The organism is Bradyrhizobium septentrionale (genome assembly GCF_011516645.4).
GTDB classification, from domain to species: Bacteria; Pseudomonadota; Alphaproteobacteria; order Rhizobiales; family Xanthobacteraceae; genus Bradyrhizobium; species Bradyrhizobium septentrionale.
The window spans coordinates 6,545,989-6,661,331 of the sequence record NZ_CP088285.1 but is presented as its reverse complement, the minus strand read 5'-3'; the positions used below and the strand labels follow the sequence as shown (position 1 = coordinate 6,661,331).

The 115,343-nt window shown below is 62.9% G+C and carries 96 protein-coding genes (2 of these 96 only partly in view); 38 read left to right on the top strand and 58 right to left on the bottom strand.

Translation table 11 applies throughout. The features are described from left to right. The 3 genes in view from HAP48_RS33295 to HAP48_RS33285 are tightly spaced (each overlapping or abutting the next) and all read left to right on the top strand, a layout consistent with a single transcriptional unit that may run on beyond the window. Window positions 1-342 carry the end of an ABC transporter substrate-binding protein gene (locus tag HAP48_RS33295; RefSeq protein WP_166204083.1) on the top strand. 1,080 nt of this gene lie to the left of the window's left edge, so 342 of the gene's 1,422 nt are visible here — the last part of the coding sequence; the start codon falls outside the window, past its left edge; its stop codon occupies window positions 340-342. After that, a complete protein-coding gene (locus HAP48_RS33290; protein ID WP_175612248.1) occupies window positions 339-1,241 on the top strand; it encodes an ABC transporter permease in 903 nt (300 codons plus the stop codon). Before HAP48_RS33295 ends, HAP48_RS33290 begins: the two co-directional genes overlap by 4 nt. Then, window positions 1,226-2,110, top strand: a complete 885-nt coding sequence (locus tag HAP48_RS33285; RefSeq protein WP_420869830.1) for an ABC transporter ATP-binding protein — start codon at window positions 1,226-1,228, stop codon at window positions 2,108-2,110. The genes HAP48_RS33290 and HAP48_RS33285 overlap by 16 nt, the downstream gene beginning before the upstream one ends. A gap of 52 nt (window positions 2,111-2,162) precedes the next feature. Here HAP48_RS33285 and HAP48_RS33280 read toward each other — a convergent pair whose 3' ends face one another. The 10 genes from HAP48_RS33280 to HAP48_RS33235 all read right to left on the bottom strand — a co-directional run bounded on the left by HAP48_RS33280 (window position 2,163) and on the right by HAP48_RS33235 (window position 13,668). Continuing rightward, on the bottom strand, window positions 2,163-3,671 hold the full coding sequence (locus tag HAP48_RS33280; RefSeq protein WP_166204081.1) for a glycerol-3-phosphate dehydrogenase: 1,509 nt from the start codon (window positions 3,669-3,671) through the stop codon (window positions 2,163-2,165). After that, the gene (locus HAP48_RS33275; RefSeq protein ID WP_166204080.1) at window positions 3,668-4,393 is read right to left on the bottom strand and encodes a class II aldolase/adducin family protein; all 726 of its coding nucleotides are present in this window, start codon (window positions 4,391-4,393) and stop codon (window positions 3,668-3,670) included. Before HAP48_RS33275 ends, HAP48_RS33280 begins: the two co-directional genes overlap by 4 nt. 18 nt (window positions 4,394-4,411) lie before the next feature. After that, window positions 4,412-5,452, bottom strand: a complete 1,041-nt coding sequence (locus tag HAP48_RS33270; protein WP_166204079.1) for a 2-hydroxyacid dehydrogenase — start codon at window positions 5,450-5,452, stop codon at window positions 4,412-4,414. Next, on the bottom strand, window positions 5,445-7,025 hold the full coding sequence (locus HAP48_RS33265; protein ID WP_166204078.1) for an FGGY-family carbohydrate kinase: 1,581 nt from the start codon (window positions 7,023-7,025) through the stop codon (window positions 5,445-5,447). The genes HAP48_RS33270 and HAP48_RS33265 overlap by 8 nt, the downstream gene beginning before the upstream one ends. 2 nt (window positions 7,026-7,027) lie before the next feature. Next, window positions 7,028-8,143 carry an ABC transporter ATP-binding protein gene (locus HAP48_RS33260; RefSeq protein ID WP_420869829.1) on the bottom strand — a complete coding sequence of 372 codons (1,116 nt, stop codon included), beginning with the start codon at window positions 8,141-8,143 and terminating at the stop codon, window positions 7,028-7,030. A 12-nt stretch (window positions 8,144-8,155) separates the two neighbouring features. Beyond that, window positions 8,156-9,259 carry an ABC transporter ATP-binding protein gene (locus tag HAP48_RS33255; protein ID WP_166204077.1) on the bottom strand — a complete coding sequence of 368 codons (1,104 nt, stop codon included), beginning with the start codon at window positions 9,257-9,259 and terminating at the stop codon, window positions 8,156-8,158. A 4-nt stretch (window positions 9,260-9,263) separates the two neighbouring features. Then, a complete protein-coding gene (locus HAP48_RS33250; RefSeq protein ID WP_029078419.1) occupies window positions 9,264-10,121 on the bottom strand; it encodes a carbohydrate ABC transporter permease in 858 nt (285 codons plus the stop codon). Between the two features lie 14 nt (window positions 10,122-10,135). Continuing rightward, on the bottom strand, window positions 10,136-11,065 hold the full coding sequence (locus tag HAP48_RS33245) for a carbohydrate ABC transporter permease (RefSeq protein ID WP_175612379.1): 930 nt from the start codon (window positions 11,063-11,065) through the stop codon (window positions 10,136-10,138). Window positions 11,066-11,185: 120 nt separating this feature from the next. Further along, window positions 11,186-12,625: an extracellular solute-binding protein gene (locus HAP48_RS33240; RefSeq protein WP_166204075.1), complete on the bottom strand. Its 1,440-nt coding sequence runs from the start codon at window positions 12,623-12,625 to the stop codon at window positions 11,186-11,188. A gap of 26 nt (window positions 12,626-12,651) precedes the next feature. Then, complete coding sequence (locus tag HAP48_RS33235; protein WP_166204074.1) at window positions 12,652-13,668, bottom strand: sugar-binding transcriptional regulator; 1,017 nt, start codon at window positions 13,666-13,668, stop codon at window positions 12,652-12,654. A 134-nt stretch (window positions 13,669-13,802) separates the two neighbouring features. On the opposite strand from HAP48_RS33235, the gene HAP48_RS33230 reads away from it, so the two are divergent. Genes HAP48_RS33230 through HAP48_RS33220 form a run of 3 tightly spaced genes read left to right on the top strand, consistent with a single transcriptional unit; the run spans window position 13,803 to window position 16,989 of the window. Then, window positions 13,803-15,083 carry an FGGY-family carbohydrate kinase gene (locus HAP48_RS33230; RefSeq protein WP_166204073.1) on the top strand — a complete coding sequence of 427 codons (1,281 nt, stop codon included), beginning with the start codon at window positions 13,803-13,805 and terminating at the stop codon, window positions 15,081-15,083. Beyond that, window positions 15,080-15,949, top strand: coding sequence for a TIGR01459 family HAD-type hydrolase (locus HAP48_RS33225; protein WP_166204072.1), 870 nt, complete (start codon window positions 15,080-15,082; stop codon window positions 15,947-15,949). Before HAP48_RS33230 ends, HAP48_RS33225 begins: the two co-directional genes overlap by 4 nt. Before the next feature lie 11 nt (window positions 15,950-15,960). Beyond that, entirely contained in the window at window positions 15,961-16,989 is a 1,029-nt protein-coding gene (locus HAP48_RS33220; RefSeq protein WP_166204071.1) for a class II aldolase/adducin family protein, read from the top strand. A gap of 83 nt (window positions 16,990-17,072) precedes the next feature. Here HAP48_RS33220 and HAP48_RS33215 read toward each other — a convergent pair whose 3' ends face one another. The 8 genes from HAP48_RS33215 to deoC all read right to left on the bottom strand — a co-directional run bounded on the left by HAP48_RS33215 (window position 17,073) and on the right by deoC (window position 26,406). Continuing rightward, window positions 17,073-18,140 carry an ABC transporter ATP-binding protein gene (locus HAP48_RS33215; protein WP_166204070.1) on the bottom strand — a complete coding sequence of 356 codons (1,068 nt, stop codon included), beginning with the start codon at window positions 18,138-18,140 and terminating at the stop codon, window positions 17,073-17,075. Between the two features lie 90 nt (window positions 18,141-18,230). Next, window positions 18,231-19,691, bottom strand: coding sequence for an extracellular solute-binding protein (locus HAP48_RS33210; protein ID WP_166204069.1), 1,461 nt, complete (start codon window positions 19,689-19,691; stop codon window positions 18,231-18,233). 23 nt (window positions 19,692-19,714) lie between these two features. Further along, complete coding sequence (locus tag HAP48_RS33205) at window positions 19,715-20,752, bottom strand: carbohydrate ABC transporter permease (protein WP_166204068.1); 1,038 nt, start codon at window positions 20,750-20,752, stop codon at window positions 19,715-19,717. Next, on the bottom strand, window positions 20,749-21,624 hold the full coding sequence (locus tag HAP48_RS33200) for a carbohydrate ABC transporter permease (RefSeq protein WP_166204067.1): 876 nt from the start codon (window positions 21,622-21,624) through the stop codon (window positions 20,749-20,751). Before HAP48_RS33200 ends, HAP48_RS33205 begins: the two co-directional genes overlap by 4 nt. Window positions 21,625-21,631: 7 nt before the next feature. Beyond that, window positions 21,632-22,555: a ribokinase gene (gene rbsK, locus HAP48_RS33195; RefSeq protein WP_166204066.1), complete on the bottom strand. Its 924-nt coding sequence runs from the start codon at window positions 22,553-22,555 to the stop codon at window positions 21,632-21,634. Window positions 22,556-22,560: 5 nt separating this feature from the next. Next, a complete protein-coding gene (locus HAP48_RS33190; protein WP_166204065.1) occupies window positions 22,561-23,016 on the bottom strand; it encodes an RbsD/FucU family protein in 456 nt (151 codons plus the stop codon). An 82-nt stretch (window positions 23,017-23,098) separates the two neighbouring features. Continuing rightward, a complete protein-coding gene (locus HAP48_RS33185; protein ID WP_166204064.1) occupies window positions 23,099-25,486 on the bottom strand; it encodes an aldehyde dehydrogenase family protein in 2,388 nt (795 codons plus the stop codon). 2 nt (window positions 25,487-25,488) lie between these two features. After that, window positions 25,489-26,406: a deoxyribose-phosphate aldolase gene (gene deoC / locus HAP48_RS33180; protein WP_210292983.1), complete on the bottom strand. Its 918-nt coding sequence runs from the start codon at window positions 26,404-26,406 to the stop codon at window positions 25,489-25,491. A 348-nt stretch (window positions 26,407-26,754) separates the two neighbouring features. Here deoC and HAP48_RS33175 point away from each other — a divergent pair, with 348 nt between their 5' ends. Next, window positions 26,755-27,549 (top strand): DeoR/GlpR family DNA-binding transcription regulator, encoded by a 795-nt coding sequence (locus HAP48_RS33175; protein ID WP_166204063.1) that lies wholly within the window; start codon window positions 26,755-26,757, stop codon window positions 27,547-27,549. 78 nt (window positions 27,550-27,627) lie between these two features. Here the strand turns inward: HAP48_RS33175 and HAP48_RS33170 are convergent, their stop codons facing one another. The 5 genes from HAP48_RS33170 to dinB form a co-directional block, all read right to left on the bottom strand. Beyond that, a complete protein-coding gene (locus HAP48_RS33170) occupies window positions 27,628-28,779 on the bottom strand; it encodes a substrate-binding domain-containing protein (protein ID WP_166204062.1) in 1,152 nt (383 codons plus the stop codon). Between the two features lie 104 nt (window positions 28,780-28,883). Then, window positions 28,884-29,876: an ABC transporter permease gene (locus HAP48_RS33165; protein WP_166204061.1), complete on the bottom strand. Its 993-nt coding sequence runs from the start codon at window positions 29,874-29,876 to the stop codon at window positions 28,884-28,886. Further along, the gene (locus HAP48_RS33160) at window positions 29,873-31,462 is read right to left on the bottom strand and encodes a sugar ABC transporter ATP-binding protein (RefSeq protein ID WP_166204060.1); all 1,590 of its coding nucleotides are present in this window, start codon (window positions 31,460-31,462) and stop codon (window positions 29,873-29,875) included. Before HAP48_RS33160 ends, HAP48_RS33165 begins: the two co-directional genes overlap by 4 nt. 629 nt (window positions 31,463-32,091) lie before the next feature. Beyond that, window positions 32,092-32,301: a hypothetical protein gene (locus tag HAP48_RS33155; protein WP_166204059.1), complete on the bottom strand. Its 210-nt coding sequence runs from the start codon at window positions 32,299-32,301 to the stop codon at window positions 32,092-32,094. Between the two features lie 112 nt (window positions 32,302-32,413). Next, window positions 32,414-33,661 carry a DNA polymerase IV gene (gene dinB / locus HAP48_RS33150; protein ID WP_166204058.1) on the bottom strand — a complete coding sequence of 416 codons (1,248 nt, stop codon included), beginning with the start codon at window positions 33,659-33,661 and terminating at the stop codon, window positions 32,414-32,416. 220 nt (window positions 33,662-33,881) lie between these two features. Here dinB and HAP48_RS33145 point away from each other — a divergent pair, with 220 nt between their 5' ends. Together HAP48_RS33145 and HAP48_RS33140 are read left to right on the top strand one after the other, a co-directional pair. Further along, window positions 33,882-34,148, top strand: a complete 267-nt coding sequence (locus HAP48_RS33145; protein WP_166204057.1) for a hypothetical protein — start codon at window positions 33,882-33,884, stop codon at window positions 34,146-34,148. A gap of 145 nt (window positions 34,149-34,293) precedes the next feature. Beyond that, window positions 34,294-35,361, top strand: coding sequence for a hypothetical protein (locus HAP48_RS33140; RefSeq protein WP_166204056.1), 1,068 nt, complete (start codon window positions 34,294-34,296; stop codon window positions 35,359-35,361). Between the two features lie 100 nt (window positions 35,362-35,461). Here the strand turns inward: HAP48_RS33140 and HAP48_RS33135 are convergent, their stop codons facing one another. Next, on the bottom strand, window positions 35,462-35,707 hold the full coding sequence (locus HAP48_RS33135) for a hypothetical protein (protein ID WP_166204055.1): 246 nt from the start codon (window positions 35,705-35,707) through the stop codon (window positions 35,462-35,464). Between the two features lie 445 nt (window positions 35,708-36,152). Here HAP48_RS33135 and HAP48_RS33130 point away from each other — a divergent pair, with 445 nt between their 5' ends. Further along, window positions 36,153-37,295: an acyltransferase family protein gene (locus HAP48_RS33130; protein ID WP_166204054.1), complete on the top strand. Its 1,143-nt coding sequence runs from the start codon at window positions 36,153-36,155 to the stop codon at window positions 37,293-37,295. 221 nt (window positions 37,296-37,516) lie between these two features. Beyond that, entirely contained in the window at window positions 37,517-39,769 is a 2,253-nt protein-coding gene (locus HAP48_RS33125; RefSeq protein ID WP_166204053.1) for a spermidine synthase, read from the top strand. On the opposite strand, the gene HAP48_RS33120 is transcribed toward HAP48_RS33125, so the two are convergent. From HAP48_RS33120 to HAP48_RS33045, 16 genes are all read right to left on the bottom strand, one after another. After that, window positions 39,770-40,267 carry a hypothetical protein gene (locus tag HAP48_RS33120; protein ID WP_224496719.1) on the bottom strand — a complete coding sequence of 166 codons (498 nt, stop codon included), beginning with the start codon at window positions 40,265-40,267 and terminating at the stop codon, window positions 39,770-39,772. Between the two features lie 176 nt (window positions 40,268-40,443). Continuing rightward, window positions 40,444-40,980: a tetratricopeptide repeat protein gene (locus tag HAP48_RS33115; protein WP_175612376.1), complete on the bottom strand. Its 537-nt coding sequence runs from the start codon at window positions 40,978-40,980 to the stop codon at window positions 40,444-40,446. A gap of 184 nt (window positions 40,981-41,164) precedes the next feature. After that, the gene (locus HAP48_RS33110) at window positions 41,165-41,566 is read right to left on the bottom strand and encodes a hypothetical protein (protein WP_166204051.1); all 402 of its coding nucleotides are present in this window, start codon (window positions 41,564-41,566) and stop codon (window positions 41,165-41,167) included. A 12-nt stretch (window positions 41,567-41,578) separates the two neighbouring features. Continuing rightward, window positions 41,579-43,246: a type II and III secretion system protein family protein gene (locus tag HAP48_RS33105; RefSeq protein WP_166215391.1), complete on the bottom strand. Its 1,668-nt coding sequence runs from the start codon at window positions 43,244-43,246 to the stop codon at window positions 41,579-41,581. A gap of 535 nt (window positions 43,247-43,781) precedes the next feature. Beyond that, window positions 43,782-44,207, bottom strand: coding sequence for a TadE/TadG family type IV pilus assembly protein (locus HAP48_RS33100; protein WP_210292712.1), 426 nt, complete (start codon window positions 44,205-44,207; stop codon window positions 43,782-43,784). Further along, window positions 44,207-45,538, bottom strand: a complete 1,332-nt coding sequence (locus tag HAP48_RS33095) for a pilus assembly protein TadG-related protein (protein ID WP_224497097.1) — start codon at window positions 45,536-45,538, stop codon at window positions 44,207-44,209. The genes HAP48_RS33100 and HAP48_RS33095 overlap by 1 nt, the downstream gene beginning before the upstream one ends. Before the next feature lie 16 nt (window positions 45,539-45,554). Further along, window positions 45,555-46,007 carry a hypothetical protein gene (locus HAP48_RS33090; RefSeq protein ID WP_166204048.1) on the bottom strand — a complete coding sequence of 151 codons (453 nt, stop codon included), beginning with the start codon at window positions 46,005-46,007 and terminating at the stop codon, window positions 45,555-45,557. 84 nt (window positions 46,008-46,091) lie between these two features. Then, on the bottom strand, window positions 46,092-46,979 hold the full coding sequence (locus HAP48_RS33085; protein WP_166204047.1) for a type II secretion system F family protein: 888 nt from the start codon (window positions 46,977-46,979) through the stop codon (window positions 46,092-46,094). Then, window positions 46,976-47,908 (bottom strand): type II secretion system F family protein, encoded by a 933-nt coding sequence (locus HAP48_RS33080; RefSeq protein ID WP_166204046.1) that lies wholly within the window; start codon window positions 47,906-47,908, stop codon window positions 46,976-46,978. Before HAP48_RS33080 ends, HAP48_RS33085 begins: the two co-directional genes overlap by 4 nt. Beyond that, entirely contained in the window at window positions 47,905-49,338 is a 1,434-nt protein-coding gene (locus HAP48_RS33075; RefSeq protein WP_166204045.1) for a TadA family conjugal transfer-associated ATPase, read from the bottom strand. Before HAP48_RS33075 ends, HAP48_RS33080 begins: the two co-directional genes overlap by 4 nt. After that, window positions 49,335-50,531, bottom strand: coding sequence for a CpaE/TadZ family protein (locus HAP48_RS33070; RefSeq protein ID WP_224496717.1), 1,197 nt, complete (start codon window positions 50,529-50,531; stop codon window positions 49,335-49,337). Before HAP48_RS33070 ends, HAP48_RS33075 begins: the two co-directional genes overlap by 4 nt. Next, window positions 50,528-51,484, bottom strand: coding sequence for a Flp pilus assembly protein CpaB (gene cpaB, locus HAP48_RS33065; protein ID WP_234622337.1), 957 nt, complete (start codon window positions 51,482-51,484; stop codon window positions 50,528-50,530). The genes HAP48_RS33070 and cpaB overlap by 4 nt, the downstream gene beginning before the upstream one ends. Before the next feature lie 34 nt (window positions 51,485-51,518). Beyond that, window positions 51,519-52,025: an A24 family peptidase gene (locus HAP48_RS33060; RefSeq protein WP_166204043.1), complete on the bottom strand. Its 507-nt coding sequence runs from the start codon at window positions 52,023-52,025 to the stop codon at window positions 51,519-51,521. Window positions 52,026-52,456: 431 nt separating this feature from the next. Continuing rightward, window positions 52,457-52,657 carry a hypothetical protein gene (locus HAP48_RS33055; protein ID WP_166204042.1) on the bottom strand — a complete coding sequence of 67 codons (201 nt, stop codon included), beginning with the start codon at window positions 52,655-52,657 and terminating at the stop codon, window positions 52,457-52,459. Between the two features lie 1,018 nt (window positions 52,658-53,675). Next, entirely contained in the window at window positions 53,676-53,876 is a 201-nt protein-coding gene (locus HAP48_RS33050; protein WP_166204041.1) for a Flp family type IVb pilin, read from the bottom strand. Window positions 53,877-54,365: 489 nt separating this feature from the next. Continuing rightward, window positions 54,366-55,877, bottom strand: coding sequence for a hypothetical protein (locus HAP48_RS33045; protein WP_210292711.1), 1,512 nt, complete (start codon window positions 55,875-55,877; stop codon window positions 54,366-54,368). A gap of 783 nt (window positions 55,878-56,660) precedes the next feature. Between HAP48_RS33045 and HAP48_RS33040 the strand changes: the two genes are divergently transcribed. Then, window positions 56,661-57,791, top strand: coding sequence for an acyltransferase family protein (locus tag HAP48_RS33040; protein WP_210292710.1), 1,131 nt, complete (start codon window positions 56,661-56,663; stop codon window positions 57,789-57,791). A 204-nt stretch (window positions 57,792-57,995) separates the two neighbouring features. On the opposite strand, the gene HAP48_RS33035 is transcribed toward HAP48_RS33040, so the two are convergent. The 4 genes from HAP48_RS33035 to tnpA (HAP48_RS33020) form a co-directional block, all read right to left on the bottom strand. Continuing rightward, complete coding sequence (locus HAP48_RS33035) at window positions 57,996-58,163, bottom strand: hypothetical protein (protein ID WP_166204040.1); 168 nt, start codon at window positions 58,161-58,163, stop codon at window positions 57,996-57,998. A 69-nt stretch (window positions 58,164-58,232) separates the two neighbouring features. Further along, entirely contained in the window at window positions 58,233-59,906 is a 1,674-nt protein-coding gene (tnpC, locus tag HAP48_RS33030) for an IS66 family transposase (protein ID WP_166204039.1), read from the bottom strand. 46 nt (window positions 59,907-59,952) lie between these two features. After that, window positions 59,953-60,300 carry an IS66 family insertion sequence element accessory protein TnpB gene (gene tnpB / locus HAP48_RS33025; protein ID WP_063676425.1) on the bottom strand — a complete coding sequence of 116 codons (348 nt, stop codon included), beginning with the start codon at window positions 60,298-60,300 and terminating at the stop codon, window positions 59,953-59,955. Continuing rightward, window positions 60,297-60,692, bottom strand: a complete 396-nt coding sequence (gene tnpA, locus HAP48_RS33020) for an IS66-like element accessory protein TnpA (protein WP_166204038.1) — start codon at window positions 60,690-60,692, stop codon at window positions 60,297-60,299. Before tnpA (HAP48_RS33020) ends, tnpB (HAP48_RS33025) begins: the two co-directional genes overlap by 4 nt. Before the next feature lie 839 nt (window positions 60,693-61,531). Between tnpA (HAP48_RS33020) and HAP48_RS33015 the strand changes: the two genes are divergently transcribed. The 6 genes from HAP48_RS33015 (at window position 61,532) to tnpC (HAP48_RS32990) (ending at window position 69,390) form a co-directional block, all read left to right on the top strand. Continuing rightward, on the top strand, window positions 61,532-64,696 hold the full coding sequence (locus HAP48_RS33015) for a glycosyltransferase (RefSeq protein ID WP_166204037.1): 3,165 nt from the start codon (window positions 61,532-61,534) through the stop codon (window positions 64,694-64,696). 95 nt (window positions 64,697-64,791) lie between these two features. Beyond that, window positions 64,792-65,400 carry a hypothetical protein gene (locus HAP48_RS33010; RefSeq protein WP_166204036.1) on the top strand — a complete coding sequence of 203 codons (609 nt, stop codon included), beginning with the start codon at window positions 64,792-64,794 and terminating at the stop codon, window positions 65,398-65,400. A gap of 351 nt (window positions 65,401-65,751) precedes the next feature. Then, on the top strand, window positions 65,752-66,609 hold the full coding sequence (locus HAP48_RS33005) for a hypothetical protein (RefSeq protein ID WP_166204035.1): 858 nt from the start codon (window positions 65,752-65,754) through the stop codon (window positions 66,607-66,609). A 328-nt stretch (window positions 66,610-66,937) separates the two neighbouring features. After that, window positions 66,938-67,336, top strand: a complete 399-nt coding sequence (gene tnpA, locus HAP48_RS33000; protein ID WP_028182054.1) for an IS66-like element accessory protein TnpA — start codon at window positions 66,938-66,940, stop codon at window positions 67,334-67,336. Next, on the top strand, window positions 67,333-67,680 hold the full coding sequence (gene tnpB, locus HAP48_RS32995; RefSeq protein ID WP_028182053.1) for an IS66 family insertion sequence element accessory protein TnpB: 348 nt from the start codon (window positions 67,333-67,335) through the stop codon (window positions 67,678-67,680). The genes tnpA (HAP48_RS33000) and tnpB (HAP48_RS32995) overlap by 4 nt, the downstream gene beginning before the upstream one ends. A 45-nt stretch (window positions 67,681-67,725) precedes the next feature. After that, window positions 67,726-69,390, top strand: coding sequence for an IS66 family transposase (tnpC, locus tag HAP48_RS32990; protein WP_166204034.1), 1,665 nt, complete (start codon window positions 67,726-67,728; stop codon window positions 69,388-69,390). Window positions 69,391-69,595: 205 nt separating this feature from the next. On the opposite strand, the gene HAP48_RS32985 is transcribed toward tnpC (HAP48_RS32990), so the two are convergent. Beyond that, window positions 69,596-69,889, bottom strand: coding sequence for a hypothetical protein (locus HAP48_RS32985; RefSeq protein ID WP_175612230.1), 294 nt, complete (start codon window positions 69,887-69,889; stop codon window positions 69,596-69,598). Between the two features lie 136 nt (window positions 69,890-70,025). Between HAP48_RS32985 and HAP48_RS50215 the strand changes: the two genes are divergently transcribed. Next, a complete protein-coding gene (locus tag HAP48_RS50215; protein WP_275949192.1) occupies window positions 70,026-71,915 on the top strand; it encodes a hypothetical protein in 1,890 nt (629 codons plus the stop codon). A 623-nt stretch (window positions 71,916-72,538) separates the two neighbouring features. On the opposite strand, the gene HAP48_RS32975 is transcribed toward HAP48_RS50215, so the two are convergent. Continuing rightward, window positions 72,539-72,973 (bottom strand): hypothetical protein, encoded by a 435-nt coding sequence (locus HAP48_RS32975; protein WP_166204032.1) that lies wholly within the window; start codon window positions 72,971-72,973, stop codon window positions 72,539-72,541. An 82-nt stretch (window positions 72,974-73,055) separates the two neighbouring features. On the opposite strand from HAP48_RS32975, the gene HAP48_RS32970 reads away from it, so the two are divergent. The 4 genes from HAP48_RS32970 to HAP48_RS32955 all read left to right on the top strand — a co-directional run bounded on the left by HAP48_RS32970 (window position 73,056) and on the right by HAP48_RS32955 (window position 79,897). After that, entirely contained in the window at window positions 73,056-73,433 is a 378-nt protein-coding gene (locus HAP48_RS32970; protein ID WP_166204031.1) for a hypothetical protein, read from the top strand. Window positions 73,434-73,660: 227 nt separating this feature from the next. Then, entirely contained in the window at window positions 73,661-75,931 is a 2,271-nt protein-coding gene (locus tag HAP48_RS32965; RefSeq protein WP_224496716.1) for a peptidase domain-containing ABC transporter, read from the top strand. Further along, window positions 75,840-77,723 (top strand): tetratricopeptide repeat protein, encoded by a 1,884-nt coding sequence (locus HAP48_RS32960; protein ID WP_224497096.1) that lies wholly within the window; start codon window positions 75,840-75,842, stop codon window positions 77,721-77,723. Before HAP48_RS32965 ends, HAP48_RS32960 begins: the two co-directional genes overlap by 92 nt. A gap of 158 nt (window positions 77,724-77,881) precedes the next feature. Beyond that, on the top strand, window positions 77,882-79,897 hold the full coding sequence (locus HAP48_RS32955; RefSeq protein ID WP_224496715.1) for an HlyD family type I secretion periplasmic adaptor subunit: 2,016 nt from the start codon (window positions 77,882-77,884) through the stop codon (window positions 79,895-79,897). Between the two features lie 604 nt (window positions 79,898-80,501). On the opposite strand, the gene HAP48_RS32950 is transcribed toward HAP48_RS32955, so the two are convergent. Continuing rightward, entirely contained in the window at window positions 80,502-80,687 is a 186-nt protein-coding gene (locus HAP48_RS32950; protein ID WP_166204030.1) for a hypothetical protein, read from the bottom strand. Window positions 80,688-80,965: 278 nt separating this feature from the next. Between HAP48_RS32950 and HAP48_RS32945 the strand changes: the two genes are divergently transcribed. From HAP48_RS32945 to HAP48_RS32935, 3 genes are all read left to right on the top strand, one after another. Continuing rightward, window positions 80,966-81,733 (top strand): hypothetical protein, encoded by a 768-nt coding sequence (locus HAP48_RS32945; protein ID WP_166204029.1) that lies wholly within the window; start codon window positions 80,966-80,968, stop codon window positions 81,731-81,733. 127 nt (window positions 81,734-81,860) lie between these two features. Beyond that, on the top strand, window positions 81,861-82,487 hold the full coding sequence (locus tag HAP48_RS32940) for a hypothetical protein (protein ID WP_166204028.1): 627 nt from the start codon (window positions 81,861-81,863) through the stop codon (window positions 82,485-82,487). A gap of 5 nt (window positions 82,488-82,492) precedes the next feature. Continuing rightward, window positions 82,493-83,002, top strand: coding sequence for a hypothetical protein (locus HAP48_RS32935; protein WP_166204027.1), 510 nt, complete (start codon window positions 82,493-82,495; stop codon window positions 83,000-83,002). Between the two features lie 272 nt (window positions 83,003-83,274). On the opposite strand, the gene HAP48_RS32930 is transcribed toward HAP48_RS32935, so the two are convergent. Beyond that, a complete protein-coding gene (locus tag HAP48_RS32930) occupies window positions 83,275-83,841 on the bottom strand; it encodes a hypothetical protein (protein ID WP_166204026.1) in 567 nt (188 codons plus the stop codon). A gap of 770 nt (window positions 83,842-84,611) precedes the next feature. On the opposite strand from HAP48_RS32930, the gene HAP48_RS32925 reads away from it, so the two are divergent. The 6 genes from HAP48_RS32925 to HAP48_RS32900 all read left to right on the top strand — a co-directional run bounded on the left by HAP48_RS32925 (window position 84,612) and on the right by HAP48_RS32900 (window position 92,753). Next, window positions 84,612-85,148: a LabA-like NYN domain-containing protein gene (locus tag HAP48_RS32925; RefSeq protein ID WP_166204025.1), complete on the top strand. Its 537-nt coding sequence runs from the start codon at window positions 84,612-84,614 to the stop codon at window positions 85,146-85,148. Between the two features lie 145 nt (window positions 85,149-85,293). Next, entirely contained in the window at window positions 85,294-85,749 is a 456-nt protein-coding gene (locus HAP48_RS32920; RefSeq protein WP_166204024.1) for a hypothetical protein, read from the top strand. Window positions 85,750-86,014: 265 nt separating this feature from the next. After that, a complete protein-coding gene (locus tag HAP48_RS32915) occupies window positions 86,015-87,727 on the top strand; it encodes a TolC family outer membrane protein (RefSeq protein ID WP_166204023.1) in 1,713 nt (570 codons plus the stop codon). 271 nt (window positions 87,728-87,998) lie between these two features. Then, window positions 87,999-90,152, top strand: coding sequence for a type I secretion system permease/ATPase (locus HAP48_RS32910; RefSeq protein ID WP_166204022.1), 2,154 nt, complete (start codon window positions 87,999-88,001; stop codon window positions 90,150-90,152). 12 nt (window positions 90,153-90,164) lie between these two features. Further along, window positions 90,165-91,415, top strand: coding sequence for an HlyD family type I secretion periplasmic adaptor subunit (locus HAP48_RS32905; protein WP_166204021.1), 1,251 nt, complete (start codon window positions 90,165-90,167; stop codon window positions 91,413-91,415). A gap of 324 nt (window positions 91,416-91,739) precedes the next feature. After that, complete coding sequence (locus HAP48_RS32900) at window positions 91,740-92,753, top strand: transglutaminase-like cysteine peptidase (RefSeq protein WP_166204020.1); 1,014 nt, start codon at window positions 91,740-91,742, stop codon at window positions 92,751-92,753. A gap of 66 nt (window positions 92,754-92,819) precedes the next feature. On the opposite strand, the gene HAP48_RS32895 is transcribed toward HAP48_RS32900, so the two are convergent. Next, complete coding sequence (locus tag HAP48_RS32895; protein ID WP_166204019.1) at window positions 92,820-100,994, bottom strand: beta strand repeat-containing protein; 8,175 nt, start codon at window positions 100,992-100,994, stop codon at window positions 92,820-92,822. A 236-nt stretch (window positions 100,995-101,230) separates the two neighbouring features. Between HAP48_RS32895 and HAP48_RS32890 the strand changes: the two genes are divergently transcribed. Beyond that, on the top strand, window positions 101,231-101,674 hold the full coding sequence (locus tag HAP48_RS32890; RefSeq protein WP_224496714.1) for a hypothetical protein: 444 nt from the start codon (window positions 101,231-101,233) through the stop codon (window positions 101,672-101,674). 42 nt (window positions 101,675-101,716) lie between these two features. Here the strand turns inward: HAP48_RS32890 and HAP48_RS32885 are convergent, their stop codons facing one another. Both HAP48_RS32885 and HAP48_RS32880 read right to left on the bottom strand, forming a co-directional pair. Next, window positions 101,717-102,268, bottom strand: coding sequence for a DUF3617 domain-containing protein (locus HAP48_RS32885; protein ID WP_166204018.1), 552 nt, complete (start codon window positions 102,266-102,268; stop codon window positions 101,717-101,719). 267 nt (window positions 102,269-102,535) lie between these two features. Next, entirely contained in the window at window positions 102,536-103,096 is a 561-nt protein-coding gene (locus HAP48_RS32880; RefSeq protein ID WP_166204017.1) for a DUF3617 family protein, read from the bottom strand. A 379-nt stretch (window positions 103,097-103,475) separates the two neighbouring features. On the opposite strand from HAP48_RS32880, the gene HAP48_RS32875 reads away from it, so the two are divergent. Then, window positions 103,476-103,850, top strand: coding sequence for a hypothetical protein (locus HAP48_RS32875; protein WP_166204016.1), 375 nt, complete (start codon window positions 103,476-103,478; stop codon window positions 103,848-103,850). A gap of 64 nt (window positions 103,851-103,914) precedes the next feature. On the opposite strand, the gene HAP48_RS32870 is transcribed toward HAP48_RS32875, so the two are convergent. Together HAP48_RS32870 and HAP48_RS32865 are read right to left on the bottom strand one after the other, a co-directional pair. Further along, window positions 103,915-104,175, bottom strand: coding sequence for a hypothetical protein (locus HAP48_RS32870; RefSeq protein ID WP_166204015.1), 261 nt, complete (start codon window positions 104,173-104,175; stop codon window positions 103,915-103,917). Between the two features lie 95 nt (window positions 104,176-104,270). Continuing rightward, window positions 104,271-105,035, bottom strand: coding sequence for an SDR family NAD(P)-dependent oxidoreductase (locus HAP48_RS32865; RefSeq protein WP_166204014.1), 765 nt, complete (start codon window positions 105,033-105,035; stop codon window positions 104,271-104,273). A 114-nt stretch (window positions 105,036-105,149) separates the two neighbouring features. Here HAP48_RS32865 and HAP48_RS32860 point away from each other — a divergent pair, with 114 nt between their 5' ends. Then, entirely contained in the window at window positions 105,150-106,484 is a 1,335-nt protein-coding gene (locus HAP48_RS32860) for an IS1182 family transposase (RefSeq protein WP_166202952.1), read from the top strand. Window positions 106,485-106,536: 52 nt separating this feature from the next. Here the strand turns inward: HAP48_RS32860 and HAP48_RS32855 are convergent, their stop codons facing one another. From HAP48_RS32855 to HAP48_RS32845, 3 genes are read right to left on the bottom strand one after another with little or no spacing between them, the layout of a single operon-like run. Next, window positions 106,537-107,334: an SDR family NAD(P)-dependent oxidoreductase gene (locus tag HAP48_RS32855; protein WP_166204013.1), complete on the bottom strand. Its 798-nt coding sequence runs from the start codon at window positions 107,332-107,334 to the stop codon at window positions 106,537-106,539. Then, window positions 107,334-108,722, bottom strand: coding sequence for a transaminase (locus HAP48_RS32850; RefSeq protein WP_166204012.1), 1,389 nt, complete (start codon window positions 108,720-108,722; stop codon window positions 107,334-107,336). Before HAP48_RS32850 ends, HAP48_RS32855 begins: the two co-directional genes overlap by 1 nt. Continuing rightward, a complete protein-coding gene (locus HAP48_RS32845) occupies window positions 108,719-110,203 on the bottom strand; it encodes an aldehyde dehydrogenase (protein WP_166204011.1) in 1,485 nt (494 codons plus the stop codon). Before HAP48_RS32845 ends, HAP48_RS32850 begins: the two co-directional genes overlap by 4 nt. A 212-nt stretch (window positions 110,204-110,415) precedes the next feature. Here HAP48_RS32845 and HAP48_RS32840 point away from each other — a divergent pair, with 212 nt between their 5' ends. The 3 genes from HAP48_RS32840 (at window position 110,416) to HAP48_RS32830 (ending at window position 113,811) form a co-directional block, all read left to right on the top strand. Next, window positions 110,416-111,678 carry a Tm-1-like ATP-binding domain-containing protein gene (locus tag HAP48_RS32840; RefSeq protein WP_166204010.1) on the top strand — a complete coding sequence of 421 codons (1,263 nt, stop codon included), beginning with the start codon at window positions 110,416-110,418 and terminating at the stop codon, window positions 111,676-111,678. Then, entirely contained in the window at window positions 111,675-112,340 is a 666-nt protein-coding gene (locus tag HAP48_RS32835) for an HAD family hydrolase (RefSeq protein ID WP_166204009.1), read from the top strand. Before HAP48_RS32840 ends, HAP48_RS32835 begins: the two co-directional genes overlap by 4 nt. A 118-nt stretch (window positions 112,341-112,458) precedes the next feature. After that, complete coding sequence (locus HAP48_RS32830; protein WP_166204008.1) at window positions 112,459-113,811, top strand: aminotransferase class III-fold pyridoxal phosphate-dependent enzyme; 1,353 nt, start codon at window positions 112,459-112,461, stop codon at window positions 113,809-113,811. On the opposite strand, the gene HAP48_RS32825 is transcribed toward HAP48_RS32830, so the two are convergent. Beyond that, window positions 113,797-114,114: a hypothetical protein gene (locus HAP48_RS32825; protein ID WP_166204007.1), complete on the bottom strand. Its 318-nt coding sequence runs from the start codon at window positions 114,112-114,114 to the stop codon at window positions 113,797-113,799. The genes HAP48_RS32830 and HAP48_RS32825 overlap by 15 nt on opposite strands. Then, window positions 114,111-115,343 carry the 3' portion of a copper amine oxidase gene (locus HAP48_RS32820; protein WP_166204006.1) on the bottom strand. 780 nt of this gene lie beyond the right edge of the window, so 1,233 of the gene's 2,013 nt are visible here — the last part of the coding sequence; the start codon falls outside the window, past its right edge; its stop codon occupies window positions 114,111-114,113. The genes HAP48_RS32825 and HAP48_RS32820 overlap by 4 nt, the downstream gene beginning before the upstream one ends.

The following is a 115,343-nucleotide window of genomic DNA, read 5'->3' as shown; positions in this document are numbered from 1 at the left end:
GGCGAGGATACGTTCTGCAAGAAGCCGATCTCCGATCCGCGCAAGGCCGGCGAGGTCTGGGTCGACGGGATCGGCATCCTGCCGTTTGCATCCGCGGCGTGCACGCTCGGCGCCTATGCCGATTACAAGGCGAAAGGCAAGAAAATCAACGTCGCCTATGTCTTCGACACCACCCGCGGCATCAAGCTGTTCGCGGACCAGGCCTTTTTCGCAGTGGGTAACGGGGACGTGGTGCCCTTCCTGCTCAAGAAGGACGCCGAGGCCTATGCCGCAACGATCGGCGGCAAGGTGCTCGGCTTCGATGATGCACTGAAGGCGGCGATCGGCGGAGGCAAGACGTGAGCACTCCCGCCCTCCTCAGACAGCCCGAGGACAACGGGCCAGCAGTGCCTGCGATCCAGGAGACGACCTCCCCGCCCACCGCGGCCCCGTCCGCCTCCTTCGGCGCGCTGGCGGCGCGCTGGTACCGGCTCAACCAGGACCGGTTGCGCGCAACCGCAATCGGTATCGTCTCGCTGGCCGCATTTCTCCTGGTCTGGCACCTGCTCACGACCTACCGTGTGGTGTTCTTCGTGCGCTTCACCAACGTGCCCTCGCCGCTTGCGGTCTATGCGAGCTTCACCAAGGCGATCCACGACCCCAAGTTCCTCGTGCACATCCTGCTGAGCTGCCGGCGCATCTTCATCGGCTTCTCGCTCGCGGCCATCGTCGGTGTGCCGCTTGGCCTCATCATGGGCCGCTTCAAGCTGATCCATGAGGTGATCTTTCCCGTGGCGGAGGTGCTACGGCCAATTCCGGCGATCGCGTGGGTCCCGATGGCGATCATGTTGTGGCCGACCAACGAACAGAGCATCGTCTTCATCACCTTCCTCGGCTCGTTCTTCCCGATCCTGGTCAACACACTGCACGGCATGTCGCTCGTCGATCCCGTACTCGTGCGGGCGGCGCAATGTCTCGGGGCGCGCGAGCGCTCGATCTTCCGCGAGGTGTATTTCCCGGCATCGCTGCCGCACATCTTTACCGGCCTTACGATCGGTATGGGCGTGGCCTGGGTATCGTTGATCGCAGCCGAGATGATCTCGGGTCAGTACGGCATCGGCTACTTCACCTGGGAAGCCTATTCGTTGGTCCAGTATGCCGACATCGCACTCGGCATGATCGCGATTGGCGTCCTCGGCCTCGGGTCGAGCCTGTTGATCCGCGGCACGGGACACCTTGTGATGCCATGGAGATCAAAATGAGCGAGATCGCGACCGGCTCGCCGAAGGGGCATATCGAGGTCAAGAACTTCTCGCTGAGCTATGAGACCATCGATGGGGCTGTCCAGGCCGTTACCGACACCTACATCCATGTGAAGCCGGGCGAGTTCGTGTCGATCGTCGGACCTTCGGGCTGCGGCAAGTCCACGTTCCTGAATGCGGTGGCGGGCTTTCTCAAGCCCACCACGGGCACTATCACGGTCGACGGCGAGCGCGTGAGCGGCCCCAGCGCCGAGCGCGGCATGGTGTTCCAGCAATACTCGCTGTTCCCCTGGAAGACGGTGCGGGAAAACGTCGAGTTCGGCCTGAAGATGCGCGGCATGCCGCGCTCGCAGCGCGAGCGCGCCGCGCGCACCCTGCTCGGCCTCTCCGGGCTCGAGGCCTTCGAAAAGCACTATCCGGAAAAGCTCTCCGGCGGCATGAAGCAGCGCGTCGGCATCGTGCGCGCGCTCGCCACGGGCCCGAAGGTGCTGCTGCTCGATGAACCCTTCGGCGCGCTCGACGCGCAGACCCGCGTCATCATGCAGCAGATCCTCACTAACATGTGGCAGCGGCTGAAGATTTCGGTGCTGTTCGTCACGCACGACATTGATGAGGCAATCTTCCTTTCCGATCGCGTCTACTGCATGACCGCCCGCCCCGGTTCGATCAAGGCCGAAATCCCGATTCCACTGGAGCGGCCGCGCCAGCAGTCAATGATGATGTCCTCGGAATTCCTGGCCCTGCGCCGTGGACTGATGTCACTGATCCGCGAGGAGAGCCTGAAGGCCATGGGCGGCGAGATCAATGATCTCGGCATGCAGGGCCTGAACATCGAACTGCACGGCCATTCGCTAGCCGAGATACTTTAAGCGCGAACATCCCCTGCCGACCTTCGAAGCTCCACCGGATGCGCATCCCCTCCTAGATCGAACTCTCAAACGCCATCCGCTGCGCCGGCGTCAAATGCAGGCCGTGCTTGGTGCGCCGATCCAGGAAGTCGGCGGACCTTCTCGCCCACTCCTTCTCGCGAAGATACACCGCTTCGCATTCATAGAAGTCACCGCCGAAATGGCGGCCCAGATCGCTTGAGATGCGAGCCGAACCCAGGAGCTCACGCGCGCGCGTCCCATAAAGGCGCGCATAGTGCTGAATGAGCTTCCGCGGCAGATCGGGATAGTCGCGCGCCAGCCCATTTGAGAAATCATCGAAGCTGCCGCCGATATCGCCGCCCGGCAGCGGCCGATCCGCGGTCCAGGCCGACGACATCCTGGGAAACCACGGCACGAGCCGCTGCAGCGCCTGCTCCGCCAGCCGGCGGTAGGTCGTGATCTTGCCGCCAAAGATCGAGAGCAGCGGCGGCGCGCCCTCGGCGCCGTGAATCTCGAACACATAGTCGCGCGTCACGGCCGACGGATTGTCGGCATTGTCGTCATAGAGCGGCCGGACTCCGGAGAAGGCGTGCACGATCTCGCCCGGTTGCGGCGGCGTCCGGAAATAGCGGCGCAGCACCTGCAACAGATAATCGGTCTCGTCCTGGTCGATCGCGACGTCCTCGGCGCGCTCCTGATAGGGAATGTCGGTGGTGCCGATCAGCGCCAGATCGCCCTCATAGGGGTTGACGAAGATCACCCGGCGATCGCTGTTTTGCAGCAGATAGGCCTGCGGCCCATTCCAGAATTTCGGCACCACGATGTGGCTGCCCTTGACCAGCCGGACGCTCTGGGCGGAGTTCAGTCCCGCCACGCCCTGGATGACGTCCTGAACCCATGGTCCGGCGGCGTTGACCAGCGCGCGGGATCGTACGACCTGCGTCGTGCCGCCATCGCTCTGCATCTCGAGCAGCCAGACATCGCCTTCCCGGCGCGCACGCACCGCCCGCGTGCGCGGCAGGATGCAGGCGCCGTTCTGCGCCGCATCGATCAGATTGAGGATCACCAGCCGGGCGTCGTCGACCCAGCAGTCGGAATATTCAAAGCCTTGGCGGAATTCCTCTTGCAGCGGCGCGCCCTCCGGGGCCCGCGACAGATCCAGGCTGCGGCTCGCCGGCAGCTGCTTGCGGCCGCCGAGATGGTCGTAGAGCAACAGCCCGGTGCGGACCAGCCAGGCCGGTCGCTGCTCCGGCGAATGCGGCAGCACGAAGCGCATCGGCCAGATGATGTGGGGCGCGGAGGCGAGCAGCACCTCGCGCTCGATCAATGCCTCGCGCACCAGGCGGAACTCGTAATATTCGAGATAGCGCAGCCCGCCATGGATCAGCTTGCCCGAGCGCGACGAGGTGCCCTCGGCGAAATCGTCCTTCTCGCAGAGCAGGACCTTCAGCCCGCGGCCGGCGGCGTCGCGGGCGATGCCGGCGCCGTTGATGCCGCCACCAACGATTGCGAGATCGACCAGTCCGTAGTCCCCGCCGGCGACCGGCGCAGTCCCTGTCATCGCCTGCCGCTACGCCGCTTCTCGGCGCGACGCGGCGCGGCCTTTGCCGTCGCGCGGGCCTTCGGCTTTGGCGCCTGCAAGCCATAGGTGGAGAACCCCTTCGCGGTGTCGGCAATCTCCTCGTCGCTCAGGATCACGCGCGATTCGAGCGCGAGCGAGAGGTAGTACTGCCGCGCGATGGTCTCGAGCTCGACCGCGAGCCACATCGCCTTGTCGAGATTGGCGCCGAGCGCGATCATGCCGTGGTTGGCGAGCAGGCAGCCATTGCGGCCTTCCAGCGCCGCGATCGCATGGTCCGACAACTCCTTGGTGCCGTAGCGCGCATAGCCGGCGCAGCGGATGTCGGTGCCGCCGAACGCCGCCATCATGTAGTGGCAGGCCGGGATCGGCTTGCGCGCGATCGCGAGCACGGTCGCGTAGGTCGAGTGGGTATGGACGATGGCGCCGACATCGGGCCGGGCGCGCGTGATGTCGAGATGGAAGCGCCATTCGGTGGACGGCTGCAGCGGCCCTTCCCACGCGCCATAGTCGCCTTCGAGCGGCATCGACGCGATCATGTCCGGCTTCATCGAATCATAGGGGGTCGCCGACGGCGTGATCAGCATCCGGTCCTTGTAGCGGGCGGAGATGTTGCCAGATGTCCCCTGGTTGAGACCCGACGCGTTCATCCATCGACACTTGGCAATGATCGCCTCGCGCAATTGTCGTTCCTCACGGGTCATACGGACTGCCTTTCCTCTTCAGCACGGATGGAGTGGTGGTTCGCCGGCCAGGAAGCGGCGAACCTCTTCGGCCGCCTGCTCGGCGGCCACGGTGACGGTCCGCACGGAGGCTCCGGCGATATGCGGCGTCAGCGTGACGTTGGGAAGCTGCAGCAGCGGCCAGTCCGCCGGGACCGGCTCGACCGCAAAGGTGTCGAGCGTGGCGCCGCCGAGATGCCCCGATGCCAGCGCATCGTGCAGCGCCTCGTAATCGACCAGCGGACCGCGCGCGGTGTTGATCAGGAACGCGCCGGGCTTGAGCCGCGCCAGCGCGTCGCGCCCGATAAAGCGGGTGGTCTCCGGCGTAACCCGCGCGTGCAACGTGATGACATCGGCGCGGCCGAGCAATTCGCCGAGCCCGACATGCTCGACGCCGTCGTTGCGGTCCTGGGCGCTGAGCTGGACATAGGGATCGGCGACCAGGATCTTGCAGCCGAAGGCTTTCAGCAGCTTCACGACGCGGCTGCCGATCGCGCCGTAACCGACGATGCCCACCGTCATCTCGCCGAGCTCGCGCCCGGTGCGGTCGGCGCGATAGAGATCGCCGCGCCACTCGCCGGCACGCAGTGCCTCGTGACCGCTGCGGATCAGGCGCGTCTCGGCGAGAATCGCTCCGATGGTGAACTCCGCCACTGCGCTCGCATTGCGGCCGGGCGTATTGACCACCAGCACATTGTGGTCGCGCGCCGCCTGCATGTCGATGTTGACCGGTCCACCCCGCGACACCGCAATGAACTTCAGCTTCGGCATCCGCTCCAGCATCGCGCGTGAGATCGGCGCGAGGTGGGTGACGAGCAGCTCGGCATCGCCGACAAAGGCCATGATCTCGTCCGGCCGCCCCATGAATTCCTTCAGGCCATCGAGCTTCGAGCCGGCGTAGCCGTGCTCCATCGGCTCGTCCGGCCAGGGCTGCTCCAGGGTGCGGATATCGACGCCATTGCCGCAGGCCGTCCGGATGTGCTCGGCAAACACCGCGGGCAGCATGAAGCGGTCGCCGACAATGGCGATGGGCTTAGACATGATCGCCTCCGGCGCGCAGCGCGGCGAGTTGCTTCCAGACCGGTCGCGACGCCAGCCTCGCATCGAGATAGGTCGGGAAGATGCTGGCGTAGCGCTTCGCCAGCGCAGCGTCAGGCGATTGCGGGGGACTGAGATGCGGCGCAACCCACTGCTCGGCGCAGGCGCGCATGTCGGGATAGGCATCGATCGCGACGGCGGCGATCATCGCCGCACCTGCGGCGCCGGCCTCGCCGCGGCTGCAGATGCGGACGTCGCAATCCAGTGCGGCGCCGAGGATCACGCCAAGCGCGCGGCTCTTCGCCGCGCCACCGGTGATCCTGACATCGCGCGGCAACGAGCCCATCGCGGCATAGCAATCCCGTGCGGCGAAGGCCAAACCTTCCATCACGCCTCGCATCAAATCTCCATAGCGGTGGCGCGAGCGCAGGCCGAAGAATTGCGCGCTGGCCTCATGCGAGACGAACGGACCACGCTCGCCGGCATCGGAGATGAACGGATGGAACAGCACCTCGCCGGGCTTGGCCTGCAGCACCTGATCGTCGAGCCGTCCGATCAGGTCGGCGCGCGTGCGCGTCACGCCTTCCGCCGCCAGCATGTCGCATGCGAGATCGAGCATCCAGTCGATGTTCAGCGTCGCCGCCATGTTCGACTGCATCTGGGCATAGTGACCGGGCACCGGGAACGGCATGGTGTAGCCGGTTGCCTCCCGGTTCAGCGTCACCGCGTCTGCGCTCCGGACCAGCCGCATATGCATGCCGGTCGAACCGATGATGGTGCAGCCGACATCCGGTGACGGATCGTAGAGCCCGGCACCGAGCGCGTTGCAGATCACGTCGACATAGCCAAGGCAAACCGGCACGCCTTCCGGCAGGCCGGTCTCGATCGCGGCCGCCGCGGTGAGCGGATGCGTTGCGACCGCACCGTCAACGACTTGCGGGAACAGGCGGGTCAGGTCGGCGATACCGATCAACCGCGCCGTCTCCGCATCAAAGCCGCGCTTGCGGTAATCGCCGCAGGAGAAGGTGGCCTCCGATGGATCGGTTGCGCGCTCGCCGGTGAGCAGGAAATAGAGCCAGTCCTTGCAATGGAAGGCAGTGGTCGCCCTCGCAATCGTGTCGGGCACGTGCGCCTGAAGCCACGCCAGTTGCGGCCCCTGCTGGCAGGCAATGAGCCCAGAGCCCGTACGCCGGTACAGCGGCGCGTTGCGATCGCTGCCGCGGATCTCCTCGACCAGCCGCCCGGCGCGAGAGTCCAGCCACAGCAGCGCCGGCGCAACCGGCCGGCCATCGTCATCGATCAGCCAGGTGCCGTCACCCTGCCCGGTCACCGCGATTGCCGCGATCCGTGCCGACAAGTCCGGCAAGGCGTTCGCGAGGGCGCGAATGACCGCAACCGTATCGCTCCAGGTCCGCGCCATGTCCTGCACGACATGACCGCCGGCCGGACTGCTGTACACATTCGGCCGCGAAACATCAGCAAGCTGCTCGCCGGCCAGTGTGAACGCCACCGCCTTGATCAGCGACGTGCCGGCATCAATGCCAATGATGACATCGCGGCTTGCGGAAGCAGTCATCGTCAGGACCCCTCCGCATGACGAATGCAGGTTCCGTCGCTTCCAAAGATGTGCAGGTGACGCGGCTCCAGCGCGAAGCAGACAATGTCGCCCGGCCGCGCGGCGACGCGGCCCGGGGTGACCGCGATCAGCATGCGACCACCGCAATCGCCTGCGACATGCGACTGATCGCCGAGCCACTGGTTGGAGACGACCTTGACCCTGACGTCGCCGGTCCCGACCACGATCTTCTGCGGACGAATGCCGATCCGCACCTGCGGTGTGCTGGCGAGCGCCTTCGCCGCCTCACTGTCGAGCCCGGCACCGCTGATATCGAAACTCATGTCTGTTCCGACCGACAGGCGAAAGCCGCCATCCGAGCGCGTCACCTCGGCGTCGAGCAGATTCATCGGCGGCTCGCCGATGAAGCTCGCGACGAACAAATTGGCGGGCCTGCCCTTCAATTCCTTCTCGCTGGCGAACTGCTGGAGCACGCCGCCTTCCATCACCGCGATACGGTCGGCCAGCGCACTCGCTTCGGTCTGGTCGTGGGTGACGAAGATCGCGGTCATGCCACGCTCGGCAAGCAGGCTCTTGATCCGGCCGCGCAGCACCGCACGCAGCTGCGGTTCGAGCTGCCCCATCGGCTCATCGAGCAGATAGAGATCGGCGTCGCGCACCAGCGCACGCGCCAGCGACACGCGCTGCTGCTGGCCACCGGAGATCGCGCGCGGATAGCTGTCGAGGATGTCCTCGATCTCGACCAGGCGGGCAATCTCGTCGACGCGGCGCGCCACCTCGCCGCGCGGCAGCTGGGCGGATTTCAGCGCGAACGCGATGTTCTCGCGGACCGTGAGCGGCGGATAAAGCGAATAGCCCTCGAAGGCCATCGCCACCTTGCGCCGCGCCGGCGGCAGCTCGTGGATCCGCCGCCCGCCGAGCGCGATCGATCCGGCCGAGACGTCCTCGAACCCCGCGATCATGCGCAAGGTCGAGGTCTTGCCGCAGCCCGACGATCCCAGCAGCGCGACGATCTCGCCCTTCCTGACCACCATGTCGAGCGCCTGCACCGCGCACACCGGCGGCTTGCCGCGGCTGCGGTAGACCTTGTCGATGCCTCGAAGCTCGAGCATGTCCATGACCATCCGCTCCTACGCCGCCTTGAGCCGGTGCGACGGCCCGATCCGCAGCCCGGTCGCACGATCGAACAGCATCGCAGCATCACCCGCGAAGCGGACGAAGACGGTGTCGTCGGCCGCACCTTGCGGCGCGTCCGGCGGCAGCGCCGCCAGCCATTCGGTTCCATCAGCGAGACGCAGCAACAGCACCGCCTTCTCGTGCATCGGCGTGATCGCGAGAATGCGCGCCGGAATGGCGTCGTCCGTGGACACGGACGAGACCGCGATATCCTCCGGCCGGACGCCAAGCCAGCACGGACCGGCGGGTGCCACGCAATCGGCAGCCCCGAGCCGCATCCTGGCGCCGGCGACCGCGGCCGACAGCATGCCGTGCTCCGCGATCGGTGAAACCTCGGCGAGGTTGATGGTCGGATCGCCGAACAGCCGGGCCACCGCAACCGAAGCGGGTTGGGCATAGATATCGGCAGGCGTCGCCACCTGCACGAGCCGGCCGTCGACCAGCACCGCGATGCGGTCGGCGATCGCCATCGCCTCACGGTAGTCCTGGGTCACGTAGAGCACGGCGGCCGTTCCGCGCCGCAGCAGGTTCGGCAGCTCGAGCCGCATCTCGTAGCGCAGCTTGGCGTCGACGTTGCGAAGGGGATCATCCAGCAGCAGCACATCGGGATTGCCGACCAGCGCTCGCGCCAACGCCGTCCTCTGCTTCTGTCCGTTCGACAATTCGCGCGGCGTGTGACCGAGCACGTGCTCGATCTTGAGCAGCTTGCTGATCGCGGCAACGCGGCCCGCAACATCGCTGCCGCCGGCCCTGGCACGCAGCCCGCTTGCGATATTGTCGCGGGCGGTCATATGCGGGAACAGGGCAAAGTTCTGGAACGCCATGCCGATACCGCGCCGCTCGGGCGGAGCACCGACGATCGAGCGACCGCCGACCAGAATGTCGCCGTCGTCAGGCTCGAACATGCCCGCGATCATGCGCAACAGCACGGTCTTGCCGCTGCCGGACGGTCCGAACACCGCCACGATCTCGCCGGGCTCGACCGCCAGCGACAGTCCGTCGGCGGGTCGTGCCGCACCGAAGGCCTTGCTCACCGAATTGATCTCGAGACGCGCCATCGGGTTAGCCTTTCACCGCGCCGAGCGAGAGACCTTCGACCAGATAGCGCTGCGCATAGAGCGCCAGCAACAGGGTCGGCGTCACCGACAGCACGATCGCCGCCGCGATCTGGCCGTACTGGATTCCGGATGCGGTAACGAAGGCGAGCGCGCCGACCGTTACCGGCTGCTTGTCGGCCGAGGCCAGGATCAGGGCGAAGACGAAATTGTTCCAGCAGAAGATGAACGACAGCAGCCCCGCCGCGGCGATCCCCGGGCCTGCCAGCGGCACCGCGATCTTGATGAAGGCCTCGCTCCAGGAATGCCCGGCCAGCCGGTAGGCATGCTCGATATCAGGACTGATATCCTCGAAATAGCCGCGCACGATCCACAGAATCAAGGGCAGCGCGATCAACTGATAGACCCAGACGATACCGATATAGGTGTCGTTGAGGCCGAGCTCCTGGTAGTACAGCGACAGCGGCAGCAGCACGAGCAGCGGCGGTGCGAAACGGAACGACAGCAGCGTGAAGGCGATGGTCTCGCCGAGGCGAAACTTGTAGCGCGCAAAGGCATAGGCTGCCGGCACGCCGAGCAGCAGCGCAAGCAGCACCGCCGCGCTCGACAGCACGACACTGTTGAAGAGATTGCGCATGAACGAGATTTGCAGATTGCCGGCCACGGTGCGCAGCTGGCCGGAAATCAGCGCCTCGTAGTTCGCAAGCGTCGGCTCGAACAGGATCCGCGGCGGAATCCGCAAGATCTGATCGTTGCTCTGGAACGACATCAGGAAGATCCAGACGATCGGGAACATGAAGAAGATCAGGATCAGCGTGAGCGCCACGCCGCGGAAGACGCGACCGGCAAGGCTGGAATGTTCCATCGTGCCGCTCCCCGTCAGGCGTGGCCGTGCGCACGCTCGCGCAACCGCAGCCAGTTCTTGATGAAGATATTCGAAAGGATGTTGGTGATGAGCCACAGGATCATCAACAACGCCGCTGACCTGCCGACATTGGTGTACTGGAAGAATTCCAGATAGGCCTGCACTTGGAACACCATCAGCCGGTCGCCGGGGCCGCCCTGCGTCATCGCATAGATGATGTCGAACTGCTGGATCGAGTCGAGCAGGCGGAACAGCGAGGCCGTGATGATGTAGGGCGCCAGCATCGGCAGCGTGATGCGGAAGAAGACAAAGCTCGCCGGCACGCCGTCGAGCGCGGCGGCCTCGAACGGCTGCCGCGGCAGCGAGCGCAGCCCCGCCAGCAGCAGGATCATGATGAAGGGCGTGTAGACCCAGATGTCGACCAGCACGACCGTGAACAGCGCCGTCGACGGATCGGAGGCCCACTTAAAATCGGTGACGCCGAACAGGCTGACCAGATAGGACAGGATGCCGAAGCTCGGATTGGTCATCAGCTTCCACATCAGCGCGGCGATCGCCGGCGCCGTCATCAGCGGCAGCAACAGCATGATCGAAACCGCATTGTGGAAGCGGGTCGGTCGGCGCAGCAGCAGCGCAATGCCAAGGCCCAGCAGCAGCTCGAGCACGACCGTCAACGCTGTGTAGGCGATCGAGACGCGAAACGTATTCCAGAACGCGGGGTCGGAGAGAAAGTCGATATAGTTGTCCAGGCCAATGAAACCGCGCAGATAAGGCAGGTTCAGCCGGTAGCGCTGCAGCGAATAGACCGCCGCGGTCACGAACGGAACCAGGATCGCGACGCAGATCAGCAGCGCCGGCAGGCTAAGCAGATAGGGCAAGAGGCGCACGCGCGGCCGTGGCTTGGCCGGCGCCGTCGGCGCGTTCGTTTGAAGAAGTTGGACCATGCTCATGATGATACGAGTTCGCGTTCGGCTGGCAACGCCGCCGGCTCGGAATGGGGCTAGGGTCCGAGCCGGCGGATGGGCGTGGTGCGGAGGAGGATCAGGCACCACGCAGTTGATCGGTCAGCCGAGACCGGCCTGCTTGAGCTGGCGGTTGATGCTGTCGGCGAGCTTGTCCAGCCCCTCGTCGACGCTGACCTCCTTCGCCACCATCTTCTGCAGCGAGGCGGCCCATTCGGTCGTCAGGTCGAAGAACAGCGGCTGCGCCGTGAAGTAGATCTTGGCGCCGGGCGCGGAGACGTCGTGCTGCTCGAGATAGCCCGGATAGGACTTGGCGATACGATCGCGGAACTCGCTGTCCTTCCACACCGAGGCGCGGACCGGATTGACGAAGTCCATCTTGCGCGCGCCGAACAGGTCGTGCTCGACGGAAGCGGCCCACTGCATGAACAGCCATGCCGCGTCCTTCTGCTTGGAGAAGGTCGACATCGCGAGCGACCAGATCCAGACGTTAGGGGTCGGCGCCTTGGCGGCCGGATTGGCGGCAAACGGCGCGTAGCCGAGATGCCCCTTCTCCTTGTTGTCGCCGCCATTCATGAAGTAGCCGAGGATATCGGCGTCGAAGATCATGCCGGAGGCGCCGGCGCCGACGTCGGTGCCGACCTGGTACCAGGTGTAGGTCGACCAGTTCTTCGGGCCGGAGGTCTGGATCATCTTGACCCATTTCTCGTGGAAATCCTTCGAGGCCTTGGTGTTCATCGCGGCCTTCAGCTTGCCGCCCTCCATCACAAAATCCTTCTGGCCGAAGTTCGAATAGGCCGACAGGAAGCCGGGATGGATGCTCGCCCAGGAGCGCGAGCCGCGGACACCGATGCCGTAGGGCCCGCCGGCGTCCTTGGTAATCTTGGCCGCGACCTCCAGCATCTCGTCGAGGTTCTTCGGCGGCTTGACGCCGACCTTGTCGAAGATGTTGCGGTTGTAGGTGATGTTGTTGAGCTCATAGCCCCAGGGGATGCACCACTGCTTGGCCTTGCCCGAGCCAAGTTCGGAGCCGGCAACGCCATCCCACGCCGTGGAGGCGCGCAGGCCCGGCAGCACGTCGTCCCAGGCGAACGCCGGGTTGGTCTTGGCGGGATCCTTGATGTAGGTGTTGAGGTCCTCGATCCAGCCCGCCGGACCATAGGTCCAGGTCATGTAGGCGCCGGTCATGAAGGCGTCGTACTGGTCCGACTTCGACGACAGTGCCGCCGTCACCTTGTCGAAATAGACGTCCTCCGGGAAGATGTCGTAGCTGACGTTCATGCTGGTCAGCGACTTGAACGCCTCGATGTCGCCGATCATCGCGTCGACGTATGGGTGCTTGTTCAGCAGCAGCTTGACGCTCTTGCCGCTCTGGGCCTTCCAGTTGAAGTCCGCGGCCATCGCCTTCGACACCGAGGAGGCGAAGGTGGCGTTTGCAGCGATGCCCGCGATGCCGAGCTTGGCGGCGCCGTCCAGGAGATCGCGGCGGCTGATGCGTTTGGCAGCGTAGGAGTCGAACAGATTCTTCTCGCGATCGAACATGTATTTCCTCTCCTTGTTGACGCTTGTTATGTGTCCTTCCGGGTCTTGCTTCTTGCTTTGCCGGATGTGGTCTCCGGCTTGTCGGTGGCGAGCGCCTTTGCGGTCGCTTCGTCGATGATGAGGCCGTGCAGAACGCCGCTGCGCAGCACCCCGCGCAGCGCGGTCACCTTGGCCGGCCCGCCGCCGATGGCGACGATCCGGTGCTTCCTGAGATCGGGCATGCTCATGGAGGTGGCGCGGGCCGAGAGATCGGTGTCCAGCACGGTTCCGTCGGCGCTGAAGAAATGTCCGAGCAGATCGGCGCAGGCGCCGACACGCTTCAGCTCGACGAGCTCGTCGGGCTTGATCATGCCGCTCGACACCAGAAAGCCGTCGCGGCTGATCTGGCCGATGCCGACGAACAGCAGCGAGGCCTTGCGCGCGAGCGCGAACACGTCGGCAATGCCGAATTGCTGCATCAGCACGGCGCGGTCGGCGACGGAATTGGCGAACACCGGCACCGGCAACAAATAGGCTTCCGCGCCGGTGCGCTCGGCGAGCTTGTGAATCACGTCGAACGGATTGGCGGCAAATTTCCGCGTCAGTCCGCCGAGCAGCGACACGAATTGCGCGTCGCGCGCCGGCGTCTGCGGCATCTGCTCGACGACGGCGGCGAGCGTGCGGCCATGGCCGACGCCGATCACCTTGTCGTCGCCGCGCTCGAGGGTCTGGCGCAGGAAGCTCGCGCCTTCCAGCGCCAGCGCCTTCAGCGGCAGATCGCCCTCACCGAGATCGGGGGCGACGCGGCAGAACGAAAGGCCAAAGCGCTGCGTGAGATCGTTCTCCAGCGCGACGCATTCGGCGACCGGCCCCTCGACGAAAACGCGAATCATGCCCTCGCGGCTGGCGCGCGCGATCAGGCGGTGCGCCTTGGTGCTCTGGATGTTGAGGCGGTCAGCGACCTCCGACTGCGTGAGCCCGGCCGCGAAATACAGCCACGCTGCCCGCGTCGCGAGCGACGCCTCGCCGTCGATCACCGGTAGCCTGTCAGGCGATGCAGCCATGTTCGGAAAAGTCCGCTTGCAAATTTCTTCATGTCCTGCAAAAAATTGCAGAGGCCGGACGGGGCGTCAATCCCCCAAACGTGCTGCAGCGCAACCAATCTCGGAGCGCGAGCACCAGAGAGCGGTGAAGTCGGATGGGAGGTTTGTATCTCGGCATTGATGTCGGAACCGGCGGCGTCCGCGCTTGTGCAATCGATACCGAGGCCGGTATCCGCGGCTTCGCTTCAGTCGCCCTGCCCGCACCGCGCGTCGACGGCAACGCCATCGACCAGACACCGGAGCTCTGGTGGCAGGCAGCGGTGGCGGCAATCCGCAAGCTCGGCGAGACCGTCGGTCTCGGCGACATCACGCGCATCGTCGTGGACGGAACATCGGGCACGCTATTGCTGGTCGATGCGGCCGGCCGCCCCTGCTCGCCGGGACTGATGTACAATGATGCGCGCGCCACACGTGAGGCGATGCGCGTGGCGGCAATCGCACCGCTCGAAAGCGGCGCGCATGGCGCAAGCAGCGCGCTCGCCAAGCTGCTCTATCTGCTGAGCCACGGCTATATTGGCGATGCGCGCCACGCCGTGCACCAGGCGGACTGGATCGCAGGCCGGCTCACCAGTTGTCACGGCATCAGCGACGAGAACAACGCGCTGAAGCTCGGTTACGACCCGGTCGCGCGCGCCTGGCCACCCTGGCTTGACCAGCTCGGCGCGCGCGACGATCTGCTTCCCGAGGTGCTGGTGCCGGGCACGCCATTCGCCGAGATGGATCCGCAGATCGCGCGGTCGCTGGGACTGCCCCCCACAGCACAGGTCGCGGCCGGCACCACCGATGGCGTTGCGGCCTTCATCGCGACGCGGGCCGACCAGCCGGGCGATGCCGTCACCTCGCTCGGCACCACGCTGGTGGTGAAGCAGCTTGCGACCCAGCCGATCTTCGCGGCCGACCAGGGCGTCTATTCGCACCGGCTCGGCGAGCGCTGGCTCGCCGGCGGCGCCTCGAACACCGGCGGCGCCGCGCTTCTGGCACATTTCACTGCCGACGAGATGGAGCGGCTGACACCGCAAGTGACGCCCAACGAGCCGACCGGGCTCGACTACTATCCGCTTCCCAAGCCCGGCGAACGCTTTCCGATCGCCGATCCGGCGCTGGCCGCACGGATCACGCCGCGCCCGGCGGAAGATCATCGCTTCTTCCAGGGCCTGCTCGAAGGCATTGCCTCGGTGGAAGCCCTCGCCTATCGGCAGCTGGCGCGGCTCGGCGCACCACGCCTGCGCCGCGTCATCGGGATCGGCGGCGGCGCGAAGAACGACGCATGGACCAGGATCAGGCACCGCATTCTCGGTGTTCCTGTCTCGGTCGCCGAGCAGACCGAAGCAAGCTACGGCGCCGCGCTGCTGGCGCTGAATGGCGGTCCGCCATGAAGGCCGATGCGACCGCGATCGCCGGCCTTCGCGCGGTCGTCGACCGCTTCGATCACGTGCTGCTCGACCAATGGGGCACGCTGCACGAGGGGCTGGCGGTGTTCCCTGCGGCGCTGGATTGCGTGGCAAGGCTGCGTGAGGCCGGCAAGCGCATCCTGATCCTCTCCAATTCCGGCAAGCGCGCCAGCAGCAACCAGCGGCGGCTCGCGGCGCTCGGCCTGCCGCCGGAAGCCTACGACGGCGTGTTGTCCTCGGGCGAGGTCACCTGGCGCGGCCTGCATGCACGCGAGCAGCCTCCCTTTGCAGGGCTCGGACGCGCCTGCTTCCTGATCTCGCGCGACGGAGACCGCTCGATCGTCGAGGGCACCGCTCTCACGATGGCTTCGACCGTGTACGAGGCTGATTTCATCCTGCTCGGCGGGCTCGACGATGATACGGCCGAGCCCGAGCGCTGGCGTGCGCTGCTGACGGCGGCCGCCGCGCGGCGACTGCCTATGCTGTGCGCCAATCCCGACCTCGTGATGTTCGGCGCCACCGGGCTGATCCCGGCACCTGGCGCGCTTGCCACATTCTACCAATCACTCGGCGGTACCGTGCTGTTCGTGGGCAAGCCGTATCCACCGATGTTTGCCGCCGCGCGCGACCAATTGGGAGATCCGCCGCCGGACCGGATCCTCGTTATCGGCGACTCGCTCGATCACGACGTCGCCGGTGGACGTGCCGCCGGCATGCTGACCCTGTTGATCGGCTCCGGCGCCCACCGGGCGACGCTGGCGCAGGCAAGCAATCTGCCGCAAGCGATCAGGATCGCAGCCGGCACGACGGCACGGATGCCGCACTGGACGATGGACCATCTGACCTGGTGAGAACACCCCCGATGCGACAGCCTCAAATACTGAACGAATTGCGCCGGATGTCGGCTCGCGTCGGCAGCAATATCCTGCTGGTTCAGGGTGCCGGCGGCAATTCGTCGGTGAAGGATGGCGACGTGCTGTGGGTGAAGGCGTCGGGCACCTGGCTCGCCGATGCCGAGGACAGGGACATTTTCGTACCGGTCGCATTGTCGGCCGCGCGCACGGCGTTGGCGCAAGGCGACGAACGGGTGCCGCTCGCTGCGGGCGCCGGGACCACGCTGCGCGCCTCGATCGAGACCTCGCTCCATGCGCTGATGCCGCACCAGGTCGTGCTGCATGTCCATTCGGTCAACGCCATCGCATGGGCGGTACGAACCGACGCCCGCGACGAATTTGCCCGGCGACTGGACGGGTTGGCCTGGCGTTACCTCGACTATCACCACCCGGGACTGCCGCTCGCGCGCGCGGTCAGTGAGGCGATTGCACGGGATGCGGTCGACGTCCTGGTCCTCGGCAATCACGGCCTGGTGGTTGGCGCAGCCACCTGCAATGCGGCGGAGGCCATGGTGGCCGACATCGAGGAGCGACTCATGCTGGAGCCGCGTCGCGCTCCGGCTGCAGATCATGATGCACTCCGAACGATCTGCGCAGGCACCGGCTATCGTATGCCGCGGGATCGTCGCTGCCACGACATTGCCACCGACCGCTACAGCCGCGCGATCGCAACCAGCGGCTCGCTCTATCCTGATCACGTCGTCTTCCTTGGCCCGGGACTTCCGGTCCTGGAATATCGCGAGAACCTGAGCGACATGATCGCGCGGACCATTGCGGACGGGCTGGCGCCACCGGTTGCCATTCTCATCCCGGACGTCGGCAGCCTCATCCGCGAGGACGCCAGCGATGGCGCGGAAGCCATGCTGAGCTGTCTTGCACTGGTCACCTGCCGCCTCCCCCTGACGGCACGCGTCAACTATCTGGCGGCCGAGAGTGAGCATGCGTTGCTGAATTGGGATGCCGAGCGATATCGCCAGCAACTGACTGCCGATCGCTGATCCGACCAGGACCGAACGATCAGGGCGCTCAATCTTCGAAGCGCCGATGTCCGCCTCACGTCGGAACGATCTTTCCCGAAGATTTATCGAACAGATGCACGCGCTCGAGATCGATTCCTACGTCGAAGGGCCGATCCGGCTCTGCGGTGGGTACCGACCGGCACTTGCGCGGTGAATGGAAAGTCGCTGACGGCGCCAATCACCAGCGTGTGCGGCCCTAACGGCTCCACATCCTTCACGATCATGCGGATTGTGCTGCCGGCCGGAGAGCCCTGCGGGAGGACGTGGTCCGGCCGCACGCCGAGCACGACCGGCTTCCCGATGCTCCCCGCATAGGCAGCCTCGCGTGATTTCGGCAATCTCAACGCTGTTCCCGATGGCTCGGTGAAGAGCAGCGCACCGTCGCGCGCGGCGATCTTGCCATGAATGAAATTCATGCTGGGTGCGCCGATAAAGCCCGCGACAAAAAGATTGCTCGGCTTCTCGTAGAGCGTGATCGGGTCAGCCGCCTGCTCGATCCGGCCGCGGTTCATCACGACGACACGATCGGCCATGGTCATGGCTTCGACCTGGTCATGGGTCACATAGACGATGGTCTTGGCGAGCCGGCGATGCAGCGCCTTGATCTCGGTCCGCATCTCGATCCGAAGTTTGGCATCGAGATTCGACAGCGGCTCGTCGAACAGAAAGACATCGGGGCTGCGCACGATGGCGCGGCCGATCGCCACGCGCTGGCGTTGACCACCCGAGAGCTGCTTGGGTCGCCGGTCAAGATACTGCTCGAGGTCGAGCACCCGCGCCACATCCTTGACCGCCTTCTCGATGCTGGCGCGCGGTTCGCCCCGCACCTTCATGCCATAGGCGATATTCTCGCCGACAGACATATGCGGATAGAGCGCGTAGTTCTGAAACACCATCGCGCAATTGCGCAACCCCGGGCGCAACTGCGTGACGTCGCGGTTTCCGATGCGGATGGTTCCGCTGGTGACGGTCTCCAGTCCCGCAATCATCCGCAAGGTCGTCGTCTTGCCGCAGCCGGACGGGCCGACGAGTACGACAAACTCCTTGTCGGCCACGTTGAGATCAAGCCCTTCGATAATCTTGTAGGGCCCGTATGCCTTGCTGACGTTCTCGATCTCGACGTACGCCATAAAGTCCTGTTTCCGTCTCCGAAGATCATTGAAGTCCCGGATGACGATCACGCGTCATCCGGGACCATCTCAATGGCCTGCTAGTTCTTGCTAGTTCTTGGGCGGCAGACCCATCGCCGCGCGATAGGCGGCGAGCTGCTTGGCACGGCCGAACTCGTCGGTCAGCCGGTTCCATTCCTTCGCGATCGCGTCGAGCGCGGCTTTCGGCGTGGTCTGGCCTGCCAGCGCCTTGCCGAGCTCGATCTCCACGACCTCGGTGTAGGAGAAGTAGCCGGGCAGACGCATGTCGAGCGCGACGTTCTTGGCGTTGATGGAGTCGGACTGCGCGCCGAGATATTCCTTGGCCTCCTCCGGCGAGAATATCTTGCTCCAGAGCTGGAGATTGGCGGTGTGCGACTTGCGATAGGGATTGACGCCGCTGCCGCCGGTGATCGCCGCCTGGCCGGACACATCCGGGCTGGTCAGCGTCTTGACGAAGTCCCAGGCTGCCTGCTGGTTCTTGCCGGCTTTCGGCACCGCGATCTGCCAGCCGCCGAACGCCATGAACGGGCCCGGCACGACGTTCGGGAATTTGTCCCATGACTTGGTCTTGGCGTTCCAGATCTCGTCCGAACCGGGCAGCATCGCCGAGCCGACCTTGCCCGAGATCTTCGATTGCTTGGGATCGGCGGCGATGACGCCGGTGTCGCCCCAGCCGATCGACTCGGCCACCTGACCGCCGGCCACCGCCGCGTTCACCTCGCCGAACGAGAAGTTCAGCGCGTTGGGCGGGCCGAGCTTGGACGCGCGGATGTATTCCTCCAGTCCCTTCACCCAACCCGGATTGTTGATCTGCGCATCCATCGTCTCGGGATCGAAGAACATCGCGCCCGGATAGTTCGGATTGTTGGTGTAGGCCGCAGCATGGCTGAAGAAGAACCAGAACTGCTGGCCACCGCGGCGGAATGCCTCCGCCGTTCCCCACAATCCCTTGTCCGGGCGCTGGAAGAACTCGGCGATGTCGAGATACTGTTTCCAGGTCTTTGGCGGCGCGAGGTCATAGCCGTATTTGGCCTTGAACGCGTCCTTCTCCTTGGGATCGCTGAACAGATCGGTGCGATAGGTGTAGGTGTGGACATCGCCGTCCATCGACTGCGAATAGATCTTGCCTTCCCACACCATCAGGCGCTCGCGGTAGGCCGGCTCGATGTCATCCCAGTCCTTGCCGGACTGCATCTCTTTCGGCATCTCGCTGAGATAGGGCACGAAGTCCGGCAGCCAGGCCGGCGCGAAGCTGACGAGGTCGAACGTCGCGTCCGATGCCGTGAGCGAGGTCGCGATCTTCGGATAGAGCTCCGACCACGGAAACTCGACGACGTTGACCTTGCCGCAGGTCTTCTTCGCCCATTCGTCGGCGCCGAGCTTGAGCGCGGACGCGATATAGGGGCCGGTCTGCGACGCCACCGTCAGGGTGACGCCGGTATAGTCCGGGCTGCAGGCAGCGCTCGCCTCGCCCACGCCGCAGACTGTCGCCAGCGAAGTGGCAAGCATCAGGAACGTTCGTCGCAACATTATTTTGTCCTCCCTAGGTTTTCTTACTTGATAGCTCCGAGCAGCAGGCCCGACCGCATCATCCGGCTGAGCAGGCCTGCCATGATCATCATCGGAATGATGGCGACGAGCGCCGCCGCCGAGATCGCCCACCATTCGTCGCCGCGCTGGCTGTTCTGCCCCGCCACCAGGATCGGAAGCGTCTGCCATCGCGAATTGGTCAGGAACAGCGCAAACAGGAACTCGTTCCAGACAAAGGCCAGCGTGATCATGAACGTCGCGAGCAATCCGTTCATCGACATCGGCACGACGATGCCGACGAAGATGCGCCAGCTCGGCACGTTGTCGACCATCGCGGCTTCCTCGACCTCGATCGGGATCGCCTCGAAGAAATCGCGCATCAGCCAGACCACGATCGGAAGCGAGAAGGCGACGTAGCACAGCGTCAGGCCGATATAGCTGTCGATCAGCTGGAAGCCGAGCCGGCCGATCTCGCTGTAGAGCAGATAGAGTGCAAAGGCCGTGACGATTGGCGGGAACATGCGCTGGCTGACGAACCAGAACAGAATGTCCTCGTTGCCGAGGATCGGCCCGGGCAGCGGCAGGCGGTTGGCAATGATCGCAACGGCCAGCGCGATCGGGAATGCAAGCAGCAGCGCCTGCGGTCGGGTGAATCCAAAATTGTTGTTGAAGACGAGGTAACCGCCGAGTGCGAGCAGGAAGAAGGCAAGGCCTGCACCGAGCCGGACCCTGAATTCGAAGCGCACCAGCGCATAGGCGGCCATCGCGCCGATCGCGGTGGCGATCGCGGCCGCCGACAGGCCCACGATCGTCGAGTTCAGGAATGTCCGGAAGAACTCGCCGCGGATCCCCTGATAGAGGTCGATGAAGGGCTGCAGGGTCGGCGTGAAGTCGATGAACGGCAGATAGGTCGGCCCGCCGACCACGCCGGGCGGCGTCTTGAACGCGGTCACGACCACCCAGTAGAGCGGAAACACCGTGATCAGGCACCAGGCGAGAACACCTGCCGCAACCAGGCGGCGGCTCCATGGTGACAATCCGGTCAGGCCCTGCCCGCTCATCGGCGCTTCTCCAGATGCGGCCGGAGCAGCGCCAGATAGGTGACGCCGATGATCGTGATGGCGATCAGGAACAGGAAGCTGAGCGCCGATGTGTAGCCGAGATTGAACTTCTTGAAGCCCTCCTGATAGGCGAACAGCGTCAGGGTCTCGGTATCGACGCCAGGTCCGCCGCCCGTCATCACGAACACGGTGTCCATGATCTTGTAGCTCTCGATCAGGCGAATGAAGACGACCGCGGCCGAGATCGGCAGCAGCATCGGAAAGGTGATGCCCCAGAACTGCTGCCAGGCGCTGGCATTTTCGAGCTCGGCGGCCTCGTAGACGTCCTCCGGCAGCGTCTGCAGGCCGGCCAGCATCATCAGGATGATAAAGGGCGTCCACTGCCAGACCTCGACCGCGATGATGCAGGCCAGCGCCCAATGTCCATTGGTGAGGAACGGCAAATTGACCAGGCCGAACTTGCCCAAGAGCTGATTGAGCGGTCCCATGGTCGGGTTGAAGATCATGCGCGCGACCAGTGCGACCGCGACCGGCGCGAGCAGCATCGGCAGCAGCAACGCGACGCGAAACAGCCGTTCGCCCGGCACGCGCGCATTGAGGGCGAGCGCCACCCCAAATCCGATCGCATATTGCAGCCCGACGGCGATGAAGGCGATCAGCGTCGTGGTGAAGATCGCATTCCAGAACCGCGGCTCCTGGAGCAGCGCGATATAGTTGCCCAACCAGACCACCCGCGGCGGGATCGGTGGAATCAGGCGGTAGCTGAGGAAGCTGGTGGTCAGCGAATAGATCAGCGGAAAGATCGAGATCGCCAGCACGACGAGCACCGCCGGCCAGATGAAGACGTGCTTGATCGGATCATTCCGCATCATCGGAGGATCAGCCCTTCAGCAGCGCTTCGATCTCCGCACGCCGCGGCATCGCCGGCGCCGTCCCCGGTCGCGTCACCGAGATTCCCGCCGTGGCCGATCCGAAGCGCGCAGCCTCCAGCGGATCGACGCCATCCGCGAGCGCCGCCGCGAAGCCGCCGACGAAGGCGTCGCCCGCGCCGGTGGTCTCGACCACCTTGCCGGCGGCAAACGGCGGTACGTGCAACGAGCGGTCCCGTGCATGGAACAGGGCGCCACGCTCGCCAAGCGTGATCAACGCGGTCCCCGCCCCCTTGGCCAGCAGCGCGTCGCCAGCGCGGCGAGCGCCGTCGAGATCGCCCACCGCGATCCCGGTCAACGCTTCAGCCTCGGTCTCATTGGGGACGACATAGTCGCACAGCGCAAACAGGCTGTTGTCGAACTTGATCGCCGGCGCCGGATTGAACACCGTGATGCTGCCGGCCGCGCGCGCAATCTCAAGTCCCCTGATCGCCGCGTCGACCGGCTGCTCGAGCTGCGTCACGAAAACGCGGCTGTCGCGAATGGCGCCCGCCGCCGCGTCGATATCCGCTGGGCTGATACCGCCCGCAGCACCCGGCACCACGATGATCGCGTTATCGCCGCGCGTCTCGTGGACGTAAATGAACGCCGCGCCGGTCGGCGCTTCCGCCGTCCTGGCCACGCGCGGCCGGATTCCCTCGGCCTCCCAGGTCTTGATCGCAAGTTCGCCGAAGGCGTCGCTGCCGATCCTGGAGATGAAGGTCACGGCAGCGCCCGCACGCGCGGCCGCGACCGCCTGATTGGAGCCCTTGCCGCCGGGTCCCATCGCAAATCCTGACCCGGCGATCGTCTCGCCGATCGCCGGCATATTGCCCGCACGGAACGCGAGATCAACGACGAACACGCCAAGGACGGCGACGCCATTCCTGCTCATGGTGGTCATTCTCCGTCCGGCGCAATCACGCCCTTGCTGAACAGGAAGCAGCCATAGAAGCGGCGCTCCCCGGTTGCGATCACGCAATAGGCGGACTTGGCTTTCTCATAGAAGGCGTGACGCTCGACGCCGACCAGCGGCCAGGATCGGCCTTCCGCGCGATCGATCGCGGCCTGCACCTCGCGTTGTACGGGCGGCACCTCCTGCGGCTGGCCGACGATCTCCATCCGGATGGCCGCATCGTCGACGAAGGTATCGAGCGGCATGACGGAGAGAATGGCCTCGATCGCCCTCGCGGTGCTGACATTGTCGATACGCAGCAGCCGGCCGAAAACCGTCTGGCGCGCGATGGAATCGGCTGGAAAGTTGGTATCGCAAACGACGAGACGATCGCCGTGCCCCATCGCGCGCAGCGCGTAGAGCACATCGGCATTGAGCAATGGATCGATGCCCTTCAGCATGTTGCCTTCCCTCCTTGATCTTCGAAATCGTCCGAACGCTGACGGTCCGGATCGCTGTTGTCGCTACAGTGATCTGGTGACCCTAGTCACCATAGGGAATCCAGATGTTCTTCACCTGCACGGCGTGGCGCAGCAAGATCGGCCCTTCACATGCAGCCCTGTCGTACCAATCGAGCAACAGACCGTGATCGACGAGCGTGCGCTTGAGATTGCCGATCGACAGCCGTTCCGCCGCCGCCGAAGCCTCCTGCGATCCGAACGCCCAGAGCGCGTCAACATCATCGTGCTCGGCGAGGACCTTCACCAAACCGTCGCGGTCGCCCGTGACGATATTGACGACGCCCGCCGGCACGTCCGACGTCTCCAGGACCTGGTAGAAATCGGTCGCGGCGAGCGGATGCCGCTCGCTCGGCACGACGACGACGCGATTGCCCATTGCGATCAACGGCGCCACCAAACTGATGAAGCCGAGCAGCGGTGCCTCGTCCGGACAGGCCACGCCGACAACTCCGATCGGCTCATGCATCGCGAGCGCCACGCCGCGCAATGGCGGCGCGTGGATTGTTCCCTCGAATTTGTCGGCCCAGGCCCCATAGCTGAACAGCCGCTCGATGCTCGTGTTGACCTCGGCACGCGCCTTGGCGGCGGTTATGCCCGTCATGTCGGCGATGCGCCGGGCGAATTCGTCGCTGCGCGCGGACAGATTCTCAGCAAGGTAATAAAGAATTTGGGCGCGATTATGCGCCGTCGCCCGCGCCCAGGCTTCGGCGGCGCGCGCCGCGGCCACGGCATTGCGGATGTCCTTGCGGTTGCCCTCGCCGGCCTCGCCGAGATGCCTGCCCTTCGGCGAAAGCACCGTACGCGAATAATTGCCGTCGGGACGAACCTGCTTGCCGCCGACGAACAGTTTTGCCGTGCGGTCGATCGCCGGCACGCCAGACCCGCCACCATCGGCGGCAGGCGCCGGCGGCGGCAATGCCTTCGCGCGCGCCTTGCGGCCGCTCCAGGCCTTGGGCTTCAGATATTCGTACATGCCTTCGCGGCCGCCCTCGCGGCCAAAGCCCGACTCGCGGTAACCGCCAAAGCCGACGCTGGCATCGAACAAATTGGTCGCGTTGATCCAGACTACGCCGGCCAGGAGCTTCGGCGCGATATCCAGCGCCAGCCCGATGGTCTCGCTCCAGACGCTGGCGGCAAGCCCGTAGCGGGTGTTATTGGCGAGCATCACCGCCTCATCGGGCGTGCGGAACGTCATCGCCACCAGCACCGGCCCAAAAATCTCCTCGATCGCCACCGTCGAAGCCGGATGCACATTCCAGAGCAGGGTCGGCGGGTAGAAGCAGCCCTCCGCCGGCAGCGCGCCCGGCGCCTGATATTTCTCGGCGCCCTCCTTCACCCCGGTCTCGACCAGCGACTTGATCCGTTCGAGCTGCACGGGCGCGACCACCGCCCCCATGTCGATCGACTTGTCGAGCGGCGGGCCGACGCGAAGCGTCTCCATGCGCCGGATCAGCCGTCGGCGAAACGTCTCCGCGATACCTTCCTGCAGCAAGAGCCGCGAGCCGGCGCAGCAGACCTGCCCCTGGTTGAACCAGATCGCATCGACCACCCCCTCGACCGCGCCGTCGATGTCGGCGTCATCGAAGACGATGAAGGGCGATTTGCCGCCGAGCTCGAGGGTCAGCGACTTCGCGGTGCCCGCGGTCGACTGGCGGATCAGCCGGCCGACCTCGGTCGATCCGGTGAATGCGATCTTGTCGATGCCCGGGTTTTCGACAAGCAGCGCGCCGGTCGCGCCGTCACCGGTCACGACGTTCAGCACGCACGGCGGCAAACCGGCCTCCGCTGCAAGCTCGGCGAACAAAAGTGCCGTGAGCGAGGTAAACTCCGCGGGCTTGAGCACCACCGTATTGCCCGCGGCCAGCGCAGGCGCGATCTTCCACGCCAGCATCAGCAGCGGGAAATTCCAGGGAATGATCTGTCCGATCACGCCGATCGGCACCTGATCGGCGAATTCGCGCTCCTGCAGCTGGGCCCAGCCGGCGTGATACAGGAAATGGCGCGCGGCGAGCGGCACGTCGAGATCGCGGGTTTCCCTGATCGGCTTGCCGTTGTCGATCGCCTCCAGCACCGCGAACAACCGCGCGTGACGCTGCAGCATGCGCGCCAGTGCATAGAGATGGCGGGCGCGGCCGTGGCCGCCGAGCTTGGCCCAAAGTGGTTGCGCTGACCGCGCGGCGCCGACCGCAGCCTCGACATCGGCAGAAGCACCCTGAGCGATCTTCGCCAATGTCTTGCCGGTGGCCGGCTCGATCGTCGTGAGGTGCTTGCCGGATTGCGGCGCGACAAATTTGCCGCCGATGTAATGTCCGAAAGTCGCGTCGTGCCGCTTCAGCCAGGCGCGCGCCTCGCCGTCGGCCTCGGGCGCGGGACCATAGTCCATGGTCTCGTAGTATTGTGCGACACTCATGCTCAGCCCACGGGATGACGGTTGAAGGCCGAGTAGCGGCCGGTGACGTGATGCTCGAGCTGACGCTCGATGTCGGCGAGCAAGCTGGAGGCTCCGATGCGGAACAGATCCGGCTCGAGCCAGTCGCGGCCCAATTCCTCCTTCATCAGGAATTGATAGTTGAGCACGTCCTTGGCGGTCGAAATTCCCCCGGCCGGCTTGAAGCCGATCCTGTAGCCGGTGCGCTCCTGATACAGGCGGATCATCCGCAGCATTGCGAGCGTCACGGGCAGCGTCGCATTGACGCCTTCCTTCCCGGTGGAGGTCTTGATGAAATCCGCGCCGGCCATCATGCAGACCATGGAGGCCTTGGCGACGTTGCGCAATGTCTTGAGATCGCCGGTGGCCAGGATCGTCTTCAGATGCGCCTCGCCGCACGCGGCGCGAAAATCCCTGACCTCCATATAAAGTGCACGCCAATCGCCGGTCAGCACATGCTCGCGGGTGATGACGATGTCGATCTCCTGCGCGCCGTCGCGGACCGACGCCTCGATTTCCTTGAGCTTAATGTCGTGCGGCACAAGGCCAGCCGGAAATCCGGTCGAGACCGCGGCGACAGGGATGTCGGATCCATCGAGCGCCTCGACCGCCGTGGCGACGAAACGGTGATAGACGCAGATCGCGCCGGTGTGCAGGTCGCGCCCGGTAAAGCCGAGCGCCTCGAGCAGGTCGCTGCGCACCGGCGCCTTCGCCTTGGCACAAAGTCGCTTCACACGCTCCGCAGTGTCGTCGCCATTGAGCGTCGTCAGATCGATGCAGGTGATCGCCTTGAGCAGCCAGGCGGCCTGCGCGTCCTTCTTGACAGTACGCCGGCCCGGCAAGCTCGCCACGCGCCGCTCGGCGGCAGACAGATTGATCCTGATGTCGTCGACCCAATCCATCTCGAGCGGGCGGCCGCTGTTGCGCGCGACCGGATGGAGATCGCCATCGCCCTGCGCACGGGGCTGCACCGGCACGGCGGAAGGATTTGGCATGAGCACGCTCTGCACCATCGCAACGCCCGCGGTTCTAGCGAATCGAGCAGATCGGCAGATAGACTGAATGTGTCCATTGCAACATGGGATCCTCCCAGACCTTGCCCGCCGGAGCCGCAGCCCGCCGATGCATGACATCGTCAGACCGCGGATTGGCCGCCAGCCCTCGATGTTATTATTGTAACATATTGTCGTTGCTAAACTCACATCATTGTAAGATCATTGTCAACCGGATAAGCAAGCTCGGTGAGCAAAATGGCTGAAACACCGAACGCACGACCCAGCGAGACACGCGTTCAGCGCCTGCAGCGGCTGCGCCGCGCTGTCGAAAGCAGCGGCGCGCTGCATCTGAAGGATGCTGCGGAGTTGCTGAAGGTGTCCGAGATGACGGTGCGGCGCGACCTTGCTGGACCGGAAGCTGCGCTCGCCCTGCTCGGCGGCTATGTCGTGAACGCGGCGTCTCCGACCGGCATCAAGTACACGTTCGAGCAGGAGATCGATCAGCACACCCAGGACAAGCTGCTCGCCTGCCGCTCGGCAGCGGCATCGATCAAGGAAGGCGACACGATCTTCATCGACTGCGGCACCACGATGCAATCGCTGGCGGACTGCTTGCCCGAGGATATGCCGCTCTCGGTGATCTGCTATTCGATGAACGTGGCGACGATTGTCACGCGGCGACCGGCCACGCAGGTGATGCTGATGGGCGGCCTCTATCACCCGTCATCGCAGTCGTTCTCGTCCGACGACGGGCTGTCCTACCTGCGGCGGCTCGGGATCAACAAGGCGTTCATCTCCGCCGGCGGCCTGCACTGGACCCGCGGCTCGAGCTGCTCCAATTTTCACGAGGTCGCGATCAAGCAGGCCGCGATCGCCACCGCGATGGAAAGCATTCTGGTCGTCGATGCCAGCAAGCTCGGCAGCCTCAAGCCCGCCTTCTTCTCTGATGTCGGCGCGTTTTCGCGGATCATCGTCGGCGGCTCGGTGCCGTCAGACATGCGCAAGCACTTCCGCAGCCTTCCTGTCGAGTATGTGACGAGCGCAACCTGATCCGAACGGGGGCTGGCTCGTCCGGATCAGGCTGTCCACGATGCGCGGCCTCGCAAAACCGCGCATCGAAGCCAAAGCTCAGTTGCAGGCAGGCTTGGCCTTGTTGCAGGCATCCGTCAGTTCGGGCGGCGGCTCCTTCTTGAACACCGTCTTGTAGGATTCCAGCACGTTCGACTGCGTGACGGGCAGCGACTGCACGCCGATCCAGCCGGGCGTTTCCTTGCCGAGCAGCGCATTCATCATCGCCAGTGCCTCTGCGACGCCCTGATCATAAGGACGCTGCGAGCCGGTCGCCTTCAACGGACCGCCCTTGGCGATCTCGATCGCCGATTGCAGGCCGAGGTCAACGGTCGTGACCGGGATGTTGATGCTCTGAGCGCGCATCGAACTCAGCGTATCCAGCGCCGGCTGATCCCAGACCGCGAACAGGCCCTTGATATCAGGGTTGCCGGTAAGGAAGTCGCCGGCGATCTGCGAGACCTTCGGCGGGTCGGTGAAATCGACCTGCTTCAGCTTGATGTCCGGCCGGTTCGCCTTCATCCACTCGCGCACGCCCTTGGTGCGCTCGTTGGTGCTGAAATAGTCGACGCCGAAATTGACCAGCCCGATGGTGCCGCCCTGTGCAACGCAGGACGCAAGGATCTGGGCTGCGATCAGCCCGTTGCCCTGGCTGTCTGCCGAGACCATCGCGGCATATTCCTCGGGATGTTTCAGGCCGGTCGGGATGCTGTCCATCAACACCAGCTTGATGCCGGCCTTGGCGATCTTCTTGTAGGTCGGCGCGGTGGCGGTGAAATCGACCGGGATCGAGATGATGCCGTCCGGATGCTGCTGGATCGTATTCTCGATATCGGCGATCTGCTTATCGACCTGATATTCGGCGGAGGCGACGCCCGTCACCGTCACGCCGTATTTCTTCAGCGTGTCGGTGATGCCCTGAATCTGGAGTTGCGACCAGTCCAGGTTGACCGTCTGCATGGAGATGCCGACCTTGAAATGCTTCTCCTTGATCTTGGCAGCATCCGCGTCCGACAGTGCGAGCACCTCGGGCGAAGCGGCCTTCTCGCCATGCGGTCCCTGGCCGATGATCGATTTCGGTCCGAGCGTTGCGAGGTCAACACCCTTGACGCAGGTTGCAGGAACTTCGGCGCGGGCCGAGGGAGCGATCGAGATGGCCGTCGCAGCAATCAGCATGGCCAGCGGCACACTTTGTCGCAAGATTAGCTTCATTGTTTCCTCCCATTTTGGTCGCCGATTGACCGAGGGCCGGCGACCTTGCCCCTACCCGTGCAGCGCGATGATTCCGTGCCTCATGCGCCTGCGTTCGAACTCGACTAGCGTTTGGTGAAGGCCACCGCGGCCACGATGATTGCGCCCTTGATCACGAGCTGCATCGGCGAACTGACGCCGAGCAGCACGAGACCGTTGTTGAGCGTGCCGATGATCAGGCTGCCGAACAGCGTTCCCAGGATGTAGCCGCGCCCGCCGAACAGGCTGCATCCGCCGAGGATGACGGCTGCGATGACGTCGAGCTCCATGCCTTGCACGACATCGGGGCGCGCGGCATGCGAACGCGCGGACAGCACCAGCGCTGCAAGGCCGGCCAGCGTGCCGGTGAGAACAAAGGCCGCCGTCGTCACCCACTTGGTGTTGATGCCGGAATACAGAGCCGCGGTCGGGTTGCCGCCGACGGCGTAGATCCGCCGGCCGAACACGTTGTAGTGCAGCAGCAGGATGCCGACGATCATCGCCGCCAGCGTCCAGGCGATCGGTACGGGTATGCCGAGAAACGATCCCTCGCCGAAGATCGTAAAATAGGTCTCGTTGGTGATGATGACCGGCTTGGTGTTGGTGACCATCATCGCCAGTCCGCGCGCCATGCTCAGGGTGCCAAGCGTCACCAGGAAGGACGGGATCTGAAGCTGCGTGGTCAGGATGCCGTTGAGCAACCCGACCAGCGCGCCGGTGCCGAGCCCGGCGGCGGCGCCGACGATCCAGCTGTTGTTGATCTGGCTCATCGCCAGCGCAGCCGCCATCCCCGACAGGGCCAGCGTCGATGCCACCGACAGATCGATCTGGCGCGCGATGATGATGAAGGTCATGCCGACCGCAATGATCGACACCAGGGTCGTCTGCCGGCCGATATTCAGGAAATTCTCGACCGAAAGGAACCAGGGCGAGGACAGGCTGAACACGACCAGCAGGATCACGAAGGCGATGTAGAGCATGTAGGGCCGTTCGCCGCGCAGCAGATTCTGCAGCAGCTTGCGGCGGCGATCGGATCGCGTCGGCTGTGCGACGACGTTGGGGGCAGTCAGTTCGGTCATGCGGGCAACTCGTGCAATGCGGCTTTGTCAAGAACGCCTTGGCCGGACGCCTGGTACAGCTGGAGCAGATGGTGCAGCTCTTCGGCGTCGTCGATCTCGCCGCGCACAAGCGTGCGGGCGACGCAGCCGTCAACGATCACCGAGATGCGGTCGCAGAGCTCGATCAATTCGACCAGGTCGGACGACACGACCAGCACAGCGGTGCCGTCGCGGGCGGCGTGCCGGATCACGCCATAAATCTCCTCGCGCGCGCCGACGTCGACGCCGACGGTGGGTTCGTCCAGCAGCAAAACCCGCGGCCTCGGATCATTCCACTTGCCGAACACCACCTTCTGCTGATTGCCGCCGGAGAGCGTCCTGACCAGGCTCGACGCGCCCGGCGCCTTCACCGCAAGCCTGCCGATCGCGGTCTCCGCGCGCCTGGCCGCCGCGGCCTGCTGCATCCAGCCCCAGCGCGAGAAGTACGAAAGCCGCGACAGGGTGACGTTGCGCTCGATCGAATGGTCGAGCACCAGGCCCTGGACGTGGCGGTCCTCCGGCACCAGGGCTATTCCGCGGTCGATCGCATCCGCCGGGTTCTTTGGCAGCCAGCCGCGGCCGTCGATCTGCAAGGTGCCATGCTCGACGGGACGCAGCCCAAAGATCGTCTCGAGAATTTCGGTACGCCCGCTGCCGATCAATCCGGCCAGCCCGTGGATCTCGCCTTTCAGGATCGACAAGTCGACATCGCGCATCCGGTCGTTGGAGACATTCGACAGCGACAGAACCGGGGGCACCTCGAAGCCGCGGGCAGCTTGCGGCCCGGCCCTCGTCGTCACCGGCAACGCCCGATCGATGCCGACGATCGCATTGACCAGCCGCTTCATGTCGGTATCGGCGGTGACGAAGGTGCCGGCATTGGCGCCGTCGCGCAGCACGGTCACGCGCTGCGAGATCTCGAAGACTTCATTCAGCCGATGCGTCACATAGATCACGCCGACGCCGCGGCGCGTCACCTTGCCGATCGCCTCGAACAGGATGCGGACCTCGTCCGATGTCAGCGAGGACGTCGGCTCATCGAGACTCAGCAGCCGCACCTCGCCCATCAGCGCCTTCGCGATCTCCGTCATCTGGCGATAGGCAAACGGCAGCGAGCCGACGGTGGCCTTGATATCGAGGGGGATGCCAAGCTGCGTCAGGAACGCCTCGGCCTGTGCCATCAATTCGCGCTTCCTGACGAAGCCGAAACGGGTGCGTGGTTCACGACCGAGCAGCAGATTGTCGGCTACGCTCAAGGACTCAACAAGGCTGAGGTCCTGATAGACGACGGCGATCCCCGCCTCGCGCGACTTTGCCGGATTGTCGAATGCCGCCCGCCGGCCCGCAATCTCGATTGAGCCGCTGTCGAAGGCATGAACACCGCTGAGAATCTTGATCAGCGTGGATTTTCCGGCGCCGTTCTCGCCCAGCAGCGCATGCACCTCGCCGGCCCGCACCTCGAGGCTGACGTCGCGCAGCGCGCGCACGCCGCCAAAGCGCTTGTTGATGCCGTTGACCAGCACAAGCGGCGGCGTCGGTTGTGCTGCAACCGAACCAGACGGCTCCACCTTCTCCTCCCACTCCGCCCATCGCTGCTACGATGGTGACATCATGTTATTTTCCGAACTATTTATGTTATAATTCTACCATCCGGGTCGATTGTCAACGGATGGCTTCGCATTTGGACGGGGGTTTCAGCTCCGCAAGACGTGGGGCGCTCGTCGGAGACCCGATGACGCTTGGGGCTGAGGCCGCGCAATGGAGCAGAATCCCGGGCAGTGCCACGCGCGACGTCTTGCTTGCCGCACGTCGTGGATCATACGAGCCGAGCGGCTTGGCCTCACGGCGGACAGGCCCTCAGGGCAAGGCACATGGCCGGCGAGCGCTCGAGATGCCGGGTGTAGGTCACGTGATCGTCCCGGACCCGCCGAATCCAGATGTGCCGGATGAACGACTGCGCGGCCGCCACGTCCCGCCGGCACAACGACGGTGCAGGCCAAGTGTGCCCGACGCTGAGCGCGATATCGATCGCTACGAGGCACCACAACCGCGGGCTGCGATGAAAGCCGATCAGGTTCGGTCACCGCGTCGACGTCAAAGTTGTAGACTGCTTGCGGCTGGCGAGATCAGTTTCTCTGCCGTCGATCCCCTGCCCTTCGAGCTATTTTTCCGGACAGCCTGGCCGCGACCTGATCTCCTAGGTCAGCATCGAGATGATCGATTGCAGCTGATTGGACGCTGAGGTCACGAGTCCGTCGAACGAGGTCTGGCCGTGAGCGGCGGCTCTCAGGATGCATTCAGCAACGGCCGCCTTGAGACCGAAAACGGATTGATCCGCAGGTACGCTGGCCATGACCGTGTCCAATGCATCGCGCATGGTCTGGATCAGTTCGGCGCTGTACTTCATGGCTGTCCTCCGCAGCCCCAGAATAGGCCGAGTGCGCGAGGTCACCACTCACAAGGGCGCGATTCCAAATTGCCTTTTGTTAATGGACTGACGAGAAAGTGAATCACGAGTTCTAGAGGTCTTTCTCGGCAAGCTTGCGAAACTCATCGGGGACCGAACGAACAGCCTCCAGCGCCGCCGAACCGTATCCGATCGCGTCCCAGCCAAAGCGATCGCGGATCCTGTCGATGGCACGGTCTGCCGCCCAGCGGGCCATCCCCGGCCGACTTCCAGGGCGAAGTGCTTCATCGGCCAGTCCGAGCGGGAGGTCGAGAGCAAGATCCCAGTGTTCCTCGAGGTGCGACACCGAGATAGCCAGCAGCGAGATGATCTTCTCGCCCGGGTGGTCAGCGAGCGCAGCACGTACCAGACTTTCGGCGAGGCGGGCCAGGATCATTGTCGTGCACACCGGCGCATCGAGCGTCATCGCGCGCGTCACCGACTTCAGGTCGGCGAAACGAACGCGTACTGTCACAGTACGTCCAGGCCGGGATTTGGCCCGAAGCCGCGTGGCGACGCGGTCGGCGAGATGAAGCAGCGTTGGCCGAATGACTTGCTCGATCGCGGGCTTTCGGCCAAGCGCCGATTGTGCTCCTGCCGATCGCGCACGGCGGTGCGGCTTGAGTTGTCGTGGATCGCGATTCCAGGCCAAGGCTGCGAGCTTCTCGCCCGCCGCGGGACCGAGCAACCTTGCCAACGACCATTCCGACAATTTGGCAAGCTGTCCGATTGTCGAAACGCCGATCGCCGCCAGCCGCGTCCGGGTGACCGGCCCCACACCCCACATCAGTTCAACCGGCAAATCGTGAAGGAATTTCAGCTCGGCGTCGGGATCAACCACGACAAGCCCGTCGGGCTTTGCGACCTGCGAGGCGATCTTTGCAAGATGCTTGGTGCGTGCGACGCCCACCGAGATCGGCAGGCCGAGCTCGGTGCGCACGCGCCGCCGGATCGCCGCGGCTATTTCGGCGGGCGTTCCGAACAGGTGCGTGCAGCCGGCAACGTCGGCGAACGCCTCATCGATCGAAATGCGCTCGACCAGCGGTGTGAAATCGCCGATCACCTTGATCGCCGCATCACCCAGCCGCTGGTAGTCGCTGAAATGGCCGCCGACAAAAATGAGCTGCGGGCACAGCTCGCGCGCTTCCCGTCCCGACATGCCGCCACGCACGCCGAAGGCCTTCGCCTCGTAGGACGCGGCAAGCACAACCCCGCCCCCAACGGCGATCGGCCTGCCTCGCAGCGTTGGCTCAAGCAGCTGCTCGACCGACGCGTAAAATGCATCGAGGTCGGCGTGAAGGATCGTCGTTGCCGTTGCCATCTCAACCCGTTCACCCCGGCCTCCGACCGAAATTGGTCGATCTCGGATACGGGAATTGACCATAGAACAAAACACGAACAATATGAACCGGTATTCTCTGTGCTCGCTTGCGGCATGACTGATGTCAGTCCGTCTTTGCGCCTTATTGATCGCTCGCGGATGGCGTGCCTGTCGGAGCGCGTCGGTTGACGGACAAGCTCTTTGGGGTTGATATCCTCAAATGAACGATCACGCTCATCAGGTGGACTTTCAGGCCGCGGCCTCGCTTTACAAGTGGCCGTCTCTGAACAATTCCAGGCGAGAGGACCGGACGCCCTATATGGTCGTCAACGGGACGCTCGACCAATGCATTCGCGATTTCATGGACAAGCCTGAGAAGACGCGACACCTCTATGAGATCCGGACCAGGTCGCAGCCTCCGCTCGTCCCCGATGTGCTGTCGCCGGAGCATGTGCTCGAGCTCTCCAGGCTGCGCGAATTTCTCTGAAGCGCTTCAGCCCACGCGATCCTGACGCATCCCGTTGCAGGCGGACTTATCCATCTGTTGCGCGCCTGGCGGCGGATTGTTTGCCTATGCGAGAGCCGTTACACTCCCTCGACTCTCCGGCTGACGGGGCATCGAGAGGCGCTGCATGAAGTTCAATCTGGCGATCCTGAGCGTGCTGGCCGCAAGGCCCGAGCAACGGATCCCGCTTGATGAAGTCAGCCGCGAAGTCAAGCGCATGATCGCAGCGGGCGACGGAGCCACGCAGTTGAAGCGCTCGTCCGAGCTGGGCGACGCTGACGTCTTCGAAGCCGGATTAGCTTCGATCAATGACGCCGGTCTGCAGATCACCGGCTCCGGCCTCTCGCTATGGCACTCACTCGAAGCTTCACGTGGCGAACGGCAGCGCATCGAGCAAGAATCCAATGAACGGCAAGAGCGCCCGGACACCGTTGTTGCCGACACGCGCGATGCGCTAAGCGGTGCGGTCGTCGACCGGACCGATGACATTGATGCCGCACCCGAACCACGCGCCGATGTTCCGATCGTATTCGAGCCGGCCTTTGGCTCGGTTCACGATACGAATCGAAGCGATGCCCGGCTATCGCGACTCGTCGGATTGCTCGCCAGCAGCATGCCGAAGTTCGCTCGCCGGCGGCGGCGGCGTTCCTCGGACGGCATGGCAGATCGCAAGGCCGGCGATCGGGTTGGCGTGACGGGGTTCGCCGTCGCATGTCTCAGCCTGATCGCGGTCGTTGCGTGCGTTGCCGCAGCGATTGCGCTCGGCCAGAACTCCACCCTGAAGTCGGACATTGCCACGCTGCGCCGGGAGCTGGTTCCGCTGCGAGAACGTCTCGCAAGACTCGAACAGATCGAAACCGTGAAGCGCGACGCCGCCCAACAGGAAGCGGCGCAAGACAAGGCGGAGGCAGAGAAGAAGGCGCTTGACGCCGCCGCCCAACAGGCCGCGCTCAACCTCTCGCGGGAAGAGATTCAGTTGGTCAGGGAGTACATCAAGGCCGCGCCTTCGGCCGGCGCCGGCGGGCCGCCGGTCAACGTCGGCGATCCCATCACCGGCGGAATGATTCCGCTGCCGTCATCGCTGACGGAGAAAGTGCCGCGGCTGATCGGTGCGAAATTTGCGACCCGCAACGGCGCGATCATCATCAGCACACGAAACAGCCGCCGCGTCGATGCAGTGCTGACGGCGAACTAGCAGAACACGGCAGTCGCCCCGCGGCCAACGAACGGTTGAAGGACATGATCAGTCACGTGGCGCTCGTCTTGATGCGATGGACGGCACCCACTGCATCAACCTATCGCGGTTCTGACTTCTTGCCGACGATCCACCTCACGATTGGCCACCCCACCAGGAAAGCTGATGCGACGACGCCAGCCATTCTTATGACCAGGGTGCCGTAATCTTGATCGAGGAAGAATGGACGTCGGTCATAGAAGATGAACACGAGTATGACGCTGAGCGCGCAGCAAAGGGCCGTTAGCAACCGAGCAACCTGTCCTTCCAGATAGCTGAGGCGCTCGTCGAGTTTGTCGTTATCCACCGTTCCCCCCCCCCGTTGGTTCGGGCTTTTTCGGCTTCCATGCCTAGCCGCTCCAGACGTCCGCCATTTTGGTCCGTCGGTGAGATGGTCTGCCAGCGGAAAATCGCTACTTTTTCCGACCCCGTGATCTTACGGATTGGCCATGCCCCTACAAGCGAGATCATCGGTCGATTCGCACGTTCAAGGCAGTCGCCCTACCTTTGGCTCACGCCGATTGATATCCCGCCGGAAGTTGCCCGCCCGTTTTCGGTGGACATGCAGGCCTATCGCGCCGAGCAGGATGATATCCGCTGCGACGGGCTAGCGGTCGGCACCAGTTTCGGCTGAGTGAGGTGAATGGAGTTGTTTGAGCCATTGCGGTGAGAGCAACAGACCGCGAATCGACACGCACTTTCCTGCCTGCCTGGGTTGGGATACGCTGCCCCCTTATTTTATGGGAATTTCAATGAACCGCTCAGTAGAGCTCGTGAAAATCCATCAGATTGAGCAGAGCAGTCCCGTGCAAGATCCCTCTCCGCGGCCGGAGCTGCGGGCGCTAACGGGACTTCGCGGGTTGGCCGCGATGGCTGTCGCTCTTGCACATTTTCAGAACACCATTCCCGCCTACTCCGGCACCCCTTTCATGTGGCACAACGCCGTCGATCTGTTCTTTTGCCTTAGCGGCTTCACCCTGTCCTACGTCTACAATCGGGAGACGTTCAGGTTTTCGAGTTACCTGACAGCTCGCATCGCTCGGATTTACCCGTTGTATCTGGTCTGCTTGATCGCAGCCGGCGTTCTCTACGTCTGGCCCTTTGTCGTCGATCCGATCAGCTACCCCTTCGGCACCTCGTTGTCGGATTTCACATTGCAGCTCGCCATGTTGAATGCGTGGCCGGTGATCGGCTCAGGCGTCCATTGGGACACTCCGGCGTGGTCCCTGTCTGTCGAATGGTTCTGCTACCTGGTGTTGTTCCCTATTCTGCTCTTCCAGAAGGCGCTACCGTCAACATCAACCAGGTTGCTCTGCATTGTCGTCACGACATCCGCTTCCTTTTTCTTGTTCACGTTTTTCTATGATGATCTCCTGGTCACTCCGCAGCTCCACGTTCCAAAGAGCCAATGGAGTGACTCGATAGCCCTGGCTCGTGGGGTGTTGGGATTCACAGCCGGGTGGGCTGCGTTCGCAAGCTTCCAGAAGCGCGACGGGCTTTATGTGGCCTCCACAAAATTTGCGACATTGATCTGGTGCGGAATCGCATTCGTTGTGGTGCTGGCGTATTGCGGACTTGCCAATTCACACGCGCTGATAGTCGTCTATCCCTTCGTCGTACTTGCAGCAACGGACCCGACTTCAATCACGTCGCGGTTGCTCGGCTCGAAGCCGCTGCATTTCCTCGGGGTGATTTCGTACTCGATCTACATGACCCACTTCGTCATTTTCCTCGGCGCGATCGCCTTGTTCGGCGAGCCTGCCGCCTGGCCGCTCGCAGTTTATGTCATGCTGGCTGCAGCGACAGCTGCCGTGCCCGTTGGCACTTACTTTGCGATTGAGATGCCAGCCCGCAACGCCCTTCGTGGCATCCAATTCCGTCATGTTCCAATTTGAGCAGGATCCGGCCAATCAGCGCTGGTCGGCCCAGATACCGACGATCGACGAATGAAGGACGAGCAGATTTCCTGAACCACGTGATTATGCTACCTTGAACGTGTTTTTCATTGGGTACCGTAGCGAGTATCGCGGCGATTTCGAAGCTTCTTCGGTTTTTGTCACTAGCAATTTCAACGCGTCAATTTGGCACCGCGTGCCGCACACAAGTCAGAATCTCCATGTCCATCGATGACCAGGTCAATCTTCGAGCGATATCCGTGCGGACCGTGCGCTTTGCGCCACTGGTGTATCCCGTGGCGCTGTTCCTCTCGGCGTTGTTGCTGTTCGCGATCCAGCCGATGTTTGCAAAGATGGTGCTGCCGCGGCTCGGCGGCGCGGCCGCGATCTGGTCGGTCGCAATGGTCTTCTTCCAGTCGGCACTGTTGCTGGGCTACGCCTATGCGCACCTGCTCTGCCGCATGCTCTCGCCGGGTCTCTCGGCCCTCGTCCATCTTGGCCTGCTGGCGATTGCCGCCACGACATTGCCGATCCGCATTGCTTACGGCTTCGAAGCACCGCCGCAGGGAGGGCTCGAACTCTGGCTCCTGACATTGTTTGCCGCATCGATCGGCCTGCCGTTCGTCGCGCTCGCCGCGACCGCCCCCCTGCTGCAGAACTGGTTCGCAGCGAGCGGTCATCCCCACGCGGCAAACCCCTATTTGCTCTATGCCGCGTCCAACCTGGGGTCGTTCGCGGCCCTCATGACTTATCCCTTCATCGTCGAGCCGCTGGCCACGCTGCACTCGCAGGTTCAGGCGTGGTCGGTCGGCTATTTCCTCCTGGTCCTGCTGATTGCGACGGCGGCGGTGATGGTCGCCCGCGCGGACAAGCCTGCGATCCGTGAGACAACCGCGGACACGACCGCCGCTTCCAAAATCGCCGAACGCGCGATGTGGACCGTGCTCGCCGCGATCCCTGCGGGCCTCGTGGTCGCGGTCACGGCGGCGATCTCGGTCGATCTTGCGGCAGCGCCATTCCTGTGGGTTCTGCCGCTATCGCTCTACCTCCTGACCTTCGTGGCGATCTTCCGCGACCGTGCCTGGGTGGCGCATGAGCGGGTATTGCGCCTGGTACCGTTCGCCACGGTGGCTGTGATCGTCACTGCGTCGGCGCTGGCTCGGCCGTATTTGAGTGCGCTGCTGATGATGCATCTGGCGGCCTTCTTCGTGCTTGCGCTGGCGTGCCATGGCGAGCTTTATCGCCGCCGACCGGCGCCGGCGCGGCTGACGGAATTCTATTTGTGGACCTCGTTCGGCGGGATGATCGGTGGAATCTTCGCCGGGCTAATCGCGCCGCATACGTTCAACGGCGTCGCCGAATACCCCATCCTTGTCCTTGCAGTGCTACTGGCAATGCCCGGTGCGTTTGCCGGCGGGCCAGGCCGGTTCCTGCGGCATGGCAGCCCCGGTCTCGTATTGGCAGCGGCGATCGTCGCCATCATGTGGCTCCGCGTTCGCATGCCGGCCGGCGCCGTGGTGCCAACCGAAATCGCGCTCATCGTCCTCGCTGGCGCCATGCTGCTGCTGCGACGGCAACCGGCGCTGTTCTTCGGCCTGGCGGCGCTCGCCTTCGCGATTGCCAAGCTCGATCCGCTGCTCTCGCCGATCGAGCAAGTCCGCAGTTTCTTCGGCGTGCATCGCGTGGTCGAGGACCCCGCGGGGAGAGTCCGTCTCCTGATGCACGGAACGACCGCGCATGGTGCCGAACGCGTTCGCAACAACGACGGGACGCCGGTGCGCGGCCGTCCCGAACCGACGATGTATTATTATTTCGGCGGGCCGATCGGCGACGCCATCGCAGCGGCCCGCGCCGCGCAGGGACGGCTGGCGCGCGTTGCGGCCGTTGGGCTCGGCACCGGCAGTCTCGCCTGTCATCGGCAGGACGGCGAGGCATGGACGTTCTTCGAACTCGATCCGCATGTGGCCCGCATCGCACGCGACCCGGCTCTGTTCCGCTTCCTGTCGGAATGCGGCCCGGACATGCGCATCGTGCTCGGGGACGCGAGGCTGACGCTCACGGCATCACCGGAGCACTATGATCTCATCGTGCTCGACGCGTTCTCCTCCGACGCAATTCCAGTGCACCTGCTCACGCGCGAGGCGTTCGCCGGATATCTGTCTCACCTGACCGCGCACGGCGTCATCGTGGTGCACATCTCGAACCAGCATATGTCGCTGTGGGGGCCGACAGCCGCGGTTGGCGCAGCGGAGGGCCTCGTCGCTTTCGGCAAGGATGAAACTCCAACGAACCACGGCGACGACGATATGCGGACGCGCACACAGGTGGTCGTGCTTGCTCGGGACGTGCAGGATCTCGGCGATTTGCCGGCGCAGCCGGGATGGAAGCGCCTCGATCCCAACGCACGCACGGCCTGGACCGATGACTATGCCAACGTCCTAGGCGCCGTTATCGACCGGAAGTTCAGGCGCTGATCAGGCTTCGGTTGCCGCAGCCGTCCGGCGGGGCCGCAGCCACCTGCCCAAGGCACCAATTTCCCGTCCCACGGCCTGGAAATAAAGCAGGTGCGTGATCGCAAAGGACAGAAGGCAAGCCCCAAGAATGGTCGCCATGACGTACAGGCCGGCACCGGTCGGGACCGCGATCGGTCCAAGCGATGCTTGCGCCGTGGTCGGCACGCCGGACTGCCAGGCGAAGAGCAGAAATCCCGCATAGCCTGCGCTCAGGTGCGTTGCGATGGTGAACGCGGGCCTGGCCTTGGCTGCAAGCCCGAGGCAGGCCAGCAGGAACAGCGGCAGCGCGACGCCGAAGAGCTGGAAACCGTCGATCCCGACAATCTCGCTGAGCAATGCGTGGCTGCGCTGGAAGATGCCGAAGACCCGGAGATTGACGAACCAGAGCAGTTCGGAGCTCGGCGCATATTGCAGGGCCTGCACCGCCAGTTCGGCGCCAAGGGTCGCCGCGAACAGCACGCACGGACCCAGGAATTGCAGCTTGAAAAGGCGGTTCATGAAACAAGCCATACGTATGAAAACGTCTGGCTTGTCTTAGTTCCAAAGCATTTAACTTGTCTTAACGCGGCCCCGGACCGGACCAGCCAAACACAAAAACATCATTAAAATCAGACTACTGCGGCAAGGTTCTCAGCTTATGGCTGATTGTTCGGCGGCCTCTCGATGAACTTCCGGCTGCCGTTGAGGAGCTCGAGGTTGTTGGCGATGACGGGGTTGCCCGGATCGAGCGAATACGCCTTCTCGAACTTCTTCCGCGCGCCACTCAGATTGCCGCGCAGCATGAGAGAGTATCCTTGGTCGTTGAGGATTTGGACCGTCTCACCGCCGAGGCGGATCGCCTGGGCATAGGCCTGATCCGCAAGATCGAAGCGGCGGATCCGATCATAGCTCGCCGCGAGCCCGACCCAAGCCGTCACGTCCTTCGGCGCTTTCTCGACGGCGTCCTTGAAATAGCGCTGGGCTATCCCGTAGTTGCCGCGGTTGTAATGCTCCAGCCCCAGCCGCACCGGCTCGTCAGAGGGATAATATTTGACGTCGGTCGGCTCCTGCACCGGGTCGCCGCCTGGCGGATCCACCGGCGCAACGATCGCGGCTTCCCGCGTCGTGTAGTCGCAGGCCCCAAGGCCGGTCGCCATACAGCAACAGATCAACGCTGGAGCGAGACGATGCAATCCTCGCCCCGTTCCCCAATTCCAGCGCATCTCTTGCACCATTCGAAAGATCATCGCGAAACTACCTACAAAAACAGACCGCGCGACCGAACACAGTCTGCGCCAGAACCCAACGTCACAGCCTCACGTCCAAACTCTCTGTCCCAGCAGACGGACTTACCCGAGAGGCTGAACCTTCAGCTGGTTACCTGCCTCCTCCGCCTACCCCGACCGCCACCGATCCTCCGGTCCCCGCCCCCAATCCGGTTGTGTTGACGTTCTGAATTGTGGTGACGGGCGGCGCCTGGCCCATCGCTTTGGTCGGTTCGCCCATGTCGGGAAGCTGATCCAGCGGGCGTTGCTGATTGCCATAGCGCGTTATCGCACCGCCCGTACGCCGCGCATCGTACGCAATCCTGCGATCGCCGACATTTGCCGGCCATGGGTGGATCGTGTGGGTGACGGCGTTGACCTCCTTGGCGTTGCCGGCACTCATCGTGATGGTGTCGGAACGCTGGACGTAACGGTCCATCTCGTCATGCCCGTAAACGCCGTAGCAGCCGCCGAGCAGGAAGGGGGCGAGCAAAGCCAGATATCTGATGGTCATCTCTCGCCTCCTCTAGTTCAGGGTTTTCACGACCGGCTGGTTTGCACCAACGGCCGGGGGCGGAGCGCGTACGACCGCATCGGGCGCGATGATGTGGCCATAGGGTCCCTTCACCTCGCCGCCGGAATTGACGTAGTCGTCGTAGCGCTTGCGGACTTCCATCTGGCCGTTGAGGAAGAAATCGACATCGTTGGCCGGCAAGCGGGAGTCGAGCGGCGACGCCAGTTGCTGGCCGGGTGCCGCCGGCGCGACCAGGCGCGGCGTCACGATGATCACGAGATCGGTTTCTTCCTGCTGATAGGATTTGCTGCTGAACAAGGTTCCAATCACGGGCACCGAGCCGATCCAGGGCAGTTGCGAGACGTCCTGCCGGTTGCGGGTCTGCAGCAGGCCGGCGATCGCAAAACTCTGGCCGTCGCGCAGTTCGACGGTGGTGCGCGCGTCTCGGCGGGTCAGCGATGGAACGCTCGTGCCCTGGATCGTGATCGCGTTGGCGAAATCAAGCTCGCTGACCGAGGGCTCGACCCGGAGGTTGATCACGCCGCGCGAGAGCACGGTGGGCACGAAAGCCAGCTCGACACCGAACTTCTTGTATTCGATCGTCACCGTGGGAAAGCCGGCGGTCGTGTTGCTCGGAATCGGCACCGGAAACTCGCCGCCGGCCAGGAAGCGCGCGGCATCGCCGGAAAGCGTGGTCAGGTTCGGCTCCGCCAGCCGGCGCGCCAGTCCCTTCGTTTCCAGTGCAGTAATCAGCAGGTCCACTGAACTGCCGTTGCTGGTCCTCAAGATGCTGGTCAGCAGGCTTCCGAACGGGGCCGGAGCTACGCCGCCGGCGGCGCCAATGAGCGTCTGCGCCGTTCCAAGCAGGGGCAGGCTGCCTGTGGGGGCGGACCCGACAGGACTGCCACCAGCGCCCAGGACTGGATTGGTGGCGGTATTGATACCACCGATCGGCGCTCGACCCACGCCCGGGCTCGCGATGCCGCCCAGCCCTGTATTCGCGACATTGGTGCCGTTGGCGTTCGCCGCAAAGAGGTTCACGCCGAGGTCACGGCCCGCCGTCCGGGCGACCTCGAGGAAGCGCACCTCGAGCATCACCTGCTGCGGCGCAGCGACGCTCATGGCATTGACGACGATGCCGCCATCGGGAACGCTGCCCTTGGCGATCGTCATCGCCTTCTCCGCGGCGACCGCATCGGCGGCCATTCCGCTCAGCACCACCTGGCCTTCGGAGGCAGACACGCGAATGCCGCGCGTACCGGTGCCGGCCTGAATGTTCTGCTGCAGATTGCCGATGTCGAGCGTGACTTCGACATCGAGAATGCCGATCTGCTTCATCGAGCTGTCGAACAGGATGACGTTGGTAGTGCCGGTCTTCTTGCCCTGGACGTAGATGAGGTGGTCGCTGAGCGACTTCACGTCGACGACATCAGGCGAGCCCGCAACGATCGTCGAAAATGCCGTATCGACCCTGAAGGTTCGCGACTTGTTGAGGGTCACCTTGACGCGCTGGACGTCGTTCATCTCGCTGACGAACACGCCGCTGCTGGAAGAGCCCCGACGCTCTGCCGCCTTCGCGCGATCAGCGGAAGGGAAAAAGGCAAGCGCAGCGCCTAGAGCCACCAGGCTAAAGGCGAAACAACCACGTTCCGCGCTACCCCACACGCGACCGCCACTCATTTCGAATCCCCTCCGCCGCGCACCTCGCGGCAATTCCGTAACTTTACGGCCCTCAGCGTTCTGGCAACTCTCCTTCGCCCACCACGCCACAGAGCTTACAATGTGTCCGACTACAAATAGTTACTTGCAAATTCCTATTCCTGGCGCGCCGGGCAAGGAGCCCACCCAGCCCGAGACCCCGCCTCGGGGCACCCGCCAGCCGCAAAAACGCGGTCTGGAGATCATCCCCCGCCGCACGCTTCGATTGCAAGGAAAGACCTTCGGGAAGATGTGGCAGCGCCGGAGAAAACTCCCCGATGTTGCCAGCGCGCACCACTTTAGGGCCTGTCTGGCGGTGCCCACACCCTCGCCGACCGACCACCGTCAAGCGCGGCGGGCGGCCGGCGCAGCAACCATGCCAATTTGTCGCAACGAATCGTCGGCCGGAGTGCCGATGTTGTCAGCCCAAGGCTGGCAATGGGTCGGGGGCTGGCTCGCCCGTGCTTCCGTGATTCTTGCTTCACCGTGCTTCCGCAGAACCCCGGCAGAAGCACTCTCAGTTTGGTAACGGAATCTGGGTGGAGGCGCTCGGGTTATTGAATGTTGAGGGCCATATGGTTGGAAACATCATGCTGAAACCCGATAGCGATGCCGTAACTGTCACTGCAGAGCTTCCCGTCACCGTGGTCAGTGTAGGCGAGAGACCGTTGGCATACAGGAAGGGGACAAGAGCTCTCTTCTTTGTGTCACTCAGGTAGATGTCACCGCTGCAGGTGACGGTTGTTGTTATCTTGAGTGCGGCGTTTGTGTAGCAGTCGGCGAGCATGGCTGCCCGCGCACCAGCGCCTGCGAGCGACCGCAATGACTGCATCGCGATTGCGTAACGTCCGAGGTCGAAGATGGCGTAGATCAACGTGAAGATCGCGACGGCGACGATGCAAAACTCAAACGCCGCGACGCCGCGCTGATCAAGCTTTCTCATCACTGCACCAGACGCACGGTTTGGACATTAGGCTCTGCTGCCGACCCGGTACCCGAAGAGCCGACACATCCAGAGTTGTCCAGCGTCGTATTGCCTTGGAATGACACAGCGTAGGCTATGACCTGGTAACAACCGGAGCTAGGGGCACCCGACGAGTTGCCTCCGTACGTGACGGGAGCATTCGGAATGTAAACCGTGCCATTGAAATAGCTATTGGAGGTGCCGCTGATGTTGACGCCTTGCTTCGAATAGGCCTCACCATCATAGATGAGAAGCTTGGCCATAAGAGCCTTAACCGATGCCGACAATACCGACGGCCCCGTAGGCGCCGCCATCGCCGTAAGCTTGATCGTGGGGTTTCCCGTAAATTTGAGCGATGTACCACTTCCGAAAAATATCAAGGTAGCCGTTCCCGTTATGGTCGGATTGCCGTTGATAGTAATGTTCCCCGAAAAATAGTACGTGCCGTTTAAGGAGGTGGTGGAGCTGAACGTCGGATTAGTATTGTAACAGCTGCATGTCTCATATGGCTGGGGTGCTGCGTTCTTGATCTGGTTCGCAAAATCTGACGTCTTCAACGCGGACAGCGCCGTGTTGACTGCACTCAGCGGATCAGGGATCGGTTGCTGATAGGTTTGCACGCCTGTGCATTGGCTTCCTCCCGTCTGGGAGCAGCCGCCGACCGTGTAGCTCGGCGCATTCACCGAGATCCCCGAATTGCCGACGAAGCCGATCCCATTTGCCGCTGCACTGTTCGACGAAATGCCGCAGTTTGGCGACGATACGGTGGCGCTACCCTGGAACGTAACAGGGTCCTTCAGCGCTAGCACGCAGGGAGGTTTCGCTAAACCAGCAGCAACACTGGCGACCGCCGTCGCGGCCACGTTGATCGTCGAGAAACCAAGCAACTTAGCGAGGTATGCCGGCTGCTGCTGACTAACGGTAGCCTGGACGAAATTGCCCGCGGTCCCGTTCCACGACGTCAGCGAAGCGACCTGCACGCTCTGTGAGATTCCGCTCGGGAGGCTCGTTGTGCATTTGGAACCAGGATATGACGTGTCGCCCGAATTGCAGAACGCATTTTGAGCTGCACCCTGCCTGCCGCGGTAATCGTAGGGCTGCGAATTGTTGCACATGACGCCAGGCTGTGGAGCGCTGTCGCACGCAAGCCGCAAGCCGCCCGCATAGGCGGCCGCATCAGCCGCCCCCTGCACGCGCTGCTTGGTGACGTACCAAGACCCAGCTTCACCACCGAGTGCCATAAATCCGACCAACGGCACCAAGGCAACGGAGGTTGCGAACGCTACAGACCCTCGACGGCAACGGAGCATGTTAGGCATGGGTCACCTATTGAAATCGCTCAGAGTAAGTTAGCGTGAACGAACAGGGATTGGCATTGGTGCTCTTGCACAACAGCGAATTCAACACTATCGGCGCGAGCGTGACCGTTGTTGTGTAGACATAATACTTCGGCTGGGAGGGATCAGAGTTAGTTGAATCGCAGACAGAATTGCTCTCGCCGCAAATGAGCTGAATGCTGGGAATCGGATAACGGGTGTCGGCCTTGGCCAGTGCCGTTGATGCCCAACTGGACGCGCTGGTGACGTCCGGTGGCGGGGAATACAGGATGGATTGCCCGAAGTTACGCAATGCCTGCCGCGCCGATATAAACCTGAAGCCCGCCACCGCAATGTCGGCAAGCGGCAAGAGCACGATCAACATCAGGAAAAGCCAGACGGCCGGGACCTCAAGCGCAACGGCGCCGCGTTGATCCGCCAGGAAAGATGATTTGCGGCTCACGACAGACCTCGACGCGGCCGAAAGGCTCGTCAAGACCGGTGCCGCAAAGGTAACCACGCTCCTGGCTCCCGTCCGCATCTGAATTCACCTCAACGCACGAAGGAGGTTCAGCATCGGCCCTCCGCCCAGGATGACGAACATCGCTGGAAGCAGGAACAGCACCATCGGAACAGTCAGCTTGGCGCCCAGCTTGTGGGCTCGTTCTTCCAGCTTGGTGATACGTTCCCGACGGAGGTCGGACGCGATGCTGCGCAGGGCCTGGCTCAACGGCGTTCCGTATTGCAGGCTCTGGCTGATCATGGTGCCGAAGCGGCGGAGACCCTCCGACCTCGCTCCCAGCTTCTCGAACGCGTCGAAGCGATTCGGCAGGATCCGGAGATCATCGAGCAGATCGGTCAGCACGCCGGCCATGGGGCGATTGGTCTGGCTGATTTCAACCGCCACGCGCTGCAGCGCGCTCTCCAGGCCCATTCCCGCTTCGCTGCACACGACCAGCAAATCGATGGCATCCGGCATGCCGAGCCGAATGGCAGCATCGAAACGCCGCTTCAGCGACAGCATGATCAATCGCGGTCCCATGATCCCGATCACCACGCCGACAAGCCCGAAGACCAGCAAATTCGCCCCTAACAGCTGCGCAAAGAGGAAGGCAGCGATCGGGACCGCAAACATGCAGAAGATCTTGACACCGATCCAGATCGACAGGGTTCGATGATGATTGAAACCGGCCGATTGAAGGATCGTTCGCAATTCCTCGATGTTTTCCTCGGCATAGAAGCGCCGATACCGCGCACCCAGCGATGAGAACCAACCGACAATGTCCTTGGAGCGTGCCGTTTCGTCAGGGATACCCAGCACCGCGTTCGACACCCGTGCGTCCAATGCACGGATGTGAATTTCGCGGATCAGCAACAGGAAGGTCGCAGTCGCAGCTGCGATGGCGAGAGCGACCAGGCCGAGACCTGCGGTCATAGCGCTGTGTCCCTTCTGATCATCCAACGGATCACGAAGTGTCCGATAACCACCGAAGCGGCCGCGTAAGCCAGCATGATGTTTCCGGTCGGATCACGGAACAATATTTCGATGGTTTCCGGATTGAGCGAGTAGATCACGCCACCGACAATGAACGGCGCGAGCGACAGTGCACGTGACGAAAAGATCACCTCGGCGGCGAGAGCCTTCGCGCGGGCCGCCAGCGCAACACGCTGCCTCACGGTATCTCCGAGGATCTGCAGGGTTTCGGCCAAGCTGCCGCCTGACTTCAACTGCACGGCAAGCGTCACTGCAAAGATGCCGTATTCGGCCACTTGCGTTCGCCGGTAGATGCCTTCGATGACGTCCTCCGGAGGCCTGCCCATATTCAGTTCGCTGCATGCAATCGCAAACTGCCCGGCTGTCGGTTGCGGCATATCGCGAGCGATGGTCCGGAACGCTTCGTGGACGGGCAGCCCGGATCGAACGGTGCTTGTGACGAGCTGGACCGTGTCAGGCAGTTGCCGGAACAGTCCGTCGGTAAAACGATGCGCCTGCCATCCGAACAGACCCCGCACCACCATGATGGCTATGAATGCAGCCACGATGGACACTTTGGTGGTGGAAAATTGCAACGGGCTAACGGCAATCCAGAATGCCGCTGCTGTGATGATACCGGCAAGCACCACATAGGCCGGGTGCCATGCGTAAGGGACCTCGGGACTGTAATTGACCAAGCGGTTGAGCAACTGCGAGCGGGATCCGGTCTCCGCCCGACGAATTGAGGGCAGGCTGGCCGCATGCGAGGCAGGCAGAGCCATCGCCACCTGACGATTGATGCGTCGCTGTCGAGCGTCGAGCCACAACGACGTGCACGCCGCACACATCAGCAGCACAAGGACAAAGACGATCACAGACAGCGGTATCATATGTGCTCCATGGCCTCGGCCCAGGCTCGCTCGAGCCCAAAATAGACAAGACGGCTCTTGAATTTCGGGACTGCCTTGGTCGACTTGTAGGCGCCCTGGATCCTGCCGTGGACGTCTTCCTCCTTGTACTCGAACATGGCGATGTCGTTGGTCGTGATCACCTCGCCTTCCAGGCCGACCACCTCGCTGATCTGGACAATGCGGCGCTGTCCATCCCGCATGCGCTCGACCTGGACGATGATGTCCAATGCAGCGACGATCTGAGTTCGAATCGCCCGCGATGGCAGATTGACCTGGCCCATCTGCACCATGTTTTCGACACGCGTCAGGGCGTCACGGGTGCTGTTGGCATGCACCGTGGAAATCGAACCGTCATGGCCGGTGTTCATCGCTTGCAGCATGTCAAATGCTTCGGCGCCGCGCACCTCGCCCACCACGATCCGGTCGGGACGCATGCGCAGCGCGTTCCAGAGCAGATCTCGCTGCGTCACCTGCCCCGTGCCTTCGAGGCTCGGCGGCCGCGTTTCCAGACTGATGACGTGCGGCTGTTGCAGCTGCAACTCCGCCGCATCCTCGATGGTGACAACGCGTTCGCCGTGGTCGATGAACTGGCTCATGGCGTTCAGCATCGTCGTCTTGCCGGAGCCGGTGCCGCCGGAGACCAGGACGTTGAGGCGGCAGCGGGAAGCGACCTCGAGCAGTTGGCCAATGCCCGCGCTCATCGAGCCGTTCGCGATCATCCCGGCGATGTTCAGCCGCCGGCTCGGGAACTTTCGGATCGAGATGCAGGGACTATGGATCGCCAGCGGCGGAAGGATGATGTTGACGCGGCTGCCGTCCGGCAGGCGGCAGTCCACCATCGGACTGGACTCGTCGACACGCCGCCCGACCTGCGCGGCGATCTTCTGCGCCACGGATGCGATATGATCGTTGTCGCGGAATCGCACCGCGATCCGCTCAAGCTTGCCGGCTCGCTCCACATAGATGTTGCTCGGTCCGTTGACCATCACATCGCTGATTGATTCATCCAGCAGGAGCGGACGGAGCGGACCGTAGCCGGTCATGTCGTCCGCGATCTCGTCCGCCAGCAGAAGCTGCTCGCGACCCGACAGTTCGAGCCGTTCCTCATTGGCGATGCCGTGGATGATTTCCTCGATCTGCCGCCGCAGAACGTCGCGCGGAACCGTTGCAGCCGCCGACGGTTCGATCTGCTCGATGACCCGTTCGCGCAACGAGGCCGACATCACCGGATGATGATGGTGAACCGGGGCTTCGTCGCGCCTCGGCGTCAAGCCTGGCGCCGATTCCGGCAAGCTTGGTATCGGCGGCGGCACGCTTACCGTCGATAGGCTCGGTGGCGATTCAGGCACTGGCGTCAATGAAGGCAAACGGGCCGCCGGGTCGTCTGCGCGCCTCCCGAATTTTTTCATAGCCCGAGCAGCCTCCGTAAGCGTCCCTTCCGCTGGCCGCCGACACCAGTGATCTCCCGCACGATCGGGGCAAGGTAACGTCGCAATCCCCTGACGTGCTTGAGAGCCGGAATTCCGAGATTGACTGCCTGGGTCATCCCCTTTCCGAGATCGGGAATCACCATGTCCGGCTCCGCGCCCAGGGCCTTGACGATCGTTGCCCTGGGAAGGCCCCCGGGCCGATTGGCCCGATTGAGCAAAGTGAAGACCCGATCCTTGCCCGCAATGTTGGTGACGGCGTTGCGGAGCGCGTGGGCATTGCGAAGTCCGGTCACTTCGGCTTCGAGCAGCACGAGAACGTGCCGCGATAGCGTGAGTACCGGATGCATCGACGGCCCAAACGGGACCGGTATGTCGACGACAATGTAATTGAAGCGTTGACGGAGCAGACCCAGCACGTGTCGCACGCCAGCCTCAGTGATGTTGAGCTGCGCATCCAGATCCTCAGCGGCCGAAATCAGGCAAACCCGCTCGTTGACATCAATTGCCGCGCGCTCGAGGAACAACGTGTCCGCCCGCATCGGGTTTTCCAGGGCAGTCCGGAGCCCTGGCCCGGGCTGAACGCCCAGCATGACTGCCGTTTCACCATTCTGCAGATGAAGGTCAAGCAACGCGACCTTGGCCTTGGTGGCCTCGGCAAGTTGCAGTGCGAGATTGATGGCGATGCTGGTTGCTCCAGCGCCTCCCTGTGCCCCGCAGATCGAGATCACATGCCCGCCACGATCGGTATGACTGGTCGGCACGTCGCCGATCAGCTTCGGGCGCAGCATGTCCAGCACCATGTCACGCGTGATCGGCTTCGGAAGGTACTCCGTCACGCCGATTTCCATCAGCTCGCGGTAGAAAATGATCTCCCTGCTCTCACCGATCAGAGACACCCGGACGTCGGGTGGGCAGACGCTTGCCAACCTTTCCAGTTCGGTAAACGGATCATCGATACCACTGATGTCGACCACAAGTGCATAGAGCTCAGTGTCGGTTTCGAGCATCCGTATGGCGTTGCGGATCGTGCCGCGCTTGATCGCCAGGTTGCTGCCTTCGAGGCCTTTGCGCAGAGCCGCGGCGCTCAGCTCGTCATCGACGAAACAGACGACCCGGTCGCGCGCCACGACGGATACAGCTTCAGGCTGACTTACCATTGCCATGTTCATCATCTTTTCTCCTGCAACTTGCCGGAGTAGCCGGCCGCCGCCGCCGTCGTCGTTGGAGTAGTCTGGCGGGCAGCCTCCGGCGACCCATCGCAGCTGACGTCCGTGAGGCCGTTGTCCGGGCCTTCTCTCCTGACCGAGAACTCCTTACGCTCACCGCCGGAATGAACCACCACCGCTGTCGTGTGGCCGGCAACTGCATTCTGACGGGCAAGCTCAGGCGACACATCGCAGCTCGACATGGCGCCGCCGTCCGGCTTGTCCCATTGGTCGACAGCCGCGCGCACGGACAGCGAGAGCGTTCCGAGCTGTTTTGCGACCGTGATCTTCTTGACCTGGTCAGGCCCAAGCTCCAGTGACACGGTTTGCGCCTGTTTGCCTGTCACGCCACTGATGCCGCGCCCGCCCTGCACGATCTCCTGATCGATAGCGATGACCCGAACGTTGCGCAAAACGGTTTCGCTCAGGGCACGGCGCGCCGGATTTCCCTTCTCGAACACCTGGGTCAACAAGACATCCACGTAGTCGCCCGGCCTGATCAGGCCGGAGACACCGGACTCCTCGTCAACCTTGATGCTGATGGCACGGCTGTCCGGTGCCAGGACGCTGGCGAGAAAGCCTCGATCCTTCGGGCGCAAGATGTCTTGCAACGTCACGGGACTGCCGGCGTCGACGAACTTGCGAACCAGAGCACCGGGAAGTCCGGCCTTGGAGTCGGGCGTCTCAAGGATCGCTCCCGCCGGAACACTTTCCGGAGCGGACGTACGTATCGCGAAGTCCTCGTCACGGGCCAATGTGCCCCTTGGCAGCGCACGCGCCGCAACGAAATAACCGACCGTCGTTGGCGCCGCAGGTGCGGCCGCCGCCGGCGCGCTCTCCGCGATCGCCACGGGGCCCTGTTTCGGCTGGTTCATGTTGAAAGCAATCAGCCCGAACGCGGTGGTTGCGAGCAACAGCACGACGATGATCGAAATACGCAAAGCGGAAGACATCTCAAAATCCTTTGCTCAAAATCGTCCAGATGCCACCGCAGGCTATGGCAACGCCATACGGCAGCGGTGCGTGCCGCAGATGGCGCCAGCGCTCTACCGCGTAGACCCGGCGCGCGAACGACGATCCGGCGGGAGCCAATCTCGGATATGGCAGGTTGCGCATCACCAGATGCGCGAGGGCAAGAACGCCGCCGGCCAGTGCAGTGACGGTCAGCAACTGGATCACGCCGGTCAGCGGGAGGCCGACTGCCAGGGCAACCAGCAACTTGACGTCGCCGCCGCCAATCGCTCCGCGTGTGTAGATAGCGAACAGCAGCAGAAACAGGATCGCGGCGACGACCAGCGACTCCGCGACCTGCATCGGGCCGGCAAATTGGCTCACGATCCCGAGCAGTGCCAGCGCCAGACAAATCTCGTTTCGGATCAGCCGCGTCGCGACATCGATCGTCGCCACATACAGCAACAACAGGATTTGGAGGACCGAGGCTATGGAAACAATCCAACTCATCAAATACACGCCTCAAAACAGTAAAAAAATACACGTCTAAAAAAGGGTTGTCGAAGCTTCAAATGTCTCCGTCAGACGGCGATTTCAAACTCCAGATGCGATGGCTATGGCATTACTGATCGCAGTGAGCGCGCCCGTTAGCGCCGCCGAGACATCGTTGCCAGGACCGAACACGGCGATCACTGCGACCACGACACAAACAGCGAGGATCACGTATTCGAAGGACACTACACCGCGCCTGTCCGTACGGAGAGGCTTCAAAGCTTCAATGATCTTTGCGCAATACCCCAACACCGGAAAAATCCTTCCTTGGCCTGAGGGGCTTTTCAAAAACGAGACGTCCGTGCAATCCGACCTGTAAAATGAAATCCTGAGTATATGGGCAGCGGGTACGGGGGAAGCCGCTGGCCTCCCCCCTTCCAGCAGTCAAATCAGAGGCCAGCCATAGCGGTCGAGATCTTGCTGATCCCGGCGTGCAGCGCAGACGAGACGCTGGTGTCGGTCTTGAACACCGCGATCACCACGGCGACGATGCAAGCCGCGACGATGATGTACTCGAACGACACCACGCCCTTCTTGTCGGCGACCAGATTCTTCAGAGCTTCCGTGGCCTTGATGTAATGCTTCAACATAGGAAAAAATCCCTTTTTACGATGAATTTACGCAATACCGTTGGCGAGCAAAATCCGGTGCCAACTGGAATTTGTTTATAATGTCTCGCCAGTTGACTGTCATCCGGTAATCGTTCGTTAACCCTACCAACGCATCCGCCAGCGACGCGCCCGGCAGGGCTACTGCGCAGACAATCGCCGGAATCCCTTGAGATGACTGAGAATTCCCTACGCTCGGCAATCGCCTCGGCGCCGGTCCGTGCGAATACGGTGTGGGACTTCCGGGGATACGAAGCAAGGCGGATCATGCGGCAAAGCGGCGCGGACATGATCCATGTAGAGCATGCGGAATGCAGCAGAGGCTTCGGCGCAAATTCCCGCAAGCCGTGCTCAGCATCCCTTGGCCCGGGCACGATTTCAAGTAACGGCGAAACCGCTTTGACAGTGGTGCTGGCGCTCGATCCGGGTCCAGCGCACACCGAACGTGGATGATGGCCACCTCGCCCACATTAGGTCCACTCACCGTCTGGCGGTTGATCGAGCGGACCGACAGTCCAGGTCGACGAGAGAGAAGCATAGTGTCGATCTTCGATTCGCCGACCAGATCCTGAAACGGATGAACTCGCGCACACCGGGTGAATGCCCACAATGGTCGCGCGCGGGTCGACCACGATCACCCCGGTCGCGACAACGGCGGCTGCGATCGCTGCGCTAAATGCTGTCCGTGCTGCGGGGATGACTTTCCAGCCTTGCGGCCGGCGCCACGAAAAGATGCTCGCCTAACGGATCGGCAATGAAGGACGAAATCAGTGCAAAAAGGTCGGCGTGGCGTGCATGGGCAAGATCATGCCGACGGCGAGCAACCGAGCAACCCTGAGTGGAGGCAAGCTTGACTTCGCTGTCAGGATCTAGGCAGTGCGAGCCAGAAGACAGATCGCAACGGGATCACGCGTGCCTAAGTCCAGCAGCCTCCACTCGCTGATATGTAAGAGCGACGCCCTAAGGTGCAGGACCCGGCCGCCCTGTACGAACGGTCAAATCAGAGGCCAGCCATCGCGGTGGAGATCTTGGTGATACCCGCGGCCAGAGCAGTCGAGACGCTGTTGTCAGTCTTGAACACGGCAATCACCACGGCGACGATGCAAGCCGCGACGATGATATACTCGAACGACACAACGCCGTCCTTGTCCGTGCGCAGACGCTTTAACGCGTCGGTGGTCTTGTTGTAAAACTTGGACATGGAAAAATCCTTTTTACTAGGATGAATTTTACAAAGCCGTCGGCGGGCAATCCCAGTGCCAACGGTTAAATTTTACAGTATCTCGCATTAAATTGTCACTGCTAATTCTTCCTTAACCTTACTGTGGCAGGGGCGCCCCCGTATTTGCGCGGGGAAAAGCATGAAGTGCGACAAAATTGCCGAAAATTCCCGCGTAGAATCGGAGCCGCCGCCACGGCCGGCATCGGTTTCGTATCCAGCCGTTGCTGCCTGGAAACAATCGGACGACCAGTTACAAAAAGCGACGATCGGATGATGTCATCGGCCACCTCCGTTTGTTCTGTGGCCTTCGGCACTGGCGTCGCTACGCTGGCCGCACCGGCGCGAGCGTTCCAAGATCCAGCGTCTGGGGCTCGGCCTGCCAACGACGTTCAACATACAGACAGCAGCGTTGACGCATCCAGATGCCTCGCTGTCGCAACGCGCCCTTGCAATCGAACGAACGGCATTTCAAGGAATCCCAGTTTTCCTGGGCTCCGCGTTCAGTGGATGCGTGCGCCGAACGTGGACGACGGCCACCTCATCGGCATAGGCCCGTTCCCAGTCCGGCAGTCGATCGAGCAGACCAACAGCTCGAGTCGACGGGAGCAGCAATGTTGTGTCGATCTTGTACTCGTCGAGCAATCGGACGAAGTCCGGAATATCCTGCAGCGAAAGGGCTCGCGAATAGCGGTTGATAAAGGCCGGCCCATAAAGTTCGGCACGTGAATCGATGAACGTCGGAATGCCCTGGAACATCAGATATCCGCAGAAGTAGTAGTCGTTCAAGACGCGACTGGCCTTCAACTCCTTGAGCTTTTCCACGGCGGCGCGCGGAACGAGTGGCGGCGTGTTGTCCACCGTCGCCACGATCAACCCTGTCGCGACAACGAGGGCGGCGATAGCCGCGACAAACGCTGTCCTTGCTGGTTGTACGACTTTCCGGTGTTGCAACCGGTGCCACGAAAGATGCTGGCCCAACGGACCCGCAACGAACAACGGCGCAACCAGTGCGAAAACGTCGACATAACGTACATGTGCGAGGGTCTGCCAGATGACCGCGAGCAGCGCGGCAATCCTGATCGGAGGCAACTTGAGTCCGCTGTACAGGACGTAGGCAGCGCCAGCGAGCAAGCATATTGTTACGGGATTTGTTTCGCCGAAGTCGAGCGGTTGCCACTCGCCGATCTTTGAAAGAACAGATCCCAGCTTCAAAATGCGCAGTGTGACCAGGATCGATTCCGGTCCATACGGGGTGATGCAGGCGGCCGCGAGTGCAAGCCCGCCAAATCGAAGCCATTGCAGCGCGACCGACACGCGGGCGGATTTATCTGCGGTCCAAAGCGCCTCCAACGCGAACGGCCCGATCAACGCCAGGCCCAGCGTAAAGCTGCCATGCAGGTTCGCCCAGAGAGTGATGAGTGGGAGATACCAGAGTGAAGGCGCTCGTCGTTGTTCGCTTGCCTCTATCAGGGCGTTAGCCCACAGCACCATCAACGGAAAGATCAGGACATGCGGCCGGGCCAGCGTGTGGGTCGCCGTCATGGCGATTGCGGCTCCCACCATCATCACGACCGGCACGTTCGGCAATCTTTTCAGTAACAGGCGAGTGAGCAGAAAAATCGCTGCAGACGCCGACAGCGCGGCAAGCATTACAGGCCCTGGCCATCCGGCCAATTTGAACGCCGCGCAATAAAGGACTTCTGACAACCACGCGCTGGTGATCCAGGGTGCGCCGGGCATCGTGAAGGAGAACAGATCAACGTGCGGTACGGCACGATGATCAATGATCCACTGCCCGACCACGATATGCCAATAGATGTCGGCGTCGCTTAACAGGCTGACCATCCTGGCGATAAGCGTCAGGTACGCCGTGGCCGCGAACAAGAGCGGCAGCCAGGCCCGAAGGTGATCGCTCTGCTCAGGGGCAGCGCTGAGCCTCGCTTCTGGATCCACTTGTACCGAATGATCGCTTGAAAGCATGCTCGCCATCCCGGATGCCAATCAATGTCAACTTCAACCCATAGGCGCAACCCAATGGCCGCCAAATTCGCTCGGCTCCACAGCAGCTCGCGAGCCGGCCTCACCTCTGCGGCTTGGATTGCCGCCATTGCATGACCGCAAGCGACGGCATGCTCGGCGCTGTCGGCGCGACAGCTGGCCTGCGGCGCTCCTTGTCCGGGAGCTTTGAACTACGCCAATTGAAGAGCCGCACCATCCGGGGCTCGAATTCGGCAGCAGCGCGGTACGGCGGTCGCAGGACGGGCGCCGTTCAGGCGCTGTCGAGGGCGACGCCGGCGGCGCTCCAATCAATCCAACAAAACGGCAAACACAGGTCGACCGCAACAAGCAGCTGCGCGCATGGCTAACACCGCAGTCACGTGGCAAGCGTCCGGCGCTTCGATGACACGCGTGTCGTGTCATCGAGGCCAGAAGCTCGAGGAAGCCGAAGAACGACGTTCGAAAATGTCAAAGCCGCGAGGTCGGAAACCTGAGCTAAGTTATTGAAAAGATGGCGCGAGAGGCGCCACTCACCCCCGCCGTGACAGCGTGAAAAAAGCGCAAGCGAAATCAATAGACCCTGACAAGTTCAGCTCATTTGGAGGGGCGGTCCAACTCCAAAAGTGATCGCACGCGTGACGCCGCCGAAATTCGGGCAGCTTCATACGCCGGCTAACCATGAACGCGACTTCCACGCGAGCTCACGTTGTTCGGCGACTGTCTTGATGCTACGAGTGCCTGCGACGCGAACGGGAGAGCGCAAGCTTGGAATCTCGTCATATCGCGCAAGGCAATCCTGCGCACCTTCCGCGCCTGGAGCTGAGGGCGCTCACAGGGCTGCGCGGAATTGCGGCGACGGTCGTCGCTCTGGCGCACTTCCATCCAACACTGCCCTATGACCTCCAAGAATTCTTCTTCTGGCATGATGCCGCCGTCGATCTGTTTTTTTGCCTGAGCGGCTTCACGCTTTCGTACGTCTACAGTGGGACGAACTTTCAGTTCTCGCACTACCTGACAGCGCGGATCGCTCGCATTTATCCCCTGTATCTTGTCACGCTAATCATTGTCGGGGCGACCTATACGCTGCCCGTTATCGTCAACCCAACGACCTATCCCGCAAGCACGGCCCTCACCGACTTTGTGCTGCAGTTGTTGATGCTGAACGCCTGGCCGGTCGTCGGTACCGGCGTGCATTGGAACATGCAGTCCTGGTCGATATCAATCGAATGGTTCTGCTACATCCTGCTGTTTCCGCTGCTGCTGCGTTTGAGGGCGCCGCGTTCGGAAAACGTCAAACTGCTCTGTGTCATCACACTCACTGCCGTTTCCTACGCTCTTTTCGTCAGGTTTTTCGACGAACGGTTGACAAACCCCGAGCTCTATGTCGCAGAGAGCCATTGGAGCTACTGGGTGAATCTCGTGCGAGGAATCGCTGGCTTCACGACGGGATGGATCGCGTTCTCGAGCTTTGAGCAGCGGGACGAGATCCACAAGCTCTGCACGAAGTTCTCAGCCGTCATCTGGCTCTGCTTCGGCGCCATTCTGGTCTTGCTGTACTTCGGCCTCGCAAATTCGCACGTGCTCGTCTTTTTGTTCCCGTTCGTGGTGCTCGCCGCGACAGATCAGACCTCGGCGACATCGCGCTTGCTAGGATCGAAGGCACTGCACTTTCTCGGCGTCATTTCCTATTCAATCTATTTGATGCACTTCATCGTCTTCCTCTTGTTCCGACTTGCTTTCGGTGTGTCTAACACGTGGTCGATTTGGGTATACGCAGCACTGATCGTTGCGACCTTTGGCATCTCGGTCCTCACCTATTTTGTCATCGAAAGACCCGCGCGCGACGCGGTCAGATCGCTCCAAAGAAGACCGGCCGATCTCGCAGCGAGGGCGTAAGCACCTATGCTGGCAGACCGCCCAGCGCGAGAGTTACTTTCACCCACCGCTTTCGCGGTGCATGCCGCGCGGCGTACAGCTGCATCCGCGAAAATACGGGGACATCGACGGCTAGTTTGCCGCCGGACAGACCTTCACGGCAGCATTGCCGTCGGTCGTGCCATTCAGCGGCGAGGTCATGGCCCCACGCCGCACTTGCCATTCTCAGTAACACGTCCCGGAATCCCCTCCGAGCCGCCCGCAACTCTCCGGGTTCGATTGTCCCCACTGCGCGACCGCCAGCGGCGGCTTGCCGGCGTCGGCCGGCGCTGCCGATTGCCTGCTGCGCTCTTCCTCGAGCAGCTGCGAATGAAGCTTCTGGATCGTACGCATACGACGAGGACCGCGTGATGGACGCATGCGCGCGGGTACGGCGAGCTCTATGATGGCGTTGCGTGAAGGTCAGGCGGCCTGCTGATCGGCGGGCTTGTCGGCTTGGCGCAGGAGCTTCCATTCCCAGGGCAGCAATTCGTGCAGACGCGATGCGGGAAGATCGGCGATACGGGCGAGGACGTCGGCGAGCCAGGCTTTCGGATCGACGTCGTTGAGACGACAGGTCGTGATCATCGTCAGCATGATGGCGGCACGGTCGGCACCACGCTGGCTGCCGGCGAAGGTCCAGTTGCGCCTTCCCAAGGCGATGCCTCTCAATGCGCGCTCAGCACAATTGTTGGTCAAGCAGATCCTGCCATCGTCGAGGAAGCGGGCGAAGTCGTCCCAGCGCCTGAGCATGTAATTCATAGGCTTCAGGACCTCGGAGGAGCGAGAGAGGGTTTCGCGCTCACGCAGCAACCAGGCGTGCATGTCCCCGAGGAGCGGCTTGCTCTTTTCCTGGCGCACGGCGCGCCGCTCTTCGGCGCCGCAGCCGTTAATGGCGCGCTCGATCTCGAACAACACATCCAGGCGCCTGACCGCCTCCAGCGCGATCGGAGAGACCGGTTTACCTCTCTTGCCTTCCCGGGCATTCTTCTCGATGTCAGCCAGCTCGAAGAAGCCCCGCCGCGCATGGGCGAAGCAAAACGCCGGCGTAATCGGCAGCACCTTCTTCTGCGGGTCGAACAGTGGCTCGAAGCCGTTGTAGCAATCGGCTTGCAGGATGCCGGCGAAGGCGGCCAGATGCTTCTGCGGATGCTCGCCTCGTCGGTCGCTCGAGGCGTAATAGACCGCCGCCGGCGGCGCAGGCCCGGCAAAGGGCCGGTTATCCCGCACATAAGTCCAGATCCGCCCGGTCGTGCACTTGCCCTTCGCCAGGATACGGATGGTGGTGTCATCGCCATGAAGGCGCTCAGCAGCGAGCACATGGCGTTCGATCAAGTGGAAGAGTGGCATGACGGCGAAGGTCCCGTGGCCGACCTGGTCGGCCAGCGTCGACAGCGGCAAATCGATCCTCTCGGCCTTAAAGCGCGCACTCTGGCGGTTGAGCGGGATATGCATGCCGAACTTGTCGAACAGGATCGTCGCCAGCAATTGTGGGCCGATGAAGCCGCGCGGCGTGGCATGGAACGGCGCAGGCGGCTGGCTGATCTTCTCGCAATCGCGGCAGGTGAACTTCTCGCGCACTGTTTCGATGACCTTGAAGCGACGCGGGATCTCCTCCAGCGTCTTGGTCACATCCTCGCCGACCTTCGCCAGCCGCGATCCGCCGCAGCAGGCGCAGCTCGTCGGAGCGTCAATGACGACGCGCTCGTGTTCGATGTCGTCCGGCCAAGGCTTGCGCACCGGCCGCTTGCGCGTGAAGGGGCGGACGTTCTGCGTCTTCGCCGCTGCGGCCTGCGCCGCAAGCTCATCCTCGCTCGCCGTGGCGACGAGGTCTTCGAGCTCCAGTTCCAACTGCTCGAGCAGCCGCGCCGTGCGCTCGGAGCGCTGCCCGTACAGTTCGCGTTTCAGCTTCTCGATGCGCAACTCGAGATGAGCGATCAGCGCCTCGGTATCCGACAGTTTCGCCTGCGCATTCGCGGCTTGCGCCTGCCAGTTGGCGGCCTTCGCCTCGGCTTTCTGTCGCGCCTCACGCTCGGCCTGCAGCGCCGCCAGGGCACTGACAAGGTCCGATGGAAGATCATCCGGCTTCGATATCATGGAGCCATTGAATCAGATCGAGCCGCAGATTCAAACCGTAAAACGACTATCCGACCCGCGTCGGACGCTGGGTTTCTTGAGGGTTGCGCCAATCGATCCCGGACAACAGATAGCTCAACTGCGCCGGAGAGATCGTTACCGATTCACCAGCAACCGATGGCCAGATGAACCTGCCTCTCTCGAGTCTTTTGGTGAACAAGCAGGCGCCCTGGCCATCGTGCCAAATGACCTTCAATAGATCACCGCGTTTGCCCCGGAAGCAGAAAAGACCGCCGCCCATGGCGTCGCGCTTGAGCACTTCCTGCACGCGCAGAGCCAGGCTCGGAAAGCCGCACCGCATGTCGGTATGGCCCGTCGCCAGCCACACCCGCACGCCCGTCGGGATCGGGATCATCGGCGCGCCAGGCCCCGAGCAATTCGAACGACCGCCTCGATATCCGCACCGGGGCCGAAGACCACGCGCAGCCCCTGAGGGCTCACGATTTCGATCTGACCTGTCTCGACAGCTTCCGTCGTTGGCGGCGTACTTGCCGCAACTATCGCAGGGACGAATGTCGGGCCGATCGAATCCTCTTCGGCCGGATCATGACAGGTCCAAGCCTTGCGCCAGCTCAGCAGAAGCTGACGTGATATCCCATACCGGCGAGCCGTCGCCGACACCAGTCGTGGCCCCGAGAAGCTCTCCTCTACGATTCTGAGCTTCTCCGCACGCGTCCAGCGTCGCCGCCGACCGGTCTCCACCAAATCCATGCGGCTCAGCACCGCACTGTCCTTATGTACGTCCATAAGGACAGTCAGCTACAGATCGGAAAAACTCGCAAGACGGCCGCCCTCGGACGGATACTCTGGATCTGCACGTTTCGCTCGAGCAGGGACATTGTCCTTGCCTGAACCTGCCCTGCCAACGCCTTGCGCAGGGCATTCTCCCGATCGAGCAATTCGGGAAACGGAAGCAGCGGCCGTGCGAGCTCCGTCGCCTTGATCACGCAGGACGCCCTCGCCTCCGCCTGTGCGATCTGGTCTGGGAAGACGGCGGGGAGGTCGGGCAGGATCACTATAGCGGGCCCGCCGTTATTGACATGCCAACCGGACGCCGGACTGCGGATTGGGGCGGGGAGGCCTGGGACGGGAAGGCTTGGCCGAAGCGCGCGAGATGTCTCGTCGCCCTTTCGCTTTGCATCCTGCTGGCCTGTTGCGGGGGAGCCGCCAGCAGAGCGATCGAAATTAGAGAATACCTTGAAAGACGAGCCTTCCAGAGGTTCCACAAGCAGATTAGAAAAGCCCTCGCAAGGGATTTTCAATTTATGTCTGCGTAGCCGAGTTCCAATCGAATACGGAGCGGCCTCGCCAACGCGCCCGATTCACCGTAAAGGAGCTCTGCTCTCCTTATTTTGCAAATTTGGATTACTCTAAAGAATATCGAGGGATGGCGGATGAAGATTGCTCGTTCGTCTCGATCGGACCAGCATATTTCAGCGCTCTGGCGCAGATTAACGACAAATCATAGAGTTCGCGCAGTGTCAGATGCCAAGCGGCTTTGCCCCAACATGATCGTCGACAACGAGACGGCGAATTTGCAGCGCTGTCCTAATTCCGTTGCAACTCCCTAATTCGTTGGCATCAGAATGGCCAAGCAGACCATTTGTCTGAGCATGATCGTCAAGAACGAAGCGCCGGTCATCGAGCGCTGTCTTCGATCGGTGCTTCCCCTTATCGACTATTGGGTGATCTGCGACACCGGCTCGACCGACGGAACGCAGGACATCATCCGCAGCTTCTTCGCAACGCACGGCAAGCCCGGTGAGTTGCATCAGCGGCCCTGGAAGGACTTCGCAAACAATCGCAGCGAAGCACTCTTGCTCGCGCGCAACAAGGCGGACTATTCGCTCATCATAGACGCAGACGATGCGTTTGAGGTTCCGGTCGACAATGCGCTCCCGAACCTGACCGCCGATTCATACTCCGTTGATATCAAAGACAGTTCAATTCAGTATCAACGCACGCAGCTCGTACGCAACGCCCTTCCCTGGTGCTATCGCGGCGTGCTGCATGAGTTCCTGACCTGCGATGCGGCGAATTCCTCGGACCACCTCCCCATTTTCATGCGCCGCAACCACGATGGGGCACGCCGCCGCGACCCGAACACCTACCGGAGAGATGCCGCGATCTTGGAGGCTGCGCTCCAAACCGAAACCGACCCCTTCATGCGCTCTCGTTACACTTTCTACCTTGCGCAAAGCTGGCGAGACTGCGGAGAACAGCATAAGGCTCTTTCGCGTTATCTGGAGCGCGCCGAGCTCGGCTTCTGGACCGAGGAAGCCTTTTACTCGCTCTATCAAGCCGCGAAACTAAAGCAGCAACTCAAGTTTCCCGCGCAAGAAATCATCGAATCCTACCAGCGCGCCGCCGATTTTCTGCCCAGCCGCGCCGAGGCATTACATGGCGCAAGCGGATTCTGCCGCTTGGCTGAGCGCTTCGAGGAAGGCTATCGGCTTGCTCAACGCGGGATCGACATCCCGCTTCCCGCTTCAGGTCTGTTTGTCGAGAACTGGATCTACCGCTACGGATTGCTCGACGAACTGGCGGTCAATGCATATTGGTCCGGCCACTACAAGGAGAGCATAGCCGCCTGCCAGCAGCTTCTGTCGTCCGGCCCGCATCTGCCGGCGGCTGACCGCGCAAGGATCGAAGCGAACGAACAGTTCGCGAGAGAGAAGCTGGCTGCGCGCCCCCGCAAGAGGATTGCCGTCTACACGATTGCGCTGAACGAAGCGGCGCACGTCGAGCGTTGGTGCAAATCCGCTGCCGACGCAGACCTCCTCGTCGTCGCTGATGCCGGCAGTACGGACGACACGGTCGCGCTGCTCCAAGCCGCCGGCGCAATCGTGCATCGTACCACAGTGAAGCCGTGGCGATTTGACGATGCACGAAACGCCTGCCTGGCTCTCATTCCCGAAGACGTCGATATCTGCATCGCACTGAATATGGACGAAATGCTCGTCAGCGGCTGGCGCCAAAAACTGTTGGAGACGTGGAACGATGACACCACACGTCTTGCATACAGTTTCGCAAGGGGCACCACTGCGCCGGGACAGCACAAGATCTTTCGAAAGAGCAAAATTCACAGCCGAACAGGTTATCGCTGGCGGCGCGCCGTACACGAAGATCTTCAATATACTGGCACCGACGAGAAGGTGGCGGAGACGCACGACCTTCTAATCGTACAACAGCAGGATGAAACGAAGAGCCGCGCCCAATACCTGCCACTAATGGAACTGGCGCACAGGGAAGATCCCGCCGACGCTCAGCTGTGCTTCTGGCTTGCGCGCGAACTGATGTACGTGGGAAGACACTCGGAAGCGGCTGAGTTCTTTCATCGCTATTTGTCGCTTCCCTGGCATTGGCAGGAAGAGCGGTCCGAGGCGATGCGCTTCCTTGCGAAACTCGAGAAGGACAAGGCTGAAGCTTGGCTTCAGCAAGGACTCGCAATCGCGCGACACAGGCGAGAACTATGGCTCGACCTGAGCGAGCTTTACCACTCGAAGTCCGAGTGGACCAATCTGCTTTGGAGTTGCAGTCAGGCTTTGCACATTTGCCGAAAGACCGGATCCTATTTGGATGACCCCGACGCGTGGGGCTTCCGCATTGATGATCTTACAGCCTTGGCGTACCACCATCTTGGCTTGCCTGATAAGGCCATCAAGCACGGCGAAGCAGCTTTGAACGCGAAGCCCAACGACCCGCGGCTCGCGAAAAACCTGGGTTTCTACCGAGATCAACTCGGCTCGATGGGACGCGAATATATCAGCAAGCATCGGGCAATACTGACGGCCGCGCAACCACGCAGGAACGTGACGGCAGAATCGGCCGCCAGCTTCAGACCAACCCGGCCTCTGGGCGGGACAGAACTCATGGTTGAGGCGCTTCAGGGGCGCCTCGGAACCATGAACGAAAAAATTGACCTCAGAATAAACAGCTTCGATATCGGAAGCTTGACAGGAAGGCCCCTCGTCCTTTGGATGCACCACAATGCGGATCAACAAGCGGTTCAGTGGTGCTCAGATCCCGAACTGGTTTCCCGGGTGGCGACATTTGTGTTCGTTTCGCAGTGGCAACTGGAAAGATACAAAGCCGCTTTCGACATCCCGCGGCACAAGTGCGTCGTTCTAAGGAACGCAACATCGATTGATCCGCAGCGCAGAGCATGGAAGCGCGCTTTGCCATTGAAGTTCGCATACACAAGCACCCCCTTCCGGGGCCTGTCGATCTTGCTTGACGCGTGGGACGAACTGAATGCGCCTGATGTCGAGTTGCACGTTTGGTCTTCCATGAAACTGTATGCAATGGAGGACCATGATTACAGCGATCTGATTTCACGAGCTTCCGATACGCCCGGCGTCACTTATCACGGGCTTCTGCCAAATGAGGACCTCAAGCGCGCGCTCAGAGGCATCCATTTTTTGGCGTACCCATCGATTTTCGAAGAGACGTCTTGCCTTGCGGTTATTGACGCCATGGCGGCGGGATGTCGCGTAATTGTCCCCAACCTCGGAGCGCTTCCGGAGACCACAGCAGGATTTGCGCGGCTCTATCCGTGGAGTGATAACTCATCAGTCCACGCTCATGAATTTGTCCGAGCTTTACGGGACGAGATTGCCAACCCTTGGCAAGGCCGTCCGGATTTGGCGGTCGCGCAGCAAGACTTCTGTCAAGCGACGTTTGACTGGGAGATTCGCAAAAACGAATGGAAGTACCTGATTTCAAGGCTAAGTGAAGCGGATATTGAGTAGTTATACTCGCTACGCGAGAACCTTTTGCAACTTTTTTGCATCGTGACCGAGCCTGCAACGGTTGACTCTGAATATTGCCACATGGGGGAGCAGCAATGAGCATCTCTGCGATAGACGAATTTCGCCGGCAGCACAAAATTCAAATGGAGCAAGACGAGGTCGAATACATTGTTTCCGCCATCCGAACAGCTCCAGCGAATGCGCTAATGATCGAGTGGGGGTCGGGAGCCTCGACCATCAGGTGGCTTGAAGAAATGAGTGGTTCTCAAGGCTTGGTTTCAATCGAGCACAACCTGGATTGGCATGCCATTGTGAAGCCGATCGCGGAGGCTTCGTCGCAGCTGTCTCAACGCCTGCAGTATTATCTCTGCCAACCGAGCGCATATTGGCAGCACGGCTACGGTGAGACTCGCGAAGAAAATCCGATCGGGCTCGACGATTATTTTGCTCCCGACGATACGATCTTTGATGCTGACATCTTTTTGATCGACGGTGTGGCGCGGGGTGTCTGTGCGATGAACGTTCTCTACCGATCGCGAAAGCCTAATCCGATTATCTTGCTACATGACTGGTATCCACGACAACCGTGGTATTCATGGGCCGTTCGCCAATACCCAGTTGTTGAGCGCGTTGGATCAACACTCGTCCGGTTAGGTAAAGGTTGCACTGAAAAACGCGAGAGAGGGATCGCATCCACTGATTGAGTTATCGGCCCGCGACCTGAGCACGATGCGCCTCTCTCGGTCGACCAAATGCTCTCCGAACCACGGAGCTGGACGTCGTGTCTGCAATATTGTGGGCACACGGTCCGCGGAAATCAGTTCTTTCAGATAGACGGTTTGTTCGTTCGGTCCGACTCGTTCCGGAGACCGAGGCTAATCGCGATGGTTTTCGTGGATTCGCGCTGGATGACTCACAAGGCGCATGCGCCGACTGTCAGCAAATAAGCCTCCTATTCGGGCCAAGGAGAGCAAGTCGTTCTAGGATCGAAATGAGGCGTGGTTCGTTACGTCTCAACGATAACTTGGCGCGCCGGTACGCTTGGTGGGCGTTGTATGAGCATTTCGAAACACGGCTCACGGTTGAACCCAGCAACACGCAGGATCCGGCCGATCGCGGATAACCGGCCGATCCTCCGTTCGGTCTCACTTGAGCTTGCTGGTGACTGGGGTAACATGGTTCCCGCCGCGGCGCTGCATGTGCTCGAACGCATGCGCGAGGCCTGTTTCGACGCCGTGCGCCTTGTCTCGGACGATCAACCCGCGCGCCTGCGGGTCGACGAACATGCGTCCGGCGGCCCACCTGCAATCTGGCTGCATTCCAACGAAGCCGATCTTGCCTGGATCATTGTCGACATCGGCGAGCGCGATTGGTCGAGGCTGGCCTATCAGTTCGGCCACGAACTCGGTCACGTCACGGCAAACTCCTGGCGAGCGAATGCTGAGCCGGGTGGGCCTTGCCAGTGGCTCGAGGAGGCGATGGTCGAGGCGTTCTCCCTGCGGGGCCTCGGCTTGCTGGCCGATAGTTGGTCACGCGATCCGCCGTTTCGGGGCGATAGCGGCTTCGGTGCGGCAGTCGCCGTCTATCGGCAGAATATCGTCGAGCGCTACGGCAAGCTGGCCGTCGAACAGGGCAACATGAAGGATTTCAGCGCGTGGTTCGGGCAGCATCGCGCCAAGCTAGAGGCTGGGCGGGGCCTCAGTCCCTTCGCCCAAGTGGCCTCTCTTTCGATACTCACTGAATACGAACGCGCTCCGAGCGCCATGGAAGCACTTGGGGCGCTGAACAGATGGCCAGGGCGCAGCACCATCCCGTTGGAGAATTATCTCGATGCCTGGCAGGCGAGCTGCCAGGAATTGCGAGTTGCGACCGACCTACCGCTTCGGCTACGAACCCTTCTCGGTGTTAGCTAAGCGCCCTCAGCGCGCCGCAACACATTGCTTGGCCGCAACTCTGATTGTCGCCACTGCGTAACCGCCAGCGGCGGCTTGCCCGCGTCGGCCGGCGTGACCGATTGCCTGCTGCGCTCTTCATCGAGCAGCTGCGAATGAAGCTTCTGGACCTGCCCGTTTTTCGCTCGAGTAGGGACATTGTCCCTGCCTGGACCAGACTGCCAACGCCTTGCGCGGGGCATTCGCCCGATCGAGCAATTCGGGAAACGGCGTATCCCTCCGCTAAGGGCCGCCTTGTTTGATGGGCGCGAGCGCTGCAGGTCCTAGGGGTAATCCTAGGAGAAGCGCTATGACGATTTCGAGGGCGGAGGTGATCACAACGGTCGAGCGGCGGCGCCGGTGGTCGCAGGATGAGAAGGAACGGCTCGTCGCAGCGTCGCTCGAGCCCGGCGCCAATGTTTCCGAGGTGGCTCGCGTGGCCGGGCTTCATGTGAGCCAGCTGTTCAGGTGGCGTAAGGAGCTTTGCAGGCACGGCGAAGCGAGCATAGCGCCGTTTGTTCCGGTCGAGATTGGGCCGTCTGCGCTACCGCGGGAGGTGGCCGAAGCGCCGTTGACGCCAACGGCGCGTCGACGCAAGAGCCAGGGCATCATCGAGATTGATCTTGGTAGCGGGCACCGCATCCGGGTCGATGGCGACGTTGATGGAGATGCGCTACGTCGCGTTCTCGATGCTTTGGTCCGCCGATGATCCCGGTTCCGACGGGCGCGCGAGTGTGGCTCGCGACAGGCTACACGGACATGCGCCGAGGCTTTCCGTCGTTGGCGCTCCAAGTGCAGGAGGTGCTGCACAAAGACCCGCTCAGCGGTCATTTGTTTGTCTTCCGCGGTCGCCGCAGCGATCTTGTGAAGCTGATCTGGCACGACGGCCAAGGAGCATGCCTTTTTACCAAAAGACTCGAGCGAGGAAGGTTCATCTGGCCATCGGTTGGCGGTGAAACGGTAACGATCTCGCCGGCGCAGTTGAGTTATCTGTTGTCCGGAATCGATTGGCGCACCCCGCAAGAAACCCAGCGTCCGACGCGGGTCGGATAACCGTTTTGGGTTTGAATCTGCTGCTCGATCTGATTCAATGGCTTCATGAGCTCGAAGCCAGACGATCTTCCTGCGGATCTTGCGAGCGCCTACATGGCGCTGCTGGCCGAGCGCAAGGCGTTGCAAGTTGAGCGCGATATCGCAGTCGCGGATGCCGCCAGCGCGCGGGCGGAGCTGTCGGACAACGAAGCGTTGATCGCACATCTCGAACTGCGGATCGAGAAGCTCAAACGCGAACTGTACGGGCCGCGGTCCGAGCGCACGGCGCGGCTGATCGAGCAATTGGAATTGGAGCTCGAAGAACTCATCACCATGGCGAGTGAGGATGAGCTCGCCGCGCGTGCCGCGGCTGCAAAGGTACAGAACGTTCGGGCCTTCACGCGCAAGCGGCCGGTGCGCAAGCCTTGGCCGGACGACATCGAACGCGAGCGGGTCGTCATTGAGGCGCCAACGAGCTGCGCCTGCTGCGGCGGATCGCGCCTGGCGAAGCTGGGCGAGGATGTGACCGAGACGTTGGAGGAGATCCCGCGCCGGTTCAAGCTGATCGAGACGGTGCGGGAAAAGTTCACCTGCCGCGATTGTGAGAAGATCAGCCAGCCGCCCGCGCCGTTCCATGCCACACCGCGTGGCTTCATCGGTCCGCAACTGCTGGCGACAATCCTGTTCGACAAGTTCGGCATGCATATCCCGCTCAACCGTCAGAGCGTGCGCTTTAAGGCCGAGAGGATCGATCTGCCGCTGTCGACGCTGGCCGACCAGGTCGGCCACGGAACCTTCGCCGTTATGCCGCTGTTCCAGCTGATCGAGCACCATGTGCTCGCGGCCGAGCGCCTACATGGCGACGACACCACCATCCGCATCCTGGCGAAGGGCAAGTGCACGACTGGGCGGATCTGGACGTATGTGCGGGATGACCAGCCGTTCGCCGGGCCTGCGCCGCCGGCGGCGGTCTATTACGCCTCGAGCGACCGACGGGGCGAACATCCCCAGAAGCATCTGGCCGCCTTCGCCGGTATCTTGCAGGCGGATTGCTATAGCGGCTTCGAGCCGTTGTTCGATCCGAAAAGAAAAGCGATGCCGATCACGCCCGCATTTTGCCTGGCCCATGCGCGGCGGGGATTCTTCGAGCTGGCCGACATCGAGAAAACGGCCAGGGAAGGCCGCAAGGGCAAACCGGTCTCCCCGATCGCGCTGGAGGCGGTCAGGCGTCTTGACGCTCTGTTCGAGATCGAGCGCGCCATCAACGACCGCAATGCCGACGAGCGGCGTGCCGTACGCCAGGAGAGAAGCAAGCCGCTTCTCGATGGCTTGCACGACTGGCTGCTCCGCGAGCGAGAAACCCTGTCGCGCTCCTCCGAGGTCCTGAAGCCCATGAACTACATGCTCAGGCGCTGGGACGACTTCTCCCGCTTCCTCGATGATGGCAGGATCTGCCTCAGCAATAATGCCGCTGAAAGAGCGTTGCGCGGCATCGCGTTGGGCAGGCGCAACTGGACCTTCGCCGGCAGCCTGCGCGGCGCCGACCGCGCTGCCATCATGCTGACGATGATCACGACCTGCCGCCTGAACAACGTCGATCCCAAAGCCTGGCTCGCCGACGTCCTCGCCCGGATCGCCGATCTTCCCACTTCGCGTCTGCGCGAACTGCTGCCCTGGGAATGGAAGCTCCTGCGGCAAGCCAACAACCCCACCGATCAGCAGGCCGCCTGACCTTCACCCAACGCTATCTTACAGATCGCCACGCCCACGCGCATGCGTCAATCAGGCGGCCTTCGTCGTATGCGTACGAAACGGCAGCAGCGGCCGCATGAGCTTCGTCGCCTTGATCACGCAGGACGCCCTCGCCTGCCTGCGCGATCTGATTAGCGGAGAAGTGCAAACCGGGTCGCACTCCTCCCATGGTCGCGCGTGTCGACTAGCCGTGCGGCTTGAACACGCTCTCCACCGTCTTTTGCCCATGCGGATCGTCGAGAGACAGTCCGCCTTTGGCCTTCGACTCTGGATCGGGCGTTTGGCTGCCCGCGCCCGTCGGGCCAGTTGCAGTCGCGCCCGCCGCCGAGAAGTCACTCGGCTGCAGATCGTGAGGCCCACCAAGGGTAGCGAGAGTGGGCTTCACCTTTGGTTCCTGGGCAACGTCGCCCGGTGTGCCGCTGATAAAGGTCATCTGCCCACTGGCCCCGGTGGCGACGTCGGCCTTGGTGATGCTCACCTTGGCTGACTTGTCGTGACCCGGGTTGCTCGGATCGGTGCCAGGTGCTCCAGTCTCGCCCCCGTCCGGGCCATTGCCGAGGCCATTGTTGCCGTGTCGCCCACCGGTGGCGCCGGTTGGTCCAGTTGAGCCGCCGGTGGCGCCTGTCGCGCCAGTTGCACCTGTCGCGCCGGTGGCTCCCGTCGAACCGGTGGCCCCGGTCGCACCCGTCGCGCCAGTCGCGCCCGTCGAACCGGTCGCACCCGTTGCACCGGTTGCGCCTGTCGAGCCGGTTGCACCTGTTGCGCCGGTCGCACCCGTCGAACCGGTGGCTCCTGTCGCGCCGGTATCGCCGGTCGCACCCGTGGCGCCGGTCGCTCCGGTCGGGCCAGTTGCACCTGTCGCGCCGGTAGCTCCCGTCGAACCGGTGGCACCGGTCGAGCCAGTCGCACCCGTGGCGCCGGTGGCTCCGGTCGCGCCCGTTGAACCGGTCGCACCCGTTGCACCTGTGGACCCGGTTGCGCCGGTAGCACCCGTTGCACCCGTGGCGCCGGTCGAGCCCGTTGCGCCAGTGGCACCCGTTGCGCCAGTAGCACCCGTCGAACCGGTCGCGCCGGTATCGCCCGTCGCACCCGTGGCGCCGGTGGCTCCGGTCGCGCCCGTTGAACCGGTTGCGCCGGTTGCACCGGTAGCGCCCGTTGCACCGGTCGAGCCCGTCGCACCAGTGGCACCCGTCGCGCCAGTAGCACCGGTCGAACCGGTTGCGCCGGTATCGCCCGTCGCACCCGTGGCGCCGGTGGCTCCGGTCGCGCCCGTTGAACCGGTTGCGCCGGTCGAGCCGGTTGCACCGGTAGCGCCCGTTGCACCGGTCGAGCCCGTTGCGCCAGTGGCACCCGTCGTGCCAGTAGCACCGGTCGAACCGGTTGCGCCGGTATCACCCGTTGCACCCGTGGCGCCAGTCGCACCCGTTGAACCGGTTGTGCCGGTCGAGCCGGTTGCACCGGTAGCGCCCGTTGCACCGGTGGCGCCGGTCGAGCCCGTTACGCCAGTGGCACCCGTCGCGCCAGTAGCACCGGTTGCGCCGGTATCACCCGTTGCACCTGTGGCTCCCGTCGCGCCAGTCGCACCCGTTGCACCGGTTGCGCCTGTGGACCCGGTTGCGCCGGTAGCGCCCGTTGCACCCGTGGCGCCGGTCGAGCCCGTTGCGCCAGTGGCACCCGTCGCGCCAGTAGCACCCGTCGAACCGGTCGCGCCGGTATCACCTGTTGCACCCGTGGCGCCGGTCGCTCCCGTCGAGCCGGTTGCGCCTGTGGACCCGGTTGCACCTGTTGCGCCGGTCGCACCCGTGGCGCCGGTGGCTCCGGTCGCGCCCGTTGAACCGGTGGCACCGGTCGAGCCCGTTGCGCCAGTGGCACCCGTCGTGCCAGTAGCACCGGTCGAACCGGTTGCGCCGGTATCACCCGTTGCACCCGTGGCGCCAGTCGCACCCGTTGAACCGGTTGCGCCGGTCGAGCCGGTTGCACCGGTAGCGCCCGTTGCACCGGTGGCGCCGGTCGAGCCCGTTGCGCCAGTGGCACCCGTCGCGCCAGTAGCACCGGTCGAACCGGTTGCGCCGGTATCACCCGTGGCGCCGGTCGCGCCAGTCGCACCCGTTGCACCGGTTGCGCCTGTGGACCCGGTTGCGCCGGTAGCGCCCGTTGCACCCGTGGCGCCGGTCGAGCCCGTTGCACCGGTGGCGCCGGTCGAGCCCGTGGCGCCGGTGGCTCCGGTCGCGCCCGTCGACCCGGTTGCGCCGGTCGAGCCCGTTGCGCCGGTAGCGCCCGTCGCTCCCGTGGCGCCGGTCGCACCCGTTGCACCGGTGGAGCCAGTGGCACCCGTCGCTCCTGTCGAGCCCGTTGCGCCGGTCGAACCAGTCGCACCTGTCGAGCCGGTGGCTCCGGTCGCACCAGTGGCTCCGGTCGCGCCTGTGGCCCCGGTCGCGCCAGTCGCGCCAGTAGCGCCGGTGGCACCACTCGCAATGCTGACGGTCACGCCTTCGGTTACATAGTACGACCTATTTCCGCTGCTCGACCCGGTCGAAAAGTTAGTAAAGGTCGTACCATTGCTATCGGTGATCTGCAGAGCTGTCAGGTTCGAGCCCGTCGCTTCCGCGACACCAAAGTCCCAGTTGCCTGCGGGGAGTGCGACCGTGAAAGAAAAATCCTGATCCCCATCGGTATTGAGCGGATCACCAGACGCTTCTGGCGTTGTCGATCCAAGCAATATCCAGCCGGTCGTGTTGGTGCCGCTAATGCTGGCATCCCTGTAGTAGATATAAACGGCCTGATTGCTGGTCCCACTAATGGTGCCGGTAACGGTGATGATGCCAAGGGCTGCCATCGCTCGGATCTCTATTGGCTGGAGTTACGCAACGTTCAATTGGCGTGATACGACGTCCAAAACTTCGGCGGCTGCCGGTCGCTCAGACGCGGCAAAACGCTCTATGCTCGCGGGCTATTTTTTCTGCCTCGAACGGCTAATTTCTTCGTGCTTCGAAAGTGCTTCCTATTCCAAATCCAGGTGCGTCAAAGACAACACCCATTCCGCTTCAAATGGCTCAAAATGTAAGCCATCCGGATAGTTTTAAGCGACGCTCAGTTGGGGGAAGTGACGCAACCAGAATCTCACCAATTAGGCGGCTGCCGTGACAGTGACGTCGTGCGTGACGAAGCGCCCGGTACCTCCGCTGCCCTCTTCGAAAGAGTATTTCTTCGCCGAAACGAGATCCGTCAAAGCCAGGTTAGATGCTGCTTCCAGTGATGCGCCTTGAAGCCGCACCTCAAAACTGTAAGTCCCGGGTTGAACGCCGGTTCTGAAAGCAAACCTGTTGCTCGCATCCGGCGTCGCCACCGGCTGCAGGAACGGATCCGTTAGCGGTAGAGTAGTTGTCGTCCCGAGGATGACGAATTCATCGTCGCCGCGCTGAATTCGAATCTCGACGTTGCTGCTTGCATGAGCTCGTCCGACGACCTCTACGAAGCCATACCCTCCCACCGGTCCTCTCGCTCCGTCAGTGTTGTCATTTCCCTTACGGAGTTCGCTGGTGGTGCCAAAATTGCTTTTCATCAAAACACTCCGGAAAGCCAAGGAGCCCGGCAGGTGGAATCGGCGCAGCCAACACGCAGGAATGCGTAGAGTCAATTGACCTATGTTGTTCGCAGAGTCGATCACGATCGAACGCACGACACGCGGAAGCAAGTTCCACGTCCGACGAAGGCTTGCTTTCGGCGGCGATTTGTTTGTTGCCCATTCTTTCTGCAATCGTCTTACGAAATCTATTTCTGTTATTCGTGCACCGGCATTCCCGACTATCTCAATGAAAAATGACGAACAAACCGATGGAACTGTGCTCGCCTGCCTCTTTGTCGGATGTTCATCGGACAAGAGCGCCAACCAGCAAAGTCACAAGATCTCGTCGATCCGCGCCGGGGGTACTTCCCCCTTTTTGATTACCCCGGAATTTTCGGATGAGCCAGGTGACCAGCCAGTCGCAAACAGCACGTTGGAACACGCGGCGGCCGGATGATCGTGACATCGAGCAACCACGGCTAGACGAAGATAGAGGGATGCCAACGCGGTAGCGCGACGACTCGAGTCTCGCTGCCGTCTAGCGTTTGCCAAATGCCGGACGAGTGATACCATCATCGCCCGCAGATCGAGGATGCGCGGCTGTTGTGCGCGGCGATACGCTTATTCGCACGTTGCCGCGGAGAGATGAATCCTTATCCAACAGATCGAAAGTGGGGGCGTTACGTGGAGCCGGAGTTTGACCTCCAAGTTTCGGAAGAGTTCCGCGAGGCAAGGCCCGCGCCTGGCGGCATCTCCGTCGGAAAAGAGAAGCGTGATGCGGCTAAGCCACGAGTAGACGCACTTATCTTTGTCGCCCAGCACCACGGCGTTGAACTCGATCGCAAGGCGTTGCGCGCTCTGCCCGGCGAGGTGCCATCTCCCGCCGCTCTTGTCACATGGGCGCGCGAAGGTGGTCTATGGGCAAAGGCGACGCGTCTCCGATGGCGTCACCTGATCCGCATGCAGTCGGACACCCCAGTAGTGCTACTGTTATCCGATGGTGGTGCGGGCATCGTGGTCTCGCGCGATGCCAATGCTGGAACGGTATCTGTCCAGGATCCAAACCGTCCCGGTGAAAAGCCCGTTGCCGTCGATGAGCTTCGCCTCGCCAACGTCTGGCGCGGAGACGTACTGCTCGTGCGGCGTGAGCGAGGCGCTGCTGCCGACGAGGAGCCGTTCTCGTTTTCGTGGATGATGTATCGCGTATTGGAAGAGCGCCGCAATCTGCGCGAGATCGCCGTCGCCTCAATAAGCTTAAGTGTCTTGCAAATCGTGCCGCCTTTCCTGATCCTGGTCGCGATCGATCGGGTGATTACGCATCAGGCCATGTCGACGCTGGGTATGATCTCGCTCATACTGATCCTCGTCACGGCCTACGACACGCTGCTTGGCTATGCGCGTCGCGAAATCATTGAGGTCACTGCAACGCGGATCGACGCGCGGTTGGGAATGCATGTGTTCCGGCGGCTGCTTGCACTGCCAATGGACTTCTTCGAGCGCCACCCGACCGGCGAGACAGCTCGCAAAGTTGGCCAAATCTTCAACATTCGCAGTTTCTTCACCGGCAAGCTCGTCAGCACGTTTCTCGACATATTCACGCTGATCGCACTGCTGCCGTTCCTGTTCTGGATGAGCGCTACGCTCGCCTGGTTGGTCCTTGCAGCGTCTGCCGTCGTTGCTCTCGTGGTATTGGCATTCTTGCCCGCGATACGGCGGGTTTTTGCGCGGCTCGTGACAGCTGAAAACCGCAAGAACTCCGTACTTGTCGAGACCGTGTACGGCATGCGGACGGTCAAGTCCCTTGCAATCGAAAGGGTACGCAATGAGGAGTGGGACGCGCGCGTGGCCGAGGCCGGCCAAGCGCGCCTCGACGCGGGACGCATCTCGAATGTCGCGCAGACCATCGTGAACCCAATCGAGGCATTCATCAATCGCGGGGTTCTACTCGTTGGCTGCTATCTTCTTGTTGCGTGGCCGCCGGGCAGCACCGGAATTACCGGTGGTGTTCTTATCGCGTTCTTAATGCTCGGCGCTAGAGTAGCAAGCCCGCTCATTAGCCTCGCAAAACTGATGCAAGATATCGAGGAAGTTCGCCTTTCGGTGAGTGAGGTGGCTGATGTGCTCAACCACCCAACGGAAACGGCGGCAATGCGGAACGGGCTTCGACCGAAATTTGAGGGCGCGATCGCCTTCCAGGATCTCTCCTTTACTTATCAAGGATCCACGGTGCCGGCGCTTGACCGTGTCTCATTTGAGATTCCGGCAGGCACCATGCTCGGGCTCGTCGGTCGGAGCGGATCGGGAAAATCGACGATCGCTCGCCTGCTGCAGGGCATTAACCGCGAATACAACGGTTACCTTAAAATCGATAGCATCGATCTACGTGAGATCAATCTAACGCACCTGCGCAGCAGCTTTGGCGTAGTCATGCAGGACAACTTCCTGTTTCGTGGCACTGTGCGGGATAACATCATTGCCAGCCGGCCTGGCTTAACCCTGGAGCATGCTATGCAGGCGGCCCGCCTGGCGGGTGCCGAGGAGTTTATCGAGCGGCTGCCGCGGGGGTACGAGACCTGGATTGAGGAAACTTCGTCCAATCTATCGGGAGGACAGCGCCAGCGTCTTGCCATCGCACGCGCACTCGTTTCCGATCCGCGCCTTCTGATCTTGGACGAGGCGACGAGCGCGCTCGATCCCGAGAGCGAGGCACTTGTCAACGCCAACCTTTTGCGTATCGCCAAAGGCCGGACGATGATCATCGTCTCGCATCGGTTATCCTCGCTGGTCGATTGCGATCAGATCCTCGTCTTAGAAAGGGGTAAGGTCGTCGATATCGGCCCACACGAAGAGCTACTTGAACGCTGTGCCGTTTATCGACAGCTCTGGCAGCAGCAACACCGGCATTTGGAGGGTGGGCGCCCGCGTTCGCTTAAATCCTCTGCGGCACGAGAGTAAGCGCACCACGCAAGGCGACAGGATGAGTTTCGTTGATCGTCTGATTGCACCGGTCTCAACGTCAGCCCGCGCCCGACTGGGGATTGAGCTTCTTGAGTCAGGCCGGGCCGTCGAAGGCTTCCATCAACTTGCCTACGCCGCCCGCGGTGGCTGTATCGAAGCGCAGTATCGGGTCGGACGATGCTACCTCGAAGGCACCGGCGTGCCACAAGCGACCTCAGAGGCGGCACGCTGGCTTCAACGCGCTGCGGAAGGAGGTTCGGCAGACGCCCAGTTTTTCGTCGCCCTATTGTATGTCGAAGGATCGATCGTCCCTGAGCAGAGCGCGGCTCTCTTTATAGACGATGAAAGTGGCGGGCCAGATTTCCTAGCGGCCCTCAACTGGGCGCGACGCGCCGCCGACGGCGGCTCGGCCGAAGGCCAGGCGCTTCTCGCGTATATTCTAACTTCCGGTCCCGATTCCATCACCGATGAGCCGGAAGCTGAGCGCTGGTACGCGCGCTCCGCGGAAGCCGGCTGTCCTCAAGGATGCCTCGGCCTTGGTCTCGCCCTGCTTCGCAGGGCACAGGACGAGCGGACGCAAAGAGAGGCGGTTGAACAAATTGCGAAGGCGTCATCGGCCGGTATTCCGACGGCTCTTTATCTGATCGCTGCGCTCACCGAATTCGGTATAGGCGTGAGAGCTGACTTGACTCGAGCGCTCGAGCTGTATCGTCGCGCCGCCAACAAGAACGTACGCCTCGCACAAAGGCGCTTGGGCGTTGCCCTCGTCAATGGTCACGGTATCGAGCGTGACTTGGTCGAAGGCGAAACATGGCTGCGCCGGGCCGCACTTGCCGGCGATGCGGAAGCGGCCGCTCGAGTTGGCCTGCTGTACGCACGCGGAGGTGAGTTGCCACCTAACTATGTTGAAGCAGTAGCCTGGCTCGAGCGCGCCGCTGAAGGAGGTTACGCGCCAGCTGCGAGAACACTGGGTCAGCTCTACTCCATCGGCACCGCCGTCGGCCGCGATTCGGACCTCGCCACTTTCTGGCTGGAGCGCGCAATTGAGCTCGGCAACGAACAGTCGAAAGTCGACTTTGCGAATCTCGTGCTTCGCGGCAGCGGCACGTCCGGCGATCAAGCGAAGACTCGTCATTGGTTCGAACGGGCCGCCGAAACGGGTGACCTCATCGCCGCCTTCAACTTCGCCGTCTGCTTTGCTGAAGGCATCGGGATCGAGCGGGACGATACTAAGGCCGCAATGTGGCTGCGTCGTGCCGCGGTGGGTGTCCCAACTGCCCAGTACTGGTATGGTCGGATCTTGATTGAAGGCCGAGGTGTCCCGGAAAACACCGTCGAGGGCCGAGCCTGGCTCAGGCGCGCCGCCGACGCCGGGATCGTCGACGCGCAAGTCCTACTCGGTGAGATGCTTGTAAACGGCCAAGGCGGACCGGCCGATCATCCCGGCGCACGCGCGCTATTCGAGAAGGCGACTGAACAGGGCCATGCTGGGGCGATGTTCGCGCTTGGTGCGCTTTATCACGGCGGTTATGATATTGCGGCAGATCGTGACCTGGCGCGGCGCTGGTTCCGCGACGCGGCGCAGCGCGGCCATCCGAGGGCGCAACTGATGTTTGGCCGATATCTCCTTGGCGACGCTGCCGGCCGGACTAATCTTGCTGAAGCACGGCCCTGGTTCGAGGCGGCTGAGGCCCAAGGGGTAACCGAAGCGACACTTGAATTGACGCGTCTTGCCAAAGAACCGAGCGGACAGGTCCGTGATCCAGAGGGAAGTTGCTCAGTTGCATAGCCGATTGAGGCTGTCGTGAGGTGGGTACGAAATCGACGGCAGGTTTGCGACAATCAGATGGCTCGAACCTGCGTGAACGGGGAGAAACACTGACTGACCTAGACGCGTTCGGTTGGCCTAGCTCCAGGCGAAGATTTTAACTCGATATCAGGTTTTGAATGACGAAGTATTACCCGCTCATCGACAAGGCCGTCGCTGCTCTCGAGCCCAACACGGGCGAAGCTCGGCAAGAACTTTATGAGCGCACTCGCTCTGCTTTCATCCGTCATTCACGCAACCGAAATCCGCCGCTCACGAAGCCAGAGCTGATATGTGAGCGGCTTGCCCTTGAGGAAGCCATTCAGAAGGTAGAGGCTGACCGAAGCCGCGGGCATCCACCCCAAACGCCTCGGGCGTTGCCGAGTAGGCGTATCGCGGACGGCGCTCACCATCCAGCTCAATCACCGGCACCGGCCGCGATTGCGGTAACCCAGAACGAACAAGCGCCCTCTCCGTACAGTGATCAGGCGACAATAGCGCGCCGCACGCAAGCAGTAGCCTTCCCACTGTCGGTAGTGCCCCACGCAAAAATTGAAACGACGTCGGCTGCAGCTCAGCTTTCGAATCCGTCACGGGTGCTATCGCTTTCGCGCAGGCGCTTCAGTTTGTTTGGCGTTCGCAGATGGGGCACGGCATCCGCAGTGCCGTCACAAGACCTCAAGTCTCCGGGCACCGTGCGAAAAGCCCTCGCCAAGTCCGCCGCCCAGAGCATTCGCTGGACCCCAATTCCGAGGGCCATGGCGTTGACGGTCCCCGCCATAAACCGACTGTTTAGCGAGCGCAGCAAAGTTGACGCACCACCGGCGGCGCTACTCGAATTTGAGTCTCCGACTGCAGCGCTTGTCGAAGCACCGCTCAAGCCTGCCGCGCGGAGCATGCTCTGGACAGCTGTGTCGGCGATCATCGCCTCGATGGCGGTCTCTGCTTTGTTCCCGATTGATATGGTCGTAACCGGCTCGGGACGAGTCGTGTCACTTCAGGCGACCAACGTCGTACAGCCTCTCGAGACTGCTATTGTGCGCGCGATCAACGTGCGCGAGGGCCAGACCGTGCGCGCCGGAGAGTTGCTGGCGCGCCTCGACCCGACCTTCTCGTCGGCCGATGTAAGTGCGCTGCAGACACAGGTGAAGAGCTTCCAGGCCGAGGTCGACCGGCTTACGGCGGAAGCTTCCGGGACGCCGTACCAGCCAACGAGCGCTGACACCTCAACGGTCTTGCAGGTTGCAATGTATGGCCAGCGCCAGGCGCAGTATCGCTATCAAATTGAGAGCTACAACCAGAAGCTCAGCGGGCTTCAGGCGCAGATAACCCGCGCCGAGCACGACGTCGAAGCGTTCGGTCAGCGCTATCGGATCGCGAGTGTGCTTGAGTCGAAGCGACGCGAGCTCGAACGGCTGCAGGTTGGCAGCCAGGTGAACCGCCTGATCGCGGAAGACCAAGCGATCGAGATGCAACGCAACTTGACTGACGCCACGGGTGCAGCCGAGCGTGCCCACCGCGACCTCGATCAGCTTGTCGCCGAGCGCGACGGTTACGAACAGCAGTGGAAGGCGAAGATCAGCGAGGAACTTACGTTGCGCAGGCGCAGCCTGAGCGATGCCACTGAAAGCCTGCGCAAGGCAACACTTCGGCGCGAACTCGTTGACTTACGCGCCGACCAGGACGCCGTGGTCCTTAGCGTGGCTAAGGTCTCGGTCGGCTCGGTGCTGCAATCCGGCGAGCCGCTGATCACGCTCGTACCGAGCGATGCGCCGCTTGAGGTAGAAATGCGTATCGCCACCGGCGATGCCGGTTACGTTCACGCCGGACAGAAGGTTGCGATCAAATTCGACACGTTCCCCTTCGTCCAATACGGCTTGGCCGAGGGGACTGTCCGCTTCATCAGCCCCGATAGCTTCAGCGGAGGGCAAGATACGCAGCGTGGGACGGTCGTCACACAAAGTGATAGCGCAGCGGTTTTCTACAAGGCGCGCGTGGCCATTGATCAGCTCAAGGTGTATGGGGTGCCCGGAGGCTTCCAGCTAAAGCCAGGCATGACCGTCACTGCCGACATCAAGGCGGGTGCACGGACATTGCTGACCTATCTGTTTTCCCGAGTATTGCCGGTAGGCCTCGAGGGAATGCGGGAACCCTGATTTTGATTGGCTCACCGAGCAATGCCGAAGATGGTGGCGCCACGACGCTTGTTTCCAAAGGCTGCACAATGCAGCCATCATCGTATCTCAAATTTGTCTGGGGAACTGGTGCGTCGTAAAGCCAGACATTCGACGCCTGCAGACATGACTCCAGCGCACTTTTCCAACATGCAGCAAACGGATCTCGATGTCGGTTTGAGCCCTATTACCTGAATGCTCCCGCAGAGGAATAAGCCATCATCAAGAAGGCAAATGCAGCTTGTGGCATCTTGTTGTTTCCATCAGCCTGGAAACCAGCGCGGCCCGGCGAATGCTTTATATCACTGACTGATCACCGCCGATGACGAAACCCAAGACACTCTGTCTCAACACGATCGTCGAGAACGAGATGGCGAACCTCGAGCGCTGTCTGAGCGCCGTGGCAGGTCACGTCGATTGCTGGTGATTGGCGACACTGGCTCGACGACGGTACCAAGGATTTCATCAAGTCCTTTTTTGCCAAGCGTAATTTGCCGGGCGAGTTACATAGTTTCCCGTTCCACAATTTCGAGCAGGCCCACAATGCGGCTCTCGAGTATGCCTAACCGCCAAACATCGCGCGGTCTCAGAAGCAGGTCCCGGAATCCCCTCCCAGCCTCCCGCAACTCTCCGGGTTCGATTGTCGCCACTGCGCGACCGCCAGCGGCGGCTTGCCGGCGTCGGCCGGCGCGGCCGATAGCCTGCTGCGCTCTTCGTCGAGGAGCTGCGAATGAAGCTTCTGGATCTGCACGTTGCGCTCGAGCAGGGACATTGTCCTTGCCTGAATCTGCCCTGCCAACGCCTTACGCAAGGCGTTCTTCTTGGAGAACGAGCCGCGGGGCCCCGTTGTTTTACGGGAGTTTCTTGGAGCGCAACTCATTGCAGATCGACCGCAGGTTCTCTTTCGATTTCAGCCAAGATCGCCACCAAAAAGAAAAGGCCGGAGCGGCTTTGGTGCGATGGCAGCTGGGAAGAATGAAACGCACTCATTATTGTGACTCGATAAAAAAACTTCGGTCGATAGGTTGTCAATTCTGATGGAGCGCATTGATGCCAACCCTTTCGAAGCCGCAATTGATCGAACCTAAATCTCCGTGGGGAGCCGCATTCGATCAGATCTATCTGGGGCTGTGCCTGGATCGGGTGTCCATCTTGACGGCTCTTGGATTCTACGCCGAACACGATCTGCCGCCCCCGGAAGAGAATTCAGACGCGATTCCAACGACAGACGAAGCAGAGGAATTACGTCAAATAGCCAGCGCGCTGACGGTTGCGGCGGCGGCGTCCGCCACTATGCCCGTCGGTGTACTCGCCGCTACCCTTCTGAAAGTTTCGAAAAACCCCGACCTCTTCTTCCCCCGCGAGCTTCCAGCCCCTGTCGAGTGGGCAATGGCGTGTGACTATCAGCGCGGCGACGAGCCCCCAGGAACGCATTGGCGGGACGTATGGGGAGACCAAGTTGCGGCCTTCCCTGGACAAGTCGAACAACCGACTGGCTTGAACATTGCGAAGGCAGCACGCGCTGCCCTCGTTTCGTTGCAGAAAAAGCGCAAAGCGGGTCGGAAGTACAATCGGGCAGATCAGATTCTAGCTGACCAATTGGGCGAGATTTTTCGCCGCAGCGGGCAATCGGTTCGCCGGCGGCGGCAGCCGATTATGCGCCAGGGCAAGTTGGTCCACGTGGAAGGCGGTCCGGTCTACGATTTTCTTGAGCTTGTTTTGAAACCGCTGCGCGCATACCTCCGCCAAGAACAACTTGCGCCGGTGACTACCGAGACAATCGTCCGCCTCATCACCAACGATTTCCCCGCCAGCTAGATCCACAGCACGCCACCCCGAGTTTTTCCACACCACCCGATTGTTCCCACAACCGGCCCCTCGCAGAATCCATTCAGCTCCTGTTCCTCGATACTCAGCACAAATTCCGTGCATTCGAGGAGCCGCCATGAGCGACAATAAATCTGCCCGAGACAACGAGCGCTATCCGCTGGATGTCCTGAAGCGTCATCTCGACACCCCGCAATTGCTGCCCCACGAGAACGCGAAGGACTTCAACCAGCTGTTTGACAGCCTCGAGGATTATGGCAAACCCCAGAATTCTCGCGATTATTTGGCAGTGTATCAGGCCACGGTGTTGACCTGGGACGTCCTGCGCTACCAGCACATGAAGATCGGCGTGCTGCGCAGCCACGAGCGGGCGGCGTTGGAGTCCTTGCTCTGTAAAATTCAGGTGCGCATGGCGTCACCGAGTCTGGCTGAGGCGATTGCGAAATCGGACGCAGGTAAGCTTGCTGCGGCGTGGTTCAATGACTCCGCGTCCCGACCGGCCATGATGAAAATGATTGAGAACGCCGGCTTCCCGCCCAACGCGCTGGAGGTCGAAGCCTTCCAACTGGCATTGCCCGCCTTGGCAACCATCGAGCGCCTGATCGTTTCGGCACAGAAGCGTCTGGATAAGTTTCTGGATGATCTGGAGAGAGCCTCCAAAGCCAACGCGCGGGCCCTGCGCTTGGCAGCAGAGAAGGCCATCGCTGTCAAGGCTTCCGGCCAGTCGCAGGCATCGATGAAGTAAGCGAAATGGCATCGCAACGGCAGATCGCGGCGAACAGGCGCAACGGCGCGAAAAGTCGTGGCCCGCGCAGTCAGGAAGGCAAGGCGCGTTCGAGGATGAACGCGCTTCGCCATGGCTTGGCCGCGGCTACCATTGCTAGCACCGACGGCGATGCATCGACCGATGACGCCTCCGTTGATGCGATGTGTCAGCGTCTCCGCCAGATCGAGGTTGAACACGTCAAGGCCCTCAACGAGGTTGATATTTTGTCGAGATCCCAGGATCTCGATGCACTGCATACGGCGCTTCGACGCCTCGCGGCGCTAGAACGCTACTCGCAGCGCTCGGATTCAAAATTGAGAAAAAACATCGTTGAGAAGAGGTCCGCCCGCGACAGAGGTGATATCGAAAATTCGGCAGAACGAACCCAAACGAAATCTTCGAGAGAAGGCAGTAGCTTAGAGGACCGGCGTGCCAGCAATGATAGTGAGCGCGCTGTCGTAACCTCAACGACGAAAGAATCAACGAAAGGCTGAAGGCTGCCGATATGGCGTACTAAAATTGCATCAAGCACACCCTGTAAATTGCCTTTCTGGTTAGGGAAGGTGTGCCCATCTCAAACGCCGATCCGATAGATAGACCTTGGTTGCGACACGCCGGTCCCGCGATACACTCAAAAAGCGTCCAAAACCAAGCGCAAAACGAACGATGCGGCGTCATGGGGACTGAGATGACGGACCGTATTGCGCTCTTCATCGACGGTGCAAACTTTCACTGCACGGTCAGAAAACGGCTTGCATCGAATGCTTCAGTAACACGTCCCGGAATCCCCTCCGAGCCGCCCGCAACTCTCCGGGTTCGATTGTCGCCACTGCGCGACCGCCAGCGGCGGCTTGCCGGCGTCGGCCGGCGCTGCCGATTGCCTGCTGCGCTCTTCCTCGAGCAGCTGCGAATGAAGCTTCTGGATCTGCACGTTTCGCTCGAGCAGGGACATTGTCCTGGCCTGAACCTGCCCTGCCAACGCCTTGCGCAGGGCATTTTCCCGATCGAGCAATTCGGGAAACGGAAGCAGCGGCCGTGCGAGCTCCGTCGCCTTGATCACGCAGGACGCCCTCGCCTCCGCCTGCGCGATCTGATCCGGGAAGGCGCTGCGGCAATCCGCGAGCGCGCCGTTCAGGCTGACCGGCGTCGGGTTGATCGCCGCCGGTTCAGCCTCCTCCTCGATGGCCTGGCGCGCAGCCCCGCAACAGGCCAGCAGGACGCAGAGCGAAAGGACGACGAGGCATCTCGCGCGCTTCGGCCATGCCTTCCCGTCCCACGCCTTCCCGTCCCAAGCCTTCCCGTCCCAAGCCTCCCCATCCCGATCCTCGATCATGAGCGATGGATCGATCCCGACCTGTCGCTATCGGCGAGGGGCGAGAAGACCTGTTCGGACGGCGCAATGGACACGCCGCCGCTCACCCACCCCCGCCAGCAACAACAAACGGCCTGTGCAATCGGGGGATGCAAAAACCGCCCTCTTCCCTGCGGCGAAATTCGAAACGGCGAAAACTTGTGCTTGCAAAAAAGTAGTATCTCGAAATATCGCATCGGCGCGAAATGGCGCCGGTACACTCGATCAATTTTAGACGTAAGCTTGCGCCTGACGCAATCGACACCTTGTGCGCACCGGCGCGGCAGCTCGACAGCACCGTTGCGCTGCACCATTGGCTCACGTCGACGGCGGCGCTCGGCCGAAGACGTAAGCACCCATTCATTCTGATGATGCTGATATCAAGATCGGAATTGCGCGAGCGGTTATTGCCGCCGATGCCAACGGAGCGCCACAAACGAAGCGCTATGGCAGACGATTCTTCACCGCTGCCCGAACGTACACCCGCGCTCCAACGCAAGCGCGGACGTCGGCATCCCTGCTCGACGACAACCATTTCGACTGCATGCGACGGCCAATCGCGTCGCCTCGACCGCATCTTATCAACGAGCGCATGACCAGCATGATACCCCCGGTGTTCAAAATTTCCGCTTTTTCCCGACCTAGTCATTGCTCTAGGATCAGTCATTTCAATCAGGGCGCGTCACCACGCGCTCAAGGTATTTCAAGAACCAAAGCGTACAGCAGCTGATCCGGGCGTCATGGGGTTCGAGATGACCGATCGTATTGCACTTTTTATCGACGGCGCGAATCTTCACACCACCGTCAAGCAACTCGGTTTTGAAGTTGATTTCCGGCGACTGCTCGCGGAGTTCGGCAAGCATGGGCAGATCGTCCGCGCATACTTCTACACGGTCGTGCGAGACGATGACGAGTTCAGCAGCCTTCGGCCGCTGGTGGATTGGCTCGACTACAACGGTTATGCGGTCAGGAGAAAGGCAGCCAAGCAGCACGACGACGGCGATGGACGGCGGCGAATGAAGCGCAGCATCGGCATCGATCTCGCGGTCGATGCATTGGAGATCGCCCACCGCATCGACCACGCATTCCTGTTCTCCGGCGATGGCGACTTGCGGGCCGTCGTCGAAGCTGTCAGGCGGATGGGCGTCCGTGTCACGGTCGTTTCCAGCATTCGAACGAAACCTCCCATGATCGCCGACGAGCTTCGCAGGCACGCCGATGTCTTCGTCGAACTCGACAGCCTCAGGGCATCGATCGAGCGTCCGCCGCATCCGATCGCGCCAGAGTGAAGTCGCGGCCCCTCAGACGCCCCCGCCGGCATCGCCCGGAAGCCGCAGCGCAGGCTCTGCCGGGCGCGTCCGTACATCCCCGAGTTGCGCAAGCCGGGCGGCGACATCAGTATCACTCCAACCAAAGCAATCAGAGGGAAGGCCAATGTGGAGGTCGGTCGGCTGCCTGTTGTTGTTCGTTGCGACGGCAAGCGCAGCGATAGCTGAGCCTTCAAAATTCACCTGCGACACGCCGCACGGCAAACGGGTCGAGCTTGGCCCCTCAGGCAAAGGTAGTGACGTCCAGTGGATCGATGACGATCTGGATGCGGTCCGGCCTGCTGTCGTGATCGATGGCCAAACCCTGTCGGTCACGTGGGGAACGTCGGTCGCGATGGAGGGCAAGGGAGCCAAGCTCACGACCTATGTCTTTGCCGCCGCTCAACGTACGGCTGCGTCGATCTTTGCGACCCGCGTGGACGAATCCACAGCCGAGATCTTCCGGTTCTATTTTGCCAGCAAGTCGCTCTACAGGCTGACGAGCCGCCTGGGCGGTCCCTCGTCAGACCCCAAGGCCCCGCCCTTGGTCGCAACCTACCTCGCGACCTGTCACGAGCAGTAGCTCGGGCCGGCGGCCGGGTAAGACAAACTTAACTGACCTTTCTGTTCCGGATGTCCGGTGTTGCTACTGGGCAACCATCGGGGTTCTCCGTGACCACAGCCAAAATGTTGAATTTTAATCGAAATCTTGAGATCGATCGTTTATCGGCACCCGATGACTCTCCCACTTAGAGCCGCTGTGTGGCTGAAATGTCATAGGTGGCGGAACCGTCCTTTGTTAGCCTTCCCAGATTCTACGTAATATCTTTGTGAGTGGGGGCGGGAGAATGAGATCGGCATACACGGTCATTGCGTGCCTTTGCCTGGCGGCAACGCCAGCATGTGCCGAGGTTTTTTCCGTTAACGATGCTTTGCGCCAGGCCATGCAGACCAACCCGGGTGTTGGCGAGGCTTCGGCGAACCGGCGGGCGACGGAAAGCGAGCTGAGGCAAACCCAGAGCACGCTGCTGCCGCAGGTGCGCGTTGACGCCAGCTACGGTCCGGAAAAGTTCGACCAATCGCCGAACTTCATCAGCCCGAACATTCAGTCGGCACCGGTTGTGGGTGCAGGACCGTGGCGCAATGGCAGCCAGGAATCGGTGGTGGTGCGCCAGCTGCTGTGGGATGGCTTTTCGTCGATCTATGACGTCTGGCGTCAGACCGCTCGCGTGAATGCCGCCGCCTCCCGCGTCAAGGAACGAACCGAGCTGCTGGCGCTCGACGCCGCCGAAGGTTACATGGACGTCGTGCGCTACATCCGCTTGGTGAGCCTTGCCCAGCAAAACGTCGCCAATCACGAGAAGATCTTTGCAAACGTGAACTCCCGCTTCTCGGGTGGCCGCGCCGGCGAAGGCGACCTGGAGCAAGCGCGGGAGCGCGTCGAAGCCGCCCGTGCGGCACTCGCCGAATTCCAGCGCAGCCTAGAAGACGCCAAGGCGAAGTACCGCAAGACGGTCGGCCTCGAGCCGATCAATGTTCGCTTCCCCGCCCCTCTTGCGGGATTGCCGAACAGCCGCGACGAGGCGCTCGCGACCACCCTGCGGTTCAATTCGACGATTGCGGCGGCACAGTCCGACGCCGACGCCGCCAAGCATGCGTTCAAGGCCACGGACGGAACGTTCGGCCCGAAGTTCTATCTCGAGGGACGGGCAACCCATTACGACAACTCATACCCCTACGTGGCGGCCCCCGGAACTCCCGCCGTTACGCATGAGGACTACAGCGGCAAGGTGGTGATGTCCTGGGACATCTTCCGCGGCGGCCAGGATGCCTGGAACAGGTCGGAGAAGGCCGAGCGCTTTACCGAAGCCACCATGCGCCACGCCCGCTTGCAACGCGATGCATATGAATCGATCGACAAGGCGTGGAATGCCCGTACTATTACGGCCACGCGCATCGCGGCCCTAACACGCCAGCTGGAAGCGGACCGCAAGACCATCGCGGCCTTCCAGAAGGAATACGAGCTCGGCCAGCGCTCGCTGATCGACCTGCTGAACGCGCAGAACCAGTTCTTCAACGCATCGGTCTCGCTCACCTCCGCCCGCAGCATCGTCGTTTTCGCCGACTACCAGCTGCTGGCCGCGATGGGGACCTTGATCGAGTATCTGAAGGCTCCGCCACCAGTCGATGCGGCCCCCACGGACATGCTATCGATTGGCCTGCCCCGCTACTCGTTCCCCACCCTTCGCGTGAACGTGCCGCAAACGGGCTCCGAACCGCTGCATGTCGGCGTCCCGGCCCCCGTAGCCCGTCCCGGCAAGACCTATGCGGCGGCCCAGCCCAAGGAGGTCGGTAAGGATGTCGGTTTTGCCGACCGCTGGACCGGCTCGACGACGACCGCGGCCGTGCCCGGGTCTTCGGAATGGATGCAGCAGCAGAAGAGCGCGAGCGACGGCCCGAACGTCATTTACGCGGATCCGTCGGTCACGGCGAACGCGAGCTCCTATGCGTCGACAAAGCCCCACTGGCTGCTGTCGGCCTTCCCGAGTTCCGCTCGGTAGAAGCCCCGCTAACCAAAATCAGGGACTGCCGGAAGGGCCCCAAACGGGGCCCTTCCGATTCCGTATTAATACTTAAAGCAAGTTTCGCTGATTTTGTTCGCCGTTTGTTGTAGCCTGCACGAAATCTTTGAATGCGTGATTTCTGCATTTCCATTTTGGTTGTCGAGGTTTCGAATTGTTATTGCGAACTCCCAGCCCGGCGGCTGACGCCGGCCGCCCCTCGCCGGATGAATCAACTTCAAAGCCTGCCGCGACAAGTCGGCCGAGCGCATTGGGCGACGATCCCCTCAGCGCGTCGTTGACCTATCTTGCCGCCTATCACGGCCGCGCGGTGAGCCGCGAAGCTCTGCTCGGCGGACTGCCGATCACGGACGGACGCCTGTCCGTCTCGCTCTATGACCGTGCGGCCAGACGCGCGGGCCTGGAGACCGAGGCCGTCAAGCGCGACATTTCGGATATTCCTGCGCTTGTGCTGCCGGCTGTCCTCATCATGAAGAACGGCACGGCGCTCATCCTTCTGGGCGTGGACACGGCGAACAAGACCATCAAGATCGTCGATCCTGAGACGCCGAACAGCCCGCGCGCCGTCGAACTCGCCTCGCTCGCCGCCGACTACACCGGATACGCATTCCTGGTGAGAAGTTCTGCGCACGCCGATGCGCGCACCGTCGCCGCCGGAGACATCCCGAGGAGCCACTGGTTCTGGTCGGTGGTCAAGACGCATTGGCCGAGTTACGGCCACATCGCGATCGCCGCCTTTCTGACCAACATCCTCGCGCTGGCGACGCCGCTGTTCACGATGAGCGTCTATGACCGCGTCATCCCCAACGGCGCGATCCCCTCGCTGATCGCCCTCTCGATCGGCATGGGGCTCGGCATCCTGTTCGATTTCATCTTCCGCATGGTCCGGAGTCGCATGATCGACGTGACCGGCAAGACCATCGACGTCGTGCTGGCCGCCAACATCTTCGAGCATGTGATGGCAGTGAAGATGGCGCAACGGCCGACCTCCGTGGGCATCCTCGCCAATCAGCTCCGGGACTTTGACTCGGTGCGCGAATTCTTCACGTCTGGAAGCGTGGTTTCGGCGACGGACCTGCTCTTTGCCGTCCTCTTCGTCGGGGTCCTGTTCGTCATCGCCGGGCCGTTGGCCTGGATCCCGCTGATCATGCTCCCGGTCGTCATGCTCATCGGCTTCCTGCTGCAGCGGCCGCTCGATCGCGCCATGAAGCGTCTGCAGGCCGAATCCGCCGCGCGTCACGGCGTGCTCGTCGAGTCCCTGTCGGGCCTCGAAACCGTCCGCGCGACCGGCGCCGAGGCCCGCATGCAGACCCTGTGGGAGCGTTCGGTCGCAGCGACCGCCCGTTCGGGTGAGGACGTTCACTTCTGGTCGTCGCTGTCGCTGACGAGTGCGAGCACCGCCCAGCAGATCACCAGCCTGCTGCTCGTCATCGTCGGCATCTTCCTGATCCTCGACGGCAAGCTCAGCGTCGGCGCGCTGGTCGCCGCAAACATGCTCGCCGCCCGCGTCCTGGCACCGATCGCCGGAATAGCCTCTATCATCACCAAAGGAACGCAGACGATATCGGCCCTCAAGGCGATCGACCGGATCATGTCGATCGAGCGGGAACGTTCGCCGACGCGATCCTATGTCGCGAGACGGATCGAGGACGGCAAGGTCGCCTTCGAGAACGTGTCGTTCGCCTACCCCAACGCGCCGGGCAACGCGCTCGAAAAGGTCAGCTTCAAGATCGAGGGCGGAGAACGGATCGGCATCATCGGCCGGGTGGGATCGGGCAAGACCACGGTCGGCAGGTTGCTGCTCGGATTCTACGAGCCGAAGGAAGGCCGTATCCTGGTCGACGGCGTCGACTCCCGGCAATACGATCCTTCGGATCTGCGCGCCGGCATCGGCTTTGCGATGCAGGATACCGACCTGTTCTTCGGCAAGCTGCGCGACAACATCGCCCTCGGCAAGCCGGAAGCGACCGACGAGGAAGTCCTGCTCGCCGCGCGGCTCTCCGGCGTCGAGAGCTTCATCGCCGGCCATCCGATGGGCTATGACATGCCGATCTCGGAAGGCGGCCGCAGCCTGTCGGGCGGCCAGAAGCAGGCCATCGGGCTCGCGCGCGTCCTGATCCGCAAGCCTCGCGTGCTCTTCCTCGACGAGCCGACCGCGCATTTCGACATTCGCAGCGAACAGGAATTCCTTGAGCGGCTCAAAGGGCTCCAGGATGATCGCATGACCATCATCATCTCGACCCATCGTTTGTCATTGCTGAACATGGTCGATCGGCTACTGCTGTTTGACAATGGCCATCTGGTTGCCGACGGCCCCCGCGACAAGGTGCTCGCCCTGCTGCAGGGAAGGCCCGCGTCCGCGGCTCCGTCGCCGGAGAATACGATCCAGCCGAAATCTGCATAACGAGCAAATATTATGGCGTCTTCCGATTTTGCGTTCGCAAATGATATCCGGTCCGCGGCGTTGTTGCGCACGCCCCGCACCTCCCGCATGCTGCTGTGGACGTCCTGCGCGCTGCTTGCGACGTTCCTGACCTGGGCGCACTTTGCCGTGCTCGACGAGGTCAAGCGCGGCAGCGGGCGCGTCGTGCCGTCGCGGCAGATGCAGGTGGTTCAGTCGCTCGAAGGTGGCATCGTCGGCGATATCCTGGTGCGGGAAGGCGACATCGTTCAGCAGGGCCAGTCCCTGATGCGCATCGACGACACGAAGTTCGCTTCCGAGTTCGGCGAAATCCGCGAGCGTCGCGCGGCGATGGCGGCGCGGGTGGCTCGGCTCGAAACCGAGGCGCGCGGGCGAAGCGAGATCACCTTTCCGGATCAAGTCGACACGGTGGCTCCGGCCGCCGTTGCGACCGAGGCCAGCGTGTTCAAGATGCGGGCCCAGAAGGTCGCGCAGGACATCGATGTCCTCAATCAGCAGGTCACCCGCCTCTCCGGCTCCCTCAAGCTTCTGGAACGCGAGCAGAGCCTGACGCGCAAGCTCTATGAGCAGAAGGTCGTGCCCGAGATCGAGATGCTGCGGCTGGACCGGCAGGCCACCGAGATGAAGGGACAGCTCGCCGAGGCGCAATCGAAGATCGCGAACATCACCGCCTCCTTCCGCTCGCAAGCCGACGAGGATCTGGCCAAATCGCGCGGCGATCTCGCCGTGCTCGACGAGAACATCAAGTCCGCCCAGGACCGGGTGCGCCGCACCGACCTGAAGGCACCGGTCCACGGCATCGTCAACAAGCTGAACGTCAGCACGGTCGGTGCCGTCGTACAGCCGGGCGCCAATCTGATGGATATCGTGCCGCTGGACGACACGCTGCTGGTCGAGGGGCGGATTCGTCCCCAGGACATCGCGTTCATCCGCCCCAACCAGGACGCGGTGGTGAAGATCAGCGCCTATGATTCCTCGGTCTACGGATCGCTGAAGGGCAAGGTTGAACGCATCAGCGCCGACACCATCGTCGACGACAAGGCGGAAAAGACCGAACGTCCGGAGACCTTCTATCGGGTCATGGTGCGCACCGACAAAAACCATCTCGGCACCGAGCAGAATCCGCATCCGATCATTCCGGGAATGGTGGCCACGGTCGAGGTGCTGACCGGCGAGAAGTCGGTGCTGGACTACATCGTGAAGCCCGCGCGCCTGCTGCGCGACGAGGCCCTGCGCGAACGCTGATCGGGACCAGAGCATTTTCGGTTCTGGTTGAATCAGAACCGAAGCTCTAGATTCCTGGTTTGACGCGTTTTCTTCACGCGAACCGGTGTCCACTTCGCTCGAAAACGCTTTGGCGGATTGCGTGGTTAACCGATCGTGACTTTTGATCGTTCAATTTCGAACGAACGGGCAAACCCTGGATTGACCGCCTTTCCGACATTCCCGGCACCGCCCCTCTCCACTTAACCCCGCTTAAGCGGCGCGCGCGCCAGTCTGCATCCCGATAACAGCGGGGACGCAGATCGACGCATAGACGTTGACGGTCCCCGATAGTGGGGACGTCATATGAAGTTGTTGAAGTCTGCCGCGTCGGCGGTCATCGCCGTGGCTGCACTGTCGATAAGTCTTTGCACGGCGCCATCAGCGTTTGCTGCGGACGAGCTCACGCTCGGCGACGGCGCCGGCGAGCTCGCGCCGGCTTCGGACGCAGCATCAAACCGCCCGCCGGCCACCTTCTTCACCATCAGCGACGTTCTGGCCAAGCTCGACCGGCAGCGCGGCCGTGGTCCGAACGCGATCCGCACCGCCGCGCTCACCCCGCTGGATACTGCGACCGACGCAATGCCAGCGGCGAAGCCGCTTCCGCCCGAAGGCACCGAGCCGTTTGGCCTGTTCACCTTCCGCGCGCCGGAGAACAGCCTCTGGCGCAAATGGCGCGGCCTCGAATCCGACCTCGCCAGGGAGCGGACCATCCTCGAGCAGTGCCGGGAGAACGCCGCCGGCTGCCCGTCGCATGCCGCACAATTCCTCCGCCTGATCGGCGCGGTCAAGTCCAAGTCCGGCCGCGACCGGCTGGACGAGGCCAACCGCGCCGTCAACCAGACGATCCGCTATGTCAGCGACTTCGCCCAGCACGGCGAGGCCGACCGCTGGACCGCCCCGCTCGCCACCTTTGCGACCGGCAAGGGCGATTGCGAGGACTACGCGATCGCGAAATACGTCGCGCTCGGCGAAGCCGGCTTCCCGCGCGAGGATCTGCGCCTGGTGCTGGGCCGCGACCGCGCCATCCTCCAGGATCATGCCGTGCTGGCGGCGCGCCTGGATGGCCATTGGCTGATCCTCGACAGCCGCCGCTCCGAACTAATCGACGACGGCGAGCTCGGCAACTTCACGCCGATGTTTGCGATCAACGACCATGGTGTGCAATTGTTCGCGGCGCCCTACGCCAAGCGTTTCCCGCTCGATGGCGAGGCCGACGCCGCGCCGGCGGCCGCCAATGCGACGGACGCCGAATGGACCGGGGTGGATCCGCTTGATGCGGCGAGCCCCCCCACCGGCTTCCTGCCCGTGCTGATGTAGCGCTCGCTGGCAAAAACAAACCTCGCCGAAAATTTCGGCGAGGTTAGGAGAACTTGTCAGGGCCGATCAGTAGACGTGAACGTTCGCCGCGGCCGGCACACCGGTGCTGACATGGGCAAGGTCCACCTTGTCCGTGCCGGTACCGTTGGCCGAGTACCACAATTCGTGGGTCGTGGTATTGAACACGAACTCCTTGCCCGTACCGCCATTCCACGTCGCTGCCTGGGTCTCGTCACCGACATGGAAGTTGGACGCGTCGACCGTGGACGCTTGGCCGATCGACAGATTGTCGCCGAGATTGACGAAGATTTGGTCGGACAATCCGTTGAAGTTGTTGATGGTGTCGTGTCCACCGCCATTGAGCGTCAGGACGAAGGTGTCGTTTCCGGCACCGCCGTTCAGCGTGTCACTTCCGGCGCCACCGTCGAAGTAGGTGCCGCCCGCAGCGAGGCCAGTCAGGGTATCGTTGCCGCTGCCGCCGAGAATACCCTCGATCGAGGTGTATGTATCGCCGACGGCGGTGCTGCCAGTACCACCAGAACCGAGACCAGTCGTCAGGTTGACCGTGACGCCGACCGTATCGTCCCGATAGTCGACGATATCGGTGCCGGCACCGCCGTTGACGGTGTCGGTGTGAGAGCTCGTGGCAATGACGTCGGCCGTGGCGCCGCCCGTCAATGTAAAGTTGCCGCTGGAATCGCCGGCGACGACGTGAATGCCCAGCGAGGATGACGCCGTGGAATCGCCGTCTCCATCGGTGGCCACGATACCGAATGTGAGGTTTTGGTCGGACGGCAGAACCGTCTTCGATATGGATGCCGCCAGCAGGCGAATGGATTCGTTGCCGACGCCCGTGATCTGAAGCGTATTGAATGAGATCGTCGGGTCGATCAGCAGGTGCGTCCCCGAGGCATCCACAGTCGCCGTCCCGGACTGGGTCGTTCCATGGACCGTGTCAGTCGCGATCCATGACACCATATCCCCCGGGTTACCGGAATTAATGGTGAAGTTCACGGCATCCACAAACTGCGGGTTCGTCCCGGGTGCGTCGTCAACGCCCACGCCGGTTCCTGGGACGTGGAACTCCATCGTGAAGGTTTCGCCGCCGTTGAGGAAGTTGTTTCCGACGCCAAGACCATTCGTTGAAGAGTTGATGTCGCCCGGCGAAGTGAACTCGATGCTTCCGTCGGAAAGTTCGGCCCACGGAACGTGCCCGCTGGCCAAATTCGTGAGGCTGCTGCTGACCGACGTCGACGCCTGCGGATGCAGCAGATCGAACGTGTAGGTGCCGTCCTCGAACACCTTCAGATCGAACACCTGCGTTGCGCCGGCCGATCCGATCAACTCCGAGCCGATCACGTGACCACCGGCATCGGTCAAGGCGACAGTCGAGTAGGTGATGCCCGAGATGGCTGGCCCCGTGAGCGTGAACCCACCGAAACCGTCAGCTCCGAAATTGACGGCAAAGGTGCCGTTCACCGAGCCGATGTCGTTCGGCAGCGTCCCGTTGACGAATGCGCCGAGGGTCGGGCCGTCGTCGAGGAAGCTGATGTGGGTGCTGATGTCGGCGGAAGCCGTCACATGATCGCCGTCGGCATCCGTCAACGTGACGGTCGCGCCGATCTTGCCGGCCGCCATCGTCAGAACATCGTTCGGACTGGCGGTGCTGTTGTGGTGGAGCGAGAGGTAGTCCGCCACATAGAGCTGACCGGTCGTCGGATCGATGGCGATCGCGAACGCCGTTTGACCCGTCAGGCTGGGGTTGGCAGCATCCGCGCCCACCGTACCGATGATCCGGCCGCTGCCGTCCAGCGACAGTGTGATCGCCGTGCCGTCCGTCAGCGTCAGGCCTGACGCCGCACTGAGGAGGGACAGCGCGTAGACGGTCGATCCCGCACCGTCCGAGCCATAGCTCCCTCCGGTCAAGGACAGGACGCTGCTCGCGCCGGTCGACGCAAAGCTGAGTGCACCGTTGTCCAGCACCGCCGACGACACGTCAGTGTCGACGCCCTTGCTCGCGACCGTCGCGAACAGCCCGGCGACCGTGGTGGCCGAACCGTTGAACGTGATCGCAGTGCTGCCAACTACGTCGCTCGCGCCGCCGATGGTCTGCACGCCGGGCGTCTCGTCCACGCCGAGCGTTGCTGCGCTGACCGTTGCCGTCGGCGCCGTCGGACCGCTGTCCTGGATCGTGAACACGCCGGTGCCGAGGTCAAGTGACGTCGACACGCTGTCGCCGTCCGCATCGGTAATGGTCTGCACCACCTGCAGCAGATTGGCCGCCGACAGGGTCAGCGTCGCGGCATCGTCCGGATTGTTCGGATCGGAGTGCCAGATGTTGTTCGACTGCGTGAACGTCACGATCCCGGTCGTCGGATCGATCGTGATGGTGAAGTAGACCGTCGCGCCAACCGAGCCGATGATGGTGTTACCGGACTGGTTCAGCACGATCTGTGCACCCTGGCCGATGCCATCGCCGTCGGCGGTGGTCTTGTCGGTCGCATCGAGCGCGTAGAGGCCCGAGGCCACATTCGCGCCGGTCAGCTTCAGCGTATAGGCCGTGTTGCCCGGACCGTCGCTGCCGTAGCTGCCGCCGGTGAAGTTGTTGGAGAAGTCCGCCGTCACGCTGGCAAGGCCGGTCGGTGTGGTGCCGCCCGCGGTATCCGTGCCGACAGGACGGGTCTCGTCGAGCACCAGCGTATCGGTCGGGCCGGTCACCGTGCCCGCCGTCGGGCCGCTGTCCTGGATCGTGAACACGCCGGTGCCGAGGTTGAGCGGCGTCGTCACGTGGTCGCCGTCGGCGTCGGTGATGGTCTGCACCACCTGCAGCAAATTGGCTGCCGACAGGGTCAGCGTCGCGGCGTCATCCGGATTGGTCGGATCGGCGTGCCAGATGTTGTTAACCTGCGTGAAGGTCACGATCCCCGTCGTCTCGTTGATCGTGATCGTGAAGTAGGTCGTCGCACCGACCGAGCCGGTGATGGTGTCACCGACCTGGTTCAGCACGATCTGGGCACCCTGCCCGAAATGGGCCGGGTTGGTGTCGGTCGGATCAAGGGCAAAGAGCCCCGACAGGACGTTCACGCCAGTGAGCTTCAGCGTGTAGGCCGTGTTGCCCGCACCATCGCTGCCGTAGCTGCCGCCGGTGAAGTTGTTGGAGAAGTCCGCCGTCACGCTGGCAAGACCGGTCGGCGCGGTGCTGCCTGCGGTATCGGTACCAACCGGCCGCGTCTCGTCCAGCACCAGCGTATCGGTCGGACCGGTCACCGTGCCCGCGGTCGGGCCGCTGTCCTGGATCGTGAACACACCGCTGCCGAGATCGAGCGGCGTCGCCACGTGGTCGCCGTCCGCGTCGGTGATGGTCTGCACCACCTGCAGCAGGTTGGCGCTCGACAGCGTCAGCGTCGCGGCGTCATCCGGATTGGTCGGATCGGAATGCCAGATGTTGTTCGACTGTGTGAACGTCACGATCCCGGTCGTCTCGTTGATCGTGATCGTGAAGTAGGTCGTCGCGCCGACCGAACCGGTGATCGTGTCACCGACCTGGTTCAGCACGATCTGCGCGCCCTGCCCGAAGTGAGCCGGGTCGGTGTCGGTCGGATCAAGGGCGTAGAGGCCGGAAGCCACGTTCACGCCGGTCAGCTTCAGCGTGTAGGCGGTGTTGCCGGGACCGTCGCTGCCGTAGCTGCCGGCCGAGAAGTTGTTCGAGAAGTCTGCCGTCACAGTGTCGAGGCCGGTCGGTGCCGTGCCGCCCGCCGTGTCCGTGCCGACAGGACGGGTCTCGTCCAGAACCAATGTATCCGCCGCCGCAATCACGGTGCCGGCGGTCGGACCGCTGTCCTGGATCGTGAACACACCGCTGCCGAGGTTGAGCGGCGTCGTCACGTGGTCGCCGTCGGCATCGGTGATGGTCTGCACCACCTGCAGCAAATTGGCGCTCGACAGCGTCAGCGTCGCGGCGTCATCCGGATTGGTCGGATCGGAATGCCAGATGTTGTTCGACTGTGTGAACGTCACGATCCCGGTCGTCTCGTTGATCGTGATCGTGAAGTAGGTCGTCGCGCCGACCGAACCGGTGATCGTGTCACCGACCTGGTTCAGCACGATCTGCGCGCCCTGCCCGAAGTGAGCCGGGTCGGTGTCGGTCGGATCCAGCGCGTAGAGGCCGGAGGCCACGTTCACGCCGGTCAGCTTCAGCGTGTAGGCGGTGTTGCCGGGACCGTCGCTGCCGTAGCTGCCGCCGGTGAAGTTGTTCGAGAAGTCCGCCGTCACGGCGTCGAGGCCGGTCGGCGCCGTGCCGCCCGCTGTATCGGTGCCGACGGGACGGGTCTCGTCCAGCACCAACGTATCCGCCGCCGCAATCACGGTGCCGGCGGTCGGACCGCTGTCCTGGATCGTGAACACACCGCTGCCGAGGTCGAGCGGCGTCGCCACGTGGTCGCCGTCCGCGTCAGTGATGGTCTGCACCACTTGCAGCAGGTTCGCAGCCGACAATGTCAGCGTCGCGGCGTCATCCGGATTGGTCGGATCGGAATGCCAGATGTTGTTGAGCTGGGTGAACGTCACGATCCCGGTCGTCTCATCGATCGTGATCGTGAAATAGGTGGTCGCGCCGACCGAACCGGTGATGGTGTCACCCACCTGGTTCAGCACGATCTGGGCACCCTGCCCGAAATGGGCCGGGTCGGTATCGGTCGGATCCAGCGCGTAGAGGCCGGAGGCCACGTTCGCGCCGGTCAGCTTCAGCGTGTAGGCCGTGTTGCCCGCACCATCGCTGCCGTAGCTGCCGCCGGTGAAGTTGTTGGAGAAGTCTGCCGTCACGGTGTCGAGGCCGGTCGGCGCCGTGCCACCCGCGGTGTCGGTGCCAACAGGACGCGTCTCGTCGAGCACAAGCGTGTCGGTCGGGCCGGTCACCGTGCCCGCGGTCGGGCCGCTGTCCTGGATCGTGAATACGCCAGCGCCGAGATCGAGCGGCGTCGTCACGTGATCGCCGTCCGCATCGGTGATGGTCTGCACCACTTGCAGCAGGTTCGCAGCCGACAATGTCAGCGTCGCCGCATCATCCGGATTGTTCGGATCGGAATGCCAGATATTGTTGAGCTGCGTGAACGTCACGATCCCGGTCGTCTCGTCGATCGTGATCGTGAAATAGGTGGTCGCGCCGACCGAGCCGGTGATGGTGTCACCGGACTGGTTCAGCACGATCTGCGCGCCCTGCCCGAAATGGGCCGGGTCGGTGTCGGTCGGATCGAGCGCAAAGAGGCCGGAGGCCACGTTCGCGCCTGTCAGCTTCAGCGTGTAGGCCGTATTGCCCGCACCATCGCTGCCGTAGCTGCCGCCGGTGAAGTTGTTGGAGAAGTCGGCCGTCACGGTGTCGAGGCCGGTCGGCGCGGTGCCGCCCGCGGTGTCGGTACCAACGGGACGCGTCTCGTCGAGCACAAGCGTATCGGTCGGGCCGGTCACCGTGCCCGCGGTCGGGCCGCTGTCCTGGATCGTGAATACGCCAGCGCCGAGATCGAGCGGCGTCGTCACGCTGTCGCCGTCCGCGTCGGTGATGGTCTGCACCAGTTGCAGCAGATTGGCAGCCGACAGCGTCAGCGTCGCGGCATCGTCCGGATTGGTCGGGTCGGAATGCCAGATATTGTTCGACTGCGTGAAGGTGACGATCCCGGTCGACGGGTCGATCGTGATCGTGAAGTAGGTGGTCGCACCGACCGAGCCGGTGATCGTGTTGCCGACCTGGTTCAGCAGAATCTGCGCGCCCTGCCCGATGCCGTCGCCGTCAGCAGTGGTGGTGTCGGTCGCATCAAGCGCGTAGAGGCCGGAGGCCACGTTCACGCCGGCGAGGTTCAGCGTGTAGGCCGTATGGCCCGCGCCGTCGCTGCCATAGCTGCCGCCGGTGAAGTTGTGCGAGAAGTCCGCCGTTACGGTGTCGAGGCCGGTCGGCGCCGTGCCGCCGGCGGTGTCCGAGCCAACGGGACGCGTCTCGTCCAGCACGAGCGTGTCGATCGCACCGGTCACCGTGCCCGCGGTCGGGCCGCTGTCCTGGATGACGAACACACCGGTGCCGACGTTGAGCGGCGTCGTCACGTGGTCGCCGTCCGCGTCGGTGATGGTCTGCACCACCTGCAGCAGATTGGCGCTCGACAGCGTCAGCGTCGCCGCATCGTCCGGATTCTTCGGGTCCGAGTGCCAGATATTGTCCGACTGGGTGAACGTCACGATCCCCGTCGACGGGTCGATCGTGATCGTGAAATAGGTCGTCGCGCCGACCGAGCCGGTGATGGTGTTGCCGACCTGGTTCAGGACGATCTGCGCGCCCTGCCCGATGCCATCGCCGTCAGCGGTGGTCGTGTCCGTCGGATCAAGCGCGTACAGGCCGGAGGCGACATTCGCGCCTGTCAGCTTCAGCGTATAGGCCGTGTTGCCCGGGCCGTCGCTGCCGTAGCTGCCGGCGGTGAAGTGGAGAGAGAAGTCCGCCGTCACGCTGGCAAGCCCGGTCGGCGAAATGCCGCCCGCGGTGTCGCTGCCAACCGGGCGCGACTCGTCCAGCACCAGGGCGTCCACAAACCCTTCCCGCAGGCCGATCACCGTGCCCGCCGTCGGCCCGCTGTCCTGAATCGTGAACACGCCGCCGCCGAGGTTGATCGGCGTTGTCGCGCTGTCGCCGTCCGCATCGGTGATGGTCTGCACCACCTGCAGCAGGCTGGCACTGGAGAGGGTCAGCGTCGCGGCATCATCCGGGTTGGTCGGATCGGCGTGCCAGATATTGTTGACCTGGGTGAACGTGACGATCCCGGTCGTCTCGTTGATCGTGATCGTGAAGTAGGTCGTGCCGTTCGCCGAGCCGGTGATGGTGTCACCGACCTGGTTCAGCACGATCTGCGCGCCCTGCCCGAAATGGGCCGGATTGGTGTCGGTCGGGTCGAGCGCGTAGAGGCCGGAGGCCACGTTCACGCCGGTCAGCTTCAGCGTGTAGGCCGTGCTGCCGGCCCCGTCAGCACCGTAGCTACCGCTGGTGAAATTGTTGGAGAAGTCCGCCGTCACGCTGGCAAGGCCGGTCGGCGCCGTGCCGCCAGCGGTGTCGCTGCCGACCGGGCGCGTTTCGTCCAGCACCAGCGTATCGGTCGCGCCGGTCACGGTGCCCGCCACCGGACCATCGTCCAGGATCGTCAGATGCGAACCGACATCGACGCTCGCGCTTGCCGTCTGGTTGTTGTTGTCAGTCACGGTGGCGGTCAGCGTGATCAGGCCTGACGCCAGCGTAATCCCTTCATTGAAATCGCCCGGTGTTCCCTCATGAACAGCGCGCAGATCGGTCAGCGTCACGTGGCCTGTTGCGTCTACCGAGACCGTGAGGACAAGATCGCCACCAACCGCCGTGCGCCCTTCCACGACGCCGGCCGCGTTCACCGTCAGCAGGACGTGCTGACCGGTCGCGGTATCGATCAGACCGGAATCTTCGTTCGGCGAAGTGACCGACAGCGCGTAGGTCAGCGACTGCTGGCCGCCGGGCGTCGTGACGTCAAACGACACCTGCACAGTCGCGACCGTTGCCCCTGCGGGGCCCAGTCCCGAACCGGCAACGCCATGATTGGTCGCCGCGGAGAGGAAGCTCTCGTCGACGATCAGCGCCGACAGTGGATTGCCGGAAATGGTGGGAGGCGAAATGGTGGAAGGCGGAGTCGGTTCGTTAGGCTGGAAGCTGGCCTGCTGCGTGCCCGCCGGCTGCCCGCCGGGCGCCGAAGGCGGCAGTTCTTCCTGCGGCGCCAACACATTGAGAGGCGGGGGAGCCAGCGGATCAACCACGAACGGACTGAAATTCGCACCGCTCGCCTGCGCGTTGCCGTTCGAGTTGCCGCCACTGTCGGCCGCCGGCAACACGGAGGTGTCCGTGCTGATCGGAAACAGGCTCGTAAATTCCTGGACCGAGATGTCGCGGCCGGGCGCCGTCTCGATCGTGACGTTGTTGAGCCCATCCGCACGGGAGTCGAAGAACGGCTCGACCGTGACCGTCGACTGGTTGTCGAACAGGATGATCAGCTTTTCGCCGACATGGATCAGCGTGATCTTTTCGTTGGCGATCGATGTGAAATCCACCTTCGCCTTCTGGTCGTATCCGAGATTGATGACGACGGCCTGATCGGTCAGTGGCTTCGTCAGCTTGTAAATACGGATGGGAGCCGAATTGGTGGAATTGCCGGTGCCGGTAGCCTGCGCGACCTGAAACGAACCCTGCATTATCAACTCCGCAAAAATGCGATTAGAGGAAAAATTGTAGAAAAATTTAGATTTAGGCTATTGTTAACCCTCCGCCCGGTCAAGAAATGTATTTGGTTAATCAATGCTTTCCGTTGGAGTGTGGTAAAGATCCGACATGCCGGAGCTGCAAGAACAACGGCTTAGGTGGTTTGACTTGGCCGAAAGGCAGTATTTGCCCGGCCCTGTTCGTCCTTGCCGGCGATTTGGAGCGGTCGATGCGGGTGATTCTTCTTCAGGCTTTTGCCGCTGTCTTGATTTGGGGCTGTTTCGGCGCGGCGGCCGCGCAAGCCCCGGCACAACCGGTCCCGCAGGAGACCACGGTCGAACGCCAGGTTCGGGCCCTGGCCAACCGCGACACCCAGATCGGCCTCTATCTCAACGTGCTACCTGATTGCACGTCGGGGCCGCTGCCGACCATCCGCCTGGTTACTCCGCCGGCGGCCGGAAAGGTCGTGGTGAAGTCGGCAAAGGCGAAAGCCACCAACTACAAGGCCTGCCTGGCGCTCGAGGTGCCCGCCTATGTCGCCTTCTACAAGGCGCCGCCGGAATTCCTCGGCGATGACGCCCTGACCATCGAGGTCAAGTATCAGGGCGGCCGAACCGAAATTCAGAAGATCACCGTCAAGGTCAGTGCGCCAGGCGGGCAGCAGAAGATCTGATGGCGCAGCGGGCGATCTGATGCCCCGCTCGCGCAGACCGCCTTAGAGCGGCTCGCCCTCGGCACTGTCCTGCTGCAGCACCTCACCCGGTTCTGCGGCCGGCTGGCCGAGCGAAGCCCGGTCCTCATGGCAATCGCTGATCCGGCGGGCAACCACGCGATCGGTCCGCGGTGCCTGACCAACGTTGGTCTTGTTGACCTCGGTATAGGCCTCGTCGCTGAGAACCGTGATGACGGTGCTGACCGGCCCCAGATAGTCGCATCTGTTGGAGAAGACGTATTTGTTGTTGATCTTCTCCGGCCGCGAGGAGTGGCAATTTCCAACTGATGGAGATGAGAAGGTCGCCTTCATCGCCTGGGTTGGATCGACACAGCGCGTCATTTCGCGCTCGAGCAGCTTTTGCCGGACGTTCGAGGACGTAGCGATCTCCAGCGTCCGCACGAAGCGCCACATCCCTTTTCGGAAGGTCGGCCCGCTGAATCCCTCCTCCGCCACGGCGCTCGGAGAGGCAAGCACGAACACGGAAAGCGCGGTCACGACGCCAAGCGTGCATGCGAAGACCTTCGACGGCCCGAAGCCCTCACGCGATGTCATTTGTTGAGTCCCTATCGGCCGCACGATGCGAATCGCGTGACTTCACTTGAAGCACGCCCAACCTCACATCATTCAGGAGCATTTCGTGTTAAGACCCCGTAAATGCTCAGCCTTTGCTCAAAGCTCTCCCGAGCTCTTGCACCAAACACGGTGAATGCCGGGTTGCTTTCAGGCCGAGGCAACTTCGGCTCGAAGAGAATCGCCGCGTCTACGCGGTTGTGGACAAATGGACGCCTCGTCCGCCGCCACCCGCCGTCTGATTCCCAGCTAGTGCTGCAAAGCCGCCGCTGCAGACTTATCAGATTTGGCCGCGCTCCCATCGTCGCAATCGCCAATCCTCGTCGCGACCACCGTGTCGGTCCTGGGGTGCTCGCCGGTGCTCACCTCGTTCAGCTCGGTATAGGCCTCGTCGCTACGCACGGTAATGACGGTGCTGACCGTGCCCATGTAATCGCAGCGGTGCCCGAAGGTGTATTGATTGCCGACCTTCTCCGGCTTGTCCGAAACGCAGCTTCCGACCGGTCCTGACGCAAAGGTCGCCTTCATGGCGTGGGTCGGGTCGACACAGCGCGTGGTTTCCGCGTTGAGCACCCGATACTTGAAGTTCTTGTTGGCGGTCCTGACGACATCGAGCGTCCGCACGAAGCGCCACAGGCCCTTGCGGAAGCTCGGGCCGGAAAAGGATTGATCGCCCTCGCCGGGCTGCACCGCCACTGCCCGGCCGTTCGCCGGTTGAGGCGACGGCGTCTGTGCGTGCGCCATCAGGGACGGCACCGAGACGATCATCGCGATGAGGAGCGAACGTGCAATGCCACCACGGAAGTTCATTCCCACCCCCGATGCTCGTCCGAATGCGTTCGTGATGCGGCCCGGTCAATGCGTCGAAGCAGTCCCCGGAACACGACTCAATACGTCACACCACTTGCAGGCCAATTGTGGCCAGTAAAGGCGCGTTAACGCTGTCCGATGGCTTGCCGCCGAATTCAGACTCACTGCAGCAATCTTGCAACACCTGGCGCCTTGCTCCCGCGGCGCCAAGCCTGCCCTCATCGCTCCGCGCGCAACACCAGGCCGCAAAGCGCACGGACCAGCGAAGAACAGGCTGGAAGAGCGCGGGACCGGTTTGACCTCAGAGGGTTTTTTTGCTCATTTGGCGTAAGATATTTTTCTCAATTTACTTAGCCTATCGCTGGACGAGGGGGCACTGATGCGTATTCGGTTCTGCTACACGATCGCAGGCATTTTGAGTTTGGGTGCAGCACTATCAGGCAATTCCGGGCCTGCGGCGGCCGCGGACCTCGGCCTGATCACGAAGGCACCGGTCGGCAGCTGCACCGAGATCGTGTTCACCTGCGAGAACGGCCATCAATATCCGCTGTGCCCACGCGCCGTGTCGGTCGAGGGTGAAGTGGTCACGGCCTCCCTGCTCACCGGCCGTGGCGGCGTCCATGTGCGGCACGTTCCGATGGGGGTCGGCTATCGCTATGCCGGTCGCGGCATCTGGCTGGACGGCTTCCGGGAAAACGCGCTGCTCAACTTCGGCAAGCACCACCAGGTGGCCTGCACCATCGCGCACTCATAATAAATGCACGGCTCCGCGTTGCACCTCACGTGACGCGGCGCACTTCAGGCGGCGGAGCTGCTCCTCACCCCTTGGTGCGGAGCACGGCGCGCGATGATCGCGAGAACATGTAAGCCTTGGGATAGATGTAGACCGGGCAGCGATCCTGCCACTGGTACAGCTGCCAATTCCATTTCCAGCAGCCCGATTCGATCTGAGGCTCCTGCACGTAATCCAGCCGGTACGGCGGATCGCCAAACGGATAGTCGCCGGATCGCGCCGCCGTCGACGACAGAACGACGATTGAAGCGGCTGCGGCAATGATCACGGAAAATGACTTTTGCATAACGCCCTCGATCGAATGACGTGACGGCGCGAGACTGCCAAATCCGTCGATTCATGGCAAGGTGCAGCCCACGCCGCGACAAGCCGCCTGATCTTCTAGACCGCGCGGTTCTGGGTCGGCGAGCGGCCGCCGCCATCGGCAACCAGAACCGCTCCGGTCACGAACGACGCCTCGTCGGAGGCCAGGAACAGGCAGCACGCGGCGATCTCGGCGGGCTCGGCCATCCGCCCCAGCGCGATCCGCCGTTCGACGCCGCGGAACTCGGCATCGGCGGTGGTGCCATTCTGGTCCGCAAGCAGCTGCATTTCATGGGCGCTCATCGGCGTCCGCACCCAGCCCGGCGCCACGGCATTGGCGCGGATGCCGTCGGCACCGTGAGCATAGGCCAGCGAGCGCGTATAGGCGACGACCGCCGCCTTGCTGGCCGCGTAGCTTGCGCTATCCGGGCTGGCATTGAACGCGGCAACCGAGGCGATGTTCACGATCGCTCCGCCGCGCTGCCGCAGCAGCGATGCGCGACAGACCCGCATGGTCCCCGTGAGGTTGACGTCGAGCGTCCTGGCCCAGACCTTGTCGGAGACGCTTGCGGGCTGATCCGGCACGATCAGGCCGGCGGCATTGACGACGATGTCGAGCCATGCGCCGCAGGCGGCGACGGCCCTGGCAATGTCGTCCGGCCGGGTGACGTCGCCATGGATCGCCTGCCCGCCGCACTCGGCCGCAGCGGCCTGAAGCTCGGCGTCGCCGAGGCCGAACAGCACGACGCGCGCGCCGCTCAACGCCAGCAGCGCCGCGGTGGCCCGGCCGATCCCCGTGGCTGCGCCCGTCACCAGCGCCGTCTTTCCCTCCAGCCGCGGCATCAGGGCATGATCCGGAAAAGTGGAAACCGGTTTTCCGAAAGGATCATGCTCATCTAGGAGCTTGTCTGGATAGTCGCTGTTCAAATCTGGTCGGGTCTGATTCAACATTGGGCGATGAGCAAGTATTTTCGGCCTTGGAACATCGATCAGACGCTGCTTCTGCCGCCGAATGTGCAGGACTTCGTGCCGAAAGGCCATGTCTCGCGGTTTATGGTTGATCTGGTGCGGGAGAGCCTCGATCTCAGGGAGATCATGGGCAGCTATGTGAGCGGGCTTGGGCAGCCGCCGTTTGATCCGCGGATGATGGTGGCGCTGCTGCTGCATAGCTATGCGAGTGGGCTGTATTCGTCGCGTCGGATTGCCAAGGCCTGCCGGGAGCGGAACGATTTTGTGATGATCGTGGCGCTGGATGCGCCGGATTTTCGGACGATCAGCGACTTTCGCAAGCGACATTTGAAGGCGCTCGGCGCGCTATTCGTGCAGGTTCTGAAGTTGTGCGAGACGGCCGGGCTGGTCAAGCTCGGTCATGTCGCGCTGGATGGTACGAAGATCAAGGCGAACGCGTCGAAACACAAGGCGATGAGTTATGAGCGCATGAAGAAGCGCGAGGCGGAATTGAAGGCCGAGGTCGCTCGCATGCTGGCGGCCGCCGAGGCGGCGGATGCCTCGGAGGATGAGACTTTCGGCAACAGCGACGAACTGCCGGACTGGACCGTCGACAAGCAGAAACGGCTGGCGAAGATCCAGCAAGCGATGGCGGCGCTGGAAGCGGACGCCAAACTGGCGGCGGAGGAAGAGCGCCGCATCGAGGCCGAAAAGGAACAGCAGCGCCAGGCCGAAGGCCGCAAGAAGCCGGGCAAACCGGCGGCGCTGCCATCGGAGGAACCCAATCCCAAGGCGCAACGCAACTTCACCGATCCGGAAAGCCGCATCATGAAGTCGAAGGATGGCTTCGTTCAGGCCTATAATGCCCAGGCGGCCGTCGATGCACATGCCCAGATCATTGTCGCGCAAGAACTGACCCAGCACGGCAGCGATCAGGGCCAGTTGGTGCCCCTGATCGAGGCCATCGAGAGCAATCTTGGCCGCAAGCCGCGGCAGGCCTCAGCGGATTCCGGCTACTGCAGCGAAGCCAATCTCGAAGCGCTCGACACACGCAGCATCGATGGCTATGTCGCGCCCGGACGCGCCAAACACCCGACAGTAGCGAACGGAAAAGTCGGCGGCCCGCTGACACAGGCCATGCGAAAGAAGATCGACGATGGCGGCTTCGAAACACCCTACCGATTGCGAAAGCAAGTGGTGGAGCCGGTGTTCGGGCAGATCAAACAGGCAAGAGGCTTCCGCCAGTTCCTGTTGCGGGGCATCGAGAAAGTGCGCGCCGAGTGGACAATGATCTGCACCGTCCATAACCTCCTCAAGCTGTTCAACCTCGCAAACGCAGCCTGAGCCTGCTACTCTACAACAAATGCCCGTCACGAAAACATATCTGGACGGGCTCCTAGACTCCCCACTGCCGTTCGACGGCGAATCCGGTCTCCGGCAGCGTCGAGCCACCGTCGACGACGATGGTCTGCCCGGTGACATACTTGGCTTCGGCCGAGGCGAGATAGAGCATCGCGCAGGCGATGTCGTCTGCACTGCCCATGTGTCCCATCGGAATGAAGCGTTCGAGCTTCGCCTTGTTCTCCGGCGCGCTCATGGTGCCGCGGCCCGGCTTCTCGATGAAGCCGGCTTCGACACCATTGACCGTGATGCCGTCGCGCGCCAGCTCGAACGCAGCACCGCGGATGAACGCGTTGACGCCGGCCTTCGCCGCCGAGTAATGCGCACCGCCGCCCATCGCGACCCGCGCCGACACCGACGATGTCACGAGGATGCGCCCAAAGCTGACGGCGCGCATATGCCGAATGGCGGCCTGCGCGAGCCAGATGCTGGCGTTCAGATTCAGTGCCAGCGTCTCGTCGAGCTTCGCTTCATCGAGCTCCTCAACCGAGGCCCACGGACAACCGCCGGCATTGTGCACGACGATATCGAGCCGGCCATACTGGGCAGCGACGCCGTCGACCATTGTGCGCAAGCTGCTCCGGTCGAGCCTGTCGAACGGGACGCAATGCGCCGCCCGTCCATCAGCCGCCAGCTCGCGCGCCAGCGCGTCGGCGACGTCGAGCGTCCGGTTGGCGATCACCACGGTCGCACCGGCCTGCGCGAGCCGCCGAACGATGGCGGCGCCGATCCCGCGGCCGCCACCGGTGACGATGGCGACCCGGCCGTCGAGATTGAAGGGAAGCGCCTGCATCAGATTGCTCCCGCGCCTCGCAGCAGATCGATGAACTGCGCGAACACCGCGGTGTGCTTGTCGACATCCCGCGCCGAGGTCGCCGGACACATCAGCAGCATGGTGTGGAACGGTGTGACCAGAATGCCTTCGTTCATGTAGAACGCATGCAGCAAGGTCTCGAGATCGGGTTGGCGGCCAGCAATGACGTCGGCACCGCTGCGCGGCGGCCGTGGCATGAACATGATCTCGGCGCGCGCGCCGATCTGGGTGACGTGCCAGGGCAGACCGGCCGCCTCGATCAGCCTGCGGGCGTCCTGCGCGAGCCAGGTCGCGGTTCCGATCATCCGCTCGTAATTCGCAGGCGTCAGCACCTTCTCCAGCACCGCGCGCATGGTCACAACCGTCAGCGCGTTGCCGGCCAGTGTGCCGCCGAACCCGAGATGCGCGGACTGCCGCTCGCGCGGATTGACATGCGGGACGATTGTCCAGAGCCGCTCGGCGATCTGCTGGCTGAGACCGAACACGCCGGCAGGGATGCCTCCCGCGATCGCCTTGCCCGCGACGAAGATGTCGGGCTCGAGCCCGTGGCTCTCGGTATAGCCGCCCGGTCCGCACGACAATGTGTGCGTCTCGTCGATGATGAGGACGGTGCCGGCGCGGCGGGTCAGGTCGCGCAATGCGCTGTGGAAGCCGGGGTCGACCGGGATCATGCCGAAATTCGTCATCAGCGGCTCGGTCAGCACGCAGGCGATATCGCCTTGCGCAAGCGCCGCCTCCAGCGCAGCGACATCGTTAAACTCGACGACCCGGCTCACGGCGTCATGATCGATGCCGTTGGGGTGGATCATGTTGCGCAAGCCGACGCGGCCGTCGCGGATCTCGACATGCGCCTCCTCGACGCCGCCATGATAGCAGCCGGAGAACACCAGCACCTTGCGCCGGCCGGTCATCATGCGCGCGATGCGGATCGCGGCGCGGTTAGCATCGGTCGCCGAGGTCGTCAATGTCCAGTACTTTGGACCGAAGCGGCGCGACAGCTCCTCCCCGACCCAGAGGCTGTCCTCCGTCGGCAGCATCATCGTCGCGCCACGCTTGAGCTGATGCAGCGCGGCCTCCGTCACCGCCTCCGGAGCGTGCCCGCACATGCCGCCGGTGTCGCCGAGGCAGAAATCGACGTAGTCGCGGCCGTCGATGTCCCTGATATGCGCGCCCTGCGCCTCGTCGGCATAAACAGGAAAACCGCCGGCCCAGCGCCGCATCCAGTGCGACGGGCCGCCATAAAGATAATGCTGCCTGCCTTGCTTCCAGGCCGCGGCCGAGCGCGGATGCAGCGCCCGGAAGCGCTCCTGCTCGGCATCGAGCAATCGGTTCAGAACGCCGGTGCGCTCAGTGGTTACAGATGTCATAGCGCGATCCAGGCGGTCTTGAGGTCGGTATAGGCGTCGAGCGCGTGCAGCGACTTGTCACGTCCGAAGCCGGATTGCTTGAAGCCGCCGAGCGGCACCGTGATGTCGGCGCCGCCATAGGTGTTGACGTGCACGACGCCGGCCCTGACGGCGCGCACCATGCGATGCGCCGTTGACAGGCGGCTGGTCCACACCGCCGACGCAAGTCCGTAGGGCGTCGCATTGGCGAGCGTGATGGCATCTTCCTCGCCCTCGAACCGCGTGACTGACAGCACCGGGCCGAACACCTCCTCGCGCCAGACCTCCATCGACGGCGTCACCTCCGTGAGGATCGCGGGCGTCATGAAATTGCCGCCGCTCTCGGCGCGGATCTGCTCGCCGCCAATCAGCCGCTTCGCGCCCTGCTGTTCCGCGCGGGCAACGGCGTCCAGGTTCTTGCGCAGCTGCACCTTGCTCGCGACAGCACCGATATCCGAGGTCAATTCGAGGGGATCACCAACCCTGAGCTTCGCGGTGGCGGCGAGCAGCTCGTCCATGAAACGATCGTAGATCGAGGACTGCACCAGCAGCCGCGAGCCGGCGACGCAGACCTGGCCCGAGTTGCGGAAGATACCGTTCGCCGAGACCTTGGCCGCCTGCTTGATGTCGGGCACATCGGCAAAGACAATGTTGGGCGACTTGCCGCCAAGCTCGAGATGGATCCGCTTCAGGTTCGAGCGCGCCGAACATTCCAGCAGGCGGCGGCCAACGGCTCCCGAGCCAGTGAAGGCGAGCGCGTCGACATCCATATGCAGCGCGAGCGCCTCGCCGGCCGATGCGCCGCGGCCGGTCACGACGTGGAGTACGCCGTCCGGCAATCCCGCCTCCGTCGCCAGCTCGGCAAGCCGCAACAGCGTGAGCGACGCAAGCTCCGGCGGCTTGACCACGACCGAGTTTCCGGCGGCGAGCGCCGGGCCGATCTTCCACGCCCCGATCATCAGCGGAAAATTCCACGGCACGATCACGCCGACGACGCCGAGTGGCTCGCGATGCACCAGCCCGAGGACGTCACCTGAGGTCGGCGCGATCTCGCCATAGACCTTGTCGATCGCCTCGGCGTAGTAGCGGATGGTGCCCGCCGCTGACAGCGGTTCGGCCTTGTAGGCCATGCCGATCTCGGTGCCGTTGTCGCGCACACCGAGCACCGCGATCTCGAGCGCGTGCTGCTCGATCAGATCGGCGAACCGCAGCAGCACTTTCTTGCGTTGCGCCGGCGCCGCGCGCGACCATGCTCCCTGCTCGAACGCATCCCGGGCGCGTTTCACCGCACGGTCGATATCGGCTGCATCGCCATCGGCGATCGTGGTCAGCACCTGGCCATCGATCGGCGACACGACATCGAGCCGTTCCTCGCTGAGCGCCGGCATCGGCCGGCCGCCGATAAAGAGGTGCTGGGCCGAAATGGCGGCCGATCGCAATCGATCGATCTGGGCTTGCTGCATGCTAACCATTTGTGGTGACAGAGCAGCCCTCAGCGGATCTGCTCACATGACGCAATCCTCGCCAAATCAAGGCCTTGCGAGCAATCAACCGATAGGTGGATGTCACGGCAGGCGCCGTCCCCATAGCGTGATTGCACGATGGCCGAGCGCTCCGCCTGCGCTATGCAAACCGGTTGTCATCCTCCCTTACGCCTGCCGGCGAGCCGAAGGTCATGCCCGAGATAACGCAGCCCCGCATTCTCCTGATCGGTACCGGAGACACCAAGGCCGACGAACTGCTGTTCATGAGCGAGTGCATCGCGCGTGCCGGCGGCCGAACCATCATGATGGACATCAGCGTGCTCGGCGATCCGCCGTACCACCCGGCGCATGACAAGCACGCGGTGGCCGCCGCCGCGCAGACCACGATCGCGGCGATCGCCTCCAGCGGCGATGAAAACTCTGCGATGTCCCTGATGGCGGTTGGCGCCGCCAATCTGGCCCACGAGCTCGCAGCGCGCGACGCCATCGACGGCGTGATCGCAATCGGCGGGACGATGGGAACCGACCTTGCGCTCGACGTCGCGCAGGCGCTGCCGCTCGGCCTGCCGAAGCTGATCGTCTCGACCGTCGCCTTCTCGCATCTGATCCCGCCCGAGCGCGTCGCCGCCGATCTGATGATGATCCTGTGGGCCGGCGGCCTTTATGGCCTCAACGGCACCTGCACCGCCGTGCTGTCGCAAGCCTGCGGCGCGATCGTCGGCGCGGCGAAAAGCGCGATCAAACCGCGCAAGGACCGGCCGGTCGTTGCGATCACCTCGCTTGGCAAGAGTTGCCTGCGCTACATGGTCGAGCTCAAGCCGCAGCTCGAACGGCGCGGCTACGAGGTCGTCGTCTTCCACACCACCGGGATGGGCGGCCGCGCCATGGAATCAATCGCCGCGCAACGCGGCTTCGCCGCGGTGCTGGACCTCAGCCTGCAGGAGGTCGCCAACCAGCTCACCGGCTCGGTGGTCAATTCCGGCGCTGATCGGCTGGAGAATGCGGGCAGAGCCGGCATTCCGCAGATCGTCGCGCCCGGGGCGATCGACATGGTGGATTTCCCGGCATGGCTTGGCGTCCCGGACGAGCTGTCGGATCGTCCGTTCCACGCCCACAACCGGCTGCTCGCATCGGCGACCTCAGGGTCCGCCGATCGCCGCCGCATCGCACAGGCGATTGCGGAGAAACTGTCCCGCGCCAGCGCACCGGTCGCCTTCGTGCTGCCGGCCGGCGGCATCCAGCAATGGGACCGCGAAGGCGAAGCCTTGCACGATCCGGATGCGCTTTCCGCCTTTGTCGATGCGATGCGTTCGGCGGTCGCGTCACCGGTCGAGCTGCACGAAATCAAGGATCACATCAACAGCGCGGCGTTCAATGAAACCGTGCTCGGCATCTTCGACCGCTGGGTCGCGGCAGGCATTGTCCCACCCGGCCGCACCACGGTTGCCGCATGAGCCGGCCGCTCGCCCAGGCGCTGGTGCTCGACTTCGGCGGGGTGATCTCAAAAACCCTGTTCGAGACTCATGATCTGACCGAGCGCGCGCTTGGGCTCGCACCGTGCACGTTGAAATGGCTCGGACCGTTCGCGCCCGACAGCGATCCGCTCTGGACCTCCATGCAGCTTGGCGAGATTTCGGAGCGCGACTATTGGCTGACCCGCAGCCGCGAGGTCGGGCGCATGCTCGGCGAAGACTGGCGCGACATGGAAACCTTCGTGAAGCGCGCGCGCGGCGCCGATCCCGACACCGTGATCCGCCCCGAGGCGGCGCGTGCGATCGACATCGCCGCCGACGCCGGATTCCGGCTCGCCATCCTCTCGAACGAGCTCGACCTGTTCTACGGCGAAGATTTTCGCAGCCGTCTTTCCATCCTCGAGCGCTTCGACACCATCGTCGACGCGACCCATACCGGGATCCTGAAGCCCGACCCGCGCGCCTACCAAAGCGTGCTGGACGAATTGGCGCTGCAGGCGGAAGATTGCGTCTTCGTCGACGACCAGCGCCGCAACATTGCGGGCGCCGCCGCGTGCAACATGCGCACCGTGCTGTTCGACGTGCGCAGCCCCGCCGCGTCCTACAGCGAGGCGCTGCGGCATCTCGGGCTGCAATTCGACTAAAGCGTTTTCGAGCAAGTGGGTATCGGTTCGCGTGAAGAATACGCGTCAAAACTAGAATCTGGAGCCCCGTTCCGATTCGATCGGAACGGACAAGGCTCTAGCCGGACAGAGAGCGATCATGCGCGACAGAAACTTCCTGGTTGAGAACAACGCCAAGCCGATCTGGCACCCGATGGCCCACCCCGCCGAAATGCGGGCGCAGCCGCCGCGGATCGTGATGAAGGGCGAAGGCGTTGAAGTCACCGATATCGACGGCAAGACCGTGATCGATGCGGTCGGCGGCCTGTGGAACGTCAATCTCGGCTACAGCTGCGATCCGATCAAGCAAGCGATTGCGGACCAGCTCAGCGCCCTGCCGTATTATTCCGGCTTCCGCGGCACCTCGAGCGGCCCCTCGATCGAGCTCGCCTACGAGCTCACCGAATGGTTCAAGCCCGAAGGCATGGTCCGCGCCTTCTTCACCTCCGGCGGATCGGACTCGGTCGAGACGGCGCTGCGACTGGCGCGGCAGTACTGGAAGATCAAGGGCCAGGCCGATCGCACCAAGTTCCTGGCACTGAAGAAGGGCTATCATGGCACCCATTTCGGCGGCGCCTCCGTCAACGGCAATGCCAATTTCCGGCGCAACTATGAGCCGATGCTGCCGGGCGTGTTCCACATTCCCGCGCCGTCGACCTACCGCAATCCCTTCAACGAGACCGATCCCGCCAAACTCGCGCAGCTCTGCGCGGCGGCGATGGAGGAGGAGATTGCATTCCAGGGCGCCGACACCATCGCCGCCTTCATCATGGAGCCCGTGCTCGGCGCCGGCGGCGTGATCGTGCCGCCGGACAGTTTCATGAAGCTGGCGCGCGAGATCTGCGACCGCCAAGGCATCCTGATGATCGCAGACGAGGTCGTCACCGGCTTCGGCCGCACTGGCGCGTGGTCGGGCTCGCGGCTGTGGGGCGTGAGGCCCGATATGATGACGATGGCCAAGGCGATCACTTCGGGCTATTTCCCGCTCGGCGCGACGCTGATCGGCGAACAGATCGCGGAGGCCTTCGAGGCCGACACCAGCACGTTCGGCTCGATCGGCCATGGCTACACCTATTCGGGCCATCCGGTCGGCTGCGCCGCGGGCCTAGCGGCACTGGCCGAGACCCGCCGTCTCAAGCTCGACGAGAATGCCGCCGCGCGCGGCAAGGACCTTGCACGGGCGCTGGCCGCGCTCAAGGCGAAGCACCTGCTGGTTGGCGACGTCAGGGGCAAGGGCCTGATGGCCGCACTCGAGCTGGTCGCCGATCGCGACAGCAAGAAGCCCGCGGACAAGAAGACGATGGCAAAGGTCGCGGACAGCGCCTACGAGGCCGGCGTGATGCTGCGCGTCTCCGGCAACAACCTCATCCTGTCGCCGCCCCTGATCCTCACGTCAGCCGACGTGACGAGGATCGCCGAAGGGATCGACGCCGGTCTGTCAGCGGCCGGCTGACAGCGCACTGACACAGGCCATGGCGCGCTCGAACATCGCGCCGTCCGCCGCGTTACGATCGAGGCAATCGGCCAGCGATGCCGCCGACATGCTCTGGTCGGTGCAGAAGATCCGCATGAAATCGGCCGCAAGCGCGACCTTGCGCGGCGCAGATTGCTGTTCCCAGTCGCTGCTGCTCAGATAGAGCAAGGACGCATCGTCATCGCTGCTTTCGGCCGCCGCACCGCGTGCGGCCGGTTGTGCCGCCAGCAACGCCAGCAGCGCGCCGGCAACCGCTCCGATGCGATCTACGCGCCCGTTCATTTCGTACCCTTGGCCTCGACCGCCGGCGGCACGTCGAGCGCCGGATTGCGATCGAAGAAGTTGAATGGACGCAACCGGAAGCCGTGCCACAGGCCGGGCATCACGGGCCAATCCTCGGCGCGCGGCACGTGGCGGAAGCCGACCGTGTACCACAGCACGAGGTCGCGATTCTCGATCGGCCGCTTGGCTGCGGTCCATTTCGGCAGGCCGTCGACCTCGGCGTTTCCGTTCGGATACATCCCGGCGGCGTATCGCTCGTCCCTCGCGTAGGCCGAGGTCCACAGCGTGTAGGCGCTGAAGCCTGCGCGGAGCTGGATCGGATCGTCCTTGGCGAGCAACGAGACGTCGGAATGCCCGGGCATCAGCTGATAGCTGGTGCGATATCCCTGTTTGTTGGTCTTGCCGGTGCTCTCGACCCTGAACTGCGCCGCGTTCAGCGGCAGCGTGATCGGCCCTTCGGTCGCAACCGGCTTTGTCTCGACCTGCCAGAGGCTCTTGCGCTGGCCCTGCTCCAGCCGCCGGACGCTGAAGCGATCCTCGACCAGCCGGTTGCCGGTGCCGTCGACGTCCATGTCGATCCGGAACGTCATGTAATGATCGTGATTGACCGCAAGCAGCCGCTCGTCGACCAGCGTTCCATAGGCGGTATCCTGGGCGGCCGTCGGATCGCTCAGAGTTCTGCTCGCGACGCCCTTGGTCGCGTCGATGCCGTAGGCGCCGAGCCTGACATCGATGTTGCCGGCACGGTCGAACACATAGTCAACCAGATAGTCGTAATTGCCGACCACCGGCGCCATCCGCACCACCAGCTCGTTGTTCGGCCGCACCTCGGCGGTGTTGTTGATCAGTTCGCTGTGACGCCAGATCGGATCGCCGGTCGGGCGCTCGAAGATGCAGACCGCGCCCTTGGAGACAACAGGCATGCCCTTGGTGTCCGCTATTGTCAGGTCGAGGAAATGCGCGCCTTCCGGGCAATCGGCGCCGGGCTGCAATTCGCTGGAGAGCACGCCGAAGCCGTACTCGCCGATATCCATATAGGCGCGGAACGACCAGGTCTCGGCCGGATCCATGTAGGGCACGAACATCTCGCTCGCCGAGATCTGGTAGGCGATGTCGCGCAACGTGCCGTGATCGTCGTAGCGGATCAGCGACAGCACCGCGCCAACGCGCGGCTCGAGCCGGACATGGAACGACCAATTGTCCCAGCGCACCTGGCCGCTCTCCACTTT

Excerpts from the sequence above, each read along its gene's own strand:
- HAP48_RS33285 (WP_420869830.1), top strand. The coding sequence starts at position 1,226 with ATGGAGATCAAAATGAGCGAGATCGCGACCGGCTCGCCGAAGGGGCAT.
- HAP48_RS33280 (WP_166204081.1), bottom strand. The coding sequence starts at position 3,671 with ATGACAGGGACTGCGCCGGTCGCCGGCGGGGACTACGGACTGGTCGAT.
- HAP48_RS33275 (WP_166204080.1), bottom strand. The coding sequence starts at position 4,393 with ATGACCCGTGAGGAACGACAATTGCGCGAGGCGATCATTGCCAAGTGT.
- HAP48_RS33270 (WP_166204079.1), bottom strand. The coding sequence starts at position 5,452 with ATGTCTAAGCCCATCGCCATTGTCGGCGACCGCTTCATGCTGCCCGCG.
- HAP48_RS33265 (WP_166204078.1), bottom strand. The coding sequence starts at position 7,025 with ATGACTGCTTCCGCAAGCCGCGATGTCATCATTGGCATTGATGCCGGC.
- HAP48_RS33260 (WP_420869829.1), bottom strand. The coding sequence starts at position 8,143 with ATGGACATGCTCGAGCTTCGAGGCATCGACAAGGTCTACCGCAGCCGC.
- HAP48_RS33255 (WP_166204077.1), bottom strand. The coding sequence starts at position 9,259 with ATGGCGCGTCTCGAGATCAATTCGGTGAGCAAGGCCTTCGGTGCGGCA.
- HAP48_RS33250 (WP_029078419.1), bottom strand. The coding sequence starts at position 10,121 with ATGGAACATTCCAGCCTTGCCGGTCGCGTCTTCCGCGGCGTGGCGCTC.
- HAP48_RS33245 (WP_175612379.1), bottom strand. The coding sequence starts at position 11,065 with ATGGTCCAACTTCTTCAAACGAACGCGCCGACGGCGCCGGCCAAGCCA.
- HAP48_RS33240 (WP_166204075.1), bottom strand. The coding sequence starts at position 12,625 with ATGTTCGATCGCGAGAAGAATCTGTTCGACTCCTACGCTGCCAAACGC.
- HAP48_RS33235 (WP_166204074.1), bottom strand. The coding sequence starts at position 13,668 with ATGGCTGCATCGCCTGACAGGCTACCGGTGATCGACGGCGAGGCGTCG.
- HAP48_RS33230 (WP_166204073.1), top strand. The coding sequence starts at position 13,803 with ATGGGAGGTTTGTATCTCGGCATTGATGTCGGAACCGGCGGCGTCCGC.
- HAP48_RS33225 (WP_166204072.1), top strand. The coding sequence starts at position 15,080 with ATGAAGGCCGATGCGACCGCGATCGCCGGCCTTCGCGCGGTCGTCGAC.
- HAP48_RS33220 (WP_166204071.1), top strand. The coding sequence starts at position 15,961 with ATGCGACAGCCTCAAATACTGAACGAATTGCGCCGGATGTCGGCTCGC.
- HAP48_RS33215 (WP_166204070.1), bottom strand. The coding sequence starts at position 18,140 with ATGGCGTACGTCGAGATCGAGAACGTCAGCAAGGCATACGGGCCCTAC.
- HAP48_RS33210 (WP_166204069.1), bottom strand. The coding sequence starts at position 19,691 with ATGTTGCGACGAACGTTCCTGATGCTTGCCACTTCGCTGGCGACAGTC.
- HAP48_RS33205 (WP_166204068.1), bottom strand. The coding sequence starts at position 20,752 with ATGAGCGGGCAGGGCCTGACCGGATTGTCACCATGGAGCCGCCGCCTG.
- HAP48_RS33200 (WP_166204067.1), bottom strand. The coding sequence starts at position 21,624 with ATGATGCGGAATGATCCGATCAAGCACGTCTTCATCTGGCCGGCGGTG.
- rbsK (WP_166204066.1), bottom strand. The coding sequence starts at position 22,555 with ATGAGCAGGAATGGCGTCGCCGTCCTTGGCGTGTTCGTCGTTGATCTC.
- HAP48_RS33190 (WP_166204065.1), bottom strand. The coding sequence starts at position 23,016 with ATGCTGAAGGGCATCGATCCATTGCTCAATGCCGATGTGCTCTACGCG.
- HAP48_RS33185 (WP_166204064.1), bottom strand. The coding sequence starts at position 25,486 with ATGAGTGTCGCACAATACTACGAGACCATGGACTATGGTCCCGCGCCC.
- deoC (WP_210292983.1), bottom strand. The coding sequence starts at position 26,406 with ATGGATTGGGTCGACGACATCAGGATCAATCTGTCTGCCGCCGAGCGG.
- HAP48_RS33175 (WP_166204063.1), top strand. The coding sequence starts at position 26,755 with ATGGCTGAAACACCGAACGCACGACCCAGCGAGACACGCGTTCAGCGC.
- HAP48_RS33170 (WP_166204062.1), bottom strand. The coding sequence starts at position 28,779 with ATGAAGCTAATCTTGCGACAAAGTGTGCCGCTGGCCATGCTGATTGCT.
- HAP48_RS33165 (WP_166204061.1), bottom strand. The coding sequence starts at position 29,876 with ATGACCGAACTGACTGCCCCCAACGTCGTCGCACAGCCGACGCGATCC.
- HAP48_RS33155 (WP_166204059.1), bottom strand. The coding sequence starts at position 32,301 with ATGAAGTACAGCGCCGAACTGATCCAGACCATGCGCGATGCATTGGAC.
- dinB (WP_166204058.1), bottom strand. The coding sequence starts at position 33,661 with ATGGCAACGGCAACGACGATCCTTCACGCCGACCTCGATGCATTTTAC.
- HAP48_RS33145 (WP_166204057.1), top strand. The coding sequence starts at position 33,882 with ATGAACGATCACGCTCATCAGGTGGACTTTCAGGCCGCGGCCTCGCTT.
- HAP48_RS33140 (WP_166204056.1), top strand. The coding sequence starts at position 34,294 with ATGAAGTTCAATCTGGCGATCCTGAGCGTGCTGGCCGCAAGGCCCGAG.
- HAP48_RS33130 (WP_166204054.1), top strand. The coding sequence starts at position 36,153 with ATGAACCGCTCAGTAGAGCTCGTGAAAATCCATCAGATTGAGCAGAGC.
- HAP48_RS33125 (WP_166204053.1), top strand. The coding sequence starts at position 37,517 with ATGTCCATCGATGACCAGGTCAATCTTCGAGCGATATCCGTGCGGACC.
- HAP48_RS33110 (WP_166204051.1), bottom strand. The coding sequence starts at position 41,566 with ATGACCATCAGATATCTGGCTTTGCTCGCCCCCTTCCTGCTCGGCGGC.
- HAP48_RS33105 (WP_166215391.1), bottom strand. The coding sequence starts at position 43,246 with ATGAGTGGCGGTCGCGTGTGGGGTAGCGCGGAACGTGGTTGTTTCGCC.
- HAP48_RS33100 (WP_210292712.1), bottom strand. The coding sequence starts at position 44,207 with ATGAGAAAGCTTGATCAGCGCGGCGTCGCGGCGTTTGAGTTTTGCATC.
- HAP48_RS33095 (WP_224497097.1), bottom strand. The coding sequence starts at position 45,538 with ATGCTCCGTTGCCGTCGAGGGTCTGTAGCGTTCGCAACCTCCGTTGCC.
- HAP48_RS33085 (WP_166204047.1), bottom strand. The coding sequence starts at position 46,979 with ATGACCGCAGGTCTCGGCCTGGTCGCTCTCGCCATCGCAGCTGCGACT.
- HAP48_RS33080 (WP_166204046.1), bottom strand. The coding sequence starts at position 47,908 with ATGATACCGCTGTCTGTGATCGTCTTTGTCCTTGTGCTGCTGATGTGT.
- HAP48_RS33075 (WP_166204045.1), bottom strand. The coding sequence starts at position 49,338 with ATGAAAAAATTCGGGAGGCGCGCAGACGACCCGGCGGCCCGTTTGCCT.
- HAP48_RS33070 (WP_224496717.1), bottom strand. The coding sequence starts at position 50,531 with ATGATGAACATGGCAATGGTAAGTCAGCCTGAAGCTGTATCCGTCGTG.
- HAP48_RS33060 (WP_166204043.1), bottom strand. The coding sequence starts at position 52,025 with ATGAGTTGGATTGTTTCCATAGCCTCGGTCCTCCAAATCCTGTTGTTG.
- HAP48_RS33055 (WP_166204042.1), bottom strand. The coding sequence starts at position 52,657 with ATGTTGAAGCATTACATCAAGGCCACGGAAGCTCTGAAGAATCTGGTC.
- HAP48_RS33050 (WP_166204041.1), bottom strand. The coding sequence starts at position 53,876 with ATGTCCAAGTTTTACAACAAGACCACCGACGCGTTAAAGCGTCTGCGC.
- HAP48_RS33045 (WP_210292711.1), bottom strand. The coding sequence starts at position 55,877 with ATGCTTTCAAGCGATCATTCGGTACAAGTGGATCCAGAAGCGAGGCTC.
- HAP48_RS33035 (WP_166204040.1), bottom strand. The coding sequence starts at position 58,163 with ATGCGTACGATCCAGAAGCTTCATTCGCAGCTGCTCGAGGAAGAGCGC.
- tnpC (WP_166204039.1), bottom strand. The coding sequence starts at position 59,906 with ATGATATCGAAGCCGGATGATCTTCCATCGGACCTTGTCAGTGCCCTG.
- tnpB (WP_063676425.1), bottom strand. The coding sequence starts at position 60,300 with ATGATCCCGATCCCGACGGGCGTGCGGGTGTGGCTGGCGACGGGCCAT.
- tnpA (WP_166204038.1), bottom strand. The coding sequence starts at position 60,692 with ATGGACGTACATAAGGACAGTGCGGTGCTGAGCCGCATGGATTTGGTG.
- HAP48_RS33015 (WP_166204037.1), top strand. The coding sequence starts at position 61,532 with ATGGCCAAGCAGACCATTTGTCTGAGCATGATCGTCAAGAACGAAGCG.
- HAP48_RS33010 (WP_166204036.1), top strand. The coding sequence starts at position 64,792 with ATGAGCATCTCTGCGATAGACGAATTTCGCCGGCAGCACAAAATTCAA.
- HAP48_RS33005 (WP_166204035.1), top strand. The coding sequence starts at position 65,752 with ATGAGCATTTCGAAACACGGCTCACGGTTGAACCCAGCAACACGCAGG.
- tnpA (WP_028182054.1), top strand. The coding sequence starts at position 66,938 with ATGACGATTTCGAGGGCGGAGGTGATCACAACGGTCGAGCGGCGGCGC.
- tnpB (WP_028182053.1), top strand. The coding sequence starts at position 67,333 with ATGATCCCGGTTCCGACGGGCGCGCGAGTGTGGCTCGCGACAGGCTAC.
- tnpC (WP_166204034.1), top strand. The coding sequence starts at position 67,726 with ATGAGCTCGAAGCCAGACGATCTTCCTGCGGATCTTGCGAGCGCCTAC.
- HAP48_RS32975 (WP_166204032.1), bottom strand. The coding sequence starts at position 72,973 with ATGAAAAGCAATTTTGGCACCACCAGCGAACTCCGTAAGGGAAATGAC.
- HAP48_RS32970 (WP_166204031.1), top strand. The coding sequence starts at position 73,056 with ATGTTGTTCGCAGAGTCGATCACGATCGAACGCACGACACGCGGAAGC.
- HAP48_RS32955 (WP_224496715.1), top strand. The coding sequence starts at position 77,882 with ATGACGAAGTATTACCCGCTCATCGACAAGGCCGTCGCTGCTCTCGAG.
- HAP48_RS32950 (WP_166204030.1), bottom strand. The coding sequence starts at position 80,687 with ATGTCCCTGCTCGAGCGCAACGTGCAGATCCAGAAGCTTCATTCGCAG.
- HAP48_RS32945 (WP_166204029.1), top strand. The coding sequence starts at position 80,966 with ATGCCAACCCTTTCGAAGCCGCAATTGATCGAACCTAAATCTCCGTGG.
- HAP48_RS32940 (WP_166204028.1), top strand. The coding sequence starts at position 81,861 with ATGAGCGACAATAAATCTGCCCGAGACAACGAGCGCTATCCGCTGGAT.
- HAP48_RS32935 (WP_166204027.1), top strand. The coding sequence starts at position 82,493 with ATGGCATCGCAACGGCAGATCGCGGCGAACAGGCGCAACGGCGCGAAA.
- HAP48_RS32930 (WP_166204026.1), bottom strand. The coding sequence starts at position 83,841 with ATGATCGAGGATCGGGATGGGGAGGCTTGGGACGGGAAGGCTTGGGAC.
- HAP48_RS32925 (WP_166204025.1), top strand. The coding sequence starts at position 84,612 with ATGACCGATCGTATTGCACTTTTTATCGACGGCGCGAATCTTCACACC.
- HAP48_RS32920 (WP_166204024.1), top strand. The coding sequence starts at position 85,294 with ATGTGGAGGTCGGTCGGCTGCCTGTTGTTGTTCGTTGCGACGGCAAGC.
- HAP48_RS32915 (WP_166204023.1), top strand. The coding sequence starts at position 86,015 with ATGAGATCGGCATACACGGTCATTGCGTGCCTTTGCCTGGCGGCAACG.
- HAP48_RS32905 (WP_166204021.1), top strand. The coding sequence starts at position 90,165 with ATGGCGTCTTCCGATTTTGCGTTCGCAAATGATATCCGGTCCGCGGCG.
- HAP48_RS32900 (WP_166204020.1), top strand. The coding sequence starts at position 91,740 with ATGAAGTTGTTGAAGTCTGCCGCGTCGGCGGTCATCGCCGTGGCTGCA.
- HAP48_RS32895 (WP_166204019.1), bottom strand. The coding sequence starts at position 100,994 with ATGCAGGGTTCGTTTCAGGTCGCGCAGGCTACCGGCACCGGCAATTCC.
- HAP48_RS32890 (WP_224496714.1), top strand. The coding sequence starts at position 101,231 with ATGCGGGTGATTCTTCTTCAGGCTTTTGCCGCTGTCTTGATTTGGGGC.
- HAP48_RS32885 (WP_166204018.1), bottom strand. The coding sequence starts at position 102,268 with ATGACATCGCGTGAGGGCTTCGGGCCGTCGAAGGTCTTCGCATGCACG.
- HAP48_RS32880 (WP_166204017.1), bottom strand. The coding sequence starts at position 103,096 with ATGAACTTCCGTGGTGGCATTGCACGTTCGCTCCTCATCGCGATGATC.
- HAP48_RS32875 (WP_166204016.1), top strand. The coding sequence starts at position 103,476 with ATGCGTATTCGGTTCTGCTACACGATCGCAGGCATTTTGAGTTTGGGT.
- HAP48_RS32870 (WP_166204015.1), bottom strand. The coding sequence starts at position 104,175 with ATGCAAAAGTCATTTTCCGTGATCATTGCCGCAGCCGCTTCAATCGTC.
- HAP48_RS32865 (WP_166204014.1), bottom strand. The coding sequence starts at position 105,035 with ATGCCGCGGCTGGAGGGAAAGACGGCGCTGGTGACGGGCGCAGCCACG.
- HAP48_RS32860 (WP_166202952.1), top strand. The coding sequence starts at position 105,150 with ATGAGCAAGTATTTTCGGCCTTGGAACATCGATCAGACGCTGCTTCTG.
- HAP48_RS32855 (WP_166204013.1), bottom strand. The coding sequence starts at position 107,334 with ATGCAGGCGCTTCCCTTCAATCTCGACGGCCGGGTCGCCATCGTCACC.
- HAP48_RS32850 (WP_166204012.1), bottom strand. The coding sequence starts at position 108,722 with ATGACATCTGTAACCACTGAGCGCACCGGCGTTCTGAACCGATTGCTC.
- HAP48_RS32845 (WP_166204011.1), bottom strand. The coding sequence starts at position 110,203 with ATGCAGCAAGCCCAGATCGATCGATTGCGATCGGCCGCCATTTCGGCC.
- HAP48_RS32840 (WP_166204010.1), top strand. The coding sequence starts at position 110,416 with ATGCCCGAGATAACGCAGCCCCGCATTCTCCTGATCGGTACCGGAGAC.
- HAP48_RS32835 (WP_166204009.1), top strand. The coding sequence starts at position 111,675 with ATGAGCCGGCCGCTCGCCCAGGCGCTGGTGCTCGACTTCGGCGGGGTG.
- HAP48_RS32830 (WP_166204008.1), top strand. The coding sequence starts at position 112,459 with ATGCGCGACAGAAACTTCCTGGTTGAGAACAACGCCAAGCCGATCTGG.
- HAP48_RS32825 (WP_166204007.1), bottom strand. The coding sequence starts at position 114,114 with ATGAACGGGCGCGTAGATCGCATCGGAGCGGTTGCCGGCGCGCTGCTG.